Here is a 110,560-nt window from a genome sequence, read left to right as displayed (position 1 = left end):
TCGCCACGCCGCAAGGATTGGCATGTTTGACGATCACCACCGTCGGTGGGCCATCGCGAAATTCGCTGACCAGTTCCAGCGCGGCATCGGCGTCATTATAATTGTTATAGCTCAGCGCCTTGCCCTGCAATTGTTCAGCCTGCGCAATGCCTTTCGCGGACGGACCGTCAGGCAGATAGAGCGCCGCCATCTGGTGCGGATTTTCGCCATAGCGCAGTTCGGTTGGCTGGCTCATGGTCAGCGGCAGGGTCGGCGGGAACATCTGTTGCTGATCGGCAAAGCCAAACCATTGTGCGATCATGCCGTCATAGCTGGCGGTGGCAGCAAAGGCTTTGGCGGCCATTTTCTTGCGGAAGTTGAGGCTCGTTGCACCATCGCTTTCTTTGAGTTCTGCAAGCAACATATCATAATCCGACGGGTCGGTGACAATCGTCACGAAATCATGATTTTTCGCGGCACTGCGCACCATGCTCGGTCCACCAATGTCGATATTCTCGATAATCTCGTCGCGCTCGGCGCCTTTGGCGACGGTCTGGGCAAAGGGATAGAGATTGACGATCACCAGATCGATTCCGGCAATGTCATGCTCCTCCATCGACGCAACATGGCCTGCATCATCGCGCCGTGCGAGCAGGCCGCCATGGACTTTGGGATGCAGCGTCTTCACGCGGCCATCCATCATTTCGGGAAATTGGGTGACATCGGAAATGTCGGAAACCTCAAGCCCGGCATCGCGCAAGGCCTTTGCCGTGCCGCCGGTAGAGATCAAAGCCACATCCATGGCAGCGAGTTGCTGGCCCAGCTCTGCCAAGCCGCTTTTGTCGGAAACCGAAAGCAGCGCCCGTTTGATTTTAATATTCTCGGTCATGATTGGTCTATCCCATATGTTTGAGCAGCCAGCCGGTCGCACCGCCACCGCTACCCACTTGATCCGTTATCACCATCTGCATGACGCTATGGGGGATGCCCATGCCGTCGACCCAGACGCTATCTTCAAGCATGATCTTTCCACCAGTCGAGCGGAATTGCCACAGATTACCGTCTTTGAGACGCAGCAAAACCCCCTTGCCGTCCGATATCAGATCGCTCTCAATATCAGGGCCGAGGTGGAAACGCAGCGCATATTCGATGTCTTTTTTCTTGCGACGGCGTTTGCGACCATCGGGGATCAGCATATCCTCACCGCGCAATTCCAGCCCGTCAGAACGCAGCAACAAGAGTCGCTTGTGGACCAGCCCGAAACGCTTGGCATAGCCATCATGACTGGCCTCCAGCCGGGTTGCGTTTTCAACATCCCGGCGGAACAGCTCCACCTCATTGACCCCGCGGCCAAGCTTGCCATCGGGCAGGATCGAGGTGCTGTTGCTATTGTCGATGCACAAGGTGCTATGCGCCGCCGTGGTTCGCAATCCGCGTGCCAGTGACGCAGGAATGGTCGCGCCGACCAGACCAGCGCCGCCGCAATTGGCAATGATCCGGCTGTCACCGTTGGAAAACTCAAACGCCAGCGTGGATGCGCAACCAGCCACCGCCATCCGCGCAATCGGCGGAGGGGCCGCATCAAGAATCAGCACGGAACGGCCAGAGGACACACGCTGGTAGCCCCAGTCACGCGCCTGGCGTAGCGGGCGAGCCCGGACACCACTGGCTTCGATGACTTGCTCTACCTGATCTCCCGGCGTTGCGCCGCCGCCTTGCCAATTGCCCATGCTACCATCGAAATGGGTGAGGCCGGTCAGTGGCGGGACCGCCTGTGCCAGTGCGTTTTCAAGGAATTCAGGAGCATCTTCATCGCGTGCAAGATAGACCTGCTTGAGCATCGACAGCAGGATGACAGCGTCCATCTGATTAAGCGGAGATCGGGATACAGATCCACCATCGGCATAGAAAAACTCGCCCATTGCCTTTTCCAGCCCCGCTTCGCCAACGATCCGGCGTACCCGGCCCTCAGGGATCAGCAGCGAGGCCGCGACGACACCGCTCCACGCGACCAACCGGCCAAGGCTCGAGGTGGCTTTGTCGGCCGTGCGGTCGAGATGGCGTGCAGTCCGAGCGATGTTATTGAGTACCTTCGAACGGTAGATCAGATCACTCGACGACAGGATCAACGGCGCATGGCTGGCCCAGATTAGCAGCCGCCAGCCGCAGTTATCAGGCCGCCAGGCCGGCTGCCTGATTTTCTTGCCGTTGGCATCGAGCCACTCTTCCATGAGCTTTTCGGCCACCGGCAGAGCCTGATCCCGTGACGCCGCCGTATCGAGATCGCGCAACCAGACGAAACGGTGGATATAATCCTCAAAAGCAGGTGGCAGTTTCAACTCGGCAAAGTCGACCCCTTCGAGCTTTTTCTTCAAACCGCGAAACAGAAAATGACCGGCCCGCACGGCCATGCCCTGCACCCGGCTGCCTTCAACCGGATCGACTGGAACGGCAAGCAGTCGCAGCGGCAACTTGCCCGACAGGCGCAAACGGTGCAGCGGCATCCGCCAGGTCATACGATAGTAAAGCAGCGCGGTTTGCTCGGCGAGCGACTGCCCGCGATCGCCGGCCGCGCGTAAGGTCAGACTGCGGCCTTCCGGTGCCTCGCTTTCCTCGCCGCTATAGCGCTCTACGCCGCTGCCCGGATCACTGGCTGGATCATCAGTCTCGGGACGGTTTGCGCTCATTCACCCCTCAAAGCGCTGATATTCGCGGCATAGTGATCAGGCCCGCCCTTGAAAGTTGCCGTGCCGGCGACCAGCGTATCGGCGCCGGCCGCTATTGCCTTGGGGGCAGTGGCACGATCAATACCGCCATCCACTTCCAGACGGATATCCTTGCCAGTCGCATCGATACGCTGGCGGATAGCCTCAATCTTGCGCAATTGCGTATCGATAAAGCTCTGGCCTCCAAATCCGGGATTGACGCTCATCACCAATATGAGGTCCAGGTCATCGATCAGATAATCGAGCACATCCAATGGCGTAGCGGGATTCAGTACCACTCCGGCCTTTTTGCCCAGCGAATGGATAGTTTGCACCGTGCGGTGAGGATGGGCGCCAGCTTCGGGATGGAAGGAGATGATATCCGCACCAGCCGCCGCAAAATCCTCAAGATATTGATCAACCGGTGAAATCATCAAATGCACATCAAAGGGCTTTTCACTGTGCGGGCGGAGCGCTTTGACGACAGCCGGGCCAATGGTGATATTCGGAACAAAATGACCATCCATCACATCAACATGAACCCAGTCGCATCCCGCTTCGTCAATCGCCCGCACTTCCTCGCCCAGACGTGCAAAATCGGCGGAAAGGATAGAGGGAGCGATACGGATCGGGCTGGTCATGACGGTTCCTTTAACATCCTGCGTCTAGGATTTTTATTTTGCACCTGCAAGGCGCGAATCAGCGGATTTTCGAATGGCCTGTGGACAATTTGGGGACAGGCTGAATTTTCTCGTCCGGTCAGGCTTTCCGCCGCAGTCGCGCAATGAAAAAGCCGTCGAGATACCCTTTCTCGGCAAGCATATTGGGCAGCGTCCGGACGCTGCCATTTTCGGTCGGTTCAATGCCCTCGGGAAGCTCATCGGGTTTCACCGCGGCCAGCGCGAAATCGCCATGGCTTTCCAGAAACTGCTCGATCTGGTCTTCGCCCTCTTCCGGTTCCAGCGAACAAACTGCATAGACTAACATACCGCCCGGTTTGACCCAGGGCGCTATCCGATCAAGCAAAGCTTTCTGCATTTCCGCACGCTCGGTTATCTGACGTGAACCAATACAATGGAGAACATCGGGATGACGCCGGAAGATCCCGGTTGCACTACACGGTGCATCCAGCAGGATCGCATCCGCTGGCCCGGATGGTTGCCACTTCATCAAGTCGGCAATGACAATATCCGCATCGAGCTTTGTTCGATCGAGATTATCCTTGAACCGCTCCATCCGCCTTTCGCTATTGTCAACGGATAGGGTTTTCCAACCTGCAGCAGCAAGCTGCATGGTTTTCCCACCGGGTGCAGCGCAAAGATCGAGCACGGTTTTGCCGCCACCTTCGCCCAGCAATCGGGCCGGCAAAGAGGCGGCCAAATCCTGAACCCAAAGGGCGCCATCGGCAAAGCCCTCCAGTTCAGTGACGGAGACACCCGGCTGCAAACGAACATGTCTGGGTGCCAGCTTGTCGCCCCCCAATTCGCCGACGTCATCGGTCTTGAAGCTGAGATCCAGCGGAGGACTTTGCGCCCAGGCTTGTCCTGCGGCAGCCGCGATATCCTCGCCCCAAATATGGGTCCAGCGATCCAGCGTTTCACCTGGAATTTCAGGATAGTCCGGAAGCGCGAGCTTTCCCGATTCCAGACCGCGCATCACGGTCGAGAAGACACCGTGCACAAGCCGACGCGGCCCGCCGTGGACCAGCGGCAAAGCAGTGGCGATGGCCGCATGCTGAGGTGTTTCCAGTATCAGCACCTGCACCAGCGCGATCCGCAGCGCCATCCGTGCCTTGGCATCATCAGGCAGGCGTTTCTTGGTCGCACTATCGATCATTGCATCAAGCGCGGTCATCCAGCGCAGCGCATTGGCTGCAATATTATGAGCCAGCGACCGATCGGATGGATTGCCCAGTTTTGCAGTGGCTGCTGCCATGGCCTGATCCAGTGTTTCGCCACGCCGACAAACCGCATCGAGCAAACGCAATGCTGCCACACGGGCGGGAAGACCAGGAATTTTAGAAGGGCTTTGGGTGTTCATATATCTTACATTCCGCACGTGATGCGGAAACACCAGTTCGACCGTAAAGTTGGTCCAGGGTGGCTCTCGCAAAGCTCCCCCATAGACGCCTACGCCCCCGGATCAAGTCCGGAGCCCGTAGCGGATTATTTCACCGGGTCGGATCGAGCGCGCTGCGCTTGGGTTTGAGTCTGCCCATATCGCCAATCTCATCGGCATTATTCGACCATCCGTCGGACCCGCCGCCACTGGCCATATCCTGTAGCGCCGCGATACGATCTTCGGTCGCGGGATGAGTCGAGAACATCTGTTTAACGCCAGAGGGTACGATATAAAGTTGCGCTGCCGCTGGATTGCGCTGGGCCACCGGATTGGCAATGCGCTGCGCCTGTCCGGAAATCTTGTGCAGAGCGGATGCGAGCGCCAATGGCTTTCCGCTAATCTCAGCTGCCGATCGGTCAGCGCCATATTCGCGGGTTCGACTGATCGCCATTTGTACGATCATCGCCGCAAAGGGTGCAATAAACACCGCCAATATACCGGCCAGCCCACGGTTATCGCGAAAGAACAGTCCGAAATTGGCGAGCATCGACACGGCACCAGCAATGGTCGCAACCATTGTCATGATTAACGTATCGCGGTTTTTCACATGACCAAGCTCATGCGCCATCACGCCTTCAATTTCGTCATAGCTCAGCATGTTAAGCAGGCCTGTCGTCGCCGCGACTGCCGAATGTTCGGGATCGCGGCCGGTTGCAAAGGCATTTGGCTGTGGTTGATCGACAATATAGACTTTCGGCATGGGCAACTGCGCGCGCTGCGCCAATTGCTGTACCATGGTATAGAATTCCGGATGGCTGCTGCCATCCACCTCTACCGCCTTGTGCATTTTCAGCACGATTTTATCGGCATTCCAGTAAGTGAACAGGTTCATCCCTGCTGCTACCAGCAATGCCAAAATCGCGCCGCGCGGTCCGCCCAGCGAGAAACCCATAACCATGAACAAGGCGGTCAGCGCCGCCAGCAACATAGTCGTCTTTAGAAAATTCATCCGTCTACTCGCTTGATTATCGTCATTTCTCCTTCAATATAGGGATTGAGGCGGGCTTTTTCAAACGTGCAGGAAATAGAAAATATGGCCAAACAAGATAGAAAATCCGGCGTGCGAAAACCCGGCGTGCGTCCTGATCATGTAAAACCGCCAGCCCATCTGTCCAAAAGCCCACCGATACCGGAACCTGATTCGCTCGACAAAGCCGACGCGATTTTGGAAAAAGACGGCCCCACGCGCTATGGAGATTGGGAGCATAAAGGGCTTGCAATCGATTTTTGACGCACGTCATTTCGAGGGGACAAGATGAAATATTTCCTTGGCGTCTTGGCGCTTGTCGCCATTGCTGGCGGTATATTCTACAGCTTCTGGATGCCCTTGCCTGATTCCCCAGCCCGCGAAGCCGTGGGTCAGCAGAAATCGATAGATCATGAACTGAACGCAGGCCATGCCTTGCTGCCCGAGCAACCCGATCAAATAGCCGGCGCGATCATCGCGTTTTTGCAGGAACAGCAATGACCCGTTTTACTGATCATTTCGATTTGACGCTCCCCTTGGCCCTCGCGCCGATGGCACTGGCATCTGGCGGCGATCTGGCATCGGCTTGCGCACAGGCCGGAACTCTGGGACTGGTCGGCGGCGGCTATGGCGATCTGGACTGGACAAGCCGGGAATATCTGATTGCTGTAGAAGCCATCGGAGATGACGCTGCGGCAATGAAGCGCCTTGGCTGCGGGTTTATAAGCTGGAAGCTGGCAGAAGATTCTAACGCCCTCAATTGGCTGATCGACAATCATCAGCCTGCTGCGATCATGCTATCCTTTGGCGATCCGCGGCCCTTTTCCAAACAGATTATAGAATCTGGTGCCACGCTGATATGCCAAATCCATTCGCTGAAAGATCTGCCACCGGCAATCGAAGCGGGCGCAAAAATAATCGTCGCTCAGGGCACCGAAGCGGGCGGACATGGCGCCACCCAAAATCTCGGCCGGGGGACATTTTCGTTCATTTCGGAAACGGCAGATTGGCTTGCCACCCATGCGCCTGAAACCTGTTTGCTCGGTGCCGGAGGCATTGCTGATGGCCGCGGTCTGGCCGCTGCGTTGGTGCTGGGCGCAGACGGCGTGATGATGGGATCACGCTTTTGGGCCACCAAGGAATGTCTCGCCAACCCCCAAGCCAAGGTAATTGCGACCCAGACAGACGGCGATAATACGGCGCGCAGTTCGGTCTTTGATATTTTGCGGCGCAAAAACTGGCCTGAGTCTTTTGACTTTCGAGCCATCCGGAATGATCTGTACCGGCAATGGGAAGATCGCATAGATGTGTTGAGAAATAATCCGCAGGAAGGCCGCGCCGCCTATGATGACGGCGTGCGTCAGGCGGATTTTAACAGAGCACATATTGGTATCGGCGAATCTGCTGGCATGATATCCAACGTACCGGATGCGGCAACCTTGATTGGTGACATTGAATCAGAAATGAAAAGCGCTCTGAAACAGCTTAATCCTTGATCGAAACTTGGAGGAACCGGAATGACCGTTAGTGCAGAAATCGCCGTTCTAATCGGCGCTGTGGTCGGTGCGACAGCGTCGCTTGCAACCGTGTTTCTTACCCATTGGCTGGCCAAACGGCGCGAATATCGACTGGATGACAAGCGTAAAGAGCGGTTGATATTATTGCTGCGCGGCGAAAAATATAAGTGGCGCAATATTGAGACATTATCCTCTGCTGTCGGTGCGGATATCATCAAGACCAAGGAATTGTTGATCGAGATTGATGCACGCCAAAGCCTGTCGAACAATAGCTCATGGGGTCTGATTTCGCGCAATCCCTATCCGGAAGATATTCAGCCGAAGGATTGAAACGCTCTCTGGCAGGTTAGCCTTTAGGCACCGCATAAAAGTCGCGGTATGAAATCAACTGGCCATCCGCGACCTTATATAGTCCGACCCCCTCTATATCGCCTTCGGGCCTTTTCCAGAGCCAGCGCGACCAGGCGACATGGTCATCGCCTGCGATCTCCAGCACTTCGAAATGCATTCTCTTGTCGGCCAGCTCCTTGGTCAATCCAGCCAGCAATTTTTCGATAGCCGGCTTGCCCTCGACACGACCGATGGCTGGATCTTCAAATACGGCATTGTTGGCAAATAGGGGACTGAGCTTAGTATAATCATGCCCGCTCTGGATTTCCCAGAATTTCTCGATGACCTGTTTGGCGGTTGTCATATCCTGCTCCTTTGATCGGCTAATCCCGAAGGAATAGGCACGAAGTCCGTTCGGCAGCAAGTCCTCTTTTGACTAGCCTAGGGCGCTGATTTGGTTGATTGTTTTTGGAGCGCATCCTTGAACCAACCTTCCACCCGGGCAATGAATTTTCCAAAATGCTGATCATCGACAAAGGCGAGAGCATCTCCTGCCTGTTGCCGTTCGCGTTTTTTTGCCATGCTGAAAAATCCAGGATGATTGGCAAGAAACACATCGGGTGTCCACTCGCGCGTCTTGTCAAACGTGCTTCGATAATCCTCGACAATGCCTTCATATTGTGGCGGATCCACCAGCCGGTTCGCAGCCACTGTAGCCGAGCAGAAGACCAATACTTCATAGGCTTTCCCGCCCTGCTCGACATCCATTGTCCAGGATGTACAACCGCGCGAATGACCAGGCGTGATATGGGCTGTCAGCGTAACACCGCCATGACTTACCGTCTCTCTGTCGGCAATGATGCGATCAACCTTCACTGGCGGTGCAAACAGGAAGTCCTCATCTTCCGACCCAAGATAAAAGCCGCCTTCCAATGCGGAGCGATCGCCTTCGCTGGCAATCATCTCGGCACCACTCATCGCTTTCAGGTCGGCCAGTCCGCCCGAATGATCGAGATGTGCGTGGCTGTTAAGCAAGATTTTGATATCCTTGGGATCATAGCCGAGTTTGGTAATGGCCTCGGCGACCATCGGACCCTGATCGGGCATACCGCCGTCAATGACTATATGACCATCGCTGGTCGGTATGAGAAACATGCCAAGGCCTTCGGTACCAACATAGTAGATTCCCGCACCGTCCTCACCGATCACCCGGTACGGTTCAACAGCGGCATACCAGCTTGGATTATCTTTGCGCCATTTGGCCAGATTTTCCTTTGTGACCCGGCTTGCGGCTAAGAGGTCGGATTGGGCCTTATCGCTCTCTACACTAGTCGTGTCTGCGATTTCAGAACCCGGCGCACAAGCGGCAAGCAATAGAAAAGACAGGATCGAAAAACGCAATGCACTCATATTTATAGCTCCACTCCCAGACAAACTCTGAACGCGCTGATGGCAGAGGCTAGCTTTCAAAAAACTGAACCGTTTCATCGTCCATCGGGAACATCAATTCAATCCGAGTTTCGCCCGCCTGGGTATCCTGTACGGATCCGAATTGTGCGATAGTAGAGAATAAGGACAGACGGTTTTCACCAACGCGCAAGATCGTCGGAATCACCGCTTGATTGAGATTGATCGCCGTAAGATCGGCATTCTTGACTTGCTCCAGATCAGACAGGCGTCGCATCAGGGCGGACAGCTTTTCATCGCCGCCCAACTCCAATATCTCGGTGCGCAACCGGGTCAGGGACAGCATCGCGACTTCGTCCCAGTTTTCGATGAGACCCAGGCCGGCGCTATTGATCAATATGTCCATCATGTTCACCCCGTCACCGGGATTGGCGACCGCCAACAACATCTCGGCACCCTTGTTGGAGCGGACCACATTCCAGTACCGGTCAACCGCAATGCCGGGATAGGGGTCATGGTGGTCGAGCATCGTTGCAATGGCCTGATGCACTGGCGCCAGTTCGGGTGCATCGTCCGGCAAGCTAGGGTAGACGGCGGCAAAACCGGCCGCATGCAGGGCCTGATTGGCCATCGGCCGCGGGAGCTGCAAAGCATCTGACAAGCGCAATACCATCGCGCGACTTGGTTTGGAGCGTCCGGATTCAAGAAAGCTGAGATGCCGTGCCGACATGTCAGCCTCAAGCGAAAGGTCCAATTGGCTGAACCGGCGAACCTTGCGCCATTCCTTCAAAATGCTGCCAAATTCCGTGTGTACCGTTTCCCGTGCCAATTCCGATGCCATCAGCTGCTCCCTTTTTCTGGATTATGGCATCATGCCAGCACAGCACAAGCCGCGCACTTACCTATCAGGTAATTGTTTTCCCTATCGGGATCGGCTTTCATTCTCCCCAACTGAAAAAGGAGATTGACTATGTCACCTAAAGCCGCAGCTAATTTCATGCGCTTCGTTGCGATCATATCCTTGCTATCCGCCGTTATATTTGCACTGGGCGCTATTGGCGATCCAACCGGCAGTTTAAGCCGGTTTCTTGCGATCATCATTCCGGGATCAGAGGGTGTTGGCGGCATTGCTACCCCGGAAGCCAAGGTCGGCTTAGCAATCGCGGGCGGGGTTTTTGCCGGCTTCATGGTCATGGTTCTGCTGATCACTGTGCCGGCAATTGAACAAGGCAATGCGGCCATTAAGCGTGCGAGCATTTATGCCTTTTTAGCATGGTTCATTGTCGATAGCGCTGCATCAATCGCAGGCGGCGTCGCCTTAAATGCCCTATCGAACAGCATCCTTCTGATATTATATTTGCTGCCGCTGGTCTGGGTCAAATCACCCGAAGCCGTTGCAGCATAAAGGGAGACCAACATGTCTAAAGGTTATTTCTTCGCCTTCGCTCTGATTGGTGCGATATTGTGGTTTATCGCCGCGATGATCATCCAGTTCTTCCCGGATATGTTTCTGGGCGGCACTACGGGAATGATTTTGTTCCTGATTTCTATTCCGGGAACCTGGATTACCGTTTATCTGATGATGAAAGTGACGGGCCTGCAGCGCGAGCATATCTTTTCGGCAACTTGTGTCGGCGCAGTAACGGCGATGTTTCTTGATGGCGTGGCGATCACCTGGCTACCGCAGCTCTATGGCGGAACCGGCGATCATCTTGCCAACGGTGCGGCATGGCTGTTGTTCGGCGTTGCGTTATTCATGACCTGCGCCGCAATAATCGGACGCCAAAAGGCCAGCTAATGCCTTTTGGTTAGCGTTCGTGGACGTCTTTGATCCAGGGGCCAAAAGGCGAATTGCCGAGCATGGCAACCTGAGTCTTGGCGCTGACCTCGTTAATCGCCGTCTGCGGTTTGCGCCCCGGATGGACAGGAACGCGCAGTGGCCGTTTGCCCTGCCCCATGGCGATCAAGCCCGCAATCGCGCGCGGCACATCCATCGGATCGGTTGACCCACCACCATCGCGCAGCGCGCCTGCGACCAACTCAGGATAGGCTTCCTTGCGTTCATCCGTCGCCCGCTCCAGCATCGGCGCGGTGAGTTTGTTGCCATTCTCCCAGATCTTGGTCGGATAGCCACCCGGCTGCACCACGGTCACGTCAACGCCGTGCGGGACCAACTCATAAGCCATCTGCTCACTCATCGATTCCAGCGCAAATTTGGTCGATGAGTAGAGCCCCATGCCCGGCACCATCACCCGCCCCAGCTGAGACGAAACATTGATGATCAGCCCGGCTTTTTTGGCCCGCATCTTTGGCAATGCAGCACGTGCCACCCGGTGCGGCCCAACGGTATTGGTATCGAACAACAGCCGTGTTGCCTCGACATCCTGCAGCTCAACCGGCGCGCCCGTGCCAACGCCGGCATTATTTACGACAACATCCAGAGCACCGCCATTGAGTCGTTCAGCTTCGGCCACCGCACTGGCAACGGATTCGTCCGACAACACGTCGAGTTCCAGCACCGTCAGATCAGCGCCGTCTTTTGCCGCGGCTTTCAGCTTGTCGGCTTCCGCACGAGGCATGTTGCGCATGGTAGCAAAGACTTTTGCGCCCAGCTCAGCATAGTGCAGCGCACCCAGATAGCCGAAGCCGGAAGAACAACCGGTGATCAGCACGGATTTGCCAGTCAGGTCAGCGTCCCCCTGTGCCGCGACTGACTGGCAAGCAGTGAGCGCGATTCCTGTTGCAGCCCCTGCGGCGAGCATTTGGCGGCGATTAAGCTTTGTGTCGGTCATCGAGGTTGGCTCCTTATTTGAATTGCGCATACTAATATCATAATAATGGGCTATACAGCTATCGCATAATGATAATTAGGGGAGCATGATGCAAATATCGAAAGCAAGCGAAGCGGTCGGTGCGATTGTCGAAAATATCGATCTCACCGAGCTGAGCGACGACCAATTTGCCGAAATGCGCAGGGCATTTTTCGACCATGGCGCGCTATTTTTCCGTGATCAACAGTTAACTCCGGAAGACCATATCGCCTTTGCCGAGCGCTGGAACGACATCGACATCAATCGCTTTTTCACCCCCGTGGAAGGCTACCCCCAAATCGCCAAGGTCCTGAAAGAACCGGATCAGGAAGTGAATATTGGCGGCGGCTGGCACACCGATCACAGCTATGACGAAATACCCGCCATGGGCTCTATTCTCTATGCGCTGGAAATCCCTCCGAGTGGCGGTGATACCCTGTTCGCCGGGATGCATGCGGCGTACGAAGCGCTTGATGACGATATGAAAGCACGGCTCGAAGGGCTAAAGGCCCGGCATGGCAATGCCCATATATTCGGTAAAGAAAGCGATTATCAAAAGAAATTTGGTGGCCGTTTCGGCAACACCGAATCCGCCGTGCAAGAGGCAGTCCACCCGGTCGTGCTCAGCCATCCTGAGACAGGCGCGAAAGGACTCTACGTCAATCCGGGCTTCACGTTGAATATTGTCGATATGCCTGAGGAAGAGAGCAAGGCCCTATTGATCGAGCTTTATGCGCATATCTCCCAACCAGAATTTCATTTCCGTCTGCAATGGGAAGAAGGCATGCTGGCAATGTGGGACAATCGCTCGACCTGGCACTATGCCCTCAACGACTATCAAGGTCACCGGCGATATTTAAACCGCATCACCGTGACAGGGGTACCGCTTAACTGAAACTAGCCCTAGCCCCACGATGCTTTGGGAGCGGGGTTTTCATAAGCATGTTTATACTCTAGCCAACGGCGCTTAACTTGTGACGGAGCGATGAATGAAGTTTGATGAAGTTGTCCTGGGACGCCGCAGCATACGCGGTTATAAGCCCGATCCGGTTCCACGAAAGTTGATCGAGGAAATTATCAGATTGGCGATGCGCGCGCCATCATCAATGAATACACAACCGTGGAATTTCTACGTCATCACTGGCGAGCCGTTGGAAAAGATTCGCAACGGCAACACCGAACGAATGCTGGCCGGCGTTCCGCAATCCCGCGAGTTCCGGACGGGCGAGGCCTTTGCTGGCCACCATCGCGACCGGCAAATCGGCGTTGCCAAGCAACTCTTTTCGGCCATGAAAATTGAACGCGATGACAAGGACGCAAGGCAGGACTGGGTGATGCGGGGCTTCCGCCAATTTGACGCGCCGGTTTGTGTGATCATTACCTATGACCGCGTTCTCGATGGAAGCGACGATACACCTTTTGACTGCGGCGCAGTGGCGACTGCGCTCGTCAATGCGGCTTGGTCACGCGGGCTTGGTACTGTCATTAACAGCCAAGGCATTATGCAATCACCAGTGGTGCGAGAGCATGCCGGTATCGCGGATGATCAAGTGATAATGAAGAGCATCGCGCTCGGCTGGCCGGATGAAAGTTTCCCAGCAAATGAAGTGGTTTCGACACGCAAGTCGATTGACGACGCTGCTACATTTGTCGGCTTTGAAACTTAGTCAAGCCTGACCGGTTTTTTGCATTTACTGACTTGCGGTGAATCTCGGCCAATAGTCCGAAACTATGATCACTTCAAACGCGCAAACGCGTCTTTGGTCGCTGCATTCGCGCCTGGCCCAAGGCGAAATGCAAGGCTGCGCGGTTCTCGGCTCTCATCTTTGACCGAGACTTTAAGCGGGTCAACGGGAGTACCGTTTTCCTTATCACAGACCAGGATCGGAGCCCCCGTCTTTTCATGGATCCAGGCATCGCCCCACTGCATCAACCCTATAATGACCGGAAACAAGCTCATTCCTTTTTCGGTCAATCGGTAGTCTTCTCGCGTTGCGCCCTCTTCAATAGGCTCCTTGGTAAGCATATCATAGTCTACAAGATGAGCGAGGCGCGCTGACAGCACGGCCTGCGTAATCCCGAGCCGTTCCTTGAACTGGGAAAAACGGCGTACGCCGTAGAACGCGTCTCTCAATATCATCAAAGTCCATCGGTCTCCGATAATATCTACTGTTCGTGCAAAACTACAATTGTGGTGATCAAGGGAAGTGCGGGTCATGAAATCAATATAATCCATGTTTGGTATGTTGACAATACTAAACGAATCAGTATTTTAAACATACCAAACATGGAGAACCCCTATGCCGATGATTACCGTTCAACACCCGCCCGAAGCTTTGACCCAGAAGCAAAAAGATACTCTTGCGGAGGATCTAACCCAAGTGATCCTGGAGATTGAAGGAGGAGCCGATACGCCGGCCGGCCGCTCGATAGCCTGGGTCAGATTTCAGCCCATCGAAAAATGGGATTGGTATCTGGGTGGCCGTAATGACAGCGTATTTGAGGCAGCTGCTGGACGATGGTTGGTTGAGCTGAACGTACCCGAAGGGTCTATGGACCAGGTGCGCAAGTCAGGCTGCCACAAGGCCATTACTGACGCGATCTTGAAGATGACTGACAAGCAAGGCGTCGAAGGGGCCTCGCGCTCGATCTGGATACAACTTGTTGAATGGCCCGAAGGTCATCTTGCCACGAGCGGTCGTACTTCTAGCCTGTTGGGCATAGCGCAGATTGCTGGGATTGCGCCCGACGATCCTTTGCTTGAATTTCCGCGCGCCTATTTTGATGCCAAAGATCGGCTGTATGATCAGGCACAATTCCCTGACAAAACGGCCGGTCGCGCCTTGGTGCGGTACTGATGGAGCAGACGATGAGAAAGCCAATCTGCTTTTACTATGATTTCGTCAGTCCCTATTCGTATTTCGCGTTTTCACAGCGTGATCAAATTCGCGAACGAACAGGACGGGAACTACAGCTTCTGCCTGTTACTGTTGGAAAAATCATGGAGATGGTTGGCAACGTTCCGACCTCCATTACGTGCAAAACTAAACGTGCTTATCAAGGGCAGGATGTGATGCGCTGGGTTGAAAAGTTGCAGATACCATTTGCAATCCATCCACAATTTGGCACATTTTCTACTGAACCGCTGGTTCAGGCAGCACTTCGTGCTGGGGAGGATGTAGAAGCCTTTTCGGAAGCCGCCTTTCAAGCGGTTTGGGCGGAGCAAGCGCCGGTGACAGATAACAGCGCTATGCATGCATATTTTGCTGGGAAGGAAGAACGTTTTGCTGCCTATTGGGCTGAAAATGATCTGATGAAGGATGCTTTGGAAAAGAACAATAACATGGCGGTTGATGATGGTGTCTTCGGTGTTCCCTATTTTCACACGGATTCTGGTGATTTCTTCGGCAACGACCGGCTTGATTTCCTATACGAAGCGATTGCTTCATGAATTCTCGTAAACCCATCTGCTTCATAACCGGTGTCGGCCCTGGAACGGGAACTGCCATCGCTCGCCGATTCGCCAAAGCCGGCTATCGCCTCGCGCTTAATGCCCGCGACGCAGATAGATTGACAAAGCTAGCACAGGAATTTGATGACAGCATCGTGCTTGCTGCTGATATCTCGGAACCAAAGGCCCGGCAGGACATGCTTGATGACCTGTTTCAATATGGCGTGCCGGAGGTTGTTGTTAACAATGCCGTAGGGGGGACGTTCGGCACATATCTTGAAATTGATCCTGATGATCTTGCGCGTAACTTTTCCGTTAACGTAGAAGCAATGCTGGCTCTAGCTCGGGGTATCATTCCGCATATGGTGGACCGGGGCAAAGGTGCGTTCCTGGCTACTGGGAATAGTTCTGCCTATCGCGGAAAGCCGAACTTTGCCGGTTTTGCGCCGACGAAAGCTGCACAGCGCATATTGTTGGAAAGCATTGCCCGTACGGTGGGGCCGCAGGGGGTCCATTGCGCATATGTTGCGATTGATGCCGTGATTGATCTGGAATGGACGCGCAAAATGGCACCTGACAAGCCAGATGAATTTTTTTGCCTGCCCGATGATATTGCAGAGGAGGTATTTCGTATTGCCTCACAAAAGCGTTCGGCATGGTCTTTCGATACCATTATCCGCCCATTTGGAGAAGGGTGGTGAAGCAATGAGAAGATAGTATCGGTAGATATTTCTGACGCCCGCTTCCGGAATGAAGCAGGCAACAGGCGGGGGAGTGCCCATTTCCCCACAAACACCCTTCGACAAATGCGCGGCCGGCGGTTTATAGAGCCGCAAGACATATTGTATTTCGAGGAACAAAGATGGATTTGGTCGGCCCCGCGGCACATAGTTATTTTTCTCAGCGGCTGCGGCTGCATTATGCCGATTGGGGCAATGCGGAAAAACCGCCCCTAATCCTGCTCCACGGCGGCAAGGATCATTGCCGCAACTGGGACTGGGTGGCGCAGGAGCTGCGCGACGACTGGCATATCATCGCCCCCGATGTCCGCGGCCATGGCGACAGCCAGTGGAGTACAGACGGCAATTACACGACCATGGCGATGGTCACCGATCTGGCGCAGCTGATCCATCAGCTCGATCTGTCCCCAGTAACGATTGTCGCGCATAGCATGGGCGGGAATATAGCGCTGCGCTACACGGGGCTATATCCCGATACCGTCCGCAAGCTGGTCGCTATCGAAGGGCTTGGTCCTGGGCCGGAAATGCTCGCCGAGCGGGAAAAAATTGGCCAACTGCAACGGGTGCGAAGCAGCATCGAGGAAAAGCGCAAAGCAGCCGGACGGCAAGTGAAGCGCTATCCGACATTCGAAGATGCGCTCAAACGGATGCAGGATGCCAATGGCCATCTTTCCGATGAGCAGGCCCGCCATCTGACAACCCATGCGGTCATCCGCAACGAGGATGGCAGCTACAGCTGGAAGTTTGATCCTTATGTGCAACATTGGGATTCGATTGATCTGTCGCAGGATAATATTCACGAGCTATGGCGCAATATCAGCTGCCCTACACAATTGCATTATGGCGCGGACAGCTGGGCGAGCAATCCCGAGAAAGACGGACGTATCCAGTATTTCGGCGACAATGTATCGGTGAAGGAATTTGCCGATGCCGGCCACTGGCTGCATCATGACCAGTTTGACCAGTTTGTTGGCGAGTTGAGGGCATTTTTATAGGACGTAATCGAGGACCAGATATGCCTTCACGGCACTCATCCTGAGTGCTGTTCATTGATTCCGGAAAGGCAAATCCCATCCTATCACATTTGATGTGATATAACTCTGGACTCGTCACATTACAGTGTGATAGAGCGCTCTTATGTTTAGCAGATAAGGGCCCGGATATGAGCAAAATATTGATAGAGCAACTGATCGAACTGATCGATTCGGGCAAGGAAACACGGGCTGGTCTGGCGCGTGCGGCTGGTCTTCACGCGAACAGCCTGCGTGCTTTGGGACAGCCAGATTGGAACCCGACAGCTGAAACGCTCGGCAAGCTTGAAACCTATCTTGCGCGCGGCGGTAGCGGTGTGATGGCGACCGCAGAAGAGATTATCAACGAGGCACGCAATGGCCGCATGTATATCCTGGTCGATGACGAGGATCGCGAAAATGAGGGAGACCTCATCATTCCGGCGCAAATGGCGACACCGGACGCGATCAACTTTATGGCGAAATATGGCCGCGGACTGATCTGTCTGGCGATGGCGAAGGACCGGGTTGAGGAACTCGGCCTCGACATGATGAGTCAAAATAACCGAACCGCGCACGAGACGGCTTTCACCATCTCTATCGAGGCACGGGATGGTGTGACGACGGGCATATCGGCGGCAGACCGGGCTCGCACCGTGGCCGTGGCGATTGACCGGTCCAAGGGCAAGGAAGAGATTGTGACACCCGGCCATGTCTTCCCGTTGCAAGCGCGCAATGGCGGCGTGCTGGTGCGCGCTGGTCATACCGAGGCGGCGGTCGATGTGTCCCGTCTTGCCGGCCTCAACCCCTCCGGTGTTATCTGCGAGATCATGAAGGATGATGGCGAGATGGCACGGCTTGATGATCTCATTGAATTTGCCCAGCATCACAGTTTGAAGATTGGAACCATACGCGATCTGATTGCCTATCGCCTCCGCCATGATCATCTCGCCCAGAAACGGGCAGAAGCAACATTTGAAAGCCGTTGGGGTGGGGAATGGAAAGCGATTACTTTCTTCAACACAGCAACCGAGTCGGAGCAGATTGTCCTGCAAAAAGGCCATGTCGATCCCGAAAGTCCAACTTTGGTCCGCATGCATGCCACCGCCATTTTTAGCGACGTATTTGGCAAGACCGGGGCCCATAGCGGCACGCTCGCCGAATCCATGAAGATTATCGGCGAAGCGGGCTCCGGCATTATCGTGTTCATCAGTCCGCGGATACCGGATTTCTATTCCCGCCAGGTGGCCCGGCTGAAAGGCGAGAAGCCGGCCGATATGGATCAGCTGCGCGACTATGGCGTCGGCGCACAGATCCTGACCGAGCTGGGCGTAAGTGATATGGAGCTATTGTCCAATACCAGCCATGACCTGGTTGGGCTGGATGCCTATGGCCTGCGCATTGTCGGACAACGAGCGATACCCACCGCTGATGCGGCCAAAGAACTGGAGACCGTCTGATGGCAAAATTTCTCATCGTCGAAGCGCGTTTTTACGACCATCTGAATGACATGCTTCTGGATGGCGCAAAGGCGGCTCTGAAAGCGGCTGGTCATGACCAAGAGACCCTGACAGTCCCCGGCGCACTCGAAATACCCGGAGCCATTTCCCTAGCGATTGACAGTGGAGAATATGATGGCTTTGTCGCGCTCGGTGTCGTGCTGCGCGGCGAGACCTATCATTTCGAAATTGTCTCCAATGAAAGCGCGCGCGGCATCATGGCGCTGACTTTGGATGGCGCTGCGATTGGAAACGGGATCATTACGGTCGAGAATGAAGCGCAAGCCCTTGCCCGTGCAGACAAAGGTCAGAAGGACAAAGGCGGAGAAGCGGCAAAGGCGGCTGTTGCCATGTATGAGCTTGGACAGAAATTTGCTTGAGATCCCAAGGATCAAGCCAAAGCGACCTCAAATATATCAGCGAATTTTTTCTTCTTACCCATCGCGTCGGATAGGGTGAACTGATCAAGATGGCTGAGAAACGCTTCCACTGCGTCGGCCAGCATATGGGAAAGACCGCAAACGGGCGTCACAATACAATTATTGGTCGAGCCGGTGCTGCATTCAACAAACTGGCTGACCTCTTCAAGCGCGCGAACGACGGCGCCAATATTAATCTCCGCGGGATCACGGGCTAGCGTTAACCCGCCACCACGCCCGCGCTGGCTGATGATGAACCCGGCACTGACCAAACGCTGCACCACTTTCATCAGGTGGTTTTTTGAAATGTCGTAGGCGGAGGCAATATCGTCAATTGTCTGGCTACCTTCTTGTGATGCCAAAAACATCAATGTCCGCAACGCATAGTCGGTTTGTGTGGTCAATCTCATTAAACATGTATATTATATATTGCTTTTAAACTCAAGGGCGATATAAGAGGCATATAATATACCTCTTTAAACGAGTCGCATGATGCCGCACGCTCACACTATTGCTGCCAGAGAAGAAAAAGCCGCTCACGCGGAAGCTCTTGGAATTACCGAAGAACGGATTTCGGACCTTGTCGAAGGCTTCTATGGAAAGATCCGCAGCGATGCTTTGCTGGGGCCGATTTTCGACAAACACATAACCAACTGGCCACCCCATCTTGCACGCATGAAAGATTTCTGGACGTCCATCGCAATTGAATCAGGCCGGTTTCGAGGCAATCCCATGGTCAAGCATCTGGCGATCCCGAATATCGAACGCACCCATTTTGACCACTGGCTTGCGCTGTTTGACCAGACATTGCCTGAGGTAATGCCCAACGCCGCTGCCTGCCAATTTCTGTCCGAACGTGCGGCTCGAATTGCCGACAGCCTGATGACCGGCATTTCCATCCACCGCGATGGCTTTCCCAAAATATCTCAGAAAAAGGAGATTAATGATGTTGCTTGATGAGAATGAATTGGCCGTCTTAAGTGAGGACTATTACCATGAGCCTGCGCCTTATAAGCGGGCTGCGCTCACCGCTCTTGTTCAACCCGAAGCCCGCACCTTCGGCATTCCTGCGATTATCTGGGGCAGCATGGTCGCAAGTTATGCGTTGTTCTTTTTCGGTTTGATCCTCGGCACGGGTCATGATGGACGCGCTATGTTCATGATCGCTATCAGCATGCTCTATACCCTTATGTTTTTTGGGACCGCTTTTGCTCTGAACAGTTTGAGCGGGTCAGGGCGGAACGAGAAAAGCCAGTGGATCAAAGGCAAGTTTGATACTTTTACCGGCCAAATGAGCTTTGGCGCTGTTTATGGACAGATGCTGGTGGTACCCATGATGTTCGCTTTCTTTGGAATCAGTATTGCTATCATTCGCTCGGTGGTGATGTGACCGAAATGACGGAACCGGCGCCCTATCGCTCAACACCCGTCTTCGATGAAACCAGCTTGCCTGCGGCCCTGCAAGCTGCCCACAGCACCAAGGCGGGTACCTGGGGCATATTGGAGATAGTAAGCGGTAGCCTTCACTATGTGATTGAGGAGAGTCAGGAAACACGCCCGATGGCAACCGGCGATCGACAATTGATCGAGCCAGAGCAATTGCATCATGTCACCTTGGTTGGTCCTATGCAGATGCAGGTGCATTTCTATCGCGAGAAGCCGGATATCGACCCAGACCTCAACGCCGGTTGATCAGACGCTTTTGTCACTGCGCAATGCTGCGACTTCCTGCCGCAAGCCGCGAATCTCATCCAATATGATATCACGCTGTGCGCTTTGTTCTTCATCCGCTTCCTCATGCATTGCATTGACGATGATAGCGATGAAGAGGTTGAGCACAACAAAGGAGGTCACCAGCACAAAGGGTACGAAAAATGCCCAGGCCCAGGGATAGACTTCCATGATCGGGCGGACGATGCCCATGGACCAGCTTTCCAGCGTCATGATCTGGAATAAGGAATATAGCGACGCGCCGACCGAACCGAACCATTGCGGAAAGGAGCCACCGAACAATTTGGTCGCCATCACGGCAGCCACGTAGAAAATCAGGCTCAGCAGCAAGATAACCGATCCCATAGACGGAATGGCAGAAAGCAATCCCTGCACCACTTGGCGCATCTTGGGCATAGCGGAAACCAATCGAAAAGCCCGGACAATGCGCAGCGCACGGAGGATTGCGAAATTTCCACCTAGTGGCAACAGAGCAGCGGAGACTATGACAAAGTCGAAATTGTTCCAGCCGCTGCGGAAAAACTGCAATCGATAAACCAGCAGCTTGAGAAGAATCTCAATCACAAAAATAGTGATGGCAATCTGGTCCAAGGCAATCAGAACTTGTCCAAAAGAAGCCATCATTCCAGCAGATGTTTCTAGCCCAATAACGATGGCATTGATGACAATCACCGCCATGATCGCATTTTGAAACAGGGAGGATTCGATCAAGACTTTGATCTTCTGGATCACTACTCGTACCTTTTTTGACTTTGATTTCTGCCATTTGGCGATTTACCATCGGCGGATCAAGTAACGATTGACCGCTTTGCCGCTCTTGCCTTCTGCCGGCGGCTCCGCTATAGTTTCATTTGTAACTATATTGCTCTTATTTGTAAGGAATGCATCCATGGCTGATCTTTTTGAAAACCCGGCTGGCCTTGATGGCTTTGAGTTTGTGGAATTTTGTGCGCCGGAAAAAGGCGTGCTCGAACCTGTTTTTGAAGTCATGGGCTTTACCCGCATTGCACAGCATCGTTCCAAGGATGTGCATTTGTGGCGGCAGGGCCAGATCAACCTGATTATCAACTATGAGCCAAAATCGGCAGCCTGGTATTTCGCCCGCGAACATGGTCCTTCAGCCTGCGGAATGGCCTTCCGGGTCCGGGATGCGCGAGAAGCTTATGCCCACCTGCTGGAAAAAGGCGCCGAACCAGTGGCCGTCGAAACCGGTCCAATGGAACTGCATATCCCAGCCATCCGCGGCATTGGCGGGGCCATCCTCTACTTGGTCGATCGCTATGCCGATGAAGAGCGGGGCGATGCGCTTTCCATCTATGACATCGACTTTGAATATCTGCCCGATGTTGACCGCAACCCGGTTGGTGCAGGGTTCGACATTATCGATCACCTGACCCACAATGTTTATGGCGGGCGGATGGCTTATTGGGCGGATTATTACGAGACGCTGTTCAATTTTCGTGAGATCCGTTTCTTTGACATCAAAGGCGAATATACCGGCCTGACGTCGAAAGCACTGACCGCTCCCGATGGCAAAATTCGCATTCCACTCAATGAAGAGGGTGAAGGCGGCAAAGGCCAGATTGAGGAATTCCTGCGCGAGTTTAATGGCGAAGGCATTCAGCATATCGCCCTCATCTGTGACGATTTGATCGCCTGTTGGGACCGGCTTAAAAAGCTCGGCGTTCCGTTCATGACCGCCCCTCCCAATACCTATTACGAGATGCTCGGTGAGCGCTTGCCAGGCCATGGCGAGGATGCCAGTGCGCTACAAAGTCGTGGGATATTGCTCGATGGTACAACCGAAGGTGGCCAGCCTCGACTTCTGCTACAGATATTTGCAGAGCCGCAAGTCGGCCCGGTATTTTTCGAGTTTATTCAGCGCAAAGGCGATGACGGCTTTGGCGAAGGCAATTTCAAGGCGCTGTTCGAAAGCATCGAACGTGATCAGGTTGCGCGCGGCGTGCTTAATGTGGAAGAACCCGCAGAATGACATCCCCACCCAATCTCTCCGGCATTCATCATGTCGCCTATCGCTGCAAGGATGCGAAGGAGACCACCGAATTTTATCAGCGCGTCATGGGCATGGACTTTGACCTTGCTTTTGCGGAGAACGAAGTTCCGTCGACCGGTGAATATGATCCTTATATGCATATTTTTCTGGATGCCGGGGGCGGGAATATACTGGCATTCTTCGAGCTGCCGGAGCAGCCGGATATGGGCAAGGACCCGAACACACCGACATGGGTGCAGCATATTGCGTTCAAGGTGAATACGCTTGATGAACTGCTGGCTGCCAAGACGAATGCGGAGGCCGAGGGGCTCGAGGTTCTGGGCCCCACCCATCATGGTATTTTCAAGTCCATCTATTTCTTCGATCCCAATGGTCATCGGCTGGAAATTGCCTGCGATATCGGCACAGACGAAGAGATGAAGGAGCTACGCCGCGTAGCACCTGAGATGCTCGAAGAATGGAGCCGCACCAAAAAGGCACCGCAACATGCCGCATGGCTGCACGAAAAAGCGCGCGACGAACATTAAACGCGCATGTTGATTGTTGAGGCGTTCCGGCGCACTATCCGTTTTCAACAAAAGATGGGAACCCTATGAAACTCGCGACGCTGAAAAATGACACACGCGATGGCCGACTGGTCGTTGTCTCGAAAGATCTGACCCGTTGCTGCGAAGCGAATAACATAGCCCCGACCTTACAAGCAGCCCTTGATAATTGGGAAGACTGCGCGCCCAAGCTGGAAGCCTTGTACCGCGATGTCGAGCATCAGGTTGTCCCATGTGAGCGCTTCCATGAGAATGACGCCCATTCGCCTTTGCCGCGCGCCTATCAATGGGCCGATGGCAGCGCCTATATCAACCATGTCGAACTGGTCCGCAAAGCGCGCGGTGCCGAAGTGCCAGAGAGTTTTTACAGCGACCCGCTCATGTATCAGGGCGGCTCCGATGCGTTTCTTGGGCCGCGTGATGATATCCCGTTAGGCGATCCTAAATGGGGATGCGACATGGAAGGCGAAGTTGCCGTAATCACCGACGACGTCCCGGTGGGCGTTAGTGCAGAAGCGGCTGCGGATCACATCAAACTGGTCATGCTGTGCAATGACGTGTCCCTGCGCGGCCTGATTCCTGGAGAGCTTGCCAAGGGCTTCGGGTTTTTCCAGTCCAAGCCGCCAAGTGCTTTCTCGCCAGTCTGTGTTACACCCGATGAATTGGGGGAAGCGTGGAAGGGATCGGTGATCCACCTGCCTTTGCAGGTCGATTATAATCGCGAGCCATTTGGCCGTGCCAACGCCGGTGTCGATGCGACATTCAGCCTGGCACAACTGGTTGCCCATGCGGCGAAAACACGACCCCTATGTGCTGGGACGATTATCGGCTCGGGCACTGTTTCCAATCAGGATGGCGATGGCGGCGCGGGCAAGCCGGTGTCAGAAGGCGGTCTCGGCTATAGCTGCATTGCCGAGATCCGGATGATCGAAACAATTGCTGATGGCGAGGCTAAAACACCGTTCATGAGCGCCGGTGATACGGTCAAAGTCCAGATGCTGGACGAGGATGGGCATTCCATCTTTGGCGCGATCCGTCAGGATGTGGTTGAGGTTTAGTTATAACGGCACCGCAGTCTCATATTTTATCCGCTCCATAGCAAAGGTCGCCGATACGTCTGATAAGGGCACGGCCTTGATCAGTTTCTTGTACACCCGGTCATAATCCGCGACATCGCGCACGAGCAGCTTCAGCAGATAATCGACTTCCCCGGCCATACGGTAGAACTCCACCACCTCTTCTATCGAAGACGCGGCTGCAGCGAATTTCTCCAGCCATTTGTCACTATGATCATTGGTACGCACGGCCACAAAAGCGGTCATACTCAGACCGACGGCCTCCGGCTCCACAATGGCAACGCGCCGCGCAATAATGCCCTCGGCTTCCAACCGCTTGACCCGCCGCCAGCAAGCATTGGTCGACAGACTAAGCTTCGCCGCCAGGCTTTCCAGAGAAAGGCTGGCATCCTGCTGTAGTGCCTTCAGGATATTGCGATCATTCTCATCAATTTTTTTAAAATTTGTACTCATGGTAAAAACATTACCGCATTTTTTGTCCATTCCAAGAAAATTATCATCGCACGGAAAGATGATATTGAAATGGGATCCCACATAGGGATTGAGGGCCTTTTTCTGGAAGCTAACCTACGTGAAAGTCGAATAAATATTGGGCATGCATGAGTTTGCGTCCAAGTTGACAAAGCCATGCAGAATAATGGTTTATAAACCTCTTCCTGCCAAATACAGGCGATGAAGAAGCTCGCCGATCAAAAGAACAACCTGCGCTATCTGGAGCAATCGGACCGCGATCTCGTTTCACGGGAGCAACTGGGCGAACATGGTAAGTCCATAAAGGTCGCGATTTTGTCTAATGCGGTCACGGCTCTTGTTGTATCTGCATTGTTTTTTAACCAGCTCCATATAGCGGTACTGATATGTTGGAACCTGGTTTTGGCAGGCGCGTCAATCCATCGGTTGCAATTGGGAAAACAGACACAAAAACCGACCATTTCACGTGGCAAAGCGCTTCGTCTAAAAAAGCGGTTGACGTTCAACGCCGCAGTTTATGCTTCGATATGGGGCATTGCTATTGCCTGTCTGCTGACACTAGCTGGCGGCACTCAATTTGGATTGTTGGCGGTCATTGGCGCGGGTCAATTGAGCGCTGGCACTCTCACCTATCGTCACCTTTCGGAAGCATCACGAGCTTGGATTTTGATCATCTGCACCTGCCTTGCCGTAGGCTTGATCGCCCGCGGTGGGATAGACAGCTATGCAGCACTGGTCTTGCTGACAATGTTTGCCATTGTCCTCTACAAGAACAGCGTCGATATCTTTAACGCCTTCGTCAATCAGTTGCTGACGCGCCAGGAAAGCAGCCAATCGGCAGAGACTGTGAAACTGCTGTTAAATGACTTTGAAGAACAATCAGCCGACTGGCTGTTTTCACTGGATCAAGAGGGCTTCCTGATCGATGTGTGCGATCGCTTTACGCAAGCTGCTGGCCGGCCAAGGGAAGAACTTGAAGGTCATCAATTGATCAATCTTCTAGACGATAAAGAAGACCGTTGGCATCTTACCAACCAGATTACCAAAACACGTTCATTCCGGGACATATCGGTTGCGGTCAATGTCCGCGGAGAAAGACGCTGGTGGACAATCAGTGCGCGCGCCACCAACTCCACGCCGCTTGGTAAAAATATAGCCATGCGCGGGGTTATAGCGGATATCACAGCCCAAAAAGCTGCCGAGGAAAAAGTCAGCTACATGGCGCATTTTGATGGCCTGACCGACCTCCCGAACCGGCGGCTTTTCAATGACACACTCAATCGGACAATTCACCGAGCGAAAGAAGGTGATAATATTGCCTTGGCCTTTTTCGACCTCGACCACTTTAAAGCTATTAATGACACTTTGGGTCATCCCATCGGAGATAAACTGCTCCAGAAAATATCAAGAAGGCTGGAAACGCTGGCGCAATCGGGAGACCTGCTGGCCCGGATGGGTGGCGACGAGTTTGCATTTCTATTGACCGGCGAGCAAGCCGTCAAAGCTGAGGAAATTGCGAATGTAGTCGTAGAGGAAGTGGGCGTGCCATTTGTTATTGATGGCCATAATATTGTCACCGGGGTCAGCATAGGCGTTGCCCAATGGAAGCCGGAGATTGATGATCCTGACAAGCTCCTGAAATATGCTGACCTTGCCCTTTACTCGGCCAAACGCGCTGGCCGTAACCGGGTAACTATATTCGAGGAAGGCATGGACATAGCGGCTGAAAAGCGCCGCGCTTTGGAACTGGACCTGCGCGCTTCATTGGGTCTCCATGAAATGCATCTGCATTATCAACCACTGGTAGACATTAATACACTGAACAAAACAGGTTATGAGGCTTTGTTGCGGTGGGAACATCCTGAACGCGGTACGGTGATGCCAGATGATTTCATTTCGGTGGCAGAAGAGACCGGAATGATCATACAATTGGGGGAATGGATAATCCGCAAAGCCATAGAAGATGCGGCTTCGTGGAAGGATGACCTCACTGTTGCGGTCAATCTGTCACCGTCACAAATGCGGAGCCCCAGTCTTATATCAACAATTGTCAATGCTCTGGCCCAAACGGGTCTGAATCCAGGCCGGTTGGAACTTGAAATCACCGAGAGCGTATTGATGCAGGATAGCGAAGACAATATCCGGTTGCTGCATCAATTGCGTGACCTTGGCATTAAAATATCACTGGATGACTTTGGCACCGGATATAGTTCCCTAAATTATCTCCGCAGCTTTCCTTTCGACAAAATCAAAATCGATCGGTGCTTTGTGAATGAAATCGATTCTCGTGAAGATTGCCGAGCGATTATCCGTTCGATCATAGGACTGGCAAAAAATCTGGGCATGACAACTACAGCGGAAGGTGTTGAACGCCAGGATCAGGTGGAGCAACTGCGTCTGGAAGGTTGCGATCAAGTACAGGGATTTCTCTACGGTAAGGCAGAAAATCTCAATTGGTACACTGACTTACGATCCACTGACACCGTGCTTCCAATTGGGGACACCAGTCTCCCGAAGCCCGTCAATTTACATAATGACAAAGACAAAGAACGCAAACGCGCATAAATATATATTGCGGGTTGAAATTAAAAAATGATCGCCACCTTTCGGTCGTGATCACATACGAAGCGCAACTCTCGTCTGGTTTATCCCAGCACCACATGATTGCGTTTGCCATCAGTGGTGATGGTGACCGCCTCGCCAATCAAATCCGTGCCTTCCGGCGGATTTTCAAGCAGTCCGATACACGGCACACCATTTTCATCTGCGAGCCAAAGCGTAGCCGCCCCGGGGACACCCTTCACATAGGGCAAGGCATAGCTTCTGATCACGCCTTTACCAGACGCGAAATGGTCAGGCTTCGTCCCTTCATCCGCTGGTAATGCATTAGGCTTTGCAATACGATCCGGCGTCCAACCGCCTTCCAAGGGCTGTGCAGCGTAAATTCCAACTGATTCCTTGTTGATCGCGCCACCATTGGCGGAAATCATGCCGGGCTTGCTGCCGTCCTGGCGTAGCGCCTGTACCAAAGCGACAATCGCGTGAGTGCTGTAACTGTTGCCCGGACCGCCAAAGAAACTCAGCCCACCAGTCAGGGTATAGCTCGACAGCGTTCGATGTGGCTGGTTCAATGCCTCCATCACCAGAGAGACCGCGACCGGAAAACAGCTGTAAATATCTATCGGACCGATATCGCTTGCTTGTTGCTCTGCAAGATCGAGCGCTTTGCCAACAGCCCATTCGACGGCGGGCGATCGCGACAGGTCCATTTGCTGGCTTATGATGGGTACGCTCGCATCCGCACCGCTGTGCAGATAGATCATCTTGTCTTCGGCAATACCGAGATCCTCGGCATGGCCAGCTGTCGTCATCACGACAGCCCCGCCCAGAGCAACCGCATCCTGTGCCACCATCCAGCGGCGATAGGGATCATTAAGCTGATAGTTGCCGCCGCCATCCTGCAGCAATTCTTCCACGCTCCAGTCTTTGGCAAATTGCGCATGTTCACGCGAAGCCGCAACCGAGGAGAATGCCGACCACAATTCCGCCATGTCCACTGCATAGCTGTCGCGGTCCATATTGAGCCGGCTGCGCCGGGCATTTTCAAGCAACCCATAAGCCATCGGCATGGATATGATTCCGTGCCGAAATTCATACATGGTAAGGACCGGAAATTCGGTGCGCTTGTCGACAAAGTCGCGATCAGACGACTGGTTCCAGTCCATCTCATGGCCAGCCTTCTTGGCCCGCTTGACCGTTCCTATGGATTCTGCGCCACATAGGAGAGCGGCCTTGATTGTGCCTTGATGGAGCTGGATCGCCAGCTCGTTAATATGCTTTTGCGGGCTTTGACCACCAACATCGCCATAAATGAGTTGCGCCGGTTTGAGGCCCGCGGCCTGCGCGATTGCATCCGGGAAATTGTCAGGAGATCCATAGGCATGCTGCACACCGCTATCATGGAACAGGCGGGTCGCGAGCAGACAGTCAATCGATGCACTGAGCTTTTCCGCCACACCGCTGTCGGCCAGCGCTGCTTTCGCAGCAGCCGAGGCAAGATCAACCGGAGACGGCCATTCCAATCCCAGTGCCTGCTTCAGGGAATGCCCGCTTGCTTCCCCTACACCAATTAATACCGGTGCTTGGCGGTCCGAAATTGTCATGTGTGAAAGTCCCTCAAAATAAACAGTTCATCGATCGATTAAAGCTGATAACAGACGGGCATATTCATGCACCTAATAATTTAAGGATAGACAGATGAGCGGATGGCCGGAACTGAAATGGGATGTCGAACCAACCGGGCCTCTAAAGGGTCTAAAAATAGTCGACATGTCCACGGTTGTTCTTGGCCCGTTTGCCACCGTGAATTTCGCCGACATGGGGGCCGATGTCATCAAGGTTGAAAATGATCAGGGCAAGTTTCCGGGCGACATGATGCGCCATGCCGGGGACAGCCCCACCGGCGACCTGGGCCCGATCTTTGCTTCCCTGAACCGCAATAAGAAGTCGATCACAATCAATGCAAAAGAGGAAGCCGACAAGGCGGTGATTGTCGAATTGCTCAAACATGCTGATGTATTTTTCCATAATGTCCGGATGGCCGGAATGGAGCGGCTGGGACTGGATTATGAGGCGGTGAAGGCAATTAACCCCGGCATTGTCTATGTCCATTGCGCGGGTTTTGGCCAAGGCGGCGACTATTCGCATCGCCAGGCTTATGATGACCTGATCCAGTGCTCGTCCGGCTTTGCCTCGCTGTTTGAAATGCGCGGTGACAGCGGGCGGCCGCTCTATATGCCGTCGCTGGTGGCCGACAAGACCATCGGGCTGTTCGCAGTCAATGCGACGCTCGCAGCCATGTATCACAAGGAAAAAACCGGCGAAGGGCAATTTGTTCAAGTGCCGATGTTCGAGGCGTTTACCTGGTTCAACATGGTTGAAAACCTGTGGGGCGAGACCTTCATCCCCGGCAATGGCCGCCTCGCCTACACCCGCTCCGTTAACCCCAACCGCAAGCCTTATCCGACCAAGGACGGCTATATCGGCCTGGTCCCCTATAGCGACGGGCAATGGGAAAAGTTTTTTGAGCTTGGCGGCAAGCCCGGGGTGTTCGAGGAACCGCGCTTTGCAACCTATTCCGAGCGCACCAAAAATATAACTGCGCTCTATGCATTGATCGAGGAAATCGCCTCGACCAAGACCACCGATGAATGGCTGGAGCTGCTTGACGAGAATAATATTCCGGCGATGCGCTACAACCAGATTGCCGATGTTCTCGAAGATCCGCATCTCCAGCAAGTCGGTTTCTGGAACGAGCGCGAAGGTGAGAAAATGGGAAAATACCGATCCATCAAGCATCCTGTCCACTATTCGGCCAGCCCCGCCAATGTCTATGCTGACCCGCCAACCTTGGGCGCGGACAATGATGAAGTCCGGGAAGCGATCGGATTGCCGAAAGCGGAGGACGCATCATGAGCGACACAGCACCAGTTCACGTCATGGCCAATTTCACCGTACATGATGCGGAAAAATATCGCGTATACGAAAAAGGCTTTTTCCCGATCCTGAAGAAGCATGGCGGAACGTTCATCACCTTCGATGACAACAGCACCACTTTCGAAGGCAGCGCGCCGCCCGAAGGCCGTGTGGTCCTGTTCAAATTTCCGAGCGCGAAAGCGGCCACCGCCTGGTATAATGATCCTGACTATCAGGCCCTGTCGGAACACCGCCGGGCCGGAACGGAGCTGAAATTCCTGACCATGCTACATCCGATTCCAGAGCGCTGATTAGGCAATCTGTTGGCCGCCTCACTGCGATTGAAGGAGCGCGACCCAGTCCGTACCGATTTTCGCTGAAGGTGGCGACACCAATAGCTTTCCGTTGGCTTGTGCTTCGGTAGCCTCGCCTGCGACCCGGCGACCAGTGACCGGATCATGATAGAGAATATCAAAAGCGCCCGGTCTACCGACATCGACACGCGCCGTACCGCCATCCGGTAGATAAACAGCATAAAGCTGGCCAGCCTGACCCAGGCAATAGGCATCCTTGCGATCAACCGCATCATTGCAGGGCTGCATATCCCAATAGGGCAGATGTTCGTTGAAGAAATCAAGCGCGTTGGCGGTCTGGCGCCAAAGACTCGCCCGCAGGCGCCAATCTTCAGACGCCAGATCATTGGCGGGATATTTCGCGCCAAAATACCATTCAACGCCAGCCCCACCGCCCAGCAAATGGCCCCATAAGGCATGACGGCGCAAGCTTTCATGATCGGTCGGATCGAGTGAATCGGGCAAGGCGCCCGTGTCCCACTTGCCGATTTCATCCATGGTTATCAGCCAGTCTCGGCCCGTTTTCGCTGCCAAGTTGCGCCATTTCTGGACTTCGCTGTTGACGGTGGTGCGCTCTGACACCTGAAAAGAAAGCCCGTCCAGTCCGGGGTTTCCGAGTAATGGCCCGGCTATTGTATCTTTGTCTGCAGGCTCGCTGTGCGTATGAAGCAAGACAGGATGTTGATAGGGATCGGCGGCTTTCAGATAGGCGATCATTTGCCGCCGCTGGTCATCATTCTGCCCTTCGGGACGCCAGTGGACCGGCCCATTTTCTTCGCCCAAGTTCCAGACCAGGCCATTATGATGGCCAAAGCGGGCAATGAGTTCGGACAGATACAGTTTGCGATGCAAGGCCGTTTCGCCACCGTCGAGCATCAGTTCATTTTCGGTCTCCTGCGTCACAATGTGAAGCAAAATACCCTTGGCCTGCATGTGGCTGAACAGGATTTCCCACTGGTCGAGCTTGCTCGCATCAAACCGGCTAAAATCATCCGGGTCCCGATAAGGCCAGATGTCCTTTCCATCGCCCAGGATATTAAGAGTCAGGAAATAAGCACTGTTCATCCGTTGTGCCGCGAGATAGTTGATCGCGCCGATAATTGCCTTGCCCTTACCGTCACGCCAGCTGGGATCGCCCGGTCGCCAGTCTTTGAGATGCGGTGCGAATCTGTGGATGCTTCCACCAGCGTCAGATTCACCGTCACGGGCGTTATCTGCCATACGATAGGTGCCATCAAAATCCACATAGGCAAGCAAGTTTTCCGGGCTGTTGGTTCCGCCCTTCAGCCAATATTGCCCCGATTGGGAAAATCGAAAATAACCTGAATCGGCAACCAGCAGGCCGCGATCCTGGTGACGGAAGTCGGGTCCGGCCTTGTCCGATCCGGTGACCAGAAAGCTGCCGCTAGTTTCTGCCAGCATTATGGTTTCGCCAGCCATCGGATCGGGATTTATCGCAATGTTCCTGCCCCGGGCCAGCCGAGCCTGCCATTGCCACTTCCCCGGTTCATCGGGTGCGAACCGGACTTGCCAGATATTCCCTTTCTCAGCCCCGGTTTCCGCCGCATTGCCGTCGGCAGCATAAAACCCGCGGATCGTGCGGCTTTTGCCCTCATGGGTGAAGGTCACGGTCAATCGATAATCGGTGAAGGGATTGTCAGCCGACAGTTCCGAACGGGCGGGACCGGCGAAGGACAATTGCATCTTGTGCCATTGCATTGCAACGGGCTGCGCCTCAGCAGCGTTTCTGACTACAGGCATCTGGTTGAGAGCAGGTGACAGCTTGAGCCGTTCAATGCTGGTCAATTCCGGCTCGCCACCCCGATTGCCGGAACCGGACGCGGTATACAAATAGTCACCGATCATCGCAAAACCCGATCCGTGACGCCCCCGCCCGAGGGACGGCCATTTGTGCCATGTGCCGGTGTCAGAACGAAAAGCCTGCACCTCGTTATGTGCCTGTTTTTGCGCACCGCTTTCGCCCCCACCGATAACGACATGACCGTTCCACGCCACTGCCATATTGCCCGCCCGCTCGGTGGGAATGGAATGGACGCTGTTCATCGCCTGCCAGCGACTGGTGGCAAAATCAAAGACATCACCGATGGTTGTTGTCTGTTCGAACCCCAGCTGCTTCGCCTGCTCCGTCCGGCGGCCTGCGAAGGCATAAAGCTTGCCATCCCAGTAAACCGCCTGAAAGTGGTCCCGCGCTTGCGGAGCGTCGGGCAGGACACGCCAGACACCGGTTGCCGGATCAAATTCGTCAAACCACGGCACATAACCATTCATATGCCCATTGGTTATCCCGCCGATCATATAGAATTTCCCATCCCGGATAATTACCCCGGCCCCGCCGCGACGACGACTGACCGGAATGAACGGACCATATTCAAACCGGTCCTGCTCTGGATAATAGATGATGATCCGGTCCAGTGGTTGCTCATTCGGCCAGCCGCCGGTCATTGCCCCCATCAAATAGATCGCATCGCCATGGGTAACCGCCTGGAAATGATGTATCTCAACCGGAGGCCGGGATTTTTCAGTCCAGCGGTTGGTGGCCGGATCATAGACATCGACTGGATTGATCCGCCGCCCACCGATTAAGTATAGCTTGCCCTTGAAAGCCACGAGACCGGCTTCGTGACGGGCGGTCGGCGCTCCGCGCGCCGATATAGTCTCCCATTCTGGCGCTGTACCGACAGCCGCAACGCTGTTCGCTGACGATGGCATACAGGCGGTCAGAAATGTAAGGCACAGAAAGAGGATAGGTTTCCAAATTTCAGATATCGCCAGCATATCCATTCCTCCTTTATTTTGGCCCGCTGGCGCCTTTAGACAACCATATTGCCAGCTATTGCCCCAGTGCTTATGACACTATTACAACGTTGTCATATTTGTAGATTGAAAACAAGTTCAGGGGAGGAAACAATCGACTGGATCATTGAAAACCGGGCCTTGTTGGCGATGCTGCTGAGCATGTTGGCGCTTTTGATATTGATCATGCGTGCAAAAATGCACCCTTTTCCGGCGTTGCTGATGGCCGGGATTGCCGCAGCACTGGGTGCGGGCCTGGCACCGGCAGAGGCCATTGCCGCTGTCGCCAAGGGCATGGGCGGGACGCTTGGCGGAATCGCGGCGGTCATCGGGCTTGGGGCGATGTTTGGCGTGCTGGTCGAACATGGCGGCGGCGTGACCGCTCTGGCGCATTATGTGACCCGAGGCAGCGGATCGAAACTGACCCGTTGGATGCTCGGGCTGGTCGGTATCATCATTGCCATCCCGGTTTTTTTCGACGTCGCCTTCATCATTCTCTTCCCTTTGATCATGGCTTTTTCTCGCCGGTTTTCGATGGTACCGCTGGCCTTTGCTTTGCCGCTATTGGCCGGGCTAGCAGGTGCCCATGCGTTCATCCCGCCAACGCCCGGGCCGATCGCGGTGGCGCAGCAATTACAGGTTGATCTGGGTTGGGTCATGCTATTTGGCCTGATCGCCTGTATTCCCGCAGCTCTCGTTGGCGGACCTATTTACACCAGCATAGCTTTGCGCAAAGGTTGGCTTGCGGCGGGACATCCTTTGCCACTGGCTGGCAGCAAACCGGTACAGCAGGATTTTGATCCGCACATTGCAAAGATTGCTCTGGGACTGGTCCTAATGCCTCTGGTGCTGATTATAACCGGAGCAGTGGCTGGGCCGCTGGGCTTAGCTGAAGGCGCGCTACGCAGCATCTTGGAGACCGCGGGCATGCCGGTTATTGCTTTGCTGATAGCCTGCGGCATGGCGTTCCTCGCAATGCGCCCGAGCGATGCAGATAGTCGCGCAGCATTGCGTCAGGCGATTGAAAAGTCACTGGAGCCCGTCGGTGTTGTCTTGCTCGTAACCGGTGCCGGCGGAGCGTTCAAGCAAGTGCTGGTCGATACCGGCGCGGGCCAGTCCTTGGCCAATGCAACCTTGATGCTCGGCATTGCACCGATTGTCTGCGGCTTCCTTATCGCCCTGTTGCTGCGCATTGCGCAAGGCTCGGCCACGGCAGCGATGATCACTGCGGCCAGCCTAACTTTTCCGATTGCCTCCGCCGCTGCACTGACTCAGCCTCAACTGGCTCTGGTCGCGGTGGCAATTGCAGGTGGCGCAACCGCATGTAGCCATGTCAACGACAGTGGCTTCTGGCTAATCAACCGCTATTTCGGACTGACAACTACGGAGACGTTGAAAAGCTGGAGCGTGAGTTCCACGCTCACCGGCATAACCGGATTTATCACTGCGCTTTTACTCTATCCGTTTGTCTAGAGCGGATAATATCACATCGCAAATTGCTTCAGGTGTCTGCATACCGTCGACGGTCAACCGGCTGAGCGGCAATTCGAGTGCTTGCAATTGCGACTGTAGCAGGGTCGGGGGCATGAAATGTCCGGTGCGATCTTCCATGCGTTGCTGCAATATCTCATCCGGTACATTGAGATATATCCAGTGACAGGGCCGTTCGACCGCACAGGATAGCCGAAGGCGTACAGCGTCGTTCAACGCAGAGCAGGCCAGGATCACGGGGCCATCGCCTGTATCATTCACCGCCTTAGCCATTGCATCAATCCACGGGATGCGATCCTCTTGGTTGAGCGATTCAACCGCAGCCATTTTTTGCAGATTTTCGGGTGGATGGAACACATCACCTTCAAGAAAGGGCCATCCTGTATGTCGGGAAAGCGATAGTGATACGGTTGATTTACCGCAGCCGGATACACCCATGATGACCAGCAGCACATGCATCTGTTTCAATTGATCTGCCTCCTCTCCCGATCCGGTGCCTATCATTTCGCGGCGATGATTGACAACCTTGTCATTGACGTGAGTTTATGAGTAGAGTGGCAAAAAGACTAAGGGAGAGATCAATGAAATTCACGCGGATAGCGATGCCGGCAGTAATTCTGGCTATGATCATGTCGGGATCAGCACCAGCGGTACACGCGCAGGATCAGGATCCCGGTCCCTTGCCCACACATGTCACCGACACGGCCAGCGTCATGGATATTCCAGCGGCCATACCCACCAAGGCCAGCCCCCGGATCGAAGCCTTGCTCCGCCGGATGACCCTTCAGGAAAAAGTCGGCCAACTAACTCAAGCAGCGGGAGGACGGTCAAAGACGCTCAACTCCAAGCTGACCCCAAGCGAACTCGACCGCGTAAGGACTGGTAAAGTCGGATCCTATTTGCATGTTGCCGGCGCCGAACCTTTGCGCGCATTACAGAAAGTAGCGGTTGAGGAAAGCCGCCTCAGGATTCCGCTGCTCTTTGCAATGGATGTCGTGCATGGCTATCGCACCATCTTCCCTGTACCGATCGCTATAGCAGCCAGTTGGGAACCCGAGCAGTGGCACCATACCGCCAGCATCTCGGCCGTCGAAGCAAGCAATTCAGGGTTGCACTGGACGTTTGCGCCGATGGTGGATGTCACCCGCGATCCTCGTTGGGGCCGGGTCGTCGAAGGCGCCGGCGAGGATGCTTATCTCGGCAGCATCATGACCGCCGCGCAGGTGCGTGGTTATCAGGGACAATCGCTAAGCGGTGCCGGCACAATGATGGCGACGACCAAGCATTTCGGTGCCTATGGTGCACCGCTGGGCGGGCGGGATTATGGCACAGCAGAGATTAGCGAGCGGGCGCTCCACGAGATTTATCTACCACCATTTTACGCTGCGATGCAGGCTGGCACGGGCAGCTACATGACCGCGTTCAATGATATTGGGGGGCAGCCGACAACCGGTAATGCCGATCTTATCAACGGCATGCTACGTGCCCGATGGGGTTTTGACGGTATGCTGGTCAGCGACTGGAATGCTGTCGCCGAACTGATCAATCACGGCATCGCGGGCAGCCGCGCCGACGCAGGCACACTCGCCATATCCGCGGGTGTTGATATGGACATGATGAGCCTCGTTTATGCCAATGATCTGACCAAGGCTGTTGCGGCCAATCCCAGGCTTATGGCGCATGTCGACAATGCCGTGCGCAATGTACTGACTGCCAAGGAACGGCTTGGTCTGTTTGATGATCCGATGGCCTATCATGATCTTGCAGCCGAAACAGCCAATATCCGCGCCGCCGCCCATATCGTCGCGGCTCGCGAGGTGGCCGAGCGTTCGATAGTTTTGCTGAAAAACAGCGATAATATACTACCTCTCGCGGCCAATGCGCAAAAAATTGCGATTATCGGCGCCATGGCAACCGACGTCCAGAGCCAACTAGGAAGCTGGCGTGCACGCGGCGACAAGACTGAGGTCATCAGCATATTGGAGGGTATCAAGGCTGCTGCACCTGAAGGTTCCGTGGTCGCATTTTCAGCCGGGGCCGCACCGCAAAGCCCGGACGAAAGCGGCATCCCTGCGGCAGTAACTGTAGCGAAGGACAGTGACATTGTGCTGCTAACCATCGGCGAGGATTATGACCTGTCAGGGGAAGCGCGCAGCCGGTCATCGCTCGCTCTGCCGCCATCACAGCTGGCGCTTGCCGAGGCTATATTTGCCACAGGAAAGCCGGTAATCGTGTTGCTGACCGGTGGCCGTCCTCTTGCCATTCCAGAGATCGACAAGAATGCAGACGCCATTGTGATGACATGGTTGCTGGGCAATGAAGCCGGCCCTGCCATCGCCAATATCGTTTTTGGCAAGGTTGCGCCTGGCGGCAAACTGCCCATTGCCTTTCCGCGGACCACCGGAGCCGTGCCTTATAGCTACAGCGAATATCCCGCTGGTCGTCCAGCCAATCCGGATCCGGTCAAAGACAGCAACCGGTTCAAGGACCTGCCGATCACGCAGCTTTATCCTTTTGGCCACGGGTTATCTTATGCTGACATCATGATCAGCGATCTGTCGCTGAGCAGCACAACCCTTTCGCCAGGTGGCAGCATCGATATTTCGGTTAAGCTAACCAACCGGGACAATCGTCCCGGAGATGAAACAGCGCAGCTCTATCTGCGGGATGTCGTGTCGCGGCAGGCCCAACCCAAGATGATGTTACGCGGGTTCAAGCGTGTGACCCTGCAGCCCGGGGAAAGTCGTATGGTGAAATTCACCCTGACACCTGAGCAGCTGACTTACTATGCCAAAGACGGTAAATGGCGAGCAGAAGCCGGGCGTTTCGACATCATGGTCGGAGCGTCAGCCGAAGACATAAGACAGCGTGGTAGTTTTACCTTAAGTGAGGGAGTCGAAAGCGCCGTTCCTGCCGCCGCCATTGCCACGAAAACGGAGGTTAAATGACCGACAGCATGCAATTGAACCGCAGAATATTTATCGCCGCTTCGACCGCGACCGCACTGGCCGCCTGCACCGGCGCTGTCACCGCTCAACCAGAGACCCGGCGAAAGCGGCCTATGTTCGGAAAGGTCGAACGACTCGATTCCGCACTTGATGAAGTGATCGATAGCAGCCTGCAGCTGGAGCAACTTGCCAGCGGCTTTCAGTGGTCCGAAGGACCAGCATGGGACAGCAAGCGCGAGCGGCTTTACTTTTCCGATGTTCCGCAAAACACCGCTTATGTCTGGTCGGAAGCGGAAGGTCTGACGATATTTCGCAAACCTTCCGGGCTAGCCGAAGGCGATGGCACTAACGGCTTGCTTATGGGCAAAAATGGTGAGCTGCTAACCGCCAATCATGGCAAACGGGCCCTGACCGCTTTTGACATTGAAAGCAGAGAGGACCGCATCATAGCGGACAGATTTGAAGGCAAGAAGTTCAATAGCCCCAATGATCTGGTCGAAGCAAAAGACGGGACCATATATTTTACCGATCCGCCTTACGGGTTGAAAGGTGGCGATCAGTCGCCGCTTAAGGAACTGGCGCACAATGGCGTGTACCGGCGCAGCCCGGATGGAAGCCTATCGCTGATCGATGACAGCCTGACCCGACCCAATGGCATTGCCTTGTCACCGGATGAACATACGCTCTACGTTGCGCAATCGGACCCGCAGAAACAGCTGTTGAAAAACTATGCCATCGCCGCTGACGGAACGATATCTGACAGGGGCCTCTTCTTCGATGCCCAACATCTGGCAGGCGCTGACGCGCCGGGTTTGCCTGATGGAATGTGCGTTGCCCGGACAGGGCATATCTTTGCTACCGGTCCCGGTGGCATATTGATTTTATCACCTTCCGGAACATTGCTGGGCCGCATATTGGCGGAAAAAGCGACTGCCAATTGTGCCTTTGGTAATGACGGAAAAATGCTGTACCTGACAACCAGCGACCGGTTGGCAAGAATAGCGTTGAAAGTCACCGGCATTGGCTTTGGCTAGAGTGGCCAATCAGTCATTCAGCATGTTGATCGCGTTATGGACCCGGTTGCGAATATCCTCGCGGTCGAGCCCGGGTTCAATCTCGCTTTGCACTGCATAGGTGATCACACCACTATTCTGCACAAAAGTATCGCGCGGCGAGATGATGCCACTATCCAGTGCCACCGGTACGAGCGGTAGGCCCATTAGCTTGTAGATACCGGCAAAACCGGTCTGTAACTCAGGACGTTCGCCATGATGCGCGCGGCTGCCTTCGGCAAAAATCACAATCGGGCGACCCTCGGCAACTGCTTTCTTCGCCTGTTTGATAATCTGGCGCATCGCCGCCCCGCCGCCATTGCGGTCGATTCCCAGCAGCCCGTGTTTCTTCGCAATCCAGCCCCACAAAGGAATTACCAGCAGTTCCTTTTTGGCAATCACAACCGGCTTGTCGAATATGCGCAACAGATCGATCGTCTCGAACATGCTTTCATGCTTGAAAACGTAGAGAAGCGGCTCGTTACGGATTTCACCTTTGATCTGCACCGTTATGCCCAGAATATATCGCGCACAGAAATAGTGATAACGGCTCCATAACTGCGCCATATAATGGGTGCCGGGTTCCGAAAATAACGCAACCAGAAAAGACAAGATGATGATCGGTGTCGAGCCGCCATAAAAGATCGGAATGAACATCAATGAGCGAATGGCTGCCAGCATTGTTAAACCCCTGCCAATGACGCGAGACGGCGCATCAGATATTTATTATATTCCTTGAACAGGGTGCCCAGCGAAGGCGCGGTAGCCACGGCATCGGAAATGATCACAATATCCGTCGGTACTGCGCGTTCCAGTTCCAGCTGCGCGCGTCGCATGTGCCAGTCGGATGTCACCAGGCGCAGTGAACTGTCATCCCGTCCCGCAGCCCAGCGCGCTGTTTCCAGAGCATTGGACCGCGTGTCAACCGCCTGGAAGCCCAGGTCAATGCAACATTCAAAAAGCTCCTCGGAACGATCATATGCGGCAGCCAGTTCCCCGGGTTTGACATCCCGGTCCACACCCGAAATCAGCAAATATTGCGCTTTGTCTGCTTCGATCAACTGCAAGGCATGTTCGATGCGCTGGGGTCCGCCGGTCAGGACAACAATAGAGTCTGTGCGCACGTCATCCCCCGCAGCGCGCGGCAAATCAATCGCAAACCAGGCGAAACCGATCATCCAGAAAAGCAACAGAAAACAGAAGAAACGCAAGATCATATGATGTGACTACAATATTTTTTTCAGCGCGCCCATGACTGTCATTCGCGCAGTCACCATCGCAAGTATCATTCCCAATATCGGAACGAACCCGATAATCAACCAGCTATACCATGATAGCTCCAAGGATTGTACCAGCCCCGACCCCAATGCCGAAAGCTGCATCCCGAGCAGCAGGATGATGGCGGCCCCGCAGATCAAACCCAATATCCCGCCAAGCAAAGCATCAAGCGCAATCCGCCGCTGAAAAAGACGGCTGATCTGGCGGTCTGTTCCGCCCAGCAAGTGAATGACCCCGATAGTTTCCTTGTGGGTATTCAGAGCCGCCCGAGCCGAGATGATCACCGCAGCCGCTGTGGCCATAGCGAGCAATATCACCAGACCGAACGCAATCCATTGGAGTGAGCGGACCAATGCAATAACAGGCGCGATCAGACCGCTGCTGGGTTCTATAAGAGCGCTGGGAGCGAGCGGGCCAATGGCACCTCGCAAAGCCTCCAATTCGCTCGTACCCGCCGCGCGCACCAGTTTCAGGTCAATCAAAGCCGGCAGTGGGATGTCTTCCAGCAGGCTGCCAGCTTGTGAACCGGCCTGCGCTGAGCCTGTCTGGCCCAACCATGGGGCGATCAGTTCTTCAATCTCTTCGGGAGGCAAGACCCGGACCTCGTCGACCAAATCCATTCCGCGCAGCCGGGCCGCCGCGTCTTTGGCCTGTTGTGCTTTGGAAACGGGATTGGCCTCAATAATCTGAACCGTAGCGCGGCTCGACAGCTGATCCGAAACCTTTTGCCCGGCCTCGGCAAAAGCAAGACCCATTGCTGTCGCCAAAACCGTCAGAAAGATCATGATCGCGATAACCCACGGCATGGGACCCGACAGGCGCCCTTCGGGTATCAGCCTCCGATCATGACCGGGTATGACGAAAAGGCTAAGCATAATGCGACCTATTGCGCTCTGTCACGGGGCAGGGGCGGGTTGCGCAAGGAACCAGTGGGGTCGGAAAGGCCGCCCTTTTCGAGCTTCATCATCTGAGCACCCGGCACCTTGCTGAGCAAGTGAATGTCATGGGTCGCTACAACAATGGTGGTGCCCAGTGTGTTCAAGGCTTCAAACAGCTGCAACAAACGCACCGCCATATCCGGATCAACATTGCCGGTTGGTTCGTCGGCAACCAGAATCTCCGGACGGCCGATGACCGCACGGGCAATGGCAACACGCTGCTGCTCTCCGCCCGACAAGGTTGCTGGCCGGGCTTCGGCCCGGTCGCCGAGTCCAACCCAGTCGAGCATCTCAGCCACCGGTGTAACCAAATCCTTCTCTTTTACCCCTGCAACCCGCAGAGGCAGCGCAATATTGTCAAAAGCGGAAAGATGCGGAACCAGCCGGAAATCCTGAAACACCACGCCGATGCGCCGCCGGAAACCGGGCAGGCGTTCCCGCGACATGGTCACCGCATCTTCGCCAAACAGCCGAATCAAACCGCGGCTGGGCCGCTGTGCCAGATAAAGCAATTTCAACAGTGAGGTTTTACCCGCACCGGAAGCGCCCGTCAGGAAGTAGAAACTGCCGGGATATAGGGTGAAGGTAAGGTCCGACAGCGTCTCGACACCCGCTCCATAGCGCAGACCGACATTTTCAAATTGAACAATTTCATTCATCGGGTTTGGTTATATCGCCTGATCGGGTTGGGACGCACTAAATTTCTGTTTCCATTAGGACCTTACCTGCGGAAAAATCAACTGCCGCGTGCCTATTCACCTGCCATAGGGACATGAAAACGTGGAAAAAAAGGCACTTGTCTCAAAAGCATGAACCCCAGACTTGCAGTTTCATGGATTGGCGTGTTTAGAAGGACGTCATGATATTGAATTGCCCGGCCTGCAAAACACGCTATCTCGTGCCCGACAGTGCAATCGGTCCTACCGGCCGGTCGGTTCGCTGCGCCTCATGTCGTCATAGCTGGTTTCAGGAACCGGCCCCGCCAGAGCCGGTTAAAACAGCGGAACCAGCCGTTCAGGCGCCTGCGGGTGCGCCGCCGGCGCCGCCCGTCAAAACAGCGTCTCCACAAGATCCGACAGCGTCGCCAGAAACCCGGGCGACAACGCCAGCGCCGCCAACCGAACCAGTCACACCGCCTTTTGTGTCGGAAACCAGCAGTTTCGCGCACGAGCCGCCGTTCAAACCGCGCCGCAATCCTGCCAAATTATGGACTATCGCTGCCGTGGCCTTCGCCAGTCTGGTCATTCTGGCCGGCGGCGCGCTCTATGCTTTCGGCACGCCAAACTGGTTTCAAGGCTATCAAATGGCCTCAGTCGACGAAACCCCGCTTCTGATCGAACTGAGCCAGAAACAGGATCGCCGGACGCTGCAGGACGGCACCGAATATTTCGCTGCCAGCGGAACGATTATCAACCCGACCGATGCCGAGCAATCGGTACCACCAATGCTGGTCATCCTGCGCGATGCCAGCGGACGGATTGTCTATAGCTGGAAGATGAAGGCTCCAACCAAAGAGCTGGCCCCCGGTGGCAGGGTCAACTTCAACGAAGCCAAGCTCGACGTGCCGCGTTCCGCGAGTCAGCTGGAAGTGGGTTGGGCCGACACCAGCCGCCAGTAACTATTATATAGACCGTCTTGCGATTAGTGAAATTCGGTAAGCCCAACGCGCTGCTGATCATCCAGAGTGATTTGCCCGCGCGTCCGAACCATTGGCGCAACATGGTTTTTTGATCGCGGTTTGGCAGCATCACGCTGCTCCGCGCTGCCAAAATATATGACTTCTCCGCTCACAATGCGCGCCGAGACGGTAACCTGCACCCGCGAGCCTGATTGCACCGATGATCCAGCTAAAGTTGCCGGTTTCGCGACTGCCGGCGTGGCCGCCATCATGGTCGCGGCCAACAGGGTCAAAGAGAACAAGCTGCACTGCATAAGCCAAGAAAAGCCCGCAAAACCGCTGCCTGACAAGGTAAATAGAAGGTTAACGCGATAATATTCCGTTCTTTGCACCCAAAAAACGGACGAAACGAGCCAGACTGTATGAGATGGGGACATATTTCGCGGCGCTCTTAATGCGCTCAGCGCGTTTGATCAGCATCAACAATATCTGTTGCGGGCCTATCCACCCTTTGCTAAGGGCACGCGCCTACCAGGGTCTCATGGCCCGGTTCGGATGACAGTGCGGTCGTGGCGGAATTGGTAGACGCGCAGCGTTGAGGTCGCTGTGGGGTTAATACCCCGTGGAAGTTCGAGTCTTCTCGACCGCACCAGTCTCTCTTCTCAATCATACTGCTTTCAGGCATGCACCCGGTTCGTTTCTGGAATCCGGCTGGGGGGCTGTCGTTTGATACGGCTATTCTGAACTACGCAATATTGCGTATCGCGCTGCGCTCGATCACGCGCCAGATATCGAGCATGACTTGGAAAACAATACGCCTTGAATTGGCCCGAACTGCCGATCATCCCAATGGATCGTCGGCTCACGCTTATGTATTTCGTGTACCGCTTGATAACGAAGGATTGATTGATCCAGTGGCGCTTCGTGAAGCGGAAAAACGGCCAGTGGTCCGGCGCTTCTGGCCGGGCGAGCAGGATCAGAATGGTGTTGTCATATCCAGCGACAAGGGTTGGGCGTTTTCTTACAAGGTCGGCGATGATGACGATGAAGTGATATTCGGACTGCAAAATCATCCGATCAAGGTCGGCGAATATCTGACGATCACCGAAGCCGATGGCAGCGAACTGCCATTCAGAGTGATCCGCAGCCACGAATAAGAGCGGATCGATAAAGGGGGTTAAAATGGAGGAGTCACCATGATTTATCGTGCACGATATTCGCGCAGCCTTCTGGTTGGCGCAGCGCTGCTCTGCCTCGTCGGCACACCCGCCGCAGCCGAATGTGTGATCGGTTCAGAGCCGCTGTTCGATCCGTTTGCGCCTTATAAGGGCGGCTCTGCCATCGTCCATAAAGACAGCGGTTTTGTGTTCCCGGCCGAATCAGCTGGGTTCAGACGGCTGTGTGAAATGACCACCGATTTTTCCGGCGACAATTTCCAGATCCGCTATGAGCGCGTGTTTGGCGAGCAGCTGGTGGCCGTCGATATCGCGGTCGTCCATCTCGAAGACCTGACCGCGCGCGATCACTATCAGATTATCAAGCCCACGGTTATGTCGCACTATGCCAGCGCGTCCATTGAGTCAGAAGGCGACTATTTCGTTTCAGGACGGGAAGACCTGTCCGCCTATCAAGGCATATTTGACGGGCAAAGAGATAAGGTTCCTTGGCATGTCAGTCTAACCGCGATTGACTATGGCTATTGGGACGCGCGTCTGATCGCATCCTATCCGCACCAACTTGATGTGCCCGCACAAGAAGCGCTGATGGAGCTGGTCGCGGCCTTCCAATGGCAAAGCCCCGCCGATCAAGAGAAGGACGCAGACGAATAGCGGAGAAACACCATGAAACGCATCGCGATTATTGACGGTCATCCTGACCCCGATCCGGCCCGGTTCGGCCATGCCCTTGTCTCCGCTTATGCCCATGGAGCCAAAGAGGCAGGTCACCAGGTCCGCGAAATCCGCCTCGCTGGACAGGATATTCCGATATTGCAAAGCCGCAGACAATGGATGGAAGAAGACCTGCCAGCCAGCGTCAAACCAGGGCAGGACGCGATAAAATGGGCACAGCATATCGTATTTTTCTACCCGCTTTGGATGGGTGATATGCCGGCCCTGCTGAAAGCCTTTATTGAACAGGCCTATCGCCCGGGCTTCGCGCTCGATTATGGCGAGGAGGGCGATCGAAAAATGCCCAAAAAACTGCTTACCGGAAGATCCGCTCGCCTGGTTGTCACCATGGGGATGCCGGCGATTTTTTATCGAGCCTATTTTGCTTCGCATAGCGTGCGGAGTTTCAAACGCAATATTCTCGCTCTGACCGGTGTCGACCCGGTTGCGACCTCCTTGATCGGTAATGTCGATGGCAGCGCCAAGCATCGCGAACGCTGGCTGAAAAAGATGATCGATCATGGCGCCAATGGCGATTGAGACCGCCGTCTGCGGCTCCGTATTATCCCTTATACAGAGCCAAAAACGATGGGGATACACTTCTTCAACTGATGCTTTCCAAGCAGAAGGTCATCAAAAATAGGAGAAAAATCATGAAATCCGTGCTGCTCTACGTCAATGATGACACTGGTTTGGAGGCGAGACTGCAGGCGGCGCTGGATGTCACTCGCGCAACTCATGGTCATCTCCATTGCTTGCGCGCCAATCCCTACAATCCGCAGATGGCCTTTGATGGTGTAACCGGCATGTCGGTGGTTTATGATGTTGCGAAGCTGACACGGGATGCCGACGAAAAACTGCGCGCCGAAATTGAGAGCCGCATGGCGGATGAAGATGTCCCCTGGGACTATCAGGAGGTCAATGCCAGTCCGGCGCGCGGCCTGGCCCGCAACTCGGCGCTGGCCGATATTATGGTTTTGAGTTCCGCAAGCGGCGACAAGGATAATGTTTTGCCCATGGGCATATTGGGCGATGTCCTGTTCAACACAAATGTCCCGGCACTAGTGCAGCCCGATAGCGTCAAGAAATTCGATGCCGCAGGCGTTGCCGTGGTAGCCTGGAATGGCAGCTTTGAAGCCGGGAACGCCCTGCGTGCTGCAGTGCCATTGCTGCATCTGGCGAGCGCTGTGCACATCCTGACAGTGGATGAAGATAAGGATCACGATCTGCCTCCACTGGCCGCGTCAGAATATCTCTCGCGTCACGGCATCACTTCGGAAATACATAGCATGTCCGCCAAGAAACCGTCTGTCGAGGCCGTGTTGCTATCCACCGTCGAAGCCTTGCATGGCAGCTATATGGTGATGGGTGCCTATGGTCACAGCCGAGCGCGCGAATTTCTCTTTGGCGGCGTTACACGAAGTTTGTTTAGAGATTGCCCGGTGCCGCTTATTGTTTCCCATTAGGTTTTTCGGGGTTGAGTAATGACCGAAACCACCAATATCAAATTTCACGGTGCAGCTGGCACGGTTACGGGCTCCTGTTTTGAAATCAGTGGTGCCGGCAAAACCATCCTGGTTGATTGCGGCCTGTTTCAAGGTACCCGTTCACTCGAACGGCTTAACTATGAACCGCTACCGTTTGATCCCGTAAAAATCGATGCGATCATTCTCACCCATGCTCATCTCGATCACAGCGGGAAATTGCCGTGTTTACATGCTCATGGCTGCAAGGCGCCGACTTACTGCAGTAGTCCTACCGCTGACATATTGAAGCCGCTGCTGCTCGACTCGGCGAAGCTGCAAGCTGCATCGGTCGAGCGCCGCAACCGGCGCGCAGACCGCGCAGGCCTGCCGCCCTTCATACCGCTTTACAGCGGATCGGACGTCACCAAATTGATGAAAAGCATCGAAACAGTCGAGTATTGCGAAGAGGTTGATCTGGGCAATGGTGTATCGTTCCGACTATGGGACGCGCGGCATATTGTCGGCTCCGCCTCGGCGGAGATAAACATCGGTGGTCAACGGTTGATGATTTCGGGAGACATTGGTTCGGGAAGTGCAATTAACTGCGCCGGACTGCAGCTTGGCGGATATGATCATATTGTCTGTGAGGCAACCTATGGCGCGCGCGAACGGGAGGAAACGCTGATCAGCGAACGCCGGGAAGCGCTGGCACAGTTCGTCGAGGATACGCTCAAAGCCGGTGGAAACCTGCTGATTCCTGCCTTTGCGGTGGAACGCACCCAGATCATTCTGGAGGATTTTCTCGCCCTTTTTGACTCAGGGCGACTATCGGCGGTTAATGTTTTTCTCGATGCTCCGCTCGCACAAAAAGTGACGATGGCGGTGCTGAAATATCGCGATAACGGAGCGGAATTGCTCAAACGTACCAACATCCGATTCATCCAGTCGGTCGCCGAATCCAAGCAGCTAAACCGGATTACCGGTGCTGTTATCATTGCCGGATCGGGAATGTGTGAGGGCGGGCGGATTCGTCATCATCTCATCCGCAATTTGCCCAAGCGGCAATCCAGGGTCCTGTTTACGGGCTTTCAGGTCGCCGGAACATTGGGGTCTGTCCTGATGGACGGTGCCAAATTGGTCCGCATCTCGGGCAATGATGTTAACGTCAACGCCGATATCGCCGTCCTTCATGGCTATTCCAATCATGCCGACCGCAAAGGACTGGCCCAATGGATCAAGGAACATAGTCCGATCTCGGGAACCATATTTCTGGTCCATGGCGAAGAAGCAGGCCTGCACGCTCTGTCGAAAGACCTCACCGCCACAGGTCAGTATAGTCAGCCGGTACTGCCAGCGCTCGGCGAACAATGGACGTTGGAGGCGCATCAACAGGCGCGATTGCAATCAGCTGCGCGCAGCGATGCCGACCAGCTCATCGCACCGCAAGACTGGACCTCGCGGCTCGCAGCATTGCGGTCCTCGGTACAGCAGAAGGTTCGTGCGTTGCCATCTGATCAGGATCGCGAAAAAATGCTGAAGTCTCTTGAACGAGCCCTGGAAAGCTATCAGCAAGAAAAATTACGTTGAGCCGCGTTTACGAATAGCAGACGTCTTCTCCAGATCGGATTTCGGATGCTGCCACGACAGCGGCTTTCCCGTCGCGCCGATAAATGTCTGGCCCATCGCGCCGATAAATATCTGGATAGAAAGAAACGCCGCCATCACCGTCACCCTCGGCGGTAAAATAGGCGATGTAGATCGGGATGGCTTGCTTCATTTTCAGCCTCTCCGTCTTGCCTTCATCCAGGATCATATCCACGGCTTCGCCCGAGTGATCATTGGCCAATAGCGTCTTGGCAAAACCAATCGCATCGCCCACCCGTACACAGCCATGGCTATAAGTTCTGACTTCGTTCCCAAACAGCTTTCTGTTTGATGTATCATGCAGGTAAACCGAATAGGCGTTCGGCATGATAAGCTTCATCAATCCCAAGGCATTGCCGGGGCCCGGACGCTGGCGATAGCGGCCATTTTGAAACACATAACCTTTGCGGCGAGCGGTCGCTGGTCGATTGCGTACCATCGCACCGATCCCTTCGGCGACGATCGAGGAAGGAATTTCCCACCAGGGGTTCAGGACAACGCCTTCCACTCTTGTATCAAAAATGGGCGTCGGCGTTTTGGTCTTGCCTACGATCACTGGCCAGGTGCCAAATTTTTTGTGGTTCTTCCACAGGGTCACTTCAAAGCTCGCAGCGTTGACGATCAGATAGGTCTTACCAAGATAAAGCGGCATCCAGCGCCAGCGCTCCATGTTCAGCTCGATTGCCGCACGCTTTTGAGGATCGACTTCATTGGCCAACGCTTGGCGAAGCATCTCATAATGCGGGTTTTGCGGCTTATAGGCTTCGAACAACGGCCCTAGCTCGTTGCGGCTCAGGGCCAATCGCAACAGCCGGTCATTGTCGATCAAATTGTCGCGGCTTTTGATATGCCAGCGCGCACGACCCAGGCCTTTGAGACATCCCTGAAGATAGGCCTGTGCAAGCTGCTTTGCGGCTGCCGTTGCGGCTTTTGCATCCGTAAGGCCAAAGCGGCTGGAAATCTGGCAGTCAGCAAGCCCCTCGGCTGGCATATCATCAATCAGTGCCTGTAAATGAACCACCTGTGCCGGAGTCCAAGGCAGTGGCGGCGGCGATTGTGGCGGGCTTACCGGCTGTGCCGAAGCCGTTCCGAACATCAGCATCATGGCCATGGAAATCAGGAATTTTCTCATCCATCCCTTGTTTCGTCAGCGGTTCCTTCCCACAATAAGTATATCTACATAATCGCAAAAACCGCGGATTCTGTTAGATCTTGATGATGAAACGCAGAACGATATTAAAAACGGGCCTGATTGGACTCGGTACCAGTGTGGGCACATTATTGTCGCCAACTCTGCCTGCAATAGCCAAGACCCCGTCCTTGCTTGATCCCAAATTGCTTGCAAAGGCAAAAGCGGCGCTGGCAACGCATGACACATCTATCAAACATAAAGATGTTATCGGAATTGCCGACTATGGTCAGCATTCAGCCAAACCCCGCTTCCACCTTGTTGATATGATGAATGGCCGTACGACCTCTTTGCTGGTGGCCCATGGCAAGGGGTCGGACAAGAAGCATACCGGATGGTTGCAAGAATTTTCCAATGTGCCGGGCTCCGAAGCCTCCTCTGGTGGCAGCTACAGGACGGCGGCGGCCTATGTCGGGAAACACGGACGGTCCCGCCGCCTGGATGGGCTCGAACCAAGCAACAACATGGCTTATCAGCGGGCTATAGTCATCCACGGCGCATGGTATGTCGATGACAAGATGGTGAGTAAACACGGGAAGATAGGCCGCAGCCAGGGCTGCTTTGCTTTTTCGCAAACCGACCTTGACCAGATTCTCCGCCGGCTCGGTAGCGGGCGGCTTTTATATGCTGATAAAGGCTGAAGCGGATCGCTGGCTTCGCATTATTGCGGGTCGCGCACCATCATCACATCCTGTTTCAACCATCCCAACAAAACCCGTGCATTATTGCCCATGCTGGCGCGCATGAAACCGCTTTTGCCGTGCGTTCCCAGTACCACCAGATCAGATTTCACTTCCTTGATCTTTTTGAACAGCACAACCCCTAGTTCACCTTTTTCATTGGAAGCCTCGAGGCGGTTGAACGTGGCATTATCGATTGTTGTCTGAGCCAAAAACCGCTCCATTGATTTGGCTTCTTCAGAACCGATATCCTGTGCGACCTGATCGGATTTCAGCCAGCCACTATAGGGCAGGTTATAGGCGTGAACGAGATGGAGCGGCACCTGCGGAAATAGTTCCGCAGCGCTATTGAGAGCCGTCATTGAACAATCGGAAAAGTCGGTCGCGATCAATATGCTGCTATAGGGTTTGACCGGCTTGCGCTTGATGATCAGCACCGGAACATCGGCGTGACGAACAATATGGTCCACCGGTGATCCCAGGAAGACATCAGTGAACCCATCATAATGAGCAACACCGGTTACGATCATGCCGCAGCGTTCCCGCTTGGCGGTCTCTATCACCAGCTCCCCGACATTTCCCATTTGGATGACGAATTCCACATCCACATCTGTTTCGGGCAATTCCTCTTCCAGCTGGATTCGCGCCTCTTTCGGCACCAGTCCTTTTTTCTTCGCTTGTTTGGGGTCTAGTACGTGGACCACGATCAGGCGCGTACCCCATGTCTTCGCCAGCATCAGCGCGCGATCAAAGGCCCGATCACAGCGCGCTGTCATATCAGTCGCCAGAAGGATGGGTTTACTAGTCATTTTTGTGTCAGCCATATTTAGAAACTATCCCATCAGGTTAGAAAAACGGGTGCAGGCCGCCCTCCCTGCTTATTGCGCCCCGGGGGGGGTGGGGGGGGGAAAGGGCGCTTGAAGGGATGGAAAGGCGACCTGCGTACCTCCTCAACCCGCTAGCTAAGCGGCGTTGATCGGGATCTTGCGTTCCTTCTTCAGCGCTTCGACACTTTTGGGAAGATGGACCGTCAACAGGCCATCTTTGGCGTCCGCGCTGATTTTTTTATGATCAATACCATCCGGCAGTTTGATTGCCCGTTCAAACATACCGTAGTGCCGTTCGGAAAACATGAAACTTTCACCTTCCTCTTCATGGCCTTCGGATTTTTCACCGGACAAACGGAGTATGCCGTCGGAGAGCTTTACTTCAATGTCTTCACTGCTCATGCCCGGCACTTCGGCGACCAACTCATATTCGTCCTTTTTGTCGCGCAATTCGACCACCGGATCGGCCGTATCATAAAATTTCTGCAACATTCTGGAGCCGAAAGCATTGCCTGGTGTTTCGTCAAACATCCGGTCAAACTCGTCACGCAACCGGTTGAGCGGTTCCCAGACATTGCTCGCCTGAACCGGCACATTGATGCGCCGGGTGCTGCTGGCTGAGCCGCTTGATTGGGCTGGTAATTTCGATTTTTTCTTGGTCATCTGCTCGTCCTCGCTTTGTCTCGAATCTCTCTGTCCGTTTCAATCACAAGAAATATTATCTTTATCCGGGAGGCAAAATCAGTGGTGTTCCCTACGTAGTTTTACGTATTTCCAGCTTTTGCTTTCTGGCGCGTAGCTTTCTCAAGATTTTTGGAGTTCGGAATGATCAGAAAATCATGTACTATTGAGCCTGTACGGGAGCATGAATTTCATAAGGATGTTGCGCAATGCGCGAAGACATGACTGTCACGGCCGACCGTCAGGATTATCTCGAAGCTGTGCTGGCCACTCTTCCTGAATGCATTGCAATTGTTGATCGCAATCTCAAACTTATAGACATGAATCAGGCCGGTCTGGCGAAAATCGGAGTTGCGCGCCTTGAAGACCTTCCGGAAGGCGCTCCGCTGACCCTGATTTCCCGCCCCTATCAGCGCATATACAGGGAAGCCTTCAAAAAATTGCTCAGCGGCAATGGGGGTGAGATTAGCGAACCTTTTCGCGTAGAGCTGAATGGAGTCAATGGCACCATCCATCTTATGGAATGCCGGCTGGCGGCGCTTTCAGACGAGGATGGGACGATCAACGCGGCAGTGATAACCTCGCGCGATGTTTCTGAATGGCAAAGCGCACTGGATTCCGCTGAACGATCCAATGCAATATTGGAATCAACGCTCGCCACCGTTCCCGATGCCATGGTGGTCATTAATGAGCGTGGCCTGATCAAGTCTTTCAATATCGCAGCCGAAGATCTGTTCGGGTATCAGGAATCAGAAATGCTGGACAAAAATGTCAGCATGTTGATGCCCTCCCCTCACCGCGACGCGCATGACGGTTATCTGGAACGCTATCTGCGCACAGGTGAAAAACAAATTATCGGCATCGGCCGAACGGTTGAAGCTCAAAAGAAGGATGGCACGATATTTCCCATAAGGCTGGAAGTCGGAGAAGCAAAAACCGCTGATCATTGCCTATTCACCGGTTTCATTGTTGATTTGACAAAACAGAAAACAACCGAGGCGGAGTTACAGGCGCTGCAAGAGGATCTCATGCATGCATCCCGGCTCAGCGCGGTTGGATCCCTGGCCTCCGCGCTCGCCCATGAGGTGAATCAACCTCTCACCGCGATTGCCAACTATCTTTCGGCGGCACGCGATTTGCTTGATCAAGGCGCGGATGCCAACAAGGCACTGCTATATGAGGCATTGCAGGAAAGTGTGTCAGAGAGCCTGCGCGCAGGAACCATTGTCAGGCGACTGCGCGAGTTTGTCGCCAAGGGCGAGATCAACCGGCAGATATTGTCGATCGCCCAAATGGTTGAAGATGCCATGACGTTGGGCCTGGTTGGCGCCTATGACAAAGGTATTGAATGCAAGACCAACATCGATCCTGATACCAATCATGTTTTTGCAGACCGCGTGCAGATACAACAGGTAATGGTCAACCTGATGCGCAACGCGATTGAGGCCATGGTCGACAGTCCCGTCAAACAGCTTGGCATCAGTGTCCAATCTGCGCCCAATAACCGAGTTGAAATCGCAATTTCCGATACCGGAAGCGGCATTGATCCGGAAATGGCCGACCAGCTTTTCCAGCCCTTTGCCACGACAAAGGGCGGCGGCATGGGACTGGGTCTGTCCATTTGCCGCACCATTGTCGAGGCACATGAAGGCAAGATATACGCCGAACCCAATCCGAAAGGGGGCACGATTTTCCGCATATTCCTGTTAAAAGCAGCCGAGGAGCAATTTAATGTCGAATGAACGCCTGGTCTATGTTGTGGATGATGATGATGCCGTACGCCGTTCCGCTGCGTTCATGCTGCGCCATGCCGGATTTCAGGTCCGGCCGGTGGAATCGGGTGTCGCCTTTCTGAAGCTTGCAAAAAATGCGGAGCGTGGCTGCGTATTGCTGGATGTCCGGATGCCCGAGATGAGCGGGCTGGAAGTTCAGCAGGAGATGGTCAAGCAAGGCATTGACATGCCGGTCGTCATCCTGACCGGTCATGGCGATGTCGAAATTGCGGTGCAAGCGATGCGTGCAGGCGCGATCAATTTTCTTGAAAAGCCCTATGAGAAAGAAGCGCTTTTGGCCGCCATGGAAGAGGCTTTTGAACGTCTGGAAAATGACGAACTGAAGGAAATGGCATCATCGGAAGCGCAGGTTCGCTTGGCCTGTCTGACCGGACGCGAACGCGATGTACTGGATGGCCTTATGACCGGTTATCCCAATAAGACCATTGCCTATGATCTTGGTATATCGCCCCGTACGGTCGAGATTTATCGCGCCAACATGATGGAGAAGCTGCGCGTGCGGAGTCTGGCTGAAGCGCTAAGGATAGGGTTTGCAGCCGAGGCTGGTGACACATTGGCTGCCAAGCCGACGCAGCACTGACTTAGGTATATCTGCGGATAGCGCTCATTGGGACCGCGAGAGACATTGGCGCGGCAATGGAAGGAGCTCCCAATGACCAATCATGCGCAACAAGAGCCCGGACGACCGGACGAATTCCCTACCCCTCAGCCATCGGAGACACCGCCGCTTGATCCAGATCGGATTAGCGACCCGGGATCACCGGAAACACCGGCCCCTAAACCTGAGCAGCCGGGCGAACGTCCACCGGAATATCCTATACCCAACGAAGATATCGCCTAGCTTGCCGCGCTATTGCGGCCCCGACATATCTATCGGCTGTCAGACTTTGATTCGACGTAGCATTCAGGGTTTCGGAAGCCTGGGTTTAGGAAGTCAGGGTTTAACCCCATTTTGTGCCCACATGGCCAGCGCACCAATCGCCAGGCCCGCACCCGTTGCCGCCAGCACGCTGGCAAAAGGATGTTGCTGAACCTCGTTGGCAATTGCCTCTTTTCTTTGTTCGCTTGCTTCGCGCAATTCTGCACCACGCTCTCGCAGCTCTTCGCCCTTTTCCTTGAGCGTTTCGGTTGCCTGTTCAGTGAATTGCTTCATCCGTTCCGAGGCATCTTCAGCGACATCGTCCTTCAACTTGCGAATATCACCTTGCAGACGTTCCAGATCGCTGCGGATAACTGCGATCTGACTGCCATAATCATGGTCATGCTGAGGATGGCTCAGGGTTGCTTCTTTGTTCATTTTTCTCACTCCTTTTTTAGTGTTGCCAGCGAAAATATGCCTCTCGAGATCCATGGTCATTACGTAATTGTCACTAGGCTGAATCGATCTGCAACTAGCTTTTCGGCCACTCGATCGTCGGCGCCAGATCAACCAGAACCTGACGAGCGTTAAATATCTTCTGGCCATCTTCCGGCATCGGCCCGCGGCCCATTTTTATCTCGGCATGGGCTTCAAATTTTTCGACGGTTCGCACATCAACATCATAGGTCCAGAACCGACGGCCAAAATGCGGATGCCAGGTGGTCCAGCCATTGCCGCGATAATAGCGCCAATGCGGTTGCCAATAGAGATAACCGGTCCCGTACCAGGGGTCATAGCGCGGAGAGCGATCAACATAGGTACGGCGGTCGCGTTCGGTCCGGTGATCAATTAGCATGAACCAGTCATAGCCATTCTGATCGGTGAGTTCTGCTGCTCGGTAAAGCAAATAGCCTTCGACACGATCACGCGAGGTAAAAAAATTCCCGGCGAAGTCCACCCGATAATGGTCATCGGCGATGCGGGTATCGGAATAGCCGCCAGATACTCTTTGCCCCGAAATATTCGGTTGATAAGGCGTGGCAGTTGCGCAGGCGACAAGCACAAAAGTGAGCATCAGCGCTACAGTCCTGATGGTGCGTTTACAAAGGTCAGGCAAGAGGGGCATGATTTACTCCCATCGGATCACGTTGTGGATTGAAACGAGATGACCCAAATTCCAGAAGCCGATGTGATTTGTCTTTACGTATTTGTTCGGAGCATGGCCGTCAGGCCGTCTGAACTGTTTTGATATCCTGCACTTTCAAGAGCTTCATCCGTAACAATACCTATCGCAGTAGCGGCCCCGGTCGTCGTAATTATATGTTATCGTGACGTAGCTTGTAACATGCTGTATCTTGAACGCAGCATAGGGCCTAAACTCAAATACAGGAAACAGAAGTGCTGATACGCAATGGTAGTTTGATCGTGGCGGTCGATGGATCGCGCATGTCTATTTTCCGCAATATCGGTGAGGCTTTCAAGCCCGCCCTTGAGCTTCTGGAAGAGCATCAGAATCCGTCTCCCCGGTCATCCGAGCTGGGTACAGATCGGCCAGGCCGCAGTTCGCAAAGCACAAGTCCGCGCAAGGGCGCCTATGAACAGACCGACCTGCATCAGCAGGCGGAGGACCGTTTTGCGCGGGAGGTGGCGGAGCGCATGGATCAGATCGCCCGCGACGCCAAAATCGATCTGGTGCTGGTCGCCGCACCGCGAGCCCTGGGCGTTATCCGTCAAAATCTGAGGACTGAAACAAGCCAGAAACTACGCGCAGAAATCGCCAAGGCCTTTGGACCGCACGAGGCAGAACCACTGGCCAAAATGCTAGAAAAACATGATGAGTGAAGGGGCTTGCGAAGCAACCGGATCGATATCCGTAGACTAAGCCCCGGTTGCCGCGCGCCGACGCCGATCGCGCCCTTGGCCGTTTATCAGGCTTCAGGCCTGCTGGACGTAAGGTCAAATTCCAGCAGCATCAGCGTCGCATCTCCAGGATAGCTTTTTGCGGTAAACCCCATTTCGCGTTCCAGCTCGATTGCCGCGTGATTTTCGCGGCTTTCAATCGATTGCAGTTTCTTGATGCCGCTGCGCCTGGCTTCGCTGATGACATATTCCAGGAAGGTCCAGCTCATCCCGCGATGCTTGTAGTCGCTGCGTACAACAATCGCGACTTCAGCAACCGACTTGTCCTCGTTGGCGCCAATCATTGCACTGGCGATGATGGTCTTGTCATCAATGTCGAGTGCCAGAAAATCTTCTTTATGATCGTGATCCACATTGATCAGATAAGATAGCAACTCCTTGCCCACTTCCGGGATCGGAGAGAGAAAGCGGAAGCGCAGGTCATCTCTGGTCACATGATTGAAAAATTCGGCCAGAGCCTCTTCATCGGATGGTGCAACCGGCCGCACATGAAATTCAAAACCAGTGCGGGTGGTCATTGGAATGCTCTTGCTCACGATCAAATCGTGACTCTCTTTGGGGGCGGGTGCTGCGGGGCCTTTTGTCGAAACGGACATGTTGAATTTCCTCTTGGGCTATTCTTCCCGATCTTGATGGTCCGGCACATATGACCTCGCGCGCGCAGCACGGTAATCCGTAATTGTCCCTATCATTGGGCAAGGCACAAATTGGCCGAGAGACTCCGGCTGTTTGTCACGAATGAGAGCCAATCCGCTTGGCAAGTGGCGCAGAAATTGACGCGATCGCCATTGTCGAACGATGATAAAGGGATTTCAAGCCTTGGCGCTATTCATGTTGCCAAACTGAAATGGCGGAGTCGGAGGGATTCGAACCCTCGATAGGTTTAACCCTATACACGCTTTCCAAGCGTGCGCGATCGACCACTCTGCCACGACTCCGCATTGCTATTCAGAATCATAAGTGGTTCGAAACTCTGACAGCGCCGCTTCCCCTAGTGCGCGAAACGCTCTTTCGCAAGAGCTTGATGATGGTTAGGGTGCCCAGATGAGAAAAAACATCCTGATGACACCCCTCGCCGCGCTGCTCGCGCTGTCGCCTGTTTCAGCGCAAGAGCTTGAAAAAAAGGAATATCCCAGTCCGAATGCGATAGTGGATGCGGCCCCGGCGAGCGACTGGAAAGCCATTGCCCCCAGCGACCTGCTGGTCATGGATCTGACCCCTGATGCAAAGGGTGAAGCGCGCCGCGTGGTCATCCAGCTGATGCCGCCGCCTTTCTCGCAAGGCTGGATCGGCAATATCCGCAAGCTCGCCGCCGCGAAATTCTGGGACGGCACCAGCATCAACCGGGTGCAGGATAATTATGTCGTCCAATGGGGCGATGCGGGATACGACAATCCGGAATCGGGCGAGACCGAGCAAAAGGCTTTGCCGGATGGTTTGGTGGAAGTGCCGGAGAGTGAGTATATCACATCCGAAGAAGCCATACATGAAGTTCATGAAAAGTTGTGGAGAACGGATCCAGATGCGGCACTGGAGGCTGAGTTTGCTGGGTCGATGCCAAGCACCGATTCGGTAGATATTGCAAACACCCGATCTGACAAGTTTCCTGAAGGATGGCATCAACGTGATTCTTATGAACAATTCGTCCAGTTTCACAAGGGCTGGCCACTAGGCAACGAACACAAGCTTTCATCTGATAAAGAATCGTTCGAAAGATATGAATTTAATAGCTTCTGGCCCGTCCATTGCTACGGCGCCGTCGGCGTAGGCCGCAACCTCTCTCCCGACACTGGCACGGGCGCAGAGCTCTATACCGTCATCGGCCATGCCCCGCGCCATCTCGACCGGAATATCGCAGTGGTCGGGCGGATCATCGAGGGCGTAGACCATCTCTCCAGCCTGCCACGCGGCAAGGGACAGTTGGGCTTTTATGCCGATCCGAAAAAACGCGTGCCGATCCGGTCGATCCGGCTGGGCACTGATGTGACCAAAGCCGAACAGATAAAGTTTGAATATCTCGACACGGGCAGCAAAACCTTTGTCCAATATGCTGACGCCCGCGCCAATCGCCGCGACCCGTTTTTTATCAAGCCAGCAGGCGGTGCGGATATCTGTAATATCCCGGTGCCGGTGCGACGCGTGAAGGCGGACTAGGGCGCTTGTTTCTTTTCTTTTGCAGGGAAACGAGCTGAATAATTAGCGCTTTCCTACATAGGCAAAAAGCGCTAATTTCTAACGATGTTTGATCTTCTGCAACAGAAACAACACCATGTGAATTGTGTGAACTTTGAAAAACACAAAGCAATCATTCATGACGCCTGTGCAATCAAAATCCTTGTCATTGCCGCGGACAGACAAGCTGTTGCACGGGCAAGCCATCGGGCTGTGAATTGTGTGAACTTTGAAAACGGAGCATCTTGAAATCATGGTATTTCGCAGCATCAAATCTATTGTGCCGTCATTGATTTTATGCGCGCTGATCGCCGCTCCGGCGCAGGCGCAGGACGAGGCCCCGGCACCAACACCGGAAGACGTTCTCAACGCCGCGCCCGCCGACCATTGGCTGCCCATCCCGGTTAGCGACCTGATGATTTTCACTCTGCCCGATGATGAAGAGGGCCATAAGCGGCAGGCGGTCATCCAGCTGATCCCGACCGAAATGTCCGGCGCGCATGTGCGCAATGTTCGCAAATTCGCCGCTCAACGCTGGTGGGATGGCACGAAAATCTATCGCGTGGCCAAGGAGTTTGTCACGCAATTTGGCGGTAACCCTGACAACAAGAAGCTCCCGAACAATCTCGCGACGGTGCCGGAAAGCGACTATTTCAACGCCGCGCTCGGCACAAAACGCGATACCGATATAGCCGCGCTTGATGCCGCAGTTGCCTATAGCAATGAATATCAGGGCACAGAGATCCGGCCACTGATGAAGATAATCTACGAAAGCTATGGCAGCAAAGTCGGCTTTGGCGCGGGCTGGCCGATTGGTATCAAGGATGGCAAAGCATTTCCGCTAACCTGTCGCGGGGCGCTATCCCCGGCCCATTATGATCCGCCAGATGCGGGCACGGGCGCGGAAATATCCATCGTTACGGGGGAAGCAGCGCGCAGTCTCGATATGACATTCGGCATGGTCGGAAGGGTGATTGACGGGCTGGAACATGTCACCAACCTGCCGCTCGGTACCGCAGCAGGCGGATTCTATGCCGACAAGTCTCAGCATATAAAAATTACATCGATCCGCCTGGCTAGCGAACTGCCGGTAGCACAGCAGCCGCGCTATGAATATCTCGCCAGCTACAGCCCGTCCTTGCTGCAATATATTGAAGCCCATGGCGGCTATGGCAATATTTGCACGGTGCCGGTGCCGATAAGGAAAGTTGCGGAGTGATGTAATTTTATTACGCAAGCCACTCGCGCATGTCATATTTTGCTGATATTGAACGCGGATAAGACTCGGCAAAAACAGGAGCCTCCCCATGCGTGTCGGTACCCCGAAAGAAGTGAAAAACCATGAATATCGCGTCGGACTGACGCCGGAATCGGTGCGGGAATTATCCGCTCACGGCCATGATGTACTGGTCGAAACGGGCGCTGGTCTGGGTATCGGCGCTGATGATAACGAGTATATCATTGCAGGCGCAACCATTGTTCCTGTCGCATCGGACATCTTCGAAAAATGCGACATGGTGGTGAAGGTGAAAGAACCGCAAGCGGCCGAACGGGCGATGTTGCGCGAAGGACAGATTTTGTTCACCTATCTCCATCTTGCACCCGATCCGGAACAAACTGCCGATCTGGTCAAATCCAAAGCGATCTGTATTGCCTATGAAACCGTAACCGGTTCTGGCGGACTGCCACTTCTCAAACCGATGAGTCAGGTCGCCGGACGCATGTCGATCCAGGCTGGCGCGACGGCACTGGAAAAAGCCCATGGCGGGCGTGGCATTTTGCTGGGCGGTGTACCGGGCGTGTCTCCTGGCAAGGTAACCGTCATCGGCGGCGGCGTGGTCGGATTTAATGCCGCGCAAATGGCCGCTGGTCTGGGGGCGGATGTGACTATTCTCGACCGCAATCCCGAAGTGCTGGAAACGCTCGGCAACTATTTCGAGGCGCGCGCCAAGACCCGTTTTTCGAACAAGGCCAATCTCGCTGAATGTGTCGCCGAGGCTGATCTGGTCATCGGTGCAGTTCTGATCCCCGGTGCAGAAGCCCCCAAGCTGGTGACCCGCGAAATGCTGTCGACCATGCGGCCCGGTTCGGTACTGGCCGATGTCGCGATTGACCAGGGCGGCTGTTTTGAAACGTCTAAAGCGACCACCCATCAGGACCCCACCTATGTAGTTGATGATGTCGTGCATTATTGTGTAGCCAATATGCCAGGCGCGGTGTCGCGGACTTCCACTTATGCGCTGAACAATGTCACCCTGCCCCATGCGCTGGCGATTGCGAACAAGGGCTGGGAAGCGGCACTGCGTGACGACGTCCATCTCGCCGAGGGACTGAACGTATGGAACGGGCATGTCACCTATCGCGCGGTGGCCGAAGATTTGGACTATGAATATATGCCGGTGTCAGAGATAGTGGGACATAAACCCGAATAGAAGGACATCACGATATGGCAGCAGCAGATCAGAAACCGCTAGGCTCAGGATTTCGAGCAAAGAGCGAGCCCCATGAAGTGCTGGCTGACATTGACCTGACCGGCAAGACCGCGATTGTCACCGGCGGCTATTCCGGCATCGGTCTGGAAACGACAAGAGCCCTGGCGGCCAAAGGTGCAAAAGTGATTGTGCCGGTGCGCGATGAGGCCAAGGCTGCCGACAATTTGGCGGGTGTCGAAGGTGATGTCACATCGGCGACGATGGATTTGTCGGACATTGCTTCGGTCCGCAAATTTGCTGATGCAATGTGTGGCAGTCTGAGCCAGCTTGACCTGCTGATCAACAATGCCGGCATCATGGCTTGCCCGCTTGATCGTGTCGGTCCCGGTTGGGAAAGCCAATTTGGCGTGAATCACATGGGCCATTTTGCCCTGACCAAAGGCTTGATGCCATTGCTCGAAAAAGCCGATGCGCCGCGCGTTGTTGCGCTGTCCTCGATCGCCCATAAACGCAATGGCATTTTGTGGGACGATATTCAGTTCGAGAAGGGTGAATATAATAAATGGACATCTTATGCCCAGGCCAAGAGCGCCAATGCCTTATTCGCCAATGCGCTGAGTCGGCGGATGGCAGGCTTTGGCGGACGCGCATTTTCGGTGCATCCGGGCGGTATTTTCACGCCGCTGCAACGCCATTTGCCGGTCGAAGAACAGATCGAACTTGGGTGGCTGGATAAAGATGGTGAGCCATCGGAAATGGCCAAAAACGGGTTTAAATCACCGGCGCAAGGTTGCACCACTAGCCTGTGGGCCGCAACATCACCGCTGCTGAACGACAAGCACGGCCTCTATTGCGAAGATTGCGATGTTGCCCAGCTGATGGATGAAAATTCGCCACCATATAGCTGTGTCGCGCCGCATGCCTGCGATGAAGATGGAGCCGAACGCCTGTGGGAATTGAGTGAAGGATTGCTCGCAGAAGTCTGATGAAAGACAATTCGAATGACAGCGAATATGCTGGGCTGTTGGTTCGCGACGGCGCCGGTTTCGTTCTGCAATCTGACGATGGTCGGCGCTATCGTCTCGAATTGCTGCGCACACCAATTGATGAAGTGGAAAAACGCGTGATCGTTACAGGACTTTTGATCGGTGATGATCAGATCGAGGCCGAAGGCGTGCGACTAGCGGATGGAAGCTGAACGGTGGAGGGGGAAGACATGATGATCCGGCCGGCCGGAGAACAGGATGTTGCCGCACTGCATAAGCTGGTGGAAAGCGCCTATCGCGGCGACAGCGCCAAGCGCGGCTGGACGCATGAGGCGGATCTGCTCGGTGGGCAGAGAACCGATTTGGAATCGCTGCAGGAAATTATGGTGGATCAGAATCAGGTCATTCTGCTCGCTATGGATGGTCCAGACATTGCCGGTTGCGTGCAATTGATGCGCGTCAGCGAAGGGCTCGCTTATCTGGGCCTGTTAACTGTCGATCCCGACCGCCAAGCGGGCGGGCTAGGCAAGAAATTGCTGGATGGATCGGAACATTATGTTGCCGAAAACTGGCAAGCCCGGGCAATTGAAATGACCGTTATCCGCCAGCGCGACGACCTGATCGCCTATTATGAAAGGCGAGGCTATGCCTTGACCGGCGAGCGGCGTCCGTTCCCGCTCGATGATCCGCGCTATGGTTTGCCAAAGACACAGGAACTGGAATTTGTGGTCCTGCGCAAAGAGATAAGAGCAGGTTAGGCCGCCTTGCCCTCAAGCGCTTTTTGCCGACGGCGCTGCACCGAACTGCCGAGCCCCAGGGCTTCCCGATATTTGGCAACCGTCCGCCGCGCAATATCGAAGCCTTTTTCTTTGAGCAGCGCGACCAGCTTGTCGTCGGAGAGAATCTTCTTCGGGTCCTCATTGTCGATCAGCGCCTTGATATGACTCTTCACCGCTTCCGCCGAAGCCGCTTCTCCACCGGTTGAGGACTGGATGCCGCTGGTGAAGAAATATTTGAGCTCAAACGTTCCGCGCGAGCAGGAGAGATATTTATTCGACGTCACCCGGCTCACGGTCGATTCATGCATTTCGATTTTGTCGGCGACATTTTTCAGCGTCAACGGGCGCAAATGCTCCACCCCTTCGCGGAAGAAATTCTCCTGCTGCTTCACAATTTCAGTGGCCACCTTGACAATCGTCCGTTGCCGCTGATCAAGCGCTTTGACCAGCCAACTGGCATCGGCGAGGCAGTCGTTGAGCCATTCTTTCGAAGCCTTGTCCTGCGCTCCGTCTTTGAGTTCGGTGAAATAGGTTCGGTTTACCAGCACCTTGGGCAGCGTCGCGCTATTCACTTCGATCAGCCATTTGCCGCCGCGTTCCGCGATGAAGATATCAGGCACCACCGCCTGCACATCGCCGCCGCCAATCTTGCATCCCGGCTTGGGATCATAGGCTCGAATTTCCGATATCATGTCCATCAGATCTTCATCGTCGACACCGCACATGCGTTTCAATTGTGGCAGGGCACCTTTGGCTAGCAGGTCAAGATTGTCGATCAGCCGTGCCATCGCCGGATCATAACGATCCGCTTCCTTCGCCTGTAGCGCCAGACATTCCGCCAGATCGCGCGCACCCACGCCGACGGGCTCAAGGGTTTGAACCTCGGCCAATATGCGCTTCACATCATCCAGCTGTACGCCTAACCGGTGCGCAAATTCTAGCAAATCCGCCTGTAAATAGCCGCATTCGTCAATCTGGTCGATCAGATGCTGGGCAATAAACAGGTCCTTGCCTGAAAGGATCGCGCCCGCCTGTTCCATCAGATGTTCGGCCAGCGTCGTTTCAGCGACCAGCATATTTTCAAAGTCAGGCGCTTCACCGCCCACAGCGCCGCTGCCCGAACTGCTGGCCCCGTTCAAGCCAAGTGTACCGTCCAGCGCGCCGTCACTTTCACTCAAGCTGTTATTGGAAAACTGATCAGCATCGCCTGCCATATCCAGCGTGGATTCGGCCTCGGCCGGGCCCGAGGATAATATCTCATCGCTACCCTGCATCCCCGGTTCGGGAGGAAGGTCAGCCCCAGCTTCCCCAACTTCGTCGCTCTTCGCCTCAGCACCGAGATCGCCGGTTTCGAGCAATGGGTTTTTTTCGATCTCTTCGGCAATATAGGTTTCAAGCTCGAGGTTGGACAGCGCCAATAGTTTGATCGCCTGCTGCAACTGCGGCGTCATCACCAGCGACTGGCTCTGCCTTAAATCAAGACGCGGCCCCAACGCCATTATGCGGAATCCCGCCTAGTCATAGGGCAAAACCCTCACCGAGATAGAGCCGCCGGACATTTTCATCTTTGACCAGTGCTTCCGGGCTACCGGCAAATAAAACCTGACCGTCATAAATGATGCAGGCTCGGTCGACGATATCGAGAGTTTCGCGCACATTATGGTCGGTGATCAGAACCCCAATACCGCGGTTTTTCAATTGGACCACAAGGTCCCGAATATCCGAGATTGAAATCGGATCGATCCCGGCAAAGGGCTCATCCAGCAAGATGATCGACGGGTCGGCAGCCAAGGCTCGCGCGATTTCACAGCGTCGCCGTTCCCCGCCGGACAGAGCCATGGCCGGAGAACCGCGCAAGCCCGTCAGCCCGAATTCATCGAGCAACCGGTCCAGCGTTTCTGCTCGCACGGCTTTGTCATTTTCGACCATCTCAAGCACAGCAAGGATATTCTGCTCCACAGTCATTCCGCGAAATATTGATGTTTCCTGTGGCAAGTAACCCAGGCCTAATATCGCACGACGATACATAGGAAGCGGCGTGATATCTTCGCCATCAAGCATGATCCGGCCTGCATCCGGGCGCACCAGTCCCATAACGGAATAAAAGCATGTTGTCTTGCCGGCGCCGTTGGGACCGAGCAGTCCAACCACTTCGCCCCGGCCAACCGAGAGGGACACATCCGATAGAACGGAACGTTTGTCATAGCTTTTGGCAATGGACACAACCGCGAGGCCATGTTCCATGGCATCACTGGCCATCGCAGAACCGGTCTGGGCCATGGCTGGGGTCTCAAAAGTGGTCGCGTCGTTCATCTTGTTCCTTCAGCTCAGGTCCTGTTTGAACCCGATTAGATTGTATAATGGTTAACAACATGGCCCAATTTACTCGAAATTGGCAAGCTTTATGCATGATTGTTCGAAAATGCTTCTTTTGAGCGCGATAGAGACGTGTTTTAACGCTGATCTGCCAGCAACATATCAAACATGCACCGCAATATGCTCGCCAAAAATTAATATTATGAAATCGCCAGAAACCTAGTTGGTGCGCTGCGGCACGGTAAAAGTCCCGGATACTCGGCCATTGGAATTTTGCGTTCCGGGTGTGGATCCGCCTGCGGCCCTGCCATCGATGGTGGAGCGCCCGGAGGCCAGATCGATAATCACACGACCACCCGACAACCGGTTGGTTCCCTGGGTCAATGTAACACCACCGACCAATGTAATGAGACGCCGATTCAGATCATAAATTGCAACATCGCCGCTAGCCGTGTCGCTGCCCTTGCGGATGGTCACTCCTCCGGAGGCATCAATCCGGTCCACTTCAATACCGCTCGTATTCCGATAGGCTACCGTCATGCGTGAGGAATTCAGGACGAGCCCTGCCTGTTCCACCCGAACAGCGCCAGACAGTACAACGCGGTCTGCCCGGTCTTGTACTTCAATGCGTCCGGCATCGAAATTAACCGGCGCATTGCTGTTATGACCGCCAAAAACCTGAGCCGGCGCAGGACCGGCAAATGTCAGTACGGCCGTTGTGGCTATCAACGCCCCAACAGAGGCAGCAAGAAAAGAACCTTTGATCATCTATCGTCCTCTTAATCCATTTTGGACGATGCGCAACTTTGCATTGCCATCCAATGTGACGGTCCGATTTGCCATATCCGCCATCAGGTTATCAGCGCGGAATGTCCCGATATTCGTGCGACCTTCGACCGGAGCATCACTTTTCAATGTCCGGCTCTTTAGATCCACGGTTACATTATTGGTTGTCAGTCGGTAACCGCCCGCACTTTCCAATTGCACCGTGCCCGGCACCATGACGTCCTCACGATCCATGTCATAGCGGCCTTCACCCGCGCGGATTTGTGCAGGACCATCGCCCAGCAATATGCGGGCCGAAAGGTCTTTCAGTTCGACAACCGCTTCACGTGAACTCTTCTGAACTGCCGAACCGGCCTTGATCGAGAATGGTCGTCCCTGGCTGTCCTCACCTCGATACAGAGCCTCGGTGACGCGCATGCGTTCCTTCGCGACATCGACGCTATTCTTATCGAGAACAAAACTGATTTCACCACTGGTTGTAAATGGCGCAAGTGCCAGCACGGCACCCAAGGCCCCAACGCCCAGTGGTAATATAACCCGCAATAGCCGGATGTTGCGATCATGACTGCCGCCTGGGGATGCAAATTGCTGTCTTTTGCTCTTTATATGTTCAGTTGTAACGGTCATTTATGTGTAAATGCAAAGCACCAGTTAAAGTTTATCATCGCTGAATTGGAACCCGTTTCAGGCATGCGCAAAAATGTCTGTTTCCGGCCAGCCAGCGATATCCAGCCGTGCGCGGTGGGGAAGAAAATCGAAACAAGCCTGCGCCATTGCGGTGCGTCCTTCCCGTTCCAGGCGTACTTCCAGCTCGTCCTTCAGGCGGTGCAGAAAACGAACATCGGATGCGGCATAGTCTCGTTGTGCCTCGCTCAGATCAGGGCCGCCCCAGTCACTTGACTGCTGCTGTTTGGAAATATCCTGACCAAGCAGTTCACGAACCAGCTCCTTCAATCCGTGGCGATCTGTATAGGTGCGGATCAGACGGGATGCGATTTTTGTACAGAATACCGGCTCCGCCATTACACCCATATAATATTCGATAGCAGCAAGATCGAACCGCGCAAAATGGTAAAGCTTGATCCGTGCCGGGTCTGCCAAAACTTGCTTTAAATTTGGCGCGGCAAAATCACTACCGGGATTGAAACGGACCAAATGTTCATCACCATTGCCGTCCGATATCTGGAGAAGGCATAACCGATCACGCAAGGTTTGAAGGCCCATGGTTTCCGTATCCACCGCAACAGGCCCGTCTGCCAATACATCTGCGGGCAAATCTTCTTCGTGGAAAAATACTGCCATTACCTATCGCTCCGCGCTGATGCATTTGAAAATTTTTCAATAAAACTGTTCATAGCTGTGGTATGTGCCGCAGCATCGGTTAAACAGCAAGAATTAGATTACAGTCCAAGTGCAGATTAGACGAGGGTAAAAAGGGGAAGAGTCAGATGGCAGATCAAGCACCACAACCGACATCAAGCGGTTTCGACATGAACAAGGCCACGATTATATCGTTATTGTATATTGCCAGCTTCTTTGTTGGCGTTACCGGAATCGTAGGCGTTATCTTGGCCTTTGTCTGGAAGGATGAGGTCGCCGGTACGTGGGAAGAGAGTCACTTACAGTTTCATATCATGACATTTGTTATCGGGCTGATCGGCAGTGTAATCGGTGTAATTCTGTCGATTGTTCTTATTGGTATACCATTGTTAATCGCGTTGGCTGTCTGGGTTCTGGTGCGTTCAATAATGGCACTGTTGAAGGCCCAGAGACAGGAACCTATCGCCGATCCCAAGACCTGGCTCTTCTGATAAGGCTTATCCAGCGCAGTCAGAATATGGCAGAAATTAACCTTGTGCGGATTTTTATTCGCATAAGCTTTGGTTTTTCTATATGGTTACACCGCGCAATATCGGGATTCGCGTAAGAAAATGCTCGTGCCATCGTCCGCTACGACATTGGATTTGATTTATCGGACGAAGTGAAAGACGATTCAAGAATGGGTTTTGATAGAAACCGGCGTGGCAGAGGCCGGGACAAGCGTGATAGCTTTGGTGATGAGAATTTTGACGGATATCAAGGCGATAGCGGACCTCCGGTAGAAAGATATACACGGCCAGATACAGGTTATAGCGGCGGACAGCGTGGCGGCGGAGGTGGCGGCAGCGGAATGCCCGACCAAGTCGTTGGTGAAAGCAGCGGCAAGGTAAAATTCTTCAATGCCCAAAAAGGCTTTGGCTTCATTGTCCAGGATGCTGGCGGCGAAGATGTGTTTGTGCATATCAGCCAGGTGGAACGGGCCGGACTGAAAGGTCTTGCCGAGGGCCAGGGCCTGCGGTTCTCTTTGGTTGATCGTGGTGGCAAAGTATCAGCGTCGGACATTCAAATTGACGGTGACCTCATTGAAGTGGCCGAACCAGCCGCCCGCGAAGATCGCGGCGGTCCACCTCAGCGTGAACTGACAGGTGAAAAAGCATCTGGCACGGTCAAGTTTTTCAATAGCATGAAGGGCTTTGGTTTCATCCAGCGCGATGACGGTCAACCCGATGCCTTTGTGCATATCTCAGCGGTAGAACGCGCGGGTATGCGAGGCTTGGAAGAAGGCGACAAATTGGAATTTGAACTGGAAGTGGATCGCCGCGGTAAAACCGCCGCTGTGAATTTGGTTTCCAAATAACAAATTCTACTTTCAGAGATCAGACATGAAGATAGCGGGCGAAAGTCCGCTATTTTTTTGCCTATTGATCATGCCATCGCGATAGAGCCGACAGGCGGAAATCCTATCGGCTCTTTCGCAACTCAGTTCCAACCGGTTCAGTCGTTTTGAACAGTTTCGAGCAGAAACCATGCCCGTTGTTCCGCCTGATCCGTCCAATCATCAATTATTCCGTCAGTGGCATTATCGCCGGCATCTCCCGCCAACTCCTTTGCTACCCGCAAATTGGCGATCAGCGTCAAATTATCTTGACGTAACTCGATGAGCATCTGTGTCGCGGACAGTTTCTCGGCGTCATTGTCGGCGATATTCTGTCGCTTTGATATGTCACCAATGGATGTCAGTGTCCGTTGACCATTTTTGCGGACTCGCTCGGCAATTGCATCTGTCGTCAACAATATCTGAGCTGCTTGCTCGTCAAACAACAAATGATACTCACGAAAGTGGGGGCCCGAAACGTGCCAGTGGAAGTTTTTTGTCTTGAAATAAAGGGCAAAACTATCAGCCAAAACCACATTCAGGGCTTCGGCGAGCGCTTTTCTTGCATTGTCACCAGTTGTCATATCAATCTCCATCGCTTTGTCTGCGTTATGAGAAAGAAATAGGGAGCCGACCGGGACAAAGCCAACGCAAAACACGGGTTTGAATAATCGCTTTTATCGATATTTAATTTACCTAAAGATCGATTATTCGAATTTAGATAATTCCCCACGCACTCAAGGCCATCACAGTGCCAATGATGAGGAATATCCCGCCTCCCGTGTTACGAATAGCCTTAATCGGAAGCATCTCGGCCAGTTTTTCATGTAATATCAATGCGGGAACGCAAGCCGCCATCACCCCTATCCAGCCGCCTGCTGCGGCGAAGGCCCAGGCGTCGGTGCGTGCTGCGGTTGCCGCCAATATGAACTGCCCCTTGTCTCCAAATTGCAGGATGAAGAGCCCCAGAAACGACGTCCAGAACGGCCCCAATGTCCACTTCTCTAGCAAATCAACCGGCCGCCGCCATGCTACCATGCCGATACCTGCGAAAAGCAAGGACAGGGCGTAGAAGAGCCGCAATGGCTCCTCGCTGATCCAGTCGTTCACAACCGATCCGCCGAGCGCGGAGATCAGGCAATTGAGCAATGTTGCCAAGCCCAATCCCCAGATAATCGGGACAACTCGGCCATAACGAATGGCAAGAGCGGCACATAATATCTGTGGGCGATCGCCAATTTCCGCCAGAAGCAACGCGAATAAGGAGGTTAGAAATGCATCCACAAGGGCGGCCGTTAGGGCTGACCACCGAGCCGCAAAGCCACGCTGGCCAGTAGAGCCTCAGACATGGCGCTGTTAATCGGACCGCATGTCAGGGCTTCCTCCATCGCCGCGATATAGGAATCTGCTACAACCACACCAGAACCTCTTTGCAGCGCCTGTTGCAGCGTGGCCTCGCAAGCGCAACTGAGATCATGCAGTGCGGTCAGATGGTGTTGAGCAGCCTTTTGCCGCACCTGATCAAGATGCATCAAGAATTGTACCGGATGCGTTTCCACCAGAGAAGCCGGCATGCCTTCGAGCAGAGCCAGCATTTCGGCCTGTACCAACATATTTTGATCGTGATCCATAGACAAAGTCCCAAATTACCGGATCACCATGCAAAAATATGGTTAAAGGGCCGTAAATGGTCGATCGGCAATTGCGGTCGCGAGATGTCTTCGCTTTTTCTTGACAATCGTCGTCGTTTTCAGCATTAGCGCGCTCAATTACAGCGGATTGCGCCGGATTATTGGCCAGGCCGCTATTTCAGAAAATCGCTTTTAAGGAATGCGCCATGGCGAAACCAGCCAATGTAAAAATCAAACTCGTCAGCACGGCGGATACCGGCTTTTTTTACGTAACCCGTAAAAACCCGCGCAATCTCACCGAAAAAATGGTGCAGCGCAAATATGATCCGATTGTGCGCAAGCATGTCGAGTTCAAAGAAGCGAAAATCAAGTAAACCGCTTTTTCATCGAAAAATCGAGAATTTGATGCGATCTTAGCGTTGCAGGACACCCTGTACCGATTCGATAAACTTCGCCACCGATATTGGCTTTGAAACATAGGCTTCTGCTCCGGCGCTTAAAATCCGGTCTTCATCGCCCTTGCCCGCATAGGCCGTTACAGCCATGATCGGGATGATCTTGAGCTGAACATCTTTCTTGATTTGCTCGATCAGCTCCAACCCACTGACATGAGGCAGCTGAATGTCCATGATCACGAGATTGGGCACAAAACTGCGCGCTTTTTCCAGTACTTCCCGTCCATCCTTGACCGGTTCGACGACAAAACCATGCGCGCGCAGCAGGTCGCAGAACAGTTTCAGGTTCAGCTCGTTATCCTCAACAACTAAAACTCTTTTCGCCACGAGATGACTTGCCCCTTCCAAACGCCCTGTTAACCCTTTAGGCGAAAGCCGAAATGGAAACAAACAGCAATATCTCCGCAGAATCTGAAATTTTGGCGCTGCAGGCGCTGGGCTGGGTGTTGCAGGATGAAGATCGTGCCCAGCGTTTGCTGGCGTTGACCGGGCTGGATCCCAGAGAATTAAGGTCAGGGTTGGAAGATCCCGCAATGCTGTCCTCGCTCCTGGGTTTTCTCGCCAATCATGAACCCGATCTCGTCTCCTGCGCAGAATCGATTGGCGTTCCGCCCGAAAAACTTGCGGCAGCCGCCCAATATCTGAACAATTCAGGAGATGTTTTATGAGTCAAAAGCCGCTTTTGATAAGCGACTGCGATGAAGTCTTGTTGCATATGGTCGTTCCGTTCCGTGAATGGCTGGATGCCGACAAGCATATCCATTTCGACCTGGAATCCGGAAGTTTTGTTGACGCGCTGCGCCACAAGCATGATGGCACATTGGTGCCTCAGGATGCCGTCTGGCCGATGCTCAAGGAATTTTTTGACGGCGAGATGCACCGACAAGGCGCGATTGATGGTGCTGTTGATGCCATAAACAAGCTGGCGGAAAGCGCCGATGTCGTAATCCTGACCAACCTGCTAGATGATCGCCGAGAAGCGCGCGCTGAGCAACTTCGCGCCGTCGGGATCGATTTCCCAGTCTATTGCAATCAAGGTGGTAAAGGTGAACCATTGGCGCAAATTGTCGCCGATCATAATCCCAGTGTAACTGTCTTTGTTGATGATCTCGGCCATCAACATGGCAGCGTCGCCAAATATGCTCCAGACGTCTGGCGCCTTCAAATGGTTGGCGAACCAATCCTTGCTAAACATATCAACACCAATCCCGCAGCTCATGACCGGATCGATCTGTGGTCCGAAGCACTGGATTGGATCACCGATAAATTCGAAGACGGTCAAGCAGCTCCGGTTATCAATTTGCCGCCAGAAGAGCTTGACCAGTTTGCAAAGACGTGATTGATTCTAAGCTATGATAGATAATGTTGAAAAAGCATTGAACGCCAAAGGTATCGAGCTGCCCAAAGCGGCGGCACCGGTCGCATCCTATGTCCCGGCAGTCGAAATAAACGGCTTGCTCCATATTAGCGGACAGGTCTCGATGGCGGACGGCAAGCTGATCACCGGCCGATTGGGCGATGGCATGACCCTCGAAGAGGGCCAGGATGCCGCGAAAGCCTGTGCCCTGATGATTGCTGCACAGATCAAACAAGCGGCTGGATCACTGGACCGGGTAGACCGGATCGTAAAGCTCGGTGTGTTCGTGAACAGTACGGCTGAATATACCGATCATCCGAAAGTCGCCAATGGATGCTCCGACATGATGGAGGTCATTTTTGGCGCGGCCGGACAACATGCCCGCAGTGCAGTTGGCGTTGCCGCCCTGCCGCTTGGCGTGGCGGTAGAGGTAGACGCAATTGTCGCTATCAAGCCAGCTTGATGCGATGCTGGCACCGGCGCCGGATCCAGCCCGGGTCGCGTTTCTCAAAGGACAACCTTATGCCCATCGTGGGTTGCATGGAAACGGCGTCTTAGAGAATAGTCCGACCGCTTTTGAAGCTGCGATAAAGCTTGGTCATGGTATCGAATGTGATGTCCAGGCTGCCGAAGACGGCACCGCGTTCGTCTTTCACGATTTTGAGCTCGATCGGTTAACGGCACAACAAGGCATGCTGGCCAATTTGCGCGCGTCCGATATTGACAAGATTGACCTCAAGGATGGCCATGGGAAGATCCCGCGCCTCCGTGCCGTACTTACACAGATTGGCGGGCAGGTGCCGATACTGATCGAGATTAAATCCAAGGACAGGCGCGTCGGTCCGCTATGCTTATCGGTCCGCCGGGCATTGGAAGGCTATTCCGGCAAGGCAGCGATTATGTCATTCAATCCACTTGTCTCCGCATGGTTTCGCAAAAATGCGGCGCATATCGTGCGTGGATTGGTTGTCACGGAGGAAGATAGTAAAAACCTCAAAGGACAGATTGCACGGCATCAAAGCCTGTGGACGGCAAAGCCTGATTTTCTCGCCTATGATGTCCGGGACTTTCCTTCCTCATTCGCCGCGTCCAACCGGGCACGTGGTCTACCGGTCGTTACCTGGACCGTTCGCACGGCAAGTCAGGAAAAAATTGCAAAGATTCATGCTGATGAACCGGTTTATGAGTTACCGCAGACCTGATAGCATAACGGTTCATGTCTGATTCTCCCCCAACATCAACCGAAAAACCCGGCGAGATCATCGCACGCGTAGCAGATGATATTGCAAGCCTGCCGCAGGATGAATGGGATAACTGTGCGGGAATCAATAACCCTTTCGTTTCCCATGCCTTTTTATCCGCCATGGAAGAGTCTGGCAGTGTCGGACCAGGGACTGGATGGAAGTCACTGCCAATCTTGATCGAAGATACAGCAGGGAAAATCGCGGCTTGCCTGCCCAGCTATCTGAAATCCCACAGTCAAGGTGAGTATATTTTTGATCAGCAGTGGGCGCATGCGTTTGAAAATGCTGGCGGGCAATATTATCCAAAGATCCAGGTTGCTTCTCCGTTTTCTCCAGTGCCCGGGCCCCGCCTGTTGTTGCGCGATGAAGCCATGGCTGTGCCACTTTTGCGTGCAGCCGAACAGCTGGCTGCCAATAACCGGATTTCATCCGTTCACGCGACCTTTGTTGCCGAGAACCAGCTTGATTATTTCCGCGAAGCCGGATGGATGATCCGATCAGACAGCCAATTTCATTGGCGCAATGATGGCTATGCTGATTTTGAGCAATTTCTCGCCGCTCTATCGTCCCGCAAACGTAAAGCGATTAGGAAAGAGCGGCGCAGAGCCAAAGAGGCGGTAGACATCATCCATGTCTCCGGGGCTGATATTACCAGCGAATATTGGGACTATTTCTGGATATTCTATCAAGATACCGGCGCCCGAAAATGGGGCACACCTTACCTGACACGTGCGGCGTTCGACCTGCTTCATGAGAAGATGAGCGACAAATTACTGCTGATTTTGGCACTGCAAGATGGTGTTCCAATTGCCGGTGCGTTGAATGTTATCGGGGAAGAGACTTTATATGGCCGCTATTGGGGCTGTACTCGCGACATCCCGTTCCTGCATTTCGAGCTTTGCTACTATCAGGCCATTGATGCCGCGATCCTGCGGCGTCTGAAATATGTGGAGGCAGGTGCGCAAGGTAGTCATAAACTGGCGCGTGGTTATCAACCCGTACCGACCTGGTCGGCTCATTATATTGTCGATCCTGGGTTTCGTTCAGCTATAGCCGATTATCTGGACCGAGAGCGGCAGGCGGTCGCCGCTGATATCGAATTTCTGGCCGATATGGGGCCGTTTAAGAAATCCGGCTAAGCAGGATTAGGCAGCGCGGCGAGAGGTTTCCTGCAACCAGCTGCGTGCTTCGCGCTGTGCTTCGGCAATTTCTCTAGCGGTCATTTCGAGTGAAATTTCTGCGCGGCAGACTTTGCTCTCATCATGGCCGGATAGCGACGCCAGGTTAAACCACTTATGTGCCTCGACCAGATCAACATCCACACCTTCTGAACCGGTTGAATAAATCACTCCGAGATCAAAATAAGCATTGCTGCTACCCTGTGCGGCTTCTGCGAGCCGGCTTTCAATCAAAAAGGCTGCGCTTTTCATGCTGTTGCCCATAGTCTTCAAGTCCCTGTTCCTAATGCGCCTCTTTTGGCGACAGGTGGACTTTCACAGCAATTTCTTAAAAGAATGGTTAACGGGATCGGCAAAAACTTGCCGGATGGGTCACTAAAACCTCGAAAAAACGACATTTTACATGTTTTTGCAAGGTTAACGCATCCCGCCCGAAAGCTAAGCTACAGCGATATTATCGATCAATCTTGTGCTGCCAATATGCGCTGCGGCCAACAAACGGGCGGGTTTGTCAAAAACAGTCATATTTTCAAGTGTTTCGGCATTTCTGAGTTCGAAATAATCGACGTTTTGAAAGCCCGAAGCGAGCAATTTCGCTTTTGCGCCATCCAAAATAGAAGCAACATCACCACCGTTCGAGATGGTGCTGGCGGCCTCTCGCATGGTGTCCGGCAAAGCAACGGCCTGATCACGTTGCGTGGGTGTCAAATAGGCATTACGCGACGACAAGGCCAGGCCATCATGATCGCGAACGGTCGGCACACCGACGATATCATGCGTAAAATCAAGATCGCGAGCCATTCGCCGGATAACCGCAAGCTGCTGATAATCTTTCTCGCCAAAAAAGGCTGCATCAGGCCTGATCTGATTGAATAATTTTGCAACTATCGTTGCAACCCCGTCAAAATGCCCAGGACGCGATCCACCACAAAGGCCGGTGCTGACCCCGCTGACACCAATATTGGTGGCGAAGCCATCCGGATAGACCTGATCGACGGTTGGAGCCCAGATAAGATCAACCTCCGCTGTTTCCAGAAGCGCCGCATCAGCGGCTTCCTGGCGAGGATAGGCGTCAAGGTCTTCGCCTTCACCAAATTGCGTCGGATTGACGAATATCGATACCACAACCGCATCACATTGCGCTCGTGCAGTCTCGACCAACTGCATATGACCAGAATGCAAAGCCCCCATTGTCGGCACCAGGCCGAGTGTGGATTTGCTTTGCCTGATGGTACCCAGCGCTTCTCGAAGCGGGCTGAGCTTTCTTATTATCTGCATATTTATTCAACTATCGACGATTGCGAGCCTTTGCAAATATCGGTAACCAGCGCGGCCTCTTGCCGATTATATCAGGCCAGAATTCCGGCCATGATCAGATCCACTGTCTGTTCGCGATATGCGTCACGCATCTTCTCGTGAAAATCATCGCGGCCATAGCAATATTTCCAAACCAGCTTGCCGGTGAAAAACCGATCTGCCGCACCCGTAACCGCAGAATAAAAGAGCTGCGGGTCAAGATTACGGAAGACACCTGTTTTAATGCCGTCGCCAACGAAAATACTATAGGCTTCCGACAAGGGTTTGAGATATTTTTCAGCAATAGCGCGCGCGCCTTCAGGTGGCAGATCACGGATCAGCCGCATCGTCAGGCGGTGAATATAAGGATATTGATAATAGGTATCTATCACCGCGCCAATATGGTGGCGCAACTTGTCCTCAGGCGGCATATCCTTTGCGATTAAAAGCCCGACATCCTCGACAATCTTGGTCATGTCGCGCTCGAGGATCGCTTCCAACAAGCCATCTTTGTTGCCGAAATAATATTTGACCAGCGCACTGTTAAGACCAGACCGCACCGACAGTTCGCTAAAGGAAATATCAATCGTGTCGCCCTCACGCATGATCTGACTGGCTGTCTCGATCAGTTTTCCGCGCGCGCTCGCCCCGTCAATATCCCCGTTTTTTTCAGCCTGTTTTTCGGCGCTCATTATATTTCCCCTCAATCGGCAGGCCTTTACCAAAGCAGGTCCGCCTCAAGCAATTACTTATAAACAGGTTCGTCCCACCAAGGGAAGGTGTCTGGCATATTGGTCGACACTTTGTCCGGATAGACAGGATCGCGTTTTTCCAGGAAACTCGCTATCCCTTCTGCAGCATCACCAGATTTTGCGCGATTATAGATGATCCGGCTGTCAATCTTGTGCGCTTCCATCGGATGATCGGCGCAGGGTATCTGCCATAGCATCTGCCGCGTCAGCGCAATCGAAACAGGGGCGGTATTGTCGACAATTTCTCGCGCTAGCGCATAGGCGGCGGGGAGCAGTTCATCGGGCTTGTGGATCGAGCGGATTAGTCCACCATCCAATGCTTCCTGCGCATTGAACACCCGCCCGGTCATACACCATTCCAATGCCTGTGGCCGGCCAACTATATGCGGCAGAAACCAGCTCGCCGCGCCATCGGGGGCAATGCCGCGCCGGGCAAAGACAAATCCGAACCGCGCTGTTTCGCTGGCGAGGCGAATGTCCATCGGTAGTTGCAACGTTGCACCAACACCAACGGCGGCGCCATTGACCGCGGCAATGACCGGTTTAAGGCATTGATAGATACGCAAAGTCAGCTTGCCGCCGCCATCACGCACCCGTGGGTCTGAATAATCCTCCACCGGATCGCTGCTAGCAAATGGCTTGCCGCCGCCCTCTGGTGTCAGATCAGCACCGGCACAAAAGGCGCGATCACCCGCTCCCGTAACGACTACTGCTCGCACATCATCATCGGCATCAATTTGATCAAAGGCGTCGCACATTTCCTTCAACATGGTGTTGGTGAAGGCATTCATTTTTTCCGGACGGTTGATCGTGATGGTCGCGATATTGTCGGCGACGTCATATTGGATCTGGGTATAGGTCATGGGGAGGGTCCTGTGTATCAAACCCCTCCCACCGAAGCGGGAGGGGTTTCGAGATTACCGTGGTGCCATACGGATCGCGCCATCCAGCCGCACATCTTCGCCGTTGAAATAACCGGTTTCGATCATGCACATGGCCAATTTGGCATATTCGTCAGGCTGGCCGAGGCGTTTCGGAAAAGGAACTGATGCGGACAGAGCATCGCGAACTTTGTCGGGTGCGCCAGCGAGCAACGGCGTGTCGAAAATACCTGGCAGGATCGTGTTTACACGAATGCCTTCAGCCATCAGATCGCGTGCGATTGGAAGGGTCATACCAACCACGCCGCCTTTGGATGCTGAATAAGCAGCCTGACCCATTTGACCGTCTTCCGCCGCAACAGAAGCGGTGTTGACCATCGCACCGCGCTCGCCATTGTCGTCGAGAGGATCAAGCGTCAGCATACCAGCCGCCGATTTTGCGATACAACGGAAGGTGCCGACCAGGTTTACCTGGATGACAAAGTTAAACGCATCCAAGGGAAAATGGCTAATCGAGCCATCTTCACGGCTGCGTTTCGCAGTCTTGATTGCGTTACCAATACCGGCACAGTTGACCAGGATACGCTCCTGACCAATAGCGGCCCGCGCTTTTTCAAAGCCGGCATCGACGCTTTCATCATCGGTCACATTGACCTTGCAAAAAACGCCGCCCAGTTCGGCCGCGAGCGCTTCACCCTTTTCTTCGTTCAAATCGAACAAGGCAACTTTTACGCCTTTTTCAGCCAAGCGCCGCGCTGTCGCTGCACCGAGGCCAGAGGCACCGCCTGTAACTACCGCCGACATTGTGTTGTTGAGTTCCATGAATTTTCTTTCTGTTTTAAACTTAATTCAAACGTTCGATAATCGTGACATTAGCCTGACCACCGCCTTCGCACATGGTCTGTAGACCAAATTTGGAACCGCGATTCTCCATTGCGTTGAGCAGTGTTGCCATCAGCTTGGTACCGGAAGCGCCGAGTGGATGGCCCAAAGCAATCGCGCCACCATGGACGTTGATCTTGCTGCGGTCTGCACCGGTATGCTTCAGCCAAGCGAGCGGCACAGGAGCGAATGCTTCGTTGACCTCATAGAGATCAATATCGCCGATATTCATGCCCGCACGTTTCAGCGCCCGGTCGGTTGCGAATAGCGGTTCTTCCAGCATGATCACTGGATCACCTGCCGTCACTGTCAGATTGACGATCTTCGCACGGGGCGTCAGACCATGGTCTTTCAGGGCCTGTTCCGAACAAACCAAAACAGCGCTGGAGCCATCGCAAATCTGACTAGCATTCGCCGCCGTGATCGCGCCACCTTCTTGCAGGACTTTCACGCCGCCGATGCTTTCCATGCTGGCATCAAAGCGAATGCCCTCATCCACCTTGTGCATTTCATCGCCTTCAGGAGTTTCCACTTTTACGGCGACAATCTCATTTTCAAAAGCACCAGATTCAGTCGCGGAAATCGCTTTTTGGTGGCTTTCCAATGCGAAAGCATCAAGGTCGTCTCGGTTGAAACCATGTTTTTTCACCAGCATTTCAGCACCCATGAACTGGCTGAACTGGACGCCGGGATAGGCTTGTTCGAGACGTTCACTTTTGTTGATGCCCAAACCAGCATCTTTGAACAGCTTGAACGTTGACCCCATAGGCACGCGCGTCATGCTTTCAATGCCGTGCGCCAGAACCATGTCCTGCGTGCCGGACATAATGCCCTGGGCTGCGAACTGGATTGACTGCTGCGATGATCCGCACTGACGGTCGATAGAAACGGAAGGGATGCTGTCAGGCAGCTTGGATGCCAATACGCTGTTGCGGCCGACATCGCCGGACTGCTCGCCGCCTTGCATGACGCAGCCGGTGATCACGTCCTCAATTGCCGCCGCATCAAAATCGTTGCGGTCGGCAATCGCGTCCAGAGTCGCTGCGCCAAGATCGACCGGGTGCACGCCGGCCAATCGGCCACCACGTCGGCCACCTGCGGTCCGTACTGCATCTACAATATAGGCTTCTGCCATCTTCCTGCTCCTTAAAAACTGCGTGAGAATCCAAAATTTAACTGAACGATTAAACCTGCGCTGCCCTAGCGTCAAATGAAAAAGCCGATCATCACAATAGTGATAACCGGCTTTGTTCCAACATAACCCACATTTTAGGCAAGTGCCTTAAGCGGGCACATTATTCTTCTTAACTGTGATCACCTGCGGATAGGTGAATTCGAGAAGGCCTTCCTTGCCATATTCCGCGCCAAAGCCGGATTGTTTGTGGCCACCGAACGGGGCGAATGGTGACAGGTGCAGGAATTCGTTTACCCACACGGTCCCGGTTTCGAGCTTCTCTGCAATCTCAACGCCCTTGTCGGGATTGGCGGTCCAGACTGCGCCAGCCAGACCATATTCGCTGTCATTGGCACGCTGGATCACTTCGTCTTCTGTGCTGAATTTCATCAGCGGCATGACCGGACCAAATTGTTCCTCAGCCACAATTCGTGCATCTTCCGGCGGATTGTCGAGGATAGTGATTGGCATATAATAGCCAGGCACATCGGGATCATGGTCGCCGCCGACGAGGAACTTATAGCCATTATCCTTGGCATCCTGAACCAGCTCCAGCACACGGTCATATTGCTTCTTGTTCTGGATCGGACCAACCGCTGTGCCTTGCTGCGCGCCGTCTCCAACCTTCACATGCTTGGCATATTCGGCAATGGCAGCGCTCAATTCGTCATAAATATCTTCGTGGATATAGATGCGTTTCGCTGCAACGCAGATCTGGCCCGCATTGGTGAAGCTGGACCAGAATAGCTGCTCGGCCACTTTTTCAACATTGGCGTCTGGCAGAACGATGGACGCGTCATTTCCGCCCAGTTCCAAGGTGATCCGTTTGAGATCCTTGGAAGCGCCTTCCATGATCTTCTTGCCAGTCGCAGTAGAGCCGGTGAAGGTAATCTTGTCGATATCGGGATGGCCAGTAATCAACGGGCCGAGGCTATCTTCGCCGGTAAGAATGTTCACCACACCAGCAGGGGCGACATCTTTAATCAGCTCCGCCAGCCGCAATGTTGTCAGCGGCGTGAACGGTGATGGCTTCAGGACGATGGTGCAACCGGACAAGAGCGCTGGCGCGATTTTCTGCACCGCCATCATGACCGGGAAGTTCCACGGCACGATGCCGCCAACCACACCAACCGGAACCCGGCGGGTACGGCTTAGGCGTTCGTCTGTATCTTCGTTAATCTCGTCATCGAGGTCGAGCGTCGATTGCGCGCCAGCCATCATCGACGCACCGATAATTTCGCCTTGTGCCTGTGCATGCGGCTTGCCCTGCTCTGCGGTCAGCAGGCGGAAAAGCTCGTCGCTATTCTCTTTAATCGTTGCGGAAATCGCCTGCACCACCGCACGGCGGTCGTCGATTGATTTCTTGCTCCAGGCCGGGAAAGCCGCGCGCGCAGCGGCGACCGCTTCGTTCAACTCAGCTTCGCCGCAGGACGGCACCTGTCCGATTACCTCTTCGTTGGCGGGATTGACCACGTCCAGCATATCGTCCGTGCCGATCATCTGGCCATTGATGAGATTCTTATATTGGGTAATCATGTCGCTCTCCTTTGGAATTTCTGCCGTATCGTTTCTATTTTGGTTTCTTATAAACTATTACAAGACTATCGCCGCCTGTCATTTTGATAGAGTATATCTAAGTGGTAGCGTTTTGAGGCCACCAACAAAACTGGATTTTGCCCGCCTGGGTTCTCCCGCCAGCTCCACCGTTTCGATCCGGTCGAGTAGTTCATTGAATAATATTTTCATCTCCATCCGCGCCATGTGCAATCCAAGACATTGATGTGCCCCGGCACCGAATGCCAGATGGCGATTAGGCGAACGGGCCGCGTCAAATTTGCGCGGATTGTCAAAAATCCGATTATCATGATTAGCCGCGACATAGTTGATCATCAGCCAATCACCCTTTTCAACTGGCACCCCGCCAACGTCAACATCTTCAGCAGCGGTGCGCATGAAATGCTGTACTGGCGAGGTCCAGCGGATTGCTTCCTCAACAATGCCGGGCAGGAGATCACGATCGGCTTTGAGCCGCTGAAACTGTTCCGGGTCCTGGGCCAGTGCCATCATCGCGCCGGCTGTCGAAGCCGATGTCGTATCATGTCCGGCCGATGCCACGATGATATAATAGCCCGCCATATCGCGGTCGCTAAGATATTCGCCATCAACCTTGGCATTGGCAATCACGCTGGCGACGTCCTCGGTCGGATTGGCACGCTTTTCTTCGGTGATTTTGGTGAAATAGGTTTCGAAATCGGCGACCGCTCCGATGACCAATTGGGTGATCTGTTCCGCCGTCATATTTGCCATGCCGGTCTTGTTAAGATCCTCATCCTGCCCGCCAAACATTTGCTGGGTCAGGAACAGCATACGCTGCTCGTCTTCCTCGGGCACGCCCAATATTTGCATGATCACATGCAGGGGATAGGGCGAGGACACCAGCGGAACAAAGTCCGCTTCGGTTCCGGCCTCCACCAGTCGATCCACCGTTGTTTTAGCGAGTGCACCAATTTCCGCTTCCAGCTGCTTCAGGTTTTTTGGCATGAACCATTCCTGGGTCAGTCGGCGATATTTCGGATGAATTGGTGCATCCAAAGCAACCAGTGAATTGACCAGATGCGGGCTGCCACCCGTCACCGCTTTCACAATCTCTTCGCCTTCGCGAAATCCAAACACCACGCCGCGCGGACTATTGAGAAACGTCTTGTTGTCCTTGCTGATCCGCATCACATCATCATAGCCCGTGACCAGCCAGAACGGATCGTGCAGATCACCATTTTCCACGCGCGCGACGGGCATGTTTTCGCGCAACCAATCAAAGGTGTCGAGCAGACCGTCCCATTCCGCATAGGCAACAGGATCAATAACTGTTGATGCTACCGATGCCGGTGCTTGTGGTGCTGCGCTCATATCATCCTCCGCTTATACGATTCGGCTACCGGACTTGCCCCAATATTCATCGCGGAGCAGGCGTTTATAGAGTTTACCAGTCGCCACTCGTGGCAATTCGTCGCGAAAATCAATCTGCCGGGGGACCTTCACGCCCGACAAAGTTTGGCGCAAATAGGCTTCCAGCTCCTGGGAGAAATCGTCATTGGCATCGGCCATATCCATCGGCTGAATCACCGCGACGACCTTTTCTCCCATATCATCGTCCGGTGCGCCGATAACGGCGGCATCCGCCACTTTCGGATGCGTCACCAATAGGTTTTCAATCTCTTGCGGATAGATATTTACACCGCCTGAAATGATCATGAAGCTCTTGCGATCGGTCAGATAGAGAAAGCCGTCCTCGTCGACTTTTCCGACATCGCCGAGCGAGGTCCAGCCATGCTTATTGTGTGCGGCTTTGGTTTTTTCGGGGTCATTATGATATTTTACTGGCGCACCGCCTTCGAAATAGATCTGCCCTTCTTCACCTACGGGCACTTCTTCGTCATTTTCATCACAAATATGGACAATGCCTAGAAGAGCCTTGCCGACTGAGCCTTTATGTCCCAGCCAATCTTCCGAGTTGATAAAGGTAAAGCCATTGCCCTCTGATCCCGCATAATATTCGCGGATTATGGGGCCCCACCATTCGATCATCTTTTCCTTTACCGGAACGGGGCACGGGGCCGCGGCGTGAACCGCACAAGTCAGGCTGGACACATCATATTTCATCCGCGTCTCTTCGGGAAGTTTGAGCATCCGACTGAAATGCGTCGGCACCCATTGGCTGACATCGACTTTGTATTTTTCAATCAGCGCCAGCGCCTGCTCCGGATCGAATTTTTCCATTACGATGACCGTGCCGCCCATCTTGTGGACAGTCATGCACCAGCGCAGCGGGGCCGCATGATAAAGCGGAGCGGGCGACAAATAGGTACAGCCTGGTTGAAAACCAAATGCACCTTGCGCCATCATGACCAGTGCATTGGGCGCAGCAATATTTTCATCCTCGGGGAACGGAATTCGCACGCCCTTGGGCCGGCCCGTTGTACCGGAACTGTAAAGCATATCTGTACCATGGCGCTGATCATCAATCGGGTCGTCCGGCATTTCGGCCAGCGCCTGCTCGATGGCGCGGTTATCTTCCACACCATAGAGAAATTGTTTCACATCGGGGTTGAGCTTGTGCAATTCATCGACGACACCTTGTTTTGTATCAGAGCTGATCAGTAGCGTTGCGCCGCTATCTCCCAAAATATAGGATACTTCAGCAGCCGTCAGACGACTTGGGATCGCAACATAATAAAGGCCCGCGCGCTGTGCGGCCCAAGCAAAGTCAAAGAAATTGGGGTGGTTGTCCAGCAACACCGCTACCGTGTCGCCAATTTGCAAACCCTCCTTGCGGAAGAGATGCGCCATGCGATTGGACGCTTTGTCCAGCTCACCGTAAGTTTCAACGGCGCCAGTACTGGCCATGATGATCGCTGGCTTATCGGGATTTTCCTGAGCATGCAGATAAGGATGCATCGGTTGCGTCTCTCCATTTGGGGGCGACCGCCTATGCCTTGTTTGAGCATGGCGATTCGCGTTTTTCCCATCATGGTTTAAGCGCGCAGTTAAATCAATGGATTGTCTGACCGTCTATCCATAGAGGAAAAGAATAATCCTCTAATTCTCCACATAGATATCCACAGGCACAGTGAGGTCAGCAAAGACGCGGCCGATGGAAGCCATGCTGCCCGCACCTTCGCCTATGGCCTGTTCCAGATACATTTGGGAGCCGGCGCCATTGAGCAGCACCAGAACCGTCCGCGCTTCGCAAATGGCGGCCTTCGTAATTGTCACCAGCGGCGTGTCGCCATTGTCCGGCATGATTCCAGCCGCCCGCTTTTCCTTAGGGCCGTCCAACGCTTCTTCCAGATCAGCACTTTCTACCAGACCAGCGGTGCTACCGTCCTCACCCATGCCGAGCCAGATGAGATCCGGTGGCCATTTGGTATCCTGAAGCCGCGCATCGGCGGCACCGCCCGCGAGATGATAGTCATCATTCTCGGTCGCAATCGGCAGCACCCGGGCACCGCGCGTCATAAATAGTTGCGCGAGGGTTTTGACATGGCTGCGCGGATCATCAACTGGAACGAGATAATCATCTGTCGGGATGATCGTGACATATTTCCACTTGATCTGCTTTGCTGCCAAGGCTTCTAGCACCGGCATGGCGTCTTCGCTCACCGGCAGTGCCAGCAACGCTTCACCGCGGGCATCAAGCGCGCTTTCGATGATGAATGCAATATCGCCGACGACGGCTTCGATCATTTCAGCCCGGTCATCAAAATCCCACCACTCGAGTTGAGAATCTTCGCCTTCCGGCAAATCATCGAGATCCCATGATTCATCTTCACTCATATTCGGTCCTGTCCTTCGGATGTCTTGCTGAGGCTTCTAATCGCTGCAGAAATCAGCACAAGGGTAAATCCCGCTTTTCAAATGGTCTGCTTTGCGTCAATTGGGAGCTGAAAAGGCGATAGGTTCATGATCGAAAACTATATTCTCACACTGACTGCTGAAGATCGGGTGGGCCTGGTGGCCGCCGTGACCGGTTTTCTAGCCGAGCATGACGGCTTTATTTTGGACAGTCAGCAATATGCCGATCTCGAACTGGAGCGCTTTTTCATGCGAGTCGAGTTTAAAGGAGCCGGCGACAAGTTTCCGTCTAGCCTGGAAGCCCTCACCGAGAAGTTTTCAGCCGTCGGCACGCGCTATGCGCTGAACTGGACACTGGTCAGCGGCGCCGAAAAACCCAACATCATCATTGCCGTGTCAAAGGGCAGTCATTGCCTCAATGACTTGCTTCACCGCTGGAAAACCGGGGGGCTGCCGGTTAATATTGCCGGTGTAGTCAGCAATCATGATAGCCTGCGTGACCTGACCGAATGGCATGATGTCGCGTTCCATCACCTCCCTGTGACTGACGATAATCGAGCCGAGCAGGAGCAGGCGATATTGGAAATCATGGATAGACAGCAGGTCGATTATCTTATTCTCGCGCGCTATATGCAAATATTGTCCGATGATCTGAGCGGTAAACTGGCTGGCCGCTGCATCAACATCCATCACAGTTTTCTGCCCGGCTTCAAAGGCGCCAGACCCTATCACCGCGCTCACGAACGCGGGGTAAAGCTTATCGGTGCCACCGCCCACTTCGTTAGCGCCGATCTTGATGAAGGGCCGATTATCGAGCAAGCAGTAGAACGTGTCGACCACCGGGCAAGTGTTGAGGAGATGATCCGTATCGGCCGGGATATAGAGGCACAGGTTCTGGCCAAAGCGGTGAAATGGGCCGGTGAACACCGGATATTGCTGAACGGCAACAGGACGGTCGTGTTTCGCTAAGCTCAGTTTTCAGTCGGTGGGCCCGGGTCAGGCGCATCGAGTATTATATTCGCCGGACGCAAGATCGTCAGCGCCGCTGGGGCGCCGCTGACCTTTTCCTGCGCCGTGATATCGATTTGGATGAAATTACCCTCTTCGGTCAGGCGGGCACTTTGTGTCCATGTCCATTTGAGTCCGCCATTTTCCTCCTCACCGCTTCTTTCACCAAGACTTGGTGGGCGCGGGTCGGTCAATATTTCCACCGCCCGGTTGCGAACGACAGATTGAGCCACTACGCGCAATTCCAGTTCGGCTGCATTGCGGGTCGTATAGCCTTGCAATCGGATCAACGCGAGCGCAGCAAGGCTGAAAATCGACAGTGCAACCAGCATCTCGATCAGCGTGAAGCCGCGTTCACCGGAATATTTTCTTGAAATCTTCACCGCGTTTCCTCGTCGCCAGCTAGCCGGACATCTCCCATCGGGGCGATGAATATATTGCGCGCAAAATCCTTGTAATCCAGACGCACGACGGCCCGATCGCTGGGCAACCCCGTGCTTTCAAAACTGATCAGCAAAGGCCCGGCATCACCCACAGCGGCTGTCACCCCGCTGGACCAGTTAGTCGATCGAAAAGGCTTGTCTTCGATCACCGACCAGCCACCTTTGCGCCGCTCAAGAAAGCTATAACCCGAAGGTGTCACCTGCACTGCCATGGGACGGGACTGCAAAATCGCATTGTCTCGGAGCGCAGCCGTTCGTGCCGCAAATTTTTGTGCATCCTGCTCCAGATCGTTGCTACCATCGGGAAAAGACAAGACCACAATTGAAGCCATCAGGCCCAAAATCACTAATACAATCATGAGTTCCACCAGCGTAAAGCCGGTTTCATGGTAATTGCGAACAGAGTTTCGGCGGGATTGCATAACATCAGCTTATCGGTTCAGTCCGATCCCTCTCTTGCAGAAGCGGGGCGGGCCTGCAATGGATGAACGCCAGTAGAAAGTGATTCAAGCCAGCGAACAGGTGGGGAAATTATGAGCGACGTCGTTCTTTATGACAAACAAGGCCGTGTGGTCACGATAACATTGAACAAGCCGGAGACACGCAATGCGTTGTCGACCGATCTTTGCGAATCGTTAGTCAATGCGATGAAAAAAGCCGATGCGGATAAGGGTGTGAGCTGCGTGGTGCTCGCAGCCAATGGGAAAAGCTTCTCCTCTGGCGGCAATCTGCATGAAATCAAGGCGATGACCGCCGAGCAGAATATGACACCGCTGCAGATTGAAGAATGGTACAAAACCGGTATCCAACAAATCCCGTTGGCGATGGCCGGGATTTCGGTTCCGGTGATTGCGGCCGTCAATGGCCACGCGATTGGCGCTGGCAATGACCTGACCACCATGTGTGATATCCGTATTGCCGGTGAAGATGCGATTTTTGCCGAAAGCTTCTTGCGCGTCGGCATCATTCCTGGAGACGGCGGCGCATGGCTGCTGCCCCGCATCATTGGTCAGGCGCGCGCCAACCAGATGCTGTTCACCGGCGAGTTTATCGATGCCCACAAGGCGCTCGATTATGGCTTGGTCTCAGAGGTAGTGGCCAATGATGATTTGCTCAAACGCGCCTATGAACTGGCCGAGCAAGTGGTTGCCCTGCCCCCGCTGGCGATTCGCAAAACCAAGGAATTGGTCCGCACGGCGCAAAGCGTAACATTGAAAGAAAATCTCGATCAGGCGGCTCTCTTTCAGGGCGTTCTTCAACAGCTCGACGACCACCGGGAAGCGATCGATGCGATTCTTGAAAAGCGCAAACCGGTGTTCAAGGGGGAATGATCATGAAGACGCCAGGATATCTCACCGCCGCTTCGTTGATGGCAGCGCCGCTGCTCATGGCCGCAGGCGAGCCGCCGGAAGGTGTCGCTACGGCGTCAACCAAAGCAGCCAACGCAGGAGTCGCAGCGCGTTTGCCAATTGCTGATCAGACGGATTTCGACAATGCCAATCGCGGCTTTCTGGCGAAGATTGAGGACGCGCAAATCCTGAACGAAGATGGCTCGGTTGCATGGGAAGTCGGCCAGTTTGATTTTGTCAAAGACGCGGCCCCCGATACCGTCAACCCATCCCTCTGGCGGCAGGGCAAGCTCAACAGCATCCATGGGCTGTTCGAGGTGCAACAGGGCATCTACCAACTGCGCGGCTATGATCTCGCACAAATGACCCTGATTGCTGGCAAAACCGGCTGGATTGTGGTTGACCCGCTGACGACACCTGCCCCGGCCAAAGCGGCTCTCGCCCTTGCCAATGAAACACTGGGCCAGCGCCCGGTGCAGGCGGTAATTTTCACGCACAGCCATGGCGATCATTTTGGCGGTGTAAGCGGTGTTGTTACACCGCAGGAAATCCAATATGGCAAGGTACAGATCATTGCTCCACATGGTTTTCTGAGAGAATCCATTGGCGAGAATGTGCTTGCCGGAACCACGATGAATCGTCGGGTACAATTTCAGTTCGGCACCAACCTGCCTGCCGGACCGACCGGCCATGTTGGGACTGGATTGGGGCAATATTTGTCAACAGGCGACCTGTCGCTGCTGCCGCCAACCAAGACGGTGAGCAAGGATGGCGAGACCCTCTCCATTGATGGCATCACTTTTGAGTTTATGGATGCCAGCGAGACGGAAGCACCAGCAGAACTGGTCTTTTATCTGCCCGAATTCAAAGCGCTGCATAGTGCCGAAGTGGCTACCCGCAATTTCCACAATGTGCTGACACCCCGCGGCGCTCTGGTCCGCGATACTCTGAAATGGAGCAAGGTGATTGATGCCATGCTCGCGAAATATGGCGAAAAGTCTGACGTGCTGCTCGCCAGCCATCACTGGCCAATCTGGGGCAGCGAGAATGTTGAGGCCGCTTTGAAGAACCAGCGCGGTCTATATCGCTATGTCCACGACCAGACATTGCGCCAGGCCAATCAGGGTGCCACGATGCACGAGATAGCCGAGAATATCGGCGAACCTGATTTTGCGGCAACAGATTTTGGCGTCCGCGATTATTATGGCACGCTCAATCACAATTCAAAGGCAGTATATCAGCGCTATTTCGGTTGGTGGGACGGCGTTCCGGCGCATTATCATGAGTTACCGCCGGTTGCAGCATCACGGAAATATGTCGCGGCGATGGGCGGTGCCGCCAAAGCGCTATCGGTTGGCGAACAGGCCTTTGCCACCGGCGATTATCGTTGGGCAGCCACCGTCTTCAATCATGTCGTCTTTGCTGACCCGGTCAATGAAGCAGCCAAAAAATGGCTCGCCTCCACCTATGAACAGCTTGGTTTCCAGGCCGAAGCTGGCACCTGGCGCAATATCTATCTGTCGGGTGCCAAGGAGCTGCGTGAGGGTAATGACCGGGGTGAAGTGGTCGCCACTACCAATGCGCGGGTGTTAAACAGCATTCCGGCGGTCGATTTGTTCGATGCTTTGGCTGCGCGCTTTAATCCGGCACGGATGAGGGGCGCTGGTGGAATCATTCAATTCACGTTCCCGGATCGCGGCGAAGCAGTCAGCGTTGATCTCGGCAAAAGCGTCATGTTCCCACGCGATGGCACCACTGATCGTTCGGTCGCGCAGATCACCGTCAGCCGGAGCGATTTTACCCGGGTGCTGATGCGGGAAATCACACCACGTGAGCTCATTGTATCCGGCAATATGCGGGTGCTAGGCAATGTCGGACTGATGGCGGCGATGTTTGGAGCGCTTGATCCGGTGGATCCGCAGTTCAACATCGTAACACCCTGAATTTTAACCCTGAGGCATTTGTCGATGCAACGATTCAACTTTCCCGTAGTCCAGCCTGAACCGGCGCTTGAAGAATTGCGTTCTGAGTTGCAGGTGTTTCTGAAAGAGGAGCGGGAAGCGGGCAATTTTCGCCCCGAGCCGGAATGCTGGATGGCCTCTTCCGACACCGAATTTTCCAAAAAAATGGGAGAAAATGGCTGGATCGGCCTGACCTGGTCGAGCCAATATGGCGGCCATGATAAAACGGCACTGGAACGCTATATCGTGACAGAGGAAACCTTGCGCGCGGGAGCTCCGGTGGGTGCCCATTGGATTGCGGACCGGCAACATGCACCAATGTTGCTCGAACATGGGACCGAAGAGCAGAAACTGGATATCCTGCCGCGGATTGCTGCCGGGGAATGCTATTTTGCCATTGGCCTTTCGGAGCCAGGCGCGGGTTCGGACCTGGCCAACGTCAAAACCAAGGCAGAAAAAGTCGAAGGCGGCTGGAAAATCAATGGCCAGAAAATCTGGTCGTCGGGAGCGCATATTTCGCACTATATGGTCGCCATCTTGCGTACCTCGCCAGCTGATGGCCGCAACCGACATGTTGGTCTCTCGCAAATCATGATTGATCTCAGCCTACCCGGTGTGACCATCAAGCCGATTACGGATCTGTCGGGCGACGCGCATTTTAACGAAGTCTATTTTGAAGACGTTATTGTGTCCGACGACTGCCTCTTGGGCGAAGAAGGTGGTGGCTGGAAACAAGTCACGGGCGAACTGGCCATGGAACGCTCTGGCCCGGAACGGTTTCTGTCCAGCTACATCACATTGGAAACAGCCTTGCACCAATTGCACGGCAAGTTGGGATCAGATTCTCACGCACGGCTCGGCAAGCTGATTGCTAACTTGCGGACCTTACGCGGTATGTCCTGGGGCATCGCTAATCTGCTCCATCAGGGTGTGTCGCCGGAAACCGAAGCCGCCTTGGTCAAGGATCTCGGTAATCGCCTCGAAAATGATCTGACTCTGCAAGTGAGGGCTTTGCTTAACGATCTGCCAGAGGACGAGTGGAGCGATGAAATGCGACGTATCCTCAATATCGGCATCTTGCGGTCGCCGCCCAACACACTGCGCGGCGGTACAACGGAAGTCATGCGGGGCATAACCGCACGGCAACTGGGTCTGAGATAAGGGTAGCGGCGATGATCAATACAGAAGGCATGGTCGCTGAAACGGCTGCAAAAATATACACCGATCTGTGCGGACGAGATGTCCCACATGAAGCCGAAGCTGGAAAATATCCGCGAGCCTTGTGGGATGCGCTGACCGAAAATGGTTTGCCGCTGGCGTGGGTTAGCGAAGATAATGGCGGCTTTGGTGCCGACTATGATGAAGTCTTCGGAGCCATCTGGGTCTCCGCAGAGGCTGCGTCACCAGTACCCTTTGCCGAGACCTTGATCGGGAACTGGTTGCTCGATCGGGCCGGTATCGAAATTCCTGATGGTGCTTCCACGTTCGCGATCCTGGAAGGCAAAACAGCCAGCGTTCCTTTCGCCGGTGCAGCCGATCATGTGGCGGTGTTTGACACAAACAAGAGCGCCATTTCTCTTTACAAAAGCGCCGACGCCTCGGCAGCTGAAGGGCACGCATTGTCACCCGATGGCGATACGCGCCTGGATTTCTCCATTGCGACGCCTGTTGCGAGCGCTGGGACCAACTTAACCCAGCGTGCGGTTGAGGCTTTGATCCTGACGGTACGTGCAGTGCAGATGGCTTCCGCCATCGAGGCCGCGCTCAACCTTTCCATCGCCTATGTCTCCGACCGTGAACAATTTGGCCGGCCATTGTCGAAATTCCAAGCGATCCAGCATCAGCTCGCCGTCGCCGCGTCAGAGAGCGCAGCCGCGACCATGGCCGCCACGCAGGCCGCAAGCGCGCTTGCCAGCAACGCTGATGACCCGGAAAAAGCATGGCATGAAGCAGTGATTGCCAAAGTCCAGATCGGTCACAGCGTCGAAGCCGTCACCGTCCCCTTCCATCAGGTGCACGGCGCCATGGGCTATACTCAAGAATATGACCTGCACCATTATACGCGTCGCCTGTGGGCGTGGCGCGATACGCTTGGCAATGAGCATCGCTGGTCCAAATTGCTGGGCGCAGAGCTTGCCGTAACGTCACCGGACCAGATCTGGAAAGGCGTGACAACCGGCGCCTGGATTGCTAGTTAACTGCTCGATTAAACCGATTCTCGAGACGCGTCGTACCGTCTCCAATCATTCCAACGCAAGAGGACCAAATCCCATGAAAACACGCATCACAGAGCTTTTTGGCATCGAACATCCGATCATTCAGGGCGGGATGCACTATGTGGGTTTTGCCGAACTGGCGGCCGCGGTTTCGGAAGCAGGCGGTCTCGGCATCATCACTGGTCTGACTCAAAAAACACCAGAAGATCTCGACAAGGAAATCAAGAAAGCCAAGGCGCTGACCGACAAGCCGATTGGCGTCAACCTGACCTTCCTGCCAATCGTCAACACGCCTGACTATCCCGGTTATATCAAGGCGATTATCGACAATGATATCAAGGCGGTCGAAACCGCTGGCAATAATCCGGCCCAATATCTCCCGTCCCTCAAAGAAGCCGGCGTCAAAGTCATCCACAAATGCACCGCCGTGCGTCATGCACTAAAAGCGCAGAGCATTGGTTGCGACGCTGTATCGGTTGACGGTTTTGAATGCGGCGGCCATCCCGGTGAAGATGATATCCCGAACATGATCCTGCTCCCGCGCGCGGCGGATGAATTGGATATTCCATTCGTCAGCTCAGGCGGACAGGCCGATGCCCGGTCGCTGGTTGCCTCACTCGCCATGGGCGCAGAAGGCATGAACATGGGCACACGCTTCATCGCCACGAAAGAAGCGCCGGTGCATCAGAACGTCAAAGACGCGATTGTTGCCGCCAGCGAACTCGATACCCGCCTCGTCATGCGCCCGCTGCGCAATACCGAGCGTGTACTGAACAATACAGCGGTCGAGAAGCTGCTGGAGATTGAAAAGGAAAAAGGCAGCGAGCTGCAATTTACCGACATTATAGAGCAAGTTGCAGGGGTCTACCCGCAGATCATGATGGAAGGTACGATGGATGCAGGTGCCTGGAGCTGCGGTATGGTTGCCGGCCTGATCAACGATATTCCAACCTGTAAGGAATTGATCGACAGCATAATGAGCGAAGCGGATGAGATTATCCGCGGACGGCTGGAAGGATATTTGGCAGCCTAATATGGAACCCTATCAACCGCTGAGCCGTTCCATCGCTGGCAAGAAAGCAATTGTCACCGGCGCGGCCAGTGGCATGGGCCGTGCCACAGCGCATCTGTTTGCGTCTGAAGGTGCGACAGTCGCAGTTACTGATCTCGATCAGGCGCGCTGCGACGCAGTTGTCCAGGAAATAACGGCGGCTGGTTATAGCGGCTCGGCAGAGGCCTGGGCCCTGGATGTCAGCAACCCTGACATCATCAAGGCGGTTGTTGCCGATATTGCCAACAGCTTCGGTGCTATTGATATTCTCGTCAACAATGCCGGTTTCGCGATTCCGGCTGATGTGGCGGAAGAAAGCTATGAGGATAGTTGGGAGCCAACTCTCTCGGTCATGCTGGCAGCCCACCAGCGGATGATCCGCGCGACGTTACCTCACCTCAGAGAAGCCGAACATCCAAGGATCGTCAATATCGCATCAACCGAAGGCTTGGGCGCTTCCCCGGGCAACAGTCCTTATGTCGCGGCCAAACATGGCGTGATTGGATTGACGAAAGGCCTGGCCGTTGATCTCGGCCGCGAGGGCATTACGGTCAACTGTATCTGTCCCGGACCGATACGCACGGGCATTACCGATGCGATTTCGGAGGAGCATAAAACCATCTACGCCAAGCGCCGCGTAGCACTGCGCCGCTATGCCATCCCGGAAGAAGTTGCGCACATGACCTTGTCCTGCGTGCTACCGGCCGCCAGCTTTCTGACCGGTGCAATCATTCCGGTCGATGGCGGCCTTACGATCAAAAACGCGTAAATACTGATCGAAGCAGCGCGTATTTTCATCGAATTGCCAAATCGCGATAGAAATTGGAACGCTAGCATCACGAAATGAACAATATTTCCAACGCCTCCACGTTGCTTCGCTACCCTCTACTGCTGCCAATCTTTCTCGTGATTGGAAGCATATCACTCTTCAAGCTTGCTGGTCTTTATCCTTTCTCATCGCGTTTTGCCGAAGACATGATGCACAGCAGCCTGCAAATTTTACTCTGTATCGCGGTCATCATATTGCTGAGACGATTTAACTTGTTTGACGCAACCGGACTAAACAATCCCATCCGCAACTGGCCACGAAACTGGCCGTTCGCGGTCGTACCGATGGGACTGATTGGGCTGATCAACCTGTTATCTGTCAATTGGGATACGCTTAGCTTCGACGCCGTTCGCGTCACAGGATGGATCTACAACAGCGTTTCAACCGGATTGTTTGAAGAAATATTACTGCGGGGTTTCTGCTTCTATTTTCTCTATCGTTGCTGGCAGGAGCGGGATAATGCCATTTTTCTGGCAGCTTTTGCGCAGGCTCTGATCTTTGGAATTGCCCATCTATCGAACCTTCAAAATGCACCTGTCGGAGATGTGTTGCCGCAAGTGGTTTATGCAACCCTTTTGGGCATCGGGTTCGCTGGAATCACAGTTTACACACAATCTGTCTGGCCGACGATTGCGATTCACAGCTTTATCAACGCCATGGGTGATCTCGACAATTTCTTCGGCCCCGTCATAGCCGACAGTGCCGGTGATCCATCGGGATATATCGCAGCGATCATTATTATTTTCTGCGTTGCAACCCTTCCCGGACTATATTTGTTGCGCCTTGGTCAAAGGCGAATAAACTCGGTCCGTTCGCATGCATGACTGCTATCTCATTCGCCATATTCGTCATGCCGCTTATCCCAAAACATTTCTCCTTTGGGCCAGCCATCAGGTGAATCTTCCCAGGGCTCCTGGCGGCCAAATGGCGTCAGATCGAGCCAAGTCCAGTGGCTGCCCAAATGCTCTACGCCGCGCTGATCGGTATAATAGGTGCGATAGATATCATCGCCATCGCGCAAGAACACGCTGGCGACATGATTTTCACCATCATCATTGGTGGCGTTGAAATCATAATTGAACTCGCTGCCAAAGGATGAAACCCATGGCAGATCCCAACCCATGCGCTGCTTGTATTGCACGAGTTTCTCCAACGGCGCGCGCGCTACGAGCACGATAGACGTGTCTCGCGCATTCAGATGGGCGGGATGAGACATGGCGTCCGTCACCCACGAACAACCCGGACAACCAGCATCAGCGTCAGGTGCAAACATGAAATGGTAAACTATCAGCTGTTTTCGGCCTTCAAATAGATCCAACAAACTGACCTCGCCATGTTCACTCTCGAACGCGTAGTCTTTCTCTACCTTCACCATCGGCAATTGCCGGCGCATCGCATTGATCGCGTCTTGCGATCTGGTCAGTTCCTTTTCTTTAATACGAAGCTCTTCGATCGCCGACTGCCATTTTTCATGGCTAACAATCTTCGGTCGCGCTGACTCTCCCATCAGTTCCTCCCAGTAAATCTATCATTTTTGAGAAACCAATATTAGCACATATGGATGGCCCAGACGATCCCGGGTTGTTTTAGTTCTTACGAACATTTTTCTGCGGTGCCACATTGGCCTGCAATTCAAAAATATCTGGTCGTGCGTAGTGGCCAGCAACATCCATATCGAATTTGCCCCTCGTCCGGTCATTCAGATCAATTTCAGCGGTCAGGATTGTTTCCTTACCGAATACCGGTCCTGCGATTACCTCTCCGGTCGGAGCGATGATGCAGCTGCCACCATTGATCAACAGGCTATCAGAATCATTCCCTTGCATCGCGTCAAATTGCTCTGCATCCAAGGTGATCATCCCGCGCTCGAGATACTGGCAGGCTGACAAGACAAAGGCGCGGCTTTCCAATGCGATGGTTTGCATCGTTGGCACCCATACCGGTCGGTCATCAACGGTGGAGACACAGTAGAAATCGGGCTGCGCGTCGTAATAATAGCTCCGCAGCAGCGGCATGTAATTTTCCCAGCAGATAGCGCTGACCAACCGGCCGGCGCTGCTGTCCATTACGGGGAGATCGCTGCCGTCACCTTGTCCCCAGATCAGTCGCTCCATCGCGGTCGGCACCAGCTTGCGATGCACACCGAGCAGGCTTCCATCCCTTTCAAAGCTGAAAGTCGAGCAATAAAGCGTCGCGCCTTTGCGTTCGATGGCGCCAACAACCACAGCCAGATCATTGGCAGCAACTGTTTCACTTAGAGCCTCAAATTCAGCGGAGCCCAGTGCAATGGCATTGTCAGAGTAGAGCCGGAACAATTCCCGCCCTGCATCATCCCGCGACCCAACGCGAACTCCAAAATCAACACCTTTAGGATAGCCGCCAACAAAGGCCTCCGGAAACACGGCCAGTTCACTCTTTCCAGTTTTGGCCTCCGACAAAAGGTCTGCAAATTTGTTCAGCGTCGATGGTGTATCGAAGGGATCGGATCCGGCTTGAACCACCGAAACGATACGTGCTCTGGAATTGCCGCTCATGACTAGACCTCTTTCTGGCTTATGGAACATCCCACAAAGCCAGAACAGAGCGCAGCGACGTCACAAATGCAAGCGGCTGATCGAGCATAAGATGGTGTTCCGCCTTGGGCACTGCAATCATCGGAATATGTGCACCCCCCAACTCACGCAAATAGGCCGCGCTGTCATCATCGAACAATCTGCTATTCTCGCCATAGATAATCGCTAGCCGGTGCGGCAGATCAACAATCCGTTGCGGAGCCTGCATCCATTTGGCCTGATCATTTTCGCTGCGGTGAAAAACCTTGGGGTTGAATTTCCAGGTCCAACCGCCTTCAACCTGGCGCATGCTGTGATAAGCCATATATTCCAACAAAAAAGGCGTCTGCACATCTTGCAAAGGCGCGAGTACGAAGCGTCCGCGCGCCGTCTCATAGTCAGGATAGACATTGGTAGGCCGGTCCGACTTGCCTGAACCTGGAGGACCGCCGCCACCCTTGAAATGCTCCATGAGTCTCTTTGGCCGCATGATCATCAAGTCGCAGATAATCAATCCGCCAAATCGCTCTCCAGCCAATTCCATCGCCGTCAGAGCTACACCCGAACCAAAGCTGTGAGCGATGATCTTCGGTTTCACTGGGCCGGAAAAAAGATCCAGCGCATCGGCGAGAGCGACCATATCTTCGGCGCGCTGTGCCCCTTCAAACACTGCTCCAATTTCGCTTTCTCCCATGCCGGCCAGATCATAGACGATAATGTCATAATCCTCGGCGAGGAACGGCGCGATAAACGCAAAACACCGAGCATGGGCTAGAAAGCCGTGCGTCAGCAGCAGCGGGGGATTACCGCGCTTGCCCCAGCGGAAATAATGGACCTTATGTCCATCCACTTCGATAAAGGCTTCCTCACGCGGCATATCAAGCGCCTCGGTGAACCAGGATGGCAATTCTTGATCAGCAGACCAGAGATCAACAATATCTCCGCTGCCTGTCGCTGTAGGTTCAGACAACCGCAATCGCCTCTATCTCAATCATCAGGTCAGGGGACGCCAATGCTGCACAGCCGATCAGAGTGAAGGCGACCTGATTCCCGCCAAGAGAGGCGAGTATCTCGGGAAAGGCCTCCGCGCCTTTTTCTTCGGTATAGTCGACGATGAAAGCGCGGGCGGAAACGATATTCTCTGGCCCGGCTCCAGCCGAAGCCAGTGCCTTACCGAGATTGCTACTCGCCATCTTCGCCTGTTCGGCCAGATTATCGGGGGCCGGATCGCCGCCCGGGGTCCAGGCCACCTGGCCAGAGATGAAAATCATCTTCCCTGGCGTACAAGTCGTAACCTGCGAATAGCCCATCGCAGCGGCGTCCGGCAAAGTATCGGGGTTGATCCGTTCAATATCAGGCATGATTACTCACCTTTCCAATCGGGTTTGCGTTTCTGTGCGAAAGCAAGCGATCCCTCCTGTGCGTCCTTGGACGTGAATACAGGGCCGGTAATCTCAGCCTGCTTTTTCCAAGCTTCTTCGCTGGTCCAATCATAGCTTTCGTTGATGATTTTCTTGGTCGCCTTGAGTGCCAGCGGACCGTTGGCAGCAACGGTCGCAGCCAATTCAATCGCTGCATCCAGAGCAGGACCATCGGTCAGGCGATTTACGAACCCGACGTCATAGGCCCGCTGGGCAGAGAAGAAATCTCCGGTCAAAGCCATTTCCATCGCTATGCGTTTGCCGACCAATTGCTGGAGCTTGATCACGCCGCCTGCCGCAGCAACGAGTGAGCGCTTCACCTCAGGAATACCGAATTTCGCTTTGTCATTGGCGACGCATAAATCACAGGCCAGCGCGAGTTCCAGACCGCCGGCGAGGGCATAGCCTTCGACAGCTGCGATGATCGGTTTTTCCGGGCCCTTTTCGGTGATGCCACCGAAACCATAGCCTTTCACCGATGGCGTTTCACCGCGCAGAAATCCTTTGAGATCCATGCCCGAACAAAATGTTCCGCCGGCGCCAGTGATGATACCAGCATTGAGGCTATTGTCATTGTCGAGCTGCTCCATCGCGGCTCTGATACCTTCGGCAGCTGCCTTGGTCATGGCGTTCTTCGCATCCGGCCGGTTGATAGTGACGATGATAAAGCCGTCCTGAATATCCGTGAGTACTTCTGACATATTGATCTCTCCTTTGAATCCTAATCGAATAGCAAGCCGGCCAGTTTCGACCTTTGATAAGCGGCGTCGCCGATGAGCGCGCCGTCAAATATAGCTTTGCGGCGGTGCAATTGCGCGTCGCAATCATGCGTGAAGCCAAAGCCGCCATGGAACTGGATTGAGCGATCCGCAGCACGGCTGTAGCTGCTATGGGCCTGCGCTGCCGCCATGCGAACAGCAACTTCGCCGCGGCCTTGCTCACCCCAGCTATGCGCCGCGCTATAGAGATGCGTCCGGGCTTTTTCATATTCGACATAATTATCGACCGTGGGATGTTTTAGCGCCTGGTAGCTTCCGATAATCTTGTCAAACTGCTTGCGGGTTTTCAGATATTCCAGCGTATAGTCGATGACCGCCTGCGACCCGCCGCACATTTCGGCCGCGTGAATGAGCCCGGCCGCGAGTTCAACTTTCTCGATGGTCTCGCGCATCCGGCTGGCATCAAACAGGGCATCTGCTGCAATCGTCACCCCGTCCAGAGTCAGCTCATAACTGCGTGCAGTTTCATCAATAATCGACTCCCGCCGCAGCGCACCGTCGGGCACGGCACTCCGTTCGATCAATGCAAAGCGAAGATCTCCATCAACCTTTATGGAAGCGATGGTCAGTTCTGAACTATCCGCCCAACGCACCAGTTGCTTCTTGCCGGATAGAACGAGGTTGCCACCCTCTTGCTTACCCGAACAGGCGATATTGCTCAGATCCCAATCACCACTCTCTTCAGCAAGAGCCATAGTAGCCGCACTGCCTGCTGCGATTTTCGGCAACCACTCGGCCTGCTGTGCCTCGCTGCCGCCAGCGAGCAAAGCCTGTGCCGCGATTGTTGTGCTGGCAAAGGGCGTATTCATTAAATTGCGGCCCATTTGCTCGGCAATCGGCACAACTTCGGCCATGGACAAGCCTACACCCTCGTGTTTCTCGGGGATAGCGATGGCCAGCCAGCCGAGTTCACCTATCTCTTTCCAAACCTGCGGATCATAGCCCAACTCGTCCTCCATTAGAGCCCGAACCTTGTCGATAGGCGACTTGTCGCGGCAGAAGTTGGTCGCGACATCCATCAATTCAATTTGCTCTTCGGTCGTGCCGATATTGCCCAGATTATCCATTTTTCCGTCCTGATTTTTCGTGATGAGGCTTAGCGCGTCTTCGGCAGGCCAAGCGCATGCTCGGCGACAATATTGCGCTGGATCTCCGACGTCCCGCCGCCAATTGTCGCGGAGAAACTGTTGAGATAGCTGCGGTGCCAGTAACCGTCATCCACAGCATTTTCATCGCCGACATAATAGCCCGCCTTGGTCCCCTGAAAGCCGAGCGAAAATTCGGTCAGCTCGCGGATCAACTCGGTCCGCGCCAGCTTGTTCATCAGCGGCAGGCCCATTGGCTTGTCTTGCATCAGCTGCGGCATCCGGCGGCGGGTGTTGTTGAGATTGAGCGCCTGGATATCAATCATATATTGCGTCATCTTGTCGCGCATCACCGGATCGTCGAGCAAGGGCTTGCCATTGCGCGTCGAGTTTTTTGCCAGCTCGACAATCTGCATGACATCCAGTTCCTTGACGAAATAGCCGCCGACCGGTTTAACCTTGGCGCCGCGCTCATATTCCAGCGTCTTCATCGCCATTGACCAGCCATTGCCTTCCCCGCCAAACAGGCAGTCGGCAGAAATCCGTGCGTCGGTAAAGAAGGTCTGCACAAAACCATATTCACCGGTCAACTTCTTGATCCGGCTGGTGCTGATCCCGTCAATCTTCATCGGATTAAGGAAAAAGCTGAGACCCTTATATTTATTCTCTGCCTCGAAATCGGTGCGTGCGAGCAGGATCATATATTTCGCCCGATCGCCCAGCGAGGTCCAGATTTTCGACCCGTTGAGAACATAGTCATCGCCGTCCTTGACCGCTTTCAGCTGCGCATTGCCAAGGTCACTGCCATGTTCCGGTTCGGAAAAGCCCTGGCACCATATATCCTCTGCATTGAGCATGCCCTTAATATATTTCTGTTTCTGCTCCTCCGATCCCAGATCAAGGATGAGCGGCCCAGCCCAGCCATTGCCAATCGCGTTGAGCATGATCGGGGCGTCATATTTTTTCATCGCCCGGGTCGCCGCACGCTGAAAATCCGTGTGCAGGCCGCCCCCGCCATATTCTTTCGGCCATGCCGCGCCCAGATAGCCCGCTTCATAGACCTTACGCTGCCACTCACGCAGGAAATCAAACTGCTCATCAGTTGACACCTCCATGAAGGTCAACGGCAGCATGAACCCGGGGTCACGAACCGTATTCTCCTTGAACCACGCATCAGCGGCTTGGCTATAATCCTTTAATTCGGCTGCGTCGGGCTTGTTGGCCATGGGGCTTTGCTCCTGAGATATCTTATCAATAGGGTCAGTGGCAGCGCACACCGCCATGCCCTATTTTTGGAATCGTTCCTTGTTAATTGAACGATTAAATTTGAAAAAGCAATGGTCTGGAATATCAGTCAGGAGAGCGACAATGGCAATTGAACAGAAACATGTGATGTGCCGGGCCTGTCACGCCCATTGCGGCCTGATTGTCGATTTTGAAGACGGTGTTCCAATCAAGACCCATGGCGACAAGAACAATCCAGAGTTTGAAGGCTATAGCTGTATCAAGGGGCGCCAGCTTGCCAATTATCACAGTTTCGATACCCGCCTGCTGACCAGCTACAAGGGCATGAAACACGGCCAGAAAGAGGCGGTCCACTGGCGCACCGCTGCCGAGGAAATTGCAGAAAAGATCGAAGCCATTGTCACAGAACATGGTCCGGACAGTGTCGCCTCTTATGTTGGCACCTTCGGCTATAATAATCTCAACGGCCATGCGTTCATCCTCGCGCTGATGGATGCGATTGGTTCGACCTCGGTTTACGACAGCGTCACGATTGATCAGCCGGGGAAGGGTATTGCCCGCGCGCTGGTTGGCCCGTGGCTGGCCGGTGCACCGCGTGTCGGTGACTGGGACGGTCTGATGCTCGTTGGCACCAATCCGATCGTATCGATGAACGGCGGTCTCGGCATGAATCCGGCGAAGAAATTGCATGATGCCAAGAAGCGCGGGATGCAGCTGATCGTTATCGATCCGCGCAAGACCGACAGCGCGCGGCAGGCCGATCTGCACCTGCAATGCCGCCCCGGTGAAGACCCGATCATCCTCGGTGCTATTGCCAAGGTGGTGATTGAAGAAGGGCTTTATGACCAGGATTTCGTTGCCAATGATGTTGATGGTTTTGAAGCGCTAAAAAAAGCAGTCACCCCATTCGACCCCGCTTTGGCCGCCCAGCGCGCCGACGTGACAGCGGAGGAAATCGTTCAGGCTGCGCGCATGTATGGCAGTTGGAAAAAAGGCAGCATCAGCGTCGGCACCGGTCCCAATATGGCGGGCGGCGGCAATATTACCGAATATCTCAACCTGTCGATGACATCGATCATGGGCCACTGGCTGCGCGAAGGCGATATCAACCGGCGCAGCGGTGTCTTCATGAAACCCGCGCCGCCGGTTGCCGCATCACCCGGCCCGATGGAGGCCTGGGGCTTTGGCCGCAAATTACATAGCCGCGATCTCGAACAAAGCATTTCCGGCATGCCGACTGCGGCGCTGCCGGATGAAATTCTCACCCCCGGCGACAAGCAGGTAAAGGCGCTCATCTGTCTCGGCGGCAATCCGATGCTCGCCTGGCCGGATCAGCTCAAGACTTTTGAAGCAATGAAAGCGCTCGACCTGCTGGTCTGCCTCGACCCGCGCATGTCGAAAACAGCGGAACTGGCGGACTATGTCATCGCACCAAAACTCCATTATGAAGTGCATGGCAATACCGCCGCGGCGGAACTCTATGGCGGCTTTGGTGCCGGCTGGGGCTTCGAAAATAATTATGCGCAGGCCAGTCCGCCGATCATGGAATCGCCGGAAGGGTCTGATCTTTGCGAAGAGTATGAATTTCTCTACACGCTCGCCAGTGAAATGGACAAGCCACTGAAAATCAAATCATGGGCCCTGGTGTCGCATCCCGATGAGCGGGAAGAAAAAGCCACGACCTTTGCACCGGGTGAAACGCCAGATCCGATCACCGCATGGAGCGCTGCACTCAATGGATCGCCAGTGCCCGTCGCCGACGTCTATGCTGACCCGGATGCGCACAAAGGCAAGATCATGGATGCGCAGGCGCTGATGGTGCAGCCCAAACCAGCCGAATGGGAAGGCAAATTGTCGGTCGGCAATGCGGCGATGATGGAAGAACTGGCCGGCTATGCACAGCGTCTGGGTGAGCCGGTGGAAGAAACCGCCTTCCCGATGCGGATGATTGGGCGGCGAATGACCGAAATTCATAACAGCAACTGGCATGAAGACCCGGTGCAGCGCAAACGTGTGCCGCATCATCCGGCCTTTATGAACCCCGAAGACATGGAAGCCCTCGGCCTCAACGAAGACCAGCCGGTGGAAGTGGAATCCGCGCGGGCTTTTATCAGCTGCGTAGCCAAGGCAGACAAGACGGTGAAACCGGGCTGTGTTTCACTTCCCCATAGCTGGGGAACCAATCCGGACGAGAAAGAAGACCCTCTGGGCGAAGGCGGCAATACCGGACGCCTGTCTTTCAATGACCGCGATTTTGACAAGCGCACCGGTATACCGTTGATGAGCAGCATACCCATCCGTGTGCGAGCAAAAGAAGCAGCCCTTGAGGCGGCGGAATAATCGCGCGAGATCACCCGGACTGGCTTCGTCATCCCAAGACAAAGGCGCCACCCTCAATGAGATCCCAGCTTGTGCTGGGATGACGCACAAAGGAACAGACATGACCAATCCTCTTTTCGATCTCACCGGCGAAGTCGCCGTCATCACTGGCGCCGGTCGCGGCATTGGCGAAGGCATGGCAAAGACGCTCGCCGATGCCGGTTGCAATGTGGTGTGCGCCTCGCGCAGCATCGATGAAATCCAGGCGGTTGCTGATGAAATCAACGCCAGCAATACAGGCGGACGTGCGGTTGCACAGGTCACGGATGTCACCAGCGCCGAGCAGATGGACGCGCTCGCCCAGCGCGCTGTCGATGAATTTGGAAAGCTCGACATCTGGGTCAACAATGCCGGTGGATCGCTGGTCTCCGCGCCGCTGACCGAGTTGCCGGAGGCGGAATGGGACCAGACCATGGCGGTCAACCTGACCTCGGTCTTCCACGGTGTGCGAGCGGCCTGTAAGCATTTTGGCGAAGGTAGCCGGATCGTCAACACCAGCTCAATGGCTGGCCAGGATCCCTTCCCCGGCAGCGGCCATTATAGCGCGGCCAAGGCGGGCGTGCTGATGCTGACCAAAACCCTCGCCCATGAACTCGGTCCGAAGACGCGCGTAAACGCAATCCTGCCCGGCTTTGTCCCGACCGAAACGGTCAAGAAAGCGCTGAACATGAAGGACGAGGATTTTATCGGTTTCGAAGACACGCTGGGTCTGCCTTCTGGACGATTGGGCACACCGCAGGATATCGGTGCGCTAACGCTTTATCTCTGCGCGCCGGCTTCGGAGTGGGTGACGGGGCAATGTATAAGGATTGCCGGGACGCCTTGAGGGATCGTTAAACCCCGAAAGTGGAAGTTAACCCCGCGCTGGGTGTTTACATCCAAAGACAGTTTTGTTTTCAGTTTTGATGATTAGAAACCGTTTAATCTCAATCCACTAACAGCAGATTCGGCTCCGGTGAGTGTGACCTTTCACAAGCAACCCCTCCAAGCCGTAACACCATCGCATATTCTCCAATGTCAAAGAGCAACCTTGAACATAGCCCATAAGAGAGACTGTAGGAAAGCAATGGGCGACCGGTTTGTCCCGAAGGCGGACATTAGAAAGTTCCGTCAATTCCATTTTTTCCTGACTATCACGGGCATATAGAGGATTGCATTATTGCAACGCTGAAATTTTTCGGGATAATCTCTTTCGAAAGTCGGTTGCCGCATCGGCGGCAAGGCATAGGTAAACACCAGTCAATGACTGTTTGCGAAACTGGGCCAAATCAAAATATCCGTTCGACCAATCCTGACGAGCTAGCCGGTAGCTTCCATAGATATGTTCTCCCAGTTGCTCTGAAGAAATATTCCCAAGCAACAATCCGACCTCTTTTGCCTTTCGACAAACAGCAATCGGCAGGGCAATAGACTTTGCATATATTCCTGTCTGGTTGCTATGTTCAAACAAACCGCTGCGGTCACCAGCTATGAATGCCGCCCGATAATAATCCTCATCACTCCCGAATAGTGTAGCCAGATTTTCGATTTGCACTTCAAATGCTTTTTCAACATCGTCAATATCGACGTTCGCCTGCGTTGCCTCAATCTGTTTCATCAAGTCGCCGATCACAAGCTCCAGAATATCGGACTTCCCGCCGATCAGATTGTAAATGGTTGGAACGGTCAGCTCGGCGCTGATTGCCAGATCGCGTAGTTTTAGAGCATCGAACCCGTTTTTTGCGATGGTTTGCCGTGCGGCTGAAAGTATGCGTTCCTTTCGCTTCTGCTTGTTTGTGACGCGAACCGAAGGTTTTTCTTTAAGCGTGTTGGTTTTCATAATGGGTCTATAAGTTCAATTCGATCTTGACTCAAGATTTTAACGTTGTTAAATATTTAAACACTGTTAAAAATATGGAGAATGAGGCGATGTCCCGTTTCGATTTCAGCAAGTCCATTGAAGCCTGCGCTTCTTACTACGGTGATGAGGCCCCTGCAGTGAAAAGCTATATGTATGGGGGATTGGAGGCAGCACTTGATCTGCCGAACCGCGGCTCTATCCGATTCAATGATGATGGCTCGCTGCATCAGGATATCATCGATGCCTACTCCAAATATGGCTTTTATGTTTTCGAAGACGTGATCGGGACGCAAGAGCTAGCGGATATCGAGGAAGATATCGCTGACATGCGCAGCCGCTTTCCAACACATCCGGGTTCGGAGGTCGATTCAAAAGGGCGCCCTGCTATCGGGATTGACAGTAAGGCGCCAGGTCTGAACTGGAGCAAGCCTCTCAGCGATCCTCTCGGTGGCAGCGAACTTGCCAATGGCCGCCATCAGGTCAAACTGAAGGAACTTGATGCAGCTGACGATGCACCTGAAGCTACACCCTTCATTCTTTTGGGTTCCCTTCGGTTTTCCGATGCTGCATTGCGCACTTATGGCCATCCGGAACTTCTCAAAGTAGCGGCTTGTGTGAACGGAGAAGATTTTACGCCGTTTAACGAATCCCTGTTCATCAAGGATGCTGGCGTTGGTGCAGCGGTTTCCTGGCATCAGGACGGTGATACTTATTGGGATCACCCGGACTTTGACGAAAATGTCCACGGCTTCAACTTCATGGTTCAGCTATATGGGAGCACACCGGTCAATGGCGTCTGGGTTGTGCCGGGCACCCACAAACTCGGAAAGATGGACATCAAGAAAATGGTTGCTGAATCGGGTAGCGAACGGCTGAAGGACGCTGTTCCAATTGTTTGCGCGCCCGGCGATGCCATCATATGCAACAGACAACTGGTTCATGGTTCCTTCGCAAATACCGGCTTTGAACCTCGCCTGACGGTCAATTTCGGGTTTCACAAACGCTCATCTGTTCTGGATGTGGAAGGCGCTGGCATTCACTGTCCCGTTGCTGTCTATGATCAGGATGTGATCAAGGAGCGATCAAAGGTCATTGGATATGCCATTGATGCGCGGCGGAAAAAATATCCCGGCGAACAGCCTTATGATTATAAGCCATTTGCAGAATCGGGCGATAAATATGTCTGGAGCCCTAAGGCGAAGGCCAGTCTGAAAGACTACAACATATTCGATCTCAGCATTTAGGCCATTGTCCCTCTACCCATTTTCAACGCAAGAAACCTGAAGTATAGGATAAAGCCACAGTGAAAAACTCCGCCAAAATTCTGGCAATGCATCCCGATATGCATACGCTTTTCCCGAACAAGCCTGATCACTGGGAATTTATCGGCATCGGCGCAGATGTGGATCAGACCATTGCAGAAAAGGGGGATGGAGTAGAAATCCTACTGTCGGCGAGCATTGAAAAACTCGATAAAGAGATGCTTGACTGCTTTCCGAACCTCAAGATGATCGCTTCGATTTCTGCGGGATTCAGCAATATTGATCTCGATATATGCAAAGCGCGAAAGATTGCTGTCACCAACGCTCCGGGGATGAATTCGGGCGATGTTGCGGATGTCGCCGTTACGATGATGACCTCACTGCTTTTGAAAATTCCTCTGAACCATGACTATATTATGTCGGACAGTTGGGTAACCAAAGCGGGTCCACTTCGTCACTCGCTGCGCGGCATGCCAGTCGGCATAGTTGGGTTAGGTTCAATAGGTATGGAGGTTGTCAAACGTCTTGAACCCTTTGGTGTCGACATAAAATGGTGGGGACCAAGGCCGAAACCTGAAATCACATTTCCTTACGTTGATTCTCTTGGCGAGCTCGCTGAACAATGCCGCAGCCTGATTGTCTGCTGCAGGCCGGATCAATCAACCTACCATTTGATCGATCAGGAAATTTTGAATCAGCTTGGTTCCGATGGCATGCTCGTCAACGTCTCAAGGGGCAGTGTGGTCGACGAACCAGCATTGATCGCCGCTTTGAAATCGGGATCGATAGGCGGGGCAGGTCTTGATGTGTTCGATCCCGAACCAACAAACAGCTCACGATGGAAAGACGTTCCCAATGTGATTCTGTCTCCCCACCAAGGTGGGTCCACATATGAAACACTGTTTGCTCAGGCCCAACTGGTGCAAGATAACATAGAAAATTTTCTGAACGAAAAGCCGTTACTGAGCAGTGTATTGTAGAACTAGATGACCGCTTTTGCGCCCAAAGCGGACGCCAACCAATACAAGGAACAGTCTGCCACAAATAAGGGCCCTTTGCTGCCCCTTTTGCTGCTATCGCGTCGTTCAGCATCAGTCTCATCAAACGCATAAAACCCGTTTTTCGTGTGTTGTTGACATATTATTTGCAAAGCACACTTGTCATTTGAGAATAATTATGACAAATACACTTGTCATAAAAACAAATACACTTTGCAAATCAGCCACCGAGTGCTTCTTCATGAAACTGCTCGTTGCGTTCCGAAGGAAACAATATGTCATTCTCCCTCTCCAAGATCCGAAGCCCTTATACATGGGTAGGCATACTCGTTCTGGTCGCGCCCATTTCATTTCTTCTGGCGATACCATGGCTGCGGCAACAGCCAGATGCCGTGGTTTATCTCTGCGCTGGAATTGCCGCGACAATCACGGTGGTTGGCAGCATGGTCGTAGCGATTTTCAAGGATCGCGAGCTTGATGAATGGCACCGCACAGCAGTGCGATTTTCGAATCAATGGGGCTGGCTGACCGGCGCCGGATTGGTCGCTCTGCTCCTGGCTTTGCCTCCGGTACATGACTTGCTGTTCAATCTGTCCATGGCCTTTTCGGAAGGTCAAGAGCCGGACCGGACGCTCGTGTTGATGATCTTTACTTTTGGCTTCATGATCACGGTACTCGCACAGTCCGCATGCACGATGTTGCTCAATGCCGTGTGGCGATCGCGGATGTCGCGGCCGAGTTCGTAACGCATCATGAACAACAAGATCAGAGTGTTGCGCGCCGAACAGGGCTGGAGCCAGGCAGAGTTGGCCACGCGCGTTGGTGTCTCGCGCAACTCCATCAATTCGATAGAAAATGGCCGGTTCGACCCGTCGCTGCCGCTGGCTTTCGATATTGCTGATGCCTTTGGTTTGACAATCGAACAGATTTTCATCCGCGAAGCGAAGCCCGTCAGGACAGAAGACTAGCCTGTCGAAGACTGGCCTATCGAAGACTGGCCTGTCAGCGTCCGCCATATGGCCCGCATGCTCCACCCAATAAAAAAGGCGACCCGCAGGCCGCCTCTTTCGAAACTTGAATAGGTATCGCGGTTTAGCGTTTGGAGAACTGGAAGCTCTTACGCGCTTTCGCTTTACCATATTTCTTACGCTCAACCTTACGGCTGTCGCGGGTCAGGAAGCCTGCCGCTTTGACCGTGGAACGCAAGGCTGGCTCATATTTCGTCAGGGCCTGTGAAATACCATGTTTCACAGCGCCGGCCTGACCGGAAAGTCCGCCGCCCTTGACCGTGACGTCAACGTCATACTGACCTTCACGCTCGGTAATCGCGAATACCTGGTTGAGAACCAAGCGCAGGGTTGGACGCGCGAAATAGGTTTCCTGATCGCGGCCGTTGACCGTGATCTTACCTTTGCCGGGCTTGAGCCAGACGCGGGCAACCGCATCTTTACGGCGACCGGTAGCATAGGCACGACCATATTGATCCAGCTCTTGCTCGCGCAGTGGCATGGTTGATACGGGGGGCTCAGCGGTTTCGGTTGCGCCGCCTTCAGCAGCAGGCGCTTCGGTTACGGCGTCGCCGGCAATTTCTTTAAGATCAGCGAGATCGGTTTTTACGTCAGACATTATGCGCTCACCTTGTTCTTGCGGTTCATGGAAGCCACGTCGAGCGGCTGTGGGTCTTGGCCAGCATAAGGATGCTCGGTGCCATTGAAGAGGTGCAGGTTACGCATCTGCGCAAAGCCAAGTGGACCTTTTGGAATCATGCGCTCAACCGCTTTTTCCAGGACGCGCTCGGGGAACTGGCCTTCGAGGACCTTTTCCGCTGTGCGCTCTTTCAAGCCGCCGGGATAGCCGGTGTGCTTGTAATAGATCTTGTTCTTGGTCTTGTTGCCGGTGAACTTCACCTTGCCAGCATTGATCACGATGACATGATCGCCGCAATCCACATGCGGGGTGTAGCTTGGTTTGTGCTTGCCGCGCAGGATGTTGGCAATGATCGTGGCAACGCGGCCGACAACCAGATTTTCGGCATCAATTATATGCCATTTCTTCTCGACGTCTGCGGGTTTGACCGACTGCGTCTGTTTGGTGATACCCTTCATGGGTTTTACTCCTTTGGGAGCCCTCTTTTCAGGAGAGCGACGAATCAAAATGATAAAAGCCGAGCGCAAAGCCCGGCCGATGCGGCGCTAATGACCATGTTTCCGCGTCAAGTCAAGCAAAACTGCGGCTTTGCTGACGGGTATAATAATACCGTGGCTATTCGGCGACCTCGTTCGAAAGCCATTTTGCATAGTCCGGATCGCTTTCATTAACGAACCAGCATAATATCGCTGGCGTATCATAGCTATGGAGGGTTTTGAGCCGCGCCATCGCTGCTGCGGCCTGCGATCCCATGGTCTTCAACAACACCGGATATTCCTCATCTTCGCAAAGCTCGTCCTCCCAGACATATTGCGAAACTGCCGGTGCCAGATGATTGGCGCAGGCTATCAGTTTTTCTTCGATCAATGTTCTGGCAAGCCGTTTGGCTTCTGCACTTGATCCGAATGTGGTGTAAATGAGGGCCGGTTTGTCACTCATGCCTTCACAGCAACGGGCTTTTCACGCCCCAATATATGGACACCCCAGGCAGTGGCGGCGACAACCAGAGCGCCGACAGCCTGATGCAAGACCGCCAAGCTGATGTCCATGCCGGTCATCACGGTTGCGATACCGAGCAATATCTGCGTGCCGAATGCGCTGTGAATAGCGATGGATGCCATGCGGGATTGGCCCCGAACCTTGCGCGCCAGCACCATCAGAACGCCGACCGTGACCCACGCCCACCAACGATGGATGAAGTGGGTGAGATAAGGATCATTGTTGATCGCCGCCCATGCGCCAAAGGTAAAGTCGATGCCTTCTGGCACAAAATAGTCATTCATCAACGGCCATGTGTTGGAAACATAGCCTGCATTGAGGCCCGCCACATAAGCACCGAAGAGCAGCTGCAAGAACAGCACAATCGCAACCAACAGTCCGAAGCCGGTCATACGCGCCGGTTTTGTGCTCCTGTTGGCCAGACCCCGAAGATCCAGCGCGGTCCAGACCAGACAGGCGAGAATGAACAATGCCATCAGCAAATGCGTTGCAAGCCGGAAATGGCTGACATCGGTCCGCTCTGAAAGCCCCGAACTGACCATCCACCAGCCGATAAAACCCTGCAATCCACCCAGCAACAGCAAGCCGGTCAAGCGCCAGCCATAGCCAGCCGGAATGGCGCGTTTTATAGCAAAATAGAGGAACGGCAAAGCAAAGGCGAGGCCAATGACACGGCCGAGCAACCGGTGCACCCATTCCCAGAAATAGATGAATTTGAAATCCGCCAGTGTCATGCCAGCCGGCCCGTTAATTTCGATATATTCGGGTATCTGTTTGTATTTTTCAAATTCGGACAGCCAGTCGGCCTCATTCAGCGGCGGGATCGCGCCCATGATCGGCTTCCACTCGGTAATCGACAGGCCCGATTCGGTCAGCCGGGTGATACCGCCGACAATAACCATGATGAAGACCAGAAAAGCGACCGACAGCAACCAATTGGCAATGGCCACTGGCCGGCTGCGCGTTGCCCCGTTTAGGGGCGGAAGTGGCTGGGCAATACTGCTCATGATTGGCTATGTGATGCCAAAACCTGTGCCTGACAAGTATTGCACGTTAAAAACTGACACATATTGTAGAATGATATGTTGTATCTTAACACTTAGCCGCCTATATCTGAACAAACAAACAACGTAATGGATAACTGAGTCGTGTTTACGACGTCGAACCTTTGGAACAAAGACGGCCTTATGGGCAAGGATGGATTGTGGGACCGTATTGCGGTGCTCGTCTCTGGCTTGTGCCTGGTCCATTGCATTTCAACGATGGTGTTTGTCGCTTTGTTATCGTCTGCGGCAGGTGCCCTGCTTGACCCTATTGTCCATGAAATCGGCATTGGCGTAGCGATCGCACTAGGCCTATTTACCCTCGGCCGCGGCGTTTTGGACCATGGCTATATCATGCCAGCTGCAATTGGCGGCCTG

General features: G+C 54.0%; 126 protein-coding genes and 2 tRNA genes (2 of these 128 cut by a window edge). 67 read left to right on the top strand and 61 right to left on the bottom strand.

What is annotated here, in order from left to right:
• The 5 genes from purH to DG177_RS12245 all read right to left on the bottom strand — a co-directional run.
• Positions 1-868, bottom strand: partial view of a bifunctional phosphoribosylaminoimidazolecarboxamide formyltransferase/IMP cyclohydrolase gene (gene purH / locus DG177_RS12265; RefSeq protein WP_108811741.1) — the 5' portion only. It extends 725 nt beyond the left edge of the window; only the first 868 of its 1,593 coding nucleotides appear in the window; its start codon is at positions 866-868; the stop codon falls past the left edge of the window.
• A gap of 7 nt (positions 869-875) precedes the next feature.
• The gene (locus tag DG177_RS12260) at positions 876-2,666 is read right to left on the bottom strand and encodes a heparinase II/III domain-containing protein (RefSeq protein ID WP_108811740.1); all 1,791 of its coding nucleotides are present in this window, start codon (positions 2,664-2,666) and stop codon (positions 876-878) included.
• On the bottom strand, positions 2,663-3,325 hold the full coding sequence (rpe, locus tag DG177_RS12255; RefSeq protein WP_108811739.1) for a ribulose-phosphate 3-epimerase: 663 nt from the start codon (positions 3,323-3,325) through the stop codon (positions 2,663-2,665). Before rpe ends, DG177_RS12260 begins: the two co-directional genes overlap by 4 nt.
• Positions 3,326-3,443: 118 nt before the next feature.
• Positions 3,444-4,724: a transcription antitermination factor NusB gene (locus DG177_RS12250; protein ID WP_108811738.1), complete on the bottom strand. Its 1,281-nt coding sequence runs from the start codon at positions 4,722-4,724 to the stop codon at positions 3,444-3,446.
• Positions 4,725-4,854: 130 nt separating this feature from the next.
• Positions 4,855-5,754 carry a M48 family metalloprotease gene (locus tag DG177_RS12245; protein ID WP_108811737.1) on the bottom strand — a complete coding sequence of 300 codons (900 nt, stop codon included), beginning with the start codon at positions 5,752-5,754 and terminating at the stop codon, positions 4,855-4,857.
• A gap of 84 nt (positions 5,755-5,838) precedes the next feature.
• Here DG177_RS12245 and DG177_RS12240 point away from each other — a divergent pair, with 84 nt between their 5' ends.
• The 4 genes from DG177_RS12240 to DG177_RS12225 are packed head-to-tail and all read left to right on the top strand — an operon-like array spanning position 5,839 to position 7,619.
• Entirely contained in the window at positions 5,839-6,036 is a 198-nt protein-coding gene (locus DG177_RS12240) for a DUF1674 domain-containing protein (RefSeq protein WP_108811736.1), read from the top strand.
• Between the two features lie 24 nt (positions 6,037-6,060).
• Positions 6,061-6,273 carry a hypothetical protein gene (locus DG177_RS12235; RefSeq protein WP_108811735.1) on the top strand — a complete coding sequence of 71 codons (213 nt, stop codon included), beginning with the start codon at positions 6,061-6,063 and terminating at the stop codon, positions 6,271-6,273.
• Positions 6,270-7,268, top strand: a complete 999-nt coding sequence (locus DG177_RS12230; RefSeq protein WP_108811734.1) for a nitronate monooxygenase — start codon at positions 6,270-6,272, stop codon at positions 7,266-7,268. Before DG177_RS12235 ends, DG177_RS12230 begins: the two co-directional genes overlap by 4 nt.
• A gap of 21 nt (positions 7,269-7,289) precedes the next feature.
• Positions 7,290-7,619, top strand: coding sequence for a hypothetical protein (locus DG177_RS12225; protein WP_108811733.1), 330 nt, complete (start codon positions 7,290-7,292; stop codon positions 7,617-7,619).
• Between the two features lie 16 nt (positions 7,620-7,635).
• On the opposite strand, the gene DG177_RS12220 is transcribed toward DG177_RS12225, so the two are convergent.
• The 3 genes from DG177_RS12220 to DG177_RS12210 all read right to left on the bottom strand — a co-directional run bounded on the left by DG177_RS12220 (position 7,636) and on the right by DG177_RS12210 (position 9,867).
• Positions 7,636-7,983 (bottom strand): nuclear transport factor 2 family protein, encoded by a 348-nt coding sequence (locus tag DG177_RS12220; protein WP_108811732.1) that lies wholly within the window; start codon positions 7,981-7,983, stop codon positions 7,636-7,638.
• A 77-nt stretch (positions 7,984-8,060) separates the two neighbouring features.
• Positions 8,061-9,029, bottom strand: coding sequence for a subclass B3 metallo-beta-lactamase (bla, locus tag DG177_RS12215; RefSeq protein WP_337658789.1), 969 nt, complete (start codon positions 9,027-9,029; stop codon positions 8,061-8,063).
• Between the two features lie 49 nt (positions 9,030-9,078).
• Positions 9,079-9,867, bottom strand: coding sequence for an MmyB family transcriptional regulator (locus DG177_RS12210; protein WP_108811730.1), 789 nt, complete (start codon positions 9,865-9,867; stop codon positions 9,079-9,081).
• 129 nt (positions 9,868-9,996) lie between these two features.
• Between DG177_RS12210 and DG177_RS12205 the strand changes: the two genes are divergently transcribed.
• Positions 9,997-10,431 (top strand): hypothetical protein, encoded by a 435-nt coding sequence (locus tag DG177_RS12205; RefSeq protein WP_337658788.1) that lies wholly within the window; start codon positions 9,997-9,999, stop codon positions 10,429-10,431.
• Positions 10,432-10,443: 12 nt separating this feature from the next.
• Positions 10,444-10,824: a hypothetical protein gene (locus DG177_RS12200; RefSeq protein WP_108811728.1), complete on the top strand. Its 381-nt coding sequence runs from the start codon at positions 10,444-10,446 to the stop codon at positions 10,822-10,824.
• 10 nt (positions 10,825-10,834) lie between these two features.
• Here the strand turns inward: DG177_RS12200 and DG177_RS12195 are convergent, their stop codons facing one another.
• Positions 10,835-11,818 (bottom strand): SDR family NAD(P)-dependent oxidoreductase, encoded by a 984-nt coding sequence (locus DG177_RS12195; protein ID WP_108812953.1) that lies wholly within the window; start codon positions 11,816-11,818, stop codon positions 10,835-10,837.
• 85 nt (positions 11,819-11,903) lie between these two features.
• Here DG177_RS12195 and DG177_RS12190 point away from each other — a divergent pair, with 85 nt between their 5' ends.
• Complete coding sequence (locus DG177_RS12190; RefSeq protein WP_337658787.1) at positions 11,904-12,731, top strand: TauD/TfdA dioxygenase family protein; 828 nt, start codon at positions 11,904-11,906, stop codon at positions 12,729-12,731.
• A gap of 94 nt (positions 12,732-12,825) precedes the next feature.
• On the top strand, positions 12,826-13,503 hold the full coding sequence (locus tag DG177_RS12185) for a nitroreductase family protein (RefSeq protein ID WP_108811726.1): 678 nt from the start codon (positions 12,826-12,828) through the stop codon (positions 13,501-13,503).
• 68 nt (positions 13,504-13,571) lie between these two features.
• Here the strand turns inward: DG177_RS12185 and DG177_RS12180 are convergent, their stop codons facing one another.
• A complete protein-coding gene (locus tag DG177_RS12180; protein ID WP_108811725.1) occupies positions 13,572-14,072 on the bottom strand; it encodes a winged helix-turn-helix transcriptional regulator in 501 nt (166 codons plus the stop codon).
• Positions 14,073-14,136: 64 nt separating this feature from the next.
• On the opposite strand from DG177_RS12180, the gene DG177_RS12175 reads away from it, so the two are divergent.
• From DG177_RS12175 to ribH, 6 genes are all read left to right on the top strand, one after another.
• Positions 14,137-14,694 (top strand): hypothetical protein, encoded by a 558-nt coding sequence (locus DG177_RS12175; protein ID WP_108811724.1) that lies wholly within the window; start codon positions 14,137-14,139, stop codon positions 14,692-14,694.
• Positions 14,694-15,287 (top strand): DsbA family protein, encoded by a 594-nt coding sequence (locus tag DG177_RS12170; protein ID WP_108811723.1) that lies wholly within the window; start codon positions 14,694-14,696, stop codon positions 15,285-15,287. The genes DG177_RS12175 and DG177_RS12170 overlap by 1 nt, the downstream gene beginning before the upstream one ends.
• Positions 15,284-15,988 carry an SDR family NAD(P)-dependent oxidoreductase gene (locus tag DG177_RS12165; protein ID WP_108811722.1) on the top strand — a complete coding sequence of 235 codons (705 nt, stop codon included), beginning with the start codon at positions 15,284-15,286 and terminating at the stop codon, positions 15,986-15,988. Before DG177_RS12170 ends, DG177_RS12165 begins: the two co-directional genes overlap by 4 nt.
• A gap of 161 nt (positions 15,989-16,149) precedes the next feature.
• Positions 16,150-17,022: an alpha/beta fold hydrolase gene (locus DG177_RS12160; protein WP_108811721.1), complete on the top strand. Its 873-nt coding sequence runs from the start codon at positions 16,150-16,152 to the stop codon at positions 17,020-17,022.
• 167 nt (positions 17,023-17,189) lie between these two features.
• Positions 17,190-18,497, top strand: a complete 1,308-nt coding sequence (gene ribB, locus DG177_RS12155) for a 3,4-dihydroxy-2-butanone-4-phosphate synthase (RefSeq protein WP_108811720.1) — start codon at positions 17,190-17,192, stop codon at positions 18,495-18,497.
• Positions 18,497-18,916, top strand: coding sequence for a 6,7-dimethyl-8-ribityllumazine synthase (gene ribH / locus DG177_RS12150; protein WP_108811719.1), 420 nt, complete (start codon positions 18,497-18,499; stop codon positions 18,914-18,916). The genes ribB and ribH overlap by 1 nt, the downstream gene beginning before the upstream one ends.
• A gap of 11 nt (positions 18,917-18,927) precedes the next feature.
• Here ribH and DG177_RS12145 read toward each other — a convergent pair whose 3' ends face one another.
• The gene (locus tag DG177_RS12145; protein ID WP_108811718.1) at positions 18,928-19,365 is read right to left on the bottom strand and encodes an Rrf2 family transcriptional regulator; all 438 of its coding nucleotides are present in this window, start codon (positions 19,363-19,365) and stop codon (positions 18,928-18,930) included.
• Positions 19,366-19,444: 79 nt separating this feature from the next.
• Here DG177_RS12145 and DG177_RS12140 point away from each other — a divergent pair, with 79 nt between their 5' ends.
• Genes DG177_RS12140 through DG177_RS12130 form a run of 3 tightly spaced genes read left to right on the top strand, consistent with a single transcriptional unit; the run spans position 19,445 to position 20,647 of the window.
• Entirely contained in the window at positions 19,445-19,912 is a 468-nt protein-coding gene (locus DG177_RS12140; protein ID WP_337658786.1) for a group III truncated hemoglobin, read from the top strand.
• Entirely contained in the window at positions 19,899-20,345 is a 447-nt protein-coding gene (locus tag DG177_RS12135; RefSeq protein ID WP_337658785.1) for a hypothetical protein, read from the top strand. Before DG177_RS12140 ends, DG177_RS12135 begins: the two co-directional genes overlap by 14 nt.
• A gap of 5 nt (positions 20,346-20,350) precedes the next feature.
• On the top strand, positions 20,351-20,647 hold the full coding sequence (locus tag DG177_RS12130; RefSeq protein WP_108812951.1) for a DUF1971 domain-containing protein: 297 nt from the start codon (positions 20,351-20,353) through the stop codon (positions 20,645-20,647).
• Here the strand turns inward: DG177_RS12130 and DG177_RS12125 are convergent, their stop codons facing one another.
• A complete protein-coding gene (locus DG177_RS12125) occupies positions 20,648-21,418 on the bottom strand; it encodes an ion transporter (protein ID WP_337658784.1) in 771 nt (256 codons plus the stop codon).
• A 157-nt stretch (positions 21,419-21,575) separates the two neighbouring features.
• Here DG177_RS12125 and hppD point away from each other — a divergent pair, with 157 nt between their 5' ends.
• The 3 genes from hppD (at position 21,576) to DG177_RS12110 (ending at position 24,303) form a co-directional block, all read left to right on the top strand.
• Positions 21,576-22,679, top strand: a complete 1,104-nt coding sequence (hppD, locus tag DG177_RS12120; RefSeq protein ID WP_108811716.1) for a 4-hydroxyphenylpyruvate dioxygenase — start codon at positions 21,576-21,578, stop codon at positions 22,677-22,679.
• A complete protein-coding gene (locus tag DG177_RS12115; protein ID WP_108811715.1) occupies positions 22,676-23,227 on the top strand; it encodes a VOC family protein in 552 nt (183 codons plus the stop codon). The genes hppD and DG177_RS12115 overlap by 4 nt, the downstream gene beginning before the upstream one ends.
• A gap of 65 nt (positions 23,228-23,292) precedes the next feature.
• A complete protein-coding gene (locus DG177_RS12110; RefSeq protein WP_108811714.1) occupies positions 23,293-24,303 on the top strand; it encodes a fumarylacetoacetate hydrolase family protein in 1,011 nt (336 codons plus the stop codon).
• Here DG177_RS12110 and DG177_RS12105 read toward each other — a convergent pair whose 3' ends face one another.
• Positions 24,304-24,774: an Lrp/AsnC ligand binding domain-containing protein gene (locus tag DG177_RS12105; protein WP_108812949.1), complete on the bottom strand. Its 471-nt coding sequence runs from the start codon at positions 24,772-24,774 to the stop codon at positions 24,304-24,306. It lies immediately after the preceding gene.
• 219 nt (positions 24,775-24,993) lie between these two features.
• Here DG177_RS12105 and DG177_RS12100 point away from each other — a divergent pair, with 219 nt between their 5' ends.
• Positions 24,994-27,357, top strand: coding sequence for an EAL domain-containing protein (locus DG177_RS12100; protein WP_108811713.1), 2,364 nt, complete (start codon positions 24,994-24,996; stop codon positions 27,355-27,357).
• An 80-nt stretch (positions 27,358-27,437) separates the two neighbouring features.
• On the opposite strand, the gene DG177_RS12095 is transcribed toward DG177_RS12100, so the two are convergent.
• Positions 27,438-28,955 (bottom strand): hypothetical protein, encoded by a 1,518-nt coding sequence (locus DG177_RS12095; protein WP_108811712.1) that lies wholly within the window; start codon positions 28,953-28,955, stop codon positions 27,438-27,440.
• Positions 28,956-29,049: 94 nt separating this feature from the next.
• On the opposite strand from DG177_RS12095, the gene DG177_RS12090 reads away from it, so the two are divergent.
• Positions 29,050-30,267: a CoA transferase gene (locus tag DG177_RS12090; RefSeq protein ID WP_108811711.1), complete on the top strand. Its 1,218-nt coding sequence runs from the start codon at positions 29,050-29,052 to the stop codon at positions 30,265-30,267.
• The gene (locus tag DG177_RS12085; RefSeq protein WP_108811710.1) at positions 30,264-30,578 is read left to right on the top strand and encodes a DUF1330 domain-containing protein; all 315 of its coding nucleotides are present in this window, start codon (positions 30,264-30,266) and stop codon (positions 30,576-30,578) included. Before DG177_RS12090 ends, DG177_RS12085 begins: the two co-directional genes overlap by 4 nt.
• A gap of 21 nt (positions 30,579-30,599) precedes the next feature.
• Here the strand turns inward: DG177_RS12085 and DG177_RS17735 are convergent, their stop codons facing one another.
• The gene (locus DG177_RS17735; protein WP_337658783.1) at positions 30,600-33,416 is read right to left on the bottom strand and encodes a Kelch repeat-containing protein; all 2,817 of its coding nucleotides are present in this window, start codon (positions 33,414-33,416) and stop codon (positions 30,600-30,602) included.
• Between the two features lie 105 nt (positions 33,417-33,521).
• On the opposite strand from DG177_RS17735, the gene DG177_RS12075 reads away from it, so the two are divergent.
• Positions 33,522-34,907 carry a GntP family permease gene (locus tag DG177_RS12075; protein ID WP_337658782.1) on the top strand — a complete coding sequence of 462 codons (1,386 nt, stop codon included), beginning with the start codon at positions 33,522-33,524 and terminating at the stop codon, positions 34,905-34,907.
• On the opposite strand, the gene DG177_RS12070 is transcribed toward DG177_RS12075, so the two are convergent.
• Positions 34,887-35,384, bottom strand: a complete 498-nt coding sequence (locus DG177_RS12070; protein ID WP_337659033.1) for a gluconokinase — start codon at positions 35,382-35,384, stop codon at positions 34,887-34,889. The genes DG177_RS12075 and DG177_RS12070 overlap by 21 nt on opposite strands.
• 122 nt (positions 35,385-35,506) lie before the next feature.
• Between DG177_RS12070 and DG177_RS12065 the strand changes: the two genes are divergently transcribed.
• Together DG177_RS12065 and DG177_RS12060 are read left to right on the top strand one after the other, a co-directional pair.
• Positions 35,507-37,873, top strand: a complete 2,367-nt coding sequence (locus DG177_RS12065) for a glycoside hydrolase family 3 N-terminal domain-containing protein (protein ID WP_108811707.1) — start codon at positions 35,507-35,509, stop codon at positions 37,871-37,873.
• Entirely contained in the window at positions 37,870-38,907 is a 1,038-nt protein-coding gene (locus DG177_RS12060) for an SMP-30/gluconolactonase/LRE family protein (RefSeq protein WP_337658781.1), read from the top strand. Before DG177_RS12065 ends, DG177_RS12060 begins: the two co-directional genes overlap by 4 nt.
• A gap of 9 nt (positions 38,908-38,916) precedes the next feature.
• Here DG177_RS12060 and DG177_RS12055 read toward each other — a convergent pair whose 3' ends face one another.
• The 4 genes from DG177_RS12055 to ftsE are packed head-to-tail and all read right to left on the bottom strand — an operon-like array spanning position 38,917 to position 41,800.
• Positions 38,917-39,606 (bottom strand): 1-acyl-sn-glycerol-3-phosphate acyltransferase, encoded by a 690-nt coding sequence (locus DG177_RS12055; protein ID WP_108811706.1) that lies wholly within the window; start codon positions 39,604-39,606, stop codon positions 38,917-38,919.
• 2 nt (positions 39,607-39,608) lie between these two features.
• Positions 39,609-40,142, bottom strand: coding sequence for an ElyC/SanA/YdcF family protein (locus tag DG177_RS12050; protein WP_108811705.1), 534 nt, complete (start codon positions 40,140-40,142; stop codon positions 39,609-39,611).
• A gap of 9 nt (positions 40,143-40,151) precedes the next feature.
• Complete coding sequence (locus DG177_RS12045) at positions 40,152-41,078, bottom strand: FtsX-like permease family protein (protein WP_108811704.1); 927 nt, start codon at positions 41,076-41,078, stop codon at positions 40,152-40,154.
• Positions 41,079-41,086: 8 nt separating this feature from the next.
• Positions 41,087-41,800: a cell division ATP-binding protein FtsE gene (gene ftsE, locus DG177_RS12040; RefSeq protein ID WP_108811703.1), complete on the bottom strand. Its 714-nt coding sequence runs from the start codon at positions 41,798-41,800 to the stop codon at positions 41,087-41,089.
• Between the two features lie 200 nt (positions 41,801-42,000).
• Here ftsE and DG177_RS12035 point away from each other — a divergent pair, with 200 nt between their 5' ends.
• Positions 42,001-42,759: an MJ0042-type zinc finger domain-containing protein gene (locus DG177_RS12035; RefSeq protein WP_108811702.1), complete on the top strand. Its 759-nt coding sequence runs from the start codon at positions 42,001-42,003 to the stop codon at positions 42,757-42,759.
• A 23-nt stretch (positions 42,760-42,782) separates the two neighbouring features.
• Here the strand turns inward: DG177_RS12035 and DG177_RS12030 are convergent, their stop codons facing one another.
• Complete coding sequence (locus DG177_RS12030) at positions 42,783-43,061, bottom strand: hypothetical protein (protein WP_337658780.1); 279 nt, start codon at positions 43,059-43,061, stop codon at positions 42,783-42,785.
• A 261-nt stretch (positions 43,062-43,322) separates the two neighbouring features.
• On the opposite strand from DG177_RS12030, the gene DG177_RS12025 reads away from it, so the two are divergent.
• The 6 genes from DG177_RS12025 (at position 43,323) to DG177_RS12000 (ending at position 47,701) form a co-directional block, all read left to right on the top strand.
• Positions 43,323-43,411: transfer RNA gene (locus DG177_RS12025), tRNA-Leu, on the top strand.
• 145 nt (positions 43,412-43,556) lie between these two features.
• Positions 43,557-43,916: a hypothetical protein gene (locus DG177_RS12020; protein WP_108812947.1), complete on the top strand. Its 360-nt coding sequence runs from the start codon at positions 43,557-43,559 to the stop codon at positions 43,914-43,916.
• A 39-nt stretch (positions 43,917-43,955) separates the two neighbouring features.
• Positions 43,956-44,588 (top strand): hypothetical protein, encoded by a 633-nt coding sequence (locus tag DG177_RS12015; RefSeq protein ID WP_108811700.1) that lies wholly within the window; start codon positions 43,956-43,958, stop codon positions 44,586-44,588.
• Positions 44,589-44,600: 12 nt separating this feature from the next.
• Positions 44,601-45,188 (top strand): NAD(P)H-dependent oxidoreductase, encoded by a 588-nt coding sequence (locus DG177_RS12010; protein WP_108811699.1) that lies wholly within the window; start codon positions 44,601-44,603, stop codon positions 45,186-45,188.
• A gap of 113 nt (positions 45,189-45,301) precedes the next feature.
• A complete protein-coding gene (locus DG177_RS12005) occupies positions 45,302-46,114 on the top strand; it encodes a universal stress protein (protein WP_337658779.1) in 813 nt (270 codons plus the stop codon).
• Positions 46,115-46,132: 18 nt separating this feature from the next.
• On the top strand, positions 46,133-47,701 hold the full coding sequence (locus tag DG177_RS12000; protein ID WP_108811697.1) for an MBL fold metallo-hydrolase: 1,569 nt from the start codon (positions 46,133-46,135) through the stop codon (positions 47,699-47,701).
• 7 nt (positions 47,702-47,708) lie between these two features.
• Here the strand turns inward: DG177_RS12000 and DG177_RS11995 are convergent, their stop codons facing one another.
• Positions 47,709-48,890, bottom strand: coding sequence for a L,D-transpeptidase family protein (locus DG177_RS11995; RefSeq protein WP_108811696.1), 1,182 nt, complete (start codon positions 48,888-48,890; stop codon positions 47,709-47,711).
• 83 nt (positions 48,891-48,973) lie between these two features.
• On the opposite strand from DG177_RS11995, the gene DG177_RS11990 reads away from it, so the two are divergent.
• Positions 48,974-49,588 (top strand): murein L,D-transpeptidase catalytic domain-containing protein, encoded by a 615-nt coding sequence (locus DG177_RS11990; protein WP_108811695.1) that lies wholly within the window; start codon positions 48,974-48,976, stop codon positions 49,586-49,588.
• Positions 49,589-49,608: 20 nt separating this feature from the next.
• Here the strand turns inward: DG177_RS11990 and DG177_RS11985 are convergent, their stop codons facing one another.
• Together DG177_RS11985 and DG177_RS11980 are read right to left on the bottom strand one after the other, a co-directional pair.
• On the bottom strand, positions 49,609-50,451 hold the full coding sequence (locus DG177_RS11985; protein ID WP_108811694.1) for a universal stress protein: 843 nt from the start codon (positions 50,449-50,451) through the stop codon (positions 49,609-49,611).
• A gap of 138 nt (positions 50,452-50,589) precedes the next feature.
• Positions 50,590-51,117 carry an Hsp20 family protein gene (locus DG177_RS11980; protein WP_108811693.1) on the bottom strand — a complete coding sequence of 176 codons (528 nt, stop codon included), beginning with the start codon at positions 51,115-51,117 and terminating at the stop codon, positions 50,590-50,592.
• 227 nt (positions 51,118-51,344) lie between these two features.
• On the opposite strand from DG177_RS11980, the gene DG177_RS11975 reads away from it, so the two are divergent.
• The 3 genes from DG177_RS11975 to DG177_RS11965 all read left to right on the top strand — a co-directional run bounded on the left by DG177_RS11975 (position 51,345) and on the right by DG177_RS11965 (position 53,769).
• On the top strand, positions 51,345-52,877 hold the full coding sequence (locus tag DG177_RS11975) for a PAS domain S-box protein (RefSeq protein ID WP_108811692.1): 1,533 nt from the start codon (positions 51,345-51,347) through the stop codon (positions 52,875-52,877).
• Positions 52,867-53,508: a response regulator gene (locus DG177_RS11970; RefSeq protein ID WP_108811691.1), complete on the top strand. Its 642-nt coding sequence runs from the start codon at positions 52,867-52,869 to the stop codon at positions 53,506-53,508. Before DG177_RS11975 ends, DG177_RS11970 begins: the two co-directional genes overlap by 11 nt.
• Before the next feature lie 72 nt (positions 53,509-53,580).
• A complete protein-coding gene (locus DG177_RS11965) occupies positions 53,581-53,769 on the top strand; it encodes a hypothetical protein (protein ID WP_108811690.1) in 189 nt (62 codons plus the stop codon).
• 93 nt (positions 53,770-53,862) lie between these two features.
• On the opposite strand, the gene DG177_RS11960 is transcribed toward DG177_RS11965, so the two are convergent.
• Together DG177_RS11960 and DG177_RS11955 are read right to left on the bottom strand one after the other, a co-directional pair.
• Positions 53,863-54,225 carry a DUF883 family protein gene (locus DG177_RS11960; RefSeq protein WP_337658778.1) on the bottom strand — a complete coding sequence of 121 codons (363 nt, stop codon included), beginning with the start codon at positions 54,223-54,225 and terminating at the stop codon, positions 53,863-53,865.
• A 94-nt stretch (positions 54,226-54,319) separates the two neighbouring features.
• Positions 54,320-54,913, bottom strand: coding sequence for a CC0125/CC1285 family lipoprotein (locus tag DG177_RS11955; RefSeq protein WP_337658777.1), 594 nt, complete (start codon positions 54,911-54,913; stop codon positions 54,320-54,322).
• 272 nt (positions 54,914-55,185) lie between these two features.
• On the opposite strand from DG177_RS11955, the gene DG177_RS11950 reads away from it, so the two are divergent.
• Positions 55,186-55,629 carry a baeRF12 domain-containing protein gene (locus DG177_RS11950; RefSeq protein ID WP_108811688.1) on the top strand — a complete coding sequence of 148 codons (444 nt, stop codon included), beginning with the start codon at positions 55,186-55,188 and terminating at the stop codon, positions 55,627-55,629.
• A gap of 86 nt (positions 55,630-55,715) precedes the next feature.
• Here DG177_RS11950 and DG177_RS11945 read toward each other — a convergent pair whose 3' ends face one another.
• Both DG177_RS11945 and DG177_RS11940 read right to left on the bottom strand, forming a co-directional pair.
• On the bottom strand, positions 55,716-56,303 hold the full coding sequence (locus DG177_RS11945) for a GNAT family N-acetyltransferase (protein ID WP_337658775.1): 588 nt from the start codon (positions 56,301-56,303) through the stop codon (positions 55,716-55,718).
• A gap of 252 nt (positions 56,304-56,555) precedes the next feature.
• Positions 56,556-56,645: transfer RNA gene (locus DG177_RS11940), tRNA-Ser, on the bottom strand.
• 106 nt (positions 56,646-56,751) lie between these two features.
• On the opposite strand from DG177_RS11940, the gene DG177_RS11935 reads away from it, so the two are divergent.
• The 6 genes from DG177_RS11935 to DG177_RS11905 all read left to right on the top strand — a co-directional run bounded on the left by DG177_RS11935 (position 56,752) and on the right by DG177_RS11905 (position 62,055).
• On the top strand, positions 56,752-57,861 hold the full coding sequence (locus tag DG177_RS11935; protein ID WP_108811687.1) for a peptidylprolyl isomerase: 1,110 nt from the start codon (positions 56,752-56,754) through the stop codon (positions 57,859-57,861).
• A gap of 271 nt (positions 57,862-58,132) precedes the next feature.
• Positions 58,133-59,098, top strand: a complete 966-nt coding sequence (locus DG177_RS11925; RefSeq protein ID WP_108811685.1) for a peptidylprolyl isomerase — start codon at positions 58,133-58,135, stop codon at positions 59,096-59,098.
• A gap of 88 nt (positions 59,099-59,186) precedes the next feature.
• The gene (gene ald / locus DG177_RS11920; RefSeq protein ID WP_108811684.1) at positions 59,187-60,311 is read left to right on the top strand and encodes an alanine dehydrogenase; all 1,125 of its coding nucleotides are present in this window, start codon (positions 59,187-59,189) and stop codon (positions 60,309-60,311) included.
• Between the two features lie 14 nt (positions 60,312-60,325).
• Positions 60,326-61,297, top strand: coding sequence for an oxidoreductase (locus DG177_RS11915; protein WP_108811683.1), 972 nt, complete (start codon positions 60,326-60,328; stop codon positions 61,295-61,297).
• Complete coding sequence (locus tag DG177_RS11910) at positions 61,297-61,509, top strand: DUF5818 domain-containing protein (protein WP_108811682.1); 213 nt, start codon at positions 61,297-61,299, stop codon at positions 61,507-61,509. The genes DG177_RS11915 and DG177_RS11910 overlap by 1 nt, the downstream gene beginning before the upstream one ends.
• A gap of 18 nt (positions 61,510-61,527) precedes the next feature.
• A complete protein-coding gene (locus DG177_RS11905; RefSeq protein ID WP_108811681.1) occupies positions 61,528-62,055 on the top strand; it encodes a GNAT family N-acetyltransferase in 528 nt (175 codons plus the stop codon).
• Here DG177_RS11905 and rpoN read toward each other — a convergent pair.
• The 5 genes from rpoN to DG177_RS11880 all read right to left on the bottom strand — a co-directional run bounded on the left by rpoN (position 62,052) and on the right by DG177_RS11880 (position 66,480).
• Positions 62,052-63,575, bottom strand: coding sequence for an RNA polymerase factor sigma-54 (gene rpoN, locus DG177_RS11900; RefSeq protein WP_108811680.1), 1,524 nt, complete (start codon positions 63,573-63,575; stop codon positions 62,052-62,054). The genes DG177_RS11905 and rpoN overlap by 4 nt on opposite strands.
• Before the next feature lie 19 nt (positions 63,576-63,594).
• Entirely contained in the window at positions 63,595-64,389 is a 795-nt protein-coding gene (gene lptB, locus DG177_RS11895; protein WP_108811679.1) for an LPS export ABC transporter ATP-binding protein, read from the bottom strand.
• A 222-nt stretch (positions 64,390-64,611) separates the two neighbouring features.
• The gene (locus DG177_RS11890; protein ID WP_443216439.1) at positions 64,612-65,157 is read right to left on the bottom strand and encodes an LptA/OstA family protein; all 546 of its coding nucleotides are present in this window, start codon (positions 65,155-65,157) and stop codon (positions 64,612-64,614) included.
• A gap of 3 nt (positions 65,158-65,160) precedes the next feature.
• The gene (lptC, locus tag DG177_RS11885; RefSeq protein WP_108811677.1) at positions 65,161-65,805 is read right to left on the bottom strand and encodes an LPS export ABC transporter periplasmic protein LptC; all 645 of its coding nucleotides are present in this window, start codon (positions 65,803-65,805) and stop codon (positions 65,161-65,163) included.
• 57 nt (positions 65,806-65,862) lie between these two features.
• Positions 65,863-66,480: a ribonuclease H-like domain-containing protein gene (locus DG177_RS11880; protein ID WP_108811676.1), complete on the bottom strand. Its 618-nt coding sequence runs from the start codon at positions 66,478-66,480 to the stop codon at positions 65,863-65,865.
• Positions 66,481-66,626: 146 nt separating this feature from the next.
• On the opposite strand from DG177_RS11880, the gene DG177_RS11875 reads away from it, so the two are divergent.
• Positions 66,627-66,989 carry a DUF4870 domain-containing protein gene (locus tag DG177_RS11875; protein ID WP_108811675.1) on the top strand — a complete coding sequence of 121 codons (363 nt, stop codon included), beginning with the start codon at positions 66,627-66,629 and terminating at the stop codon, positions 66,987-66,989.
• A gap of 188 nt (positions 66,990-67,177) precedes the next feature.
• Entirely contained in the window at positions 67,178-67,855 is a 678-nt protein-coding gene (locus tag DG177_RS11870; RefSeq protein WP_108811674.1) for a cold shock domain-containing protein, read from the top strand.
• Between the two features lie 137 nt (positions 67,856-67,992).
• Here DG177_RS11870 and DG177_RS11865 read toward each other — a convergent pair whose 3' ends face one another.
• The 3 genes from DG177_RS11865 to DG177_RS11855 all read right to left on the bottom strand — a co-directional run bounded on the left by DG177_RS11865 (position 67,993) and on the right by DG177_RS11855 (position 69,504).
• Positions 67,993-68,457: a Dps family protein gene (locus DG177_RS11865; protein ID WP_337658774.1), complete on the bottom strand. Its 465-nt coding sequence runs from the start codon at positions 68,455-68,457 to the stop codon at positions 67,993-67,995.
• A gap of 133 nt (positions 68,458-68,590) precedes the next feature.
• Entirely contained in the window at positions 68,591-69,157 is a 567-nt protein-coding gene (locus DG177_RS11860; protein WP_108811672.1) for a TMEM165/GDT1 family protein, read from the bottom strand.
• 11 nt (positions 69,158-69,168) lie between these two features.
• Positions 69,169-69,504: a hypothetical protein gene (locus DG177_RS11855; protein ID WP_108811671.1), complete on the bottom strand. Its 336-nt coding sequence runs from the start codon at positions 69,502-69,504 to the stop codon at positions 69,169-69,171.
• Positions 69,505-69,710: 206 nt separating this feature from the next.
• Here DG177_RS11855 and rpmG point away from each other — a divergent pair, with 206 nt between their 5' ends.
• Positions 69,711-69,878: a 50S ribosomal protein L33 gene (gene rpmG / locus DG177_RS11850; RefSeq protein ID WP_108811670.1), complete on the top strand. Its 168-nt coding sequence runs from the start codon at positions 69,711-69,713 to the stop codon at positions 69,876-69,878.
• 39 nt (positions 69,879-69,917) lie between these two features.
• On the opposite strand, the gene DG177_RS11845 is transcribed toward rpmG, so the two are convergent.
• On the bottom strand, positions 69,918-70,286 hold the full coding sequence (locus DG177_RS11845) for a response regulator (protein ID WP_108811669.1): 369 nt from the start codon (positions 70,284-70,286) through the stop codon (positions 69,918-69,920).
• Positions 70,287-70,339: 53 nt separating this feature from the next.
• Here DG177_RS11845 and DG177_RS11840 point away from each other — a divergent pair, with 53 nt between their 5' ends.
• The 5 genes from DG177_RS11840 to DG177_RS11820 are packed head-to-tail and all read left to right on the top strand — an operon-like array spanning position 70,340 to position 73,699.
• Positions 70,340-70,627, top strand: a complete 288-nt coding sequence (locus DG177_RS11840) for a DUF3572 family protein (protein WP_108811668.1) — start codon at positions 70,340-70,342, stop codon at positions 70,625-70,627.
• Positions 70,624-71,298, top strand: coding sequence for a hypothetical protein (locus DG177_RS11835; protein WP_108811667.1), 675 nt, complete (start codon positions 70,624-70,626; stop codon positions 71,296-71,298). The genes DG177_RS11840 and DG177_RS11835 overlap by 4 nt, the downstream gene beginning before the upstream one ends.
• A 13-nt stretch (positions 71,299-71,311) precedes the next feature.
• Positions 71,312-71,779: an Atu1372/SO_1960 family protein gene (locus tag DG177_RS11830; protein ID WP_108811666.1), complete on the top strand. Its 468-nt coding sequence runs from the start codon at positions 71,312-71,314 to the stop codon at positions 71,777-71,779.
• Positions 71,757-72,518, top strand: a complete 762-nt coding sequence (locus DG177_RS11825) for a glycerophosphodiester phosphodiesterase family protein (protein ID WP_337658773.1) — start codon at positions 71,757-71,759, stop codon at positions 72,516-72,518. The genes DG177_RS11830 and DG177_RS11825 overlap by 23 nt, the downstream gene beginning before the upstream one ends.
• A gap of 14 nt (positions 72,519-72,532) precedes the next feature.
• Positions 72,533-73,699, top strand: coding sequence for a GNAT family N-acetyltransferase (locus DG177_RS11820; RefSeq protein ID WP_108811664.1), 1,167 nt, complete (start codon positions 72,533-72,535; stop codon positions 73,697-73,699).
• A gap of 6 nt (positions 73,700-73,705) precedes the next feature.
• On the opposite strand, the gene DG177_RS11815 is transcribed toward DG177_RS11820, so the two are convergent.
• From DG177_RS11815 to DG177_RS11770, 10 genes are all read right to left on the bottom strand, one after another.
• Positions 73,706-74,002 (bottom strand): SEL1-like repeat protein, encoded by a 297-nt coding sequence (locus tag DG177_RS11815; protein WP_108811663.1) that lies wholly within the window; start codon positions 74,000-74,002, stop codon positions 73,706-73,708.
• 174 nt (positions 74,003-74,176) lie between these two features.
• Positions 74,177-75,016 carry a pantoate--beta-alanine ligase gene (panC, locus tag DG177_RS11810; protein ID WP_108811662.1) on the bottom strand — a complete coding sequence of 280 codons (840 nt, stop codon included), beginning with the start codon at positions 75,014-75,016 and terminating at the stop codon, positions 74,177-74,179.
• A gap of 71 nt (positions 75,017-75,087) precedes the next feature.
• Positions 75,088-75,726 (bottom strand): TetR family transcriptional regulator, encoded by a 639-nt coding sequence (locus tag DG177_RS11805; protein ID WP_108811661.1) that lies wholly within the window; start codon positions 75,724-75,726, stop codon positions 75,088-75,090.
• Positions 75,727-75,779: 53 nt separating this feature from the next.
• Positions 75,780-76,649, bottom strand: a complete 870-nt coding sequence (locus DG177_RS11800; protein ID WP_108811660.1) for an enoyl-CoA hydratase-related protein — start codon at positions 76,647-76,649, stop codon at positions 75,780-75,782.
• A gap of 54 nt (positions 76,650-76,703) precedes the next feature.
• On the bottom strand, positions 76,704-77,489 hold the full coding sequence (locus DG177_RS11795; RefSeq protein WP_108811659.1) for an SDR family NAD(P)-dependent oxidoreductase: 786 nt from the start codon (positions 77,487-77,489) through the stop codon (positions 76,704-76,706).
• Between the two features lie 22 nt (positions 77,490-77,511).
• Complete coding sequence (locus DG177_RS11790) at positions 77,512-78,684, bottom strand: acetyl-CoA C-acetyltransferase (RefSeq protein ID WP_108811658.1); 1,173 nt, start codon at positions 78,682-78,684, stop codon at positions 77,512-77,514.
• A 147-nt stretch (positions 78,685-78,831) separates the two neighbouring features.
• Positions 78,832-80,259 (bottom strand): aldehyde dehydrogenase family protein, encoded by a 1,428-nt coding sequence (locus DG177_RS11785; RefSeq protein ID WP_108811657.1) that lies wholly within the window; start codon positions 80,257-80,259, stop codon positions 78,832-78,834.
• 78 nt (positions 80,260-80,337) lie between these two features.
• Positions 80,338-81,630, bottom strand: coding sequence for a cytochrome P450 (locus DG177_RS11780; RefSeq protein ID WP_108811656.1), 1,293 nt, complete (start codon positions 81,628-81,630; stop codon positions 80,338-80,340).
• 12 nt (positions 81,631-81,642) lie between these two features.
• Positions 81,643-83,178 (bottom strand): AMP-binding protein, encoded by a 1,536-nt coding sequence (locus tag DG177_RS11775; RefSeq protein ID WP_108811655.1) that lies wholly within the window; start codon positions 83,176-83,178, stop codon positions 81,643-81,645.
• Positions 83,179-83,319: 141 nt separating this feature from the next.
• Positions 83,320-84,057, bottom strand: coding sequence for a 6-phosphogluconolactonase (locus DG177_RS11770; RefSeq protein WP_108811654.1), 738 nt, complete (start codon positions 84,055-84,057; stop codon positions 83,320-83,322).
• Between the two features lie 126 nt (positions 84,058-84,183).
• Between DG177_RS11770 and purU the strand changes: the two genes are divergently transcribed.
• Positions 84,184-85,044 carry a formyltetrahydrofolate deformylase gene (purU, locus tag DG177_RS11765; protein WP_108811653.1) on the top strand — a complete coding sequence of 287 codons (861 nt, stop codon included), beginning with the start codon at positions 84,184-84,186 and terminating at the stop codon, positions 85,042-85,044.
• Between the two features lie 2 nt (positions 85,045-85,046).
• On the opposite strand, the gene gspI is transcribed toward purU, so the two are convergent.
• The gene (gene gspI, locus DG177_RS11760; RefSeq protein WP_337658772.1) at positions 85,047-85,466 is read right to left on the bottom strand and encodes a type II secretion system minor pseudopilin GspI; all 420 of its coding nucleotides are present in this window, start codon (positions 85,464-85,466) and stop codon (positions 85,047-85,049) included.
• The gene (gspH, locus tag DG177_RS11755; RefSeq protein WP_108811652.1) at positions 85,463-85,948 is read right to left on the bottom strand and encodes a type II secretion system minor pseudopilin GspH; all 486 of its coding nucleotides are present in this window, start codon (positions 85,946-85,948) and stop codon (positions 85,463-85,465) included. Before gspH ends, gspI begins: the two co-directional genes overlap by 4 nt.
• A 111-nt stretch (positions 85,949-86,059) precedes the next feature.
• Between gspH and DG177_RS11750 the strand changes: the two genes are divergently transcribed.
• The 7 genes from DG177_RS11750 to DG177_RS11720 all read left to right on the top strand — a co-directional run bounded on the left by DG177_RS11750 (position 86,060) and on the right by DG177_RS11720 (position 93,756).
• Positions 86,060-86,857, top strand: a complete 798-nt coding sequence (locus DG177_RS11750) for an enoyl-CoA hydratase-related protein (RefSeq protein ID WP_108811651.1) — start codon at positions 86,060-86,062, stop codon at positions 86,855-86,857.
• A gap of 2 nt (positions 86,858-86,859) precedes the next feature.
• Positions 86,860-88,818: an alkyl/aryl-sulfatase gene (locus DG177_RS11745; protein WP_337658771.1), complete on the top strand. Its 1,959-nt coding sequence runs from the start codon at positions 86,860-86,862 to the stop codon at positions 88,816-88,818.
• A gap of 24 nt (positions 88,819-88,842) precedes the next feature.
• Positions 88,843-89,997, top strand: a complete 1,155-nt coding sequence (locus DG177_RS11740; RefSeq protein ID WP_108811649.1) for an acyl-CoA dehydrogenase family protein — start codon at positions 88,843-88,845, stop codon at positions 89,995-89,997.
• 11 nt (positions 89,998-90,008) lie between these two features.
• The gene (locus DG177_RS11735; protein ID WP_108811648.1) at positions 90,009-91,034 is read left to right on the top strand and encodes an acyl-CoA dehydrogenase family protein; all 1,026 of its coding nucleotides are present in this window, start codon (positions 90,009-90,011) and stop codon (positions 91,032-91,034) included.
• 73 nt (positions 91,035-91,107) lie between these two features.
• Positions 91,108-92,085, top strand: a complete 978-nt coding sequence (locus DG177_RS11730) for a nitronate monooxygenase (protein WP_108811647.1) — start codon at positions 91,108-91,110, stop codon at positions 92,083-92,085.
• Positions 92,042-92,872, top strand: a complete 831-nt coding sequence (locus tag DG177_RS11725; protein ID WP_337658770.1) for an SDR family NAD(P)-dependent oxidoreductase — start codon at positions 92,042-92,044, stop codon at positions 92,870-92,872. Before DG177_RS11730 ends, DG177_RS11725 begins: the two co-directional genes overlap by 44 nt.
• Before the next feature lie 74 nt (positions 92,873-92,946).
• Positions 92,947-93,756, top strand: a complete 810-nt coding sequence (locus DG177_RS11720; RefSeq protein ID WP_108811645.1) for a CPBP family glutamic-type intramembrane protease — start codon at positions 92,947-92,949, stop codon at positions 93,754-93,756.
• Between the two features lie 8 nt (positions 93,757-93,764).
• Here the strand turns inward: DG177_RS11720 and DG177_RS11715 are convergent, their stop codons facing one another.
• The 7 genes from DG177_RS11715 to DG177_RS11685 all read right to left on the bottom strand — a co-directional run bounded on the left by DG177_RS11715 (position 93,765) and on the right by DG177_RS11685 (position 99,995).
• Positions 93,765-94,439 (bottom strand): DUF899 family protein, encoded by a 675-nt coding sequence (locus DG177_RS11715; RefSeq protein ID WP_108811644.1) that lies wholly within the window; start codon positions 94,437-94,439, stop codon positions 93,765-93,767.
• A 79-nt stretch (positions 94,440-94,518) separates the two neighbouring features.
• On the bottom strand, positions 94,519-95,466 hold the full coding sequence (locus DG177_RS11710) for a nitrilase-related carbon-nitrogen hydrolase (RefSeq protein WP_108811643.1): 948 nt from the start codon (positions 95,464-95,466) through the stop codon (positions 94,519-94,521).
• A 19-nt stretch (positions 95,467-95,485) separates the two neighbouring features.
• Positions 95,486-96,454, bottom strand: a complete 969-nt coding sequence (locus DG177_RS11705) for an alpha/beta fold hydrolase (RefSeq protein ID WP_337658769.1) — start codon at positions 96,452-96,454, stop codon at positions 95,486-95,488.
• On the bottom strand, positions 96,447-96,845 hold the full coding sequence (locus DG177_RS11700; RefSeq protein ID WP_337658768.1) for a RidA family protein: 399 nt from the start codon (positions 96,843-96,845) through the stop codon (positions 96,447-96,449). The genes DG177_RS11705 and DG177_RS11700 overlap by 8 nt, the downstream gene beginning before the upstream one ends.
• A 2-nt stretch (positions 96,846-96,847) precedes the next feature.
• Positions 96,848-97,606: a crotonase/enoyl-CoA hydratase family protein gene (locus DG177_RS11695; protein ID WP_108811641.1), complete on the bottom strand. Its 759-nt coding sequence runs from the start codon at positions 97,604-97,606 to the stop codon at positions 96,848-96,850.
• Between the two features lie 20 nt (positions 97,607-97,626).
• A complete protein-coding gene (locus DG177_RS11690; protein WP_108811640.1) occupies positions 97,627-98,751 on the bottom strand; it encodes an acyl-CoA dehydrogenase family protein in 1,125 nt (374 codons plus the stop codon).
• Positions 98,752-98,780: 29 nt separating this feature from the next.
• The gene (locus DG177_RS11685; RefSeq protein ID WP_108811639.1) at positions 98,781-99,995 is read right to left on the bottom strand and encodes an acyl-CoA dehydrogenase family protein; all 1,215 of its coding nucleotides are present in this window, start codon (positions 99,993-99,995) and stop codon (positions 98,781-98,783) included.
• Between the two features lie 142 nt (positions 99,996-100,137).
• Between DG177_RS11685 and DG177_RS11680 the strand changes: the two genes are divergently transcribed.
• Together DG177_RS11680 and DG177_RS11675 are read left to right on the top strand one after the other, a co-directional pair.
• The gene (locus tag DG177_RS11680) at positions 100,138-102,354 is read left to right on the top strand and encodes a molybdopterin-containing oxidoreductase family protein (RefSeq protein ID WP_337658767.1); all 2,217 of its coding nucleotides are present in this window, start codon (positions 100,138-100,140) and stop codon (positions 102,352-102,354) included.
• 100 nt (positions 102,355-102,454) lie between these two features.
• Positions 102,455-103,219 carry an SDR family NAD(P)-dependent oxidoreductase gene (locus tag DG177_RS11675; RefSeq protein ID WP_337658766.1) on the top strand — a complete coding sequence of 255 codons (765 nt, stop codon included), beginning with the start codon at positions 102,455-102,457 and terminating at the stop codon, positions 103,217-103,219.
• Between the two features lie 330 nt (positions 103,220-103,549).
• On the opposite strand, the gene DG177_RS11670 is transcribed toward DG177_RS11675, so the two are convergent.
• Positions 103,550-104,212 (bottom strand): TetR family transcriptional regulator, encoded by a 663-nt coding sequence (locus tag DG177_RS11670; protein ID WP_108811636.1) that lies wholly within the window; start codon positions 104,210-104,212, stop codon positions 103,550-103,552.
• Between the two features lie 89 nt (positions 104,213-104,301).
• On the opposite strand from DG177_RS11670, the gene DG177_RS11665 reads away from it, so the two are divergent.
• From DG177_RS11665 to DG177_RS11650, 4 genes are all read left to right on the top strand, one after another.
• Positions 104,302-105,477: a phytanoyl-CoA dioxygenase family protein gene (locus DG177_RS11665; RefSeq protein WP_108811635.1), complete on the top strand. Its 1,176-nt coding sequence runs from the start codon at positions 104,302-104,304 to the stop codon at positions 105,475-105,477.
• 59 nt (positions 105,478-105,536) lie between these two features.
• The gene (locus tag DG177_RS11660; RefSeq protein WP_108811634.1) at positions 105,537-106,475 is read left to right on the top strand and encodes an NAD(P)-dependent oxidoreductase; all 939 of its coding nucleotides are present in this window, start codon (positions 105,537-105,539) and stop codon (positions 106,473-106,475) included.
• Positions 106,476-106,768: 293 nt separating this feature from the next.
• Positions 106,769-107,239 carry a hypothetical protein gene (locus DG177_RS11655; protein WP_108811633.1) on the top strand — a complete coding sequence of 157 codons (471 nt, stop codon included), beginning with the start codon at positions 106,769-106,771 and terminating at the stop codon, positions 107,237-107,239.
• 6 nt (positions 107,240-107,245) lie between these two features.
• Positions 107,246-107,461 (top strand): helix-turn-helix domain-containing protein, encoded by a 216-nt coding sequence (locus tag DG177_RS11650; protein ID WP_108811632.1) that lies wholly within the window; start codon positions 107,246-107,248, stop codon positions 107,459-107,461.
• A 124-nt stretch (positions 107,462-107,585) separates the two neighbouring features.
• On the opposite strand, the gene rpsI is transcribed toward DG177_RS11650, so the two are convergent.
• The 4 genes from rpsI to DG177_RS11630 all read right to left on the bottom strand — a co-directional run bounded on the left by rpsI (position 107,586) and on the right by DG177_RS11630 (position 110,146).
• Entirely contained in the window at positions 107,586-108,119 is a 534-nt protein-coding gene (rpsI, locus tag DG177_RS11645) for a 30S ribosomal protein S9 (RefSeq protein ID WP_108811631.1), read from the bottom strand.
• On the bottom strand, positions 108,119-108,598 hold the full coding sequence (rplM, locus tag DG177_RS11640) for a 50S ribosomal protein L13 (RefSeq protein WP_108811630.1): 480 nt from the start codon (positions 108,596-108,598) through the stop codon (positions 108,119-108,121). The genes rpsI and rplM overlap by 1 nt, the downstream gene beginning before the upstream one ends.
• Positions 108,599-108,755: 157 nt before the next feature.
• Complete coding sequence (gene cutA / locus DG177_RS11635) at positions 108,756-109,079, bottom strand: divalent cation tolerance protein CutA (RefSeq protein WP_108811629.1); 324 nt, start codon at positions 109,077-109,079, stop codon at positions 108,756-108,758.
• Complete coding sequence (locus tag DG177_RS11630; protein ID WP_108811628.1) at positions 109,076-110,146, bottom strand: COX15/CtaA family protein; 1,071 nt, start codon at positions 110,144-110,146, stop codon at positions 109,076-109,078. Before DG177_RS11630 ends, cutA begins: the two co-directional genes overlap by 4 nt.
• A gap of 141 nt (positions 110,147-110,287) precedes the next feature.
• Here DG177_RS11630 and DG177_RS11625 point away from each other — a divergent pair, with 141 nt between their 5' ends.
• Positions 110,288-110,560, top strand: the 5' portion of a protein-coding gene (locus DG177_RS11625; protein WP_337658765.1) for a MerC domain-containing protein. Its footprint extends 135 nt past the window's final position; the window shows 273 of its 408 coding nt (coding positions 1-273); it begins with the start codon at positions 110,288-110,290; its stop codon lies off the right edge, out of view.

This window comes from Sphingorhabdus sp. Alg231-15, assembly GCF_900149705.1.
Lineage (GTDB): Bacteria > Pseudomonadota > Alphaproteobacteria > Sphingomonadales > Sphingomonadaceae > Parasphingorhabdus.
This window is presented reverse-complemented; position numbering and strand designations above follow the sequence as displayed.

Bases quoted from the DNA above. Each gene is read 5' to 3' on its own strand.
- DG177_RS12260 (WP_108811740.1), bottom strand. From the start codon at position 2,666: ATGAGCGCAAACCGTCCCGAGACTGATGATCCAGCCAGTGATCCGGGC.
- rpe (WP_108811739.1), bottom strand. From the start codon at position 3,325: ATGACCAGCCCGATCCGTATCGCTCCCTCTATCCTTTCCGCCGATTTT.
- DG177_RS12250 (WP_108811738.1), bottom strand. From the start codon at position 4,724: ATGAACACCCAAAGCCCTTCTAAAATTCCTGGTCTTCCCGCCCGTGTG.
- DG177_RS12245 (WP_108811737.1), bottom strand. From the start codon at position 5,754: ATGAATTTTCTAAAGACGACTATGTTGCTGGCGGCGCTGACCGCCTTG.
- DG177_RS12240 (WP_108811736.1), top strand. From the start codon at position 5,839: ATGGCCAAACAAGATAGAAAATCCGGCGTGCGAAAACCCGGCGTGCGT.
- DG177_RS12235 (WP_108811735.1), top strand. From the start codon at position 6,061: ATGAAATATTTCCTTGGCGTCTTGGCGCTTGTCGCCATTGCTGGCGGT.
- DG177_RS12230 (WP_108811734.1), top strand. From the start codon at position 6,270: ATGACCCGTTTTACTGATCATTTCGATTTGACGCTCCCCTTGGCCCTC.
- DG177_RS12225 (WP_108811733.1), top strand. From the start codon at position 7,290: ATGACCGTTAGTGCAGAAATCGCCGTTCTAATCGGCGCTGTGGTCGGT.
- DG177_RS12220 (WP_108811732.1), bottom strand. From the start codon at position 7,983: ATGACAACCGCCAAACAGGTCATCGAGAAATTCTGGGAAATCCAGAGC.
- bla (WP_337658789.1), bottom strand. From the start codon at position 9,029: ATGAGTGCATTGCGTTTTTCGATCCTGTCTTTTCTATTGCTTGCCGCT.
- DG177_RS12210 (WP_108811730.1), bottom strand. From the start codon at position 9,867: ATGGCATCGGAATTGGCACGGGAAACGGTACACACGGAATTTGGCAGC.
- DG177_RS12205 (WP_337658788.1), top strand. From the start codon at position 9,997: ATGTCACCTAAAGCCGCAGCTAATTTCATGCGCTTCGTTGCGATCATA.
- DG177_RS12200 (WP_108811728.1), top strand. From the start codon at position 10,444: ATGTCTAAAGGTTATTTCTTCGCCTTCGCTCTGATTGGTGCGATATTG.
- DG177_RS12195 (WP_108812953.1), bottom strand. From the start codon at position 11,818: ATGACCGACACAAAGCTTAATCGCCGCCAAATGCTCGCCGCAGGGGCT.
- DG177_RS12190 (WP_337658787.1), top strand. From the start codon at position 11,904: ATGATGCAAATATCGAAAGCAAGCGAAGCGGTCGGTGCGATTGTCGAA.
- DG177_RS12185 (WP_108811726.1), top strand. From the start codon at position 12,826: ATGAAGTTTGATGAAGTTGTCCTGGGACGCCGCAGCATACGCGGTTAT.
- DG177_RS12180 (WP_108811725.1), bottom strand. From the start codon at position 14,072: ATGGATTATATTGATTTCATGACCCGCACTTCCCTTGATCACCACAAT.
- DG177_RS12175 (WP_108811724.1), top strand. From the start codon at position 14,137: ATGCCGATGATTACCGTTCAACACCCGCCCGAAGCTTTGACCCAGAAG.
- DG177_RS12170 (WP_108811723.1), top strand. From the start codon at position 14,694: ATGGAGCAGACGATGAGAAAGCCAATCTGCTTTTACTATGATTTCGTC.
- DG177_RS12165 (WP_108811722.1), top strand. From the start codon at position 15,284: ATGAATTCTCGTAAACCCATCTGCTTCATAACCGGTGTCGGCCCTGGA.
- DG177_RS12160 (WP_108811721.1), top strand. From the start codon at position 16,150: ATGGATTTGGTCGGCCCCGCGGCACATAGTTATTTTTCTCAGCGGCTG.
- ribB (WP_108811720.1), top strand. From the start codon at position 17,190: ATGAGCAAAATATTGATAGAGCAACTGATCGAACTGATCGATTCGGGC.
- ribH (WP_108811719.1), top strand. From the start codon at position 18,497: ATGGCAAAATTTCTCATCGTCGAAGCGCGTTTTTACGACCATCTGAAT.
- DG177_RS12145 (WP_108811718.1), bottom strand. From the start codon at position 19,365: ATGAGATTGACCACACAAACCGACTATGCGTTGCGGACATTGATGTTT.
- DG177_RS12140 (WP_337658786.1), top strand. From the start codon at position 19,445: ATGATGCCGCACGCTCACACTATTGCTGCCAGAGAAGAAAAAGCCGCT.
- DG177_RS12135 (WP_337658785.1), top strand. From the start codon at position 19,899: ATGATGTTGCTTGATGAGAATGAATTGGCCGTCTTAAGTGAGGACTAT.
- DG177_RS12130 (WP_108812951.1), top strand. From the start codon at position 20,351: ATGACGGAACCGGCGCCCTATCGCTCAACACCCGTCTTCGATGAAACC.
- hppD (WP_108811716.1), top strand. From the start codon at position 21,576: ATGGCTGATCTTTTTGAAAACCCGGCTGGCCTTGATGGCTTTGAGTTT.
- DG177_RS12115 (WP_108811715.1), top strand. From the start codon at position 22,676: ATGACATCCCCACCCAATCTCTCCGGCATTCATCATGTCGCCTATCGC.
- DG177_RS12110 (WP_108811714.1), top strand. From the start codon at position 23,293: ATGAAACTCGCGACGCTGAAAAATGACACACGCGATGGCCGACTGGTC.
- DG177_RS12105 (WP_108812949.1), bottom strand. From the start codon at position 24,774: ATGAGTACAAATTTTAAAAAAATTGATGAGAATGATCGCAATATCCTG.
- DG177_RS12100 (WP_108811713.1), top strand. From the start codon at position 24,994: ATGAAGAAGCTCGCCGATCAAAAGAACAACCTGCGCTATCTGGAGCAA.
- DG177_RS12095 (WP_108811712.1), bottom strand. From the start codon at position 28,955: ATGACAATTTCGGACCGCCAAGCACCGGTATTAATTGGTGTAGGGGAA.
- DG177_RS12090 (WP_108811711.1), top strand. From the start codon at position 29,050: ATGAGCGGATGGCCGGAACTGAAATGGGATGTCGAACCAACCGGGCCT.
- DG177_RS12085 (WP_108811710.1), top strand. From the start codon at position 30,264: ATGAGCGACACAGCACCAGTTCACGTCATGGCCAATTTCACCGTACAT.
- DG177_RS17735 (WP_337658783.1), bottom strand. From the start codon at position 33,416: ATGCTGGCGATATCTGAAATTTGGAAACCTATCCTCTTTCTGTGCCTT.
- DG177_RS12070 (WP_337659033.1), bottom strand. From the start codon at position 35,384: ATGCATGTGCTGCTGGTCATCATGGGTGTATCCGGCTGCGGTAAATCA.
- DG177_RS12065 (WP_108811707.1), top strand. From the start codon at position 35,507: ATGAAATTCACGCGGATAGCGATGCCGGCAGTAATTCTGGCTATGATC.
- DG177_RS12060 (WP_337658781.1), top strand. From the start codon at position 37,870: ATGACCGACAGCATGCAATTGAACCGCAGAATATTTATCGCCGCTTCG.
- DG177_RS12055 (WP_108811706.1), bottom strand. From the start codon at position 39,606: ATGCTGGCAGCCATTCGCTCATTGATGTTCATTCCGATCTTTTATGGC.
- DG177_RS12050 (WP_108811705.1), bottom strand. From the start codon at position 40,142: ATGATCTTGCGTTTCTTCTGTTTTCTGTTGCTTTTCTGGATGATCGGT.
- DG177_RS12045 (WP_108811704.1), bottom strand. From the start codon at position 41,078: ATGCTTAGCCTTTTCGTCATACCCGGTCATGATCGGAGGCTGATACCC.
- ftsE (WP_108811703.1), bottom strand. From the start codon at position 41,800: ATGAATGAAATTGTTCAATTTGAAAATGTCGGTCTGCGCTATGGAGCG.
- DG177_RS12035 (WP_108811702.1), top strand. From the start codon at position 42,001: ATGATATTGAATTGCCCGGCCTGCAAAACACGCTATCTCGTGCCCGAC.
- DG177_RS12020 (WP_108812947.1), top strand. From the start codon at position 43,557: ATGACTTGGAAAACAATACGCCTTGAATTGGCCCGAACTGCCGATCAT.
- DG177_RS12015 (WP_108811700.1), top strand. From the start codon at position 43,956: ATGATTTATCGTGCACGATATTCGCGCAGCCTTCTGGTTGGCGCAGCG.
- DG177_RS12010 (WP_108811699.1), top strand. From the start codon at position 44,601: ATGAAACGCATCGCGATTATTGACGGTCATCCTGACCCCGATCCGGCC.
- DG177_RS12005 (WP_337658779.1), top strand. From the start codon at position 45,302: ATGAAATCCGTGCTGCTCTACGTCAATGATGACACTGGTTTGGAGGCG.
- DG177_RS12000 (WP_108811697.1), top strand. From the start codon at position 46,133: ATGACCGAAACCACCAATATCAAATTTCACGGTGCAGCTGGCACGGTT.
- DG177_RS11995 (WP_108811696.1), bottom strand. From the start codon at position 48,890: ATGAGAAAATTCCTGATTTCCATGGCCATGATGCTGATGTTCGGAACG.
- DG177_RS11990 (WP_108811695.1), top strand. From the start codon at position 48,974: ATGATGAAACGCAGAACGATATTAAAAACGGGCCTGATTGGACTCGGT.
- DG177_RS11985 (WP_108811694.1), bottom strand. From the start codon at position 50,451: ATGGCTGACACAAAAATGACTAGTAAACCCATCCTTCTGGCGACTGAT.
- DG177_RS11980 (WP_108811693.1), bottom strand. From the start codon at position 51,117: ATGACCAAGAAAAAATCGAAATTACCAGCCCAATCAAGCGGCTCAGCC.
- DG177_RS11975 (WP_108811692.1), top strand. From the start codon at position 51,345: ATGCGCGAAGACATGACTGTCACGGCCGACCGTCAGGATTATCTCGAA.
- DG177_RS11970 (WP_108811691.1), top strand. From the start codon at position 52,867: ATGTCGAATGAACGCCTGGTCTATGTTGTGGATGATGATGATGCCGTA.
- DG177_RS11965 (WP_108811690.1), top strand. From the start codon at position 53,581: ATGACCAATCATGCGCAACAAGAGCCCGGACGACCGGACGAATTCCCT.
- DG177_RS11960 (WP_337658778.1), bottom strand. From the start codon at position 54,225: ATGAACAAAGAAGCAACCCTGAGCCATCCTCAGCATGACCATGATTAT.
- DG177_RS11955 (WP_337658777.1), bottom strand. From the start codon at position 54,913: ATGCCCCTCTTGCCTGACCTTTGTAAACGCACCATCAGGACTGTAGCG.
- DG177_RS11945 (WP_337658775.1), bottom strand. From the start codon at position 56,303: ATGTCCGTTTCGACAAAAGGCCCCGCAGCACCCGCCCCCAAAGAGAGT.
- DG177_RS11935 (WP_108811687.1), top strand. From the start codon at position 56,752: ATGAGAAAAAACATCCTGATGACACCCCTCGCCGCGCTGCTCGCGCTG.
- DG177_RS11925 (WP_108811685.1), top strand. From the start codon at position 58,133: ATGGTATTTCGCAGCATCAAATCTATTGTGCCGTCATTGATTTTATGC.
- ald (WP_108811684.1), top strand. From the start codon at position 59,187: ATGCGTGTCGGTACCCCGAAAGAAGTGAAAAACCATGAATATCGCGTC.
- DG177_RS11915 (WP_108811683.1), top strand. From the start codon at position 60,326: ATGGCAGCAGCAGATCAGAAACCGCTAGGCTCAGGATTTCGAGCAAAG.
- DG177_RS11910 (WP_108811682.1), top strand. From the start codon at position 61,297: ATGAAAGACAATTCGAATGACAGCGAATATGCTGGGCTGTTGGTTCGC.
- DG177_RS11905 (WP_108811681.1), top strand. From the start codon at position 61,528: ATGATGATCCGGCCGGCCGGAGAACAGGATGTTGCCGCACTGCATAAG.
- rpoN (WP_108811680.1), bottom strand. From the start codon at position 63,575: ATGGCGTTGGGGCCGCGTCTTGATTTAAGGCAGAGCCAGTCGCTGGTG.
- lptB (WP_108811679.1), bottom strand. From the start codon at position 64,389: ATGAACGACGCGACCACTTTTGAGACCCCAGCCATGGCCCAGACCGGT.
- lptC (WP_108811677.1), bottom strand. From the start codon at position 65,805: ATGACCGTTACAACTGAACATATAAAGAGCAAAAGACAGCAATTTGCA.
- DG177_RS11880 (WP_108811676.1), bottom strand. From the start codon at position 66,480: ATGGCAGTATTTTTCCACGAAGAAGATTTGCCCGCAGATGTATTGGCA.
- DG177_RS11875 (WP_108811675.1), top strand. From the start codon at position 66,627: ATGGCAGATCAAGCACCACAACCGACATCAAGCGGTTTCGACATGAAC.
- DG177_RS11870 (WP_108811674.1), top strand. From the start codon at position 67,178: ATGGGTTTTGATAGAAACCGGCGTGGCAGAGGCCGGGACAAGCGTGAT.
- DG177_RS11865 (WP_337658774.1), bottom strand. From the start codon at position 68,457: ATGACAACTGGTGACAATGCAAGAAAAGCGCTCGCCGAAGCCCTGAAT.
- DG177_RS11855 (WP_108811671.1), bottom strand. From the start codon at position 69,504: ATGGATCACGATCAAAATATGTTGGTACAGGCCGAAATGCTGGCTCTG.
- rpmG (WP_108811670.1), top strand. From the start codon at position 69,711: ATGGCGAAACCAGCCAATGTAAAAATCAAACTCGTCAGCACGGCGGAT.
- DG177_RS11840 (WP_108811668.1), top strand. From the start codon at position 70,340: ATGGAAACAAACAGCAATATCTCCGCAGAATCTGAAATTTTGGCGCTG.
- DG177_RS11835 (WP_108811667.1), top strand. From the start codon at position 70,624: ATGAGTCAAAAGCCGCTTTTGATAAGCGACTGCGATGAAGTCTTGTTG.
- DG177_RS11830 (WP_108811666.1), top strand. From the start codon at position 71,312: ATGATAGATAATGTTGAAAAAGCATTGAACGCCAAAGGTATCGAGCTG.
- DG177_RS11820 (WP_108811664.1), top strand. From the start codon at position 72,533: ATGTCTGATTCTCCCCCAACATCAACCGAAAAACCCGGCGAGATCATC.
- DG177_RS11815 (WP_108811663.1), bottom strand. From the start codon at position 74,002: ATGGGCAACAGCATGAAAAGCGCAGCCTTTTTGATTGAAAGCCGGCTC.
- panC (WP_108811662.1), bottom strand. From the start codon at position 75,016: ATGCAGATAATAAGAAAGCTCAGCCCGCTTCGAGAAGCGCTGGGTACC.
- DG177_RS11805 (WP_108811661.1), bottom strand. From the start codon at position 75,726: ATGAGCGCCGAAAAACAGGCTGAAAAAAACGGGGATATTGACGGGGCG.
- DG177_RS11800 (WP_108811660.1), bottom strand. From the start codon at position 76,649: ATGACCTATACCCAGATCCAATATGACGTCGCCGACAATATCGCGACC.
- DG177_RS11795 (WP_108811659.1), bottom strand. From the start codon at position 77,489: ATGGAACTCAACAACACAATGTCGGCGGTAGTTACAGGCGGTGCCTCT.
- DG177_RS11790 (WP_108811658.1), bottom strand. From the start codon at position 78,684: ATGGCAGAAGCCTATATTGTAGATGCAGTACGGACCGCAGGTGGCCGA.
- DG177_RS11785 (WP_108811657.1), bottom strand. From the start codon at position 80,259: ATGATTACCCAATATAAGAATCTCATCAATGGCCAGATGATCGGCACG.
- DG177_RS11780 (WP_108811656.1), bottom strand. From the start codon at position 81,630: ATGAGCGCAGCACCACAAGCACCGGCATCGGTAGCATCAACAGTTATT.
- DG177_RS11775 (WP_108811655.1), bottom strand. From the start codon at position 83,178: ATGCATCCTTATCTGCATGCTCAGGAAAATCCCGATAAGCCAGCGATC.
- DG177_RS11770 (WP_108811654.1), bottom strand. From the start codon at position 84,057: ATGAGTGAAGATGAATCATGGGATCTCGATGATTTGCCGGAAGGCGAA.
- purU (WP_108811653.1), top strand. From the start codon at position 84,184: ATGATCGAAAACTATATTCTCACACTGACTGCTGAAGATCGGGTGGGC.
- gspH (WP_108811652.1), bottom strand. From the start codon at position 85,948: ATGCAATCCCGCCGAAACTCTGTTCGCAATTACCATGAAACCGGCTTT.
- DG177_RS11750 (WP_108811651.1), top strand. From the start codon at position 86,060: ATGAGCGACGTCGTTCTTTATGACAAACAAGGCCGTGTGGTCACGATA.
- DG177_RS11745 (WP_337658771.1), top strand. From the start codon at position 86,860: ATGAAGACGCCAGGATATCTCACCGCCGCTTCGTTGATGGCAGCGCCG.
- DG177_RS11740 (WP_108811649.1), top strand. From the start codon at position 88,843: ATGCAACGATTCAACTTTCCCGTAGTCCAGCCTGAACCGGCGCTTGAA.
- DG177_RS11735 (WP_108811648.1), top strand. From the start codon at position 90,009: ATGATCAATACAGAAGGCATGGTCGCTGAAACGGCTGCAAAAATATAC.
- DG177_RS11730 (WP_108811647.1), top strand. From the start codon at position 91,108: ATGAAAACACGCATCACAGAGCTTTTTGGCATCGAACATCCGATCATT.
- DG177_RS11725 (WP_337658770.1), top strand. From the start codon at position 92,042: ATGAGATTATCCGCGGACGGCTGGAAGGATATTTGGCAGCCTAATATG.
- DG177_RS11720 (WP_108811645.1), top strand. From the start codon at position 92,947: ATGAACAATATTTCCAACGCCTCCACGTTGCTTCGCTACCCTCTACTG.
- DG177_RS11715 (WP_108811644.1), bottom strand. From the start codon at position 94,439: ATGGGAGAGTCAGCGCGACCGAAGATTGTTAGCCATGAAAAATGGCAG.
- DG177_RS11710 (WP_108811643.1), bottom strand. From the start codon at position 95,466: ATGAGCGGCAATTCCAGAGCACGTATCGTTTCGGTGGTTCAAGCCGGA.
- DG177_RS11700 (WP_337658768.1), bottom strand. From the start codon at position 96,845: ATGCCTGATATTGAACGGATCAACCCCGATACTTTGCCGGACGCCGCT.
- DG177_RS11695 (WP_108811641.1), bottom strand. From the start codon at position 97,606: ATGTCAGAAGTACTCACGGATATTCAGGACGGCTTTATCATCGTCACT.
- DG177_RS11690 (WP_108811640.1), bottom strand. From the start codon at position 98,751: ATGGATAATCTGGGCAATATCGGCACGACCGAAGAGCAAATTGAATTG.
- DG177_RS11685 (WP_108811639.1), bottom strand. From the start codon at position 99,995: ATGGCCAACAAGCCCGACGCAGCCGAATTAAAGGATTATAGCCAAGCC.
- DG177_RS11680 (WP_337658767.1), top strand. From the start codon at position 100,138: ATGGCAATTGAACAGAAACATGTGATGTGCCGGGCCTGTCACGCCCAT.
- DG177_RS11675 (WP_337658766.1), top strand. From the start codon at position 102,455: ATGACCAATCCTCTTTTCGATCTCACCGGCGAAGTCGCCGTCATCACT.
- DG177_RS11670 (WP_108811636.1), bottom strand. From the start codon at position 104,212: ATGAAAACCAACACGCTTAAAGAAAAACCTTCGGTTCGCGTCACAAAC.
- DG177_RS11665 (WP_108811635.1), top strand. From the start codon at position 104,302: ATGTCCCGTTTCGATTTCAGCAAGTCCATTGAAGCCTGCGCTTCTTAC.
- DG177_RS11655 (WP_108811633.1), top strand. From the start codon at position 106,769: ATGTCATTCTCCCTCTCCAAGATCCGAAGCCCTTATACATGGGTAGGC.
- DG177_RS11650 (WP_108811632.1), top strand. From the start codon at position 107,246: ATGAACAACAAGATCAGAGTGTTGCGCGCCGAACAGGGCTGGAGCCAG.
- rpsI (WP_108811631.1), bottom strand. From the start codon at position 108,119: ATGTCTGACGTAAAAACCGATCTCGCTGATCTTAAAGAAATTGCCGGC.
- rplM (WP_108811630.1), bottom strand. From the start codon at position 108,598: ATGAAGGGTATCACCAAACAGACGCAGTCGGTCAAACCCGCAGACGTC.
- cutA (WP_108811629.1), bottom strand. From the start codon at position 109,079: ATGAGTGACAAACCGGCCCTCATTTACACCACATTCGGATCAAGTGCA.
- DG177_RS11630 (WP_108811628.1), bottom strand. From the start codon at position 110,146: ATGAGCAGTATTGCCCAGCCACTTCCGCCCCTAAACGGGGCAACGCGC.